Origin of the sequence: Rathayibacter sp. Leaf296 (assembly GCF_001423045.1) — a bacterium.
Lineage (GTDB): Bacteria > Actinomycetota > Actinomycetes > Actinomycetales > Microbacteriaceae > Rathayibacter > Rathayibacter caricis.
The window spans coordinates 635,639-747,956 of the sequence record NZ_LMNR01000002.1 but is presented as its reverse complement, the minus strand read 5'-3'; the positions used below and the strand labels follow the sequence as shown (position 1 = coordinate 747,956).

Sequence of the window (112,318 nt, the reverse complement as noted above, 5' to 3'; positions counted from 1 at the left end):
CCCGCGTCGACCGGACGGCGTCGATGCGCGACGGTCGTCTGACCGCCGCGGCAGCGACGAGTGCCGGACGCGCGGGTTAGGGTGCCTCGACGGAGTGCGCGGGGCCTCCGATCGAGGGGGACGAATGGCCGGGCCGGGATTCGCTGTGATCGACTTCGAGACGACGGGTGTGCGTCCCGAGCGGGGGGATCGCGTCATCGAGATCGGGGTCGTGCACCTCGACTCCGAGGGGCGCTTCGAGCGATCTTTCGAGACTCTCGTGAACCCGGGCCGCGATCTCGGCGCCCAGCGCATCCACGGCATCTCGGCTCGCGAGATCCTCGACGCTCCGTCGTTCGCCTCCGTCGCCGCCGAGCTCCTCTCGCTGCTGGACGGGCGCGCGGTCGTCGCGCACAACGCGAGCTTCGAGCGTCGGTTCCTCATCGCCGAACTGAGCCGGCTCGGCGTCGACACGACGCTCTCGAGCGAGCTGGTGCTCTGCACGATGCAGCTGGCGCGCGAGTTCCTCCCGGGCGCCGGCCGCTCGCTGGCCGACTGCTGCGCGGCCTTCGACATCCCGCTCGTCGGCGCGCATCGCGCGGTCGTCGACGCGGTCGCGACGGGACGCCTGCTGGAGGAGTACATCGCTGCGTCCGGTGGACGCGACCGCTGGGACGCGCACCTGCGCGCTGCTCTGGCCTACGGCTGGCCTCCCGTCCCACGACGCCGCACGGTGTGGGTGGCCCGCCCCGCCGCAGACGCGCCGTCCCCGTCGTTCCTCCAGCGGGTCGTGCAGCGGATGCCCGATCAGTCCGGGCCGGTCGAGCACACCGAGTACCTCGCCCTGCTCGACCGCTGTCTGCTCGACCGGGTGCTCTCGGCCCACGAGGAGGAGGCGCTCGTCGAGCTCGCGCACGAGCTCGGGATCGGTCGATCGGCGCTGGCCGTTCTGCACGAGCGGTACTTCGACGACCTCACGGCCGTCGCCTGGCTCGACGGCGAGCTGTCGGACGACGAGATGATGGATCTCGCCACGGTGGCCTCCCTCCTCGAGATCGATCACGAGAGGCTGGTCGCCGCGACCGAGCCGCGAGAGGCCGTCGAGCGGATCGAGCCGCTCGTCGACCGCTTCGTCCTCGAACCGGGTGACCTCGTCTGCCTGACCGGTGAGATGTCGCGGACGCGACAGGAGTGGTCCCGGTTGCTCGAGGAGCGCGGTCTGGTTCCGCACCCCGGCGTGACGAAGAAGGTGAAGCTCGTCGTCGCAGCGGACCCGGACTCGCTCTCGGGCAAGGCGCGCAAGGCTCGCGACTACGGCATCACCGTGGTCAGCGAGGACGGCCTCGTCTCCCTGCTCACCGCATGAGCACCGCACTGATCACCGGAGCGTCCACCGGCATCGGAGCCGCCTTCGCGCGGGCGTTCGCGCGCCGCGGCTGGAGCCTCGTGCTCGTCTCGCGCGACGAGGCCCGGCTCGAGGAGGCGGCGACCGCGTTCCGCGCGCTCGGCGCCCCGCACGTCGAGGTGCTGCCGGCCGACCTGACCGATCGGGAGCAGGTGGAGCGCGTGCGGGCCCGACTCGTCGATCCGGAGCGGCCCGTGCGGGTGCTGGTCAACAACTCCGGATTCGGGATCGACGGCGGCTTCTCGGAGCCGGACGTCGCCGCGCAGGACGCGGCGTTCGAGGTGATGGTCCGCTCGGTGGCCGTGCTCTCGGGGGCGGCCGCCGAGGTCATGCGCACCCGGGGCCGCGGAGCGATCCTGACGGTCGCGAGCGTCGCGGGGTTCGTGCACCTGGGCCCCTACTCCGCGGTCAAGGCGTGGGCGACGGCGTTCACGCGGTCGCTCGCGGTGGAGCTCCGCGGCACGGGCGTGCGGGCGGCGGCCCTCTGCCCCGGCTGGGTGCGCACCGAGTTCCACGAGCGGGCGGCGATGGACACCTCCTCCATCCCCTCCTTCCTCTGGCTCGACGCCGACGCGGTGGTCGAGGAGTTCCTCCGGGACGTGGCGCGTGGACAGGTCGTCTCGGTGCCGTCCTGGCGCTTCGGAGTGCCGGTCGCCATCGTGAAGCACCTGCCGGACGCACTGGTCCGGCTCCTCTCGGCGGCGGTGCTGGCCCGGCGGTGAGAGCACGGCGCTGAGCACCCGTTCAGCCCCCGCCCAGACCCGCAGTTCCCGGCGTTCCCCCACGCGGCGTTCCGTACACTTGACGCTCGTGGTTGCCGATCAGATCCATCTCGTGCGGCACGGCGAGGTGTTCAACCCCGACCGGGTCCTCTACGGGCGACTCCCGAATTTCCGGCTCTCGGAGCTGGGCCACCGCATGGCCCGCGCCGCGGCCGACGACCTGCTCGAGCGCCGCCGGCACGTGACGACGCTCGTCGCCTCCCCGCTCCAGCGCACGCAGGAGTCGGCCCAGCCGATCTCGCAGGCGTTCGAGCTCGAGATCACCACCGATCCGCGCGTGATCGAGCCCAGCAACCGCTTCGAGGGGAAGTCCCTCGCCGCCCGCAGCTCGGCTCTGAAGAACCCGAAGCACTGGCCGTGGCTGCGCAACCCGTTCGAGCCCAGCTGGGGCGAGCCCTACCTCTCCATCTCGGCGCGGATGTACGCGGCGATCGAGGCGGCGTGGCAGGGCACCGACGAGGGCGACGCGGCGATCGTCAGCCACCAGCTCCCGATCTGGACCGTTCACCGCGCCCTCGCGGGGGAGCGGCTCTTCCACGATCCGCGCAAGCGCCGGTGCGCGCTCTCGAGCATCACCACGATCGAGCGCCGGGGCGACGGCTTCGTCGAGGTCGGCTACTCCGACCCCGCGGCGGGCCTCCAGGGGCTCGCGACCGACGTGGGCGCCGTCTGATGCGCCGTCGCGTCGTCGCCGCCACGGCCCTCGCCCTCGTGGCCGGAGCCGTCCTCGCGGGCTGCACCGAGGATCCGCTCGCCGACCAGTACCGCAGCGGCAGCAACAAGGGCTACATCTCGGGCGACGGGACCGTCACCGAGATCGCGGCCGCCGACCGCAGCGATCCGATCGTCTTCTCGGGCACCGACGAGAACGGCGAGGCGATCGACTCCGCCGACCTCGCGGGCCGCGTCGTCGTCGTCAACTTCTGGTACGCCAGCTGCGCTCCGTGCCGCGCCGAGGCCGCCGACCTCGAGTCGGTCAACGCCGAGTTCGACGGCCAGGACGTCTCGTTCGTCGGCGTGAACGTGCGCGACCAGGCGCCCCAGGCCGCCGCCTTCGCGAAGACCTACGGCATCACCTACCCCTCCATCGTCGACGTCGACGGATCCGCGCAGCTCGCCTTCAGCGGCAAGGTCCCGCCGAACGCGGTGCCCACCACCCTCGTGCTCGACCGCGAGGGCCGCGTGGCCTCGCGCATCCTCGGCCAGCTGCAGGAGGCGTCGATCCTGTCGACCCTCGTCGGCGACACGCTCGCGGAAGAGGAGTAGCGCGGTGGGCGAGATCGTCATCAGCGGTCAGCTGCTCCTCGCGGTCCCGATCGCGCTGCTCGCCGGCCTGGTGTCGTTCGCGTCGCCGTGCGTGCTGCCGCTCGTCCCGGGCTACCTCGCGTACGTCGGCGGATTCACGGACGCCGACGAGCGAGCGGCCCGCGGCCGGAGCCGGGTGCTGCTGGGCGTGCTGCTCTTCGTGCTGGGCTTCTCCCTCGTGTTCGTGCTCTACGGAGCGGCCGCCGGGTCGATCGGGTTCTGGATGAGCCGCTACAGCGACGTCATCACCCGCGTCCTCGGCGTGGTCGTCATCGCGATGGGCCTCGTGTTCGTCGGCCAGTTCTCGTTCCTCCAGCGGACCCTCCGTCCGAGCATCCGCCCCGCGACCGGTCTGATCGGGGCACCGCTTCTGGGCATCGTGTTCGGCATCGGCTGGACGCCGTGCCTGGGCCCGACCCTGAGCTCGATCCTGGCGCTCGGCCTCGGCGCCGGCTCGCCCTGGCGGGGAGCGCTGCTCGCGCTGATGTACTGCCTGGGCCTCGGCCTCCCGTTCCTCCTGGTCGCGTTCGGCTTCAGCTGGGTCACCACGACCCTCGCGTTCGTGAAGCGCCACATCCGCGCGATCAACATCATCGGCGGTGTCGCCCTCGTGGTCATCGGGCTGCTGATGGTCACCGGCGTCTGGAACGCCCTCGTCTACGGAGCCCTCGGCGAGGTGATCTATGGCTTCCAGCCCGCGATCTGATCGCAGCGACGTCGACGCGCAGACCCGCGCCGACGCGAACTTCCGCCCGTCCGACCACTTCGACTCCGACGCCGACACGATCACTCAGCCCAAGCTCGGCTTGGTCGGGTGGCTGCGCTGGATGTGGCGTCAGCTGACGAGCATGCGCACGGCGCTGTTCCTCCTCCTGCTGCTGGCGATCGCGGCGGTGCCCGGCTCGCTCGTGCCGCAGCGCTCCTCCGACCCCAACGGCGTCACCCAGTACTTCATCGACAACCCTGATCTGGCGCCGCTGCTCGACAGCGTGCAGGCCTTCGACACGTACACGTCGGCGTGGTTCTCGAGCATCTACCTGCTGCTGTTCGTCTCGCTCATCGGCTGCATCATCCCGCGCACGAAGCACCACTTCGAGGCGATGCGGTCGCGTCCGCCGAAGACCCCGGTGCGCCTGCAGCGCCTCGCGGGCTACACCGTGCGCGACGTCGAGGGAGCGACGGCGGAGGAGGCGATCGCCTCCGGGCACGCCGTGCTGCGCCGCGCGGGTTACCGCGTCGAGCGCTACGACGACCCGCGCGGGCGCTGGAGCAGCGTGTCGGCCGAGCGCGGCTACCTCCGCGAGACGGGGAACCTGGTGTTCCACTCCGCGCTCGTCGGGATCCTCGTCGCCGTTGGCATCGGCGGCGGCTTCGGCTACAGCGGGCAGCGCGTGCTCGTCGAGGGCGGTCAGGGCTTCGCGAACAACCTGGCGGCCTACGACTCGTTCAACCCGGGTCGCTTCTTCGACAGCAGCGCCCTGGATCCCTACCAGCTGACCCTGGACGGGCTCGACGTCGAGTACGTGACGGAGCCGGGCGAGGCGTTCGGGCAGCCGATCGACTTCACCGCGAACGTCACGACCACCGAGCGCGGTGGCGGGAGCGAGGAGCGCACGGTCAAGGTGAACGAGCCGCTGGCGATCGGCGGCACGAACGTCTACCTGCTCGGCAACGGCTACGCGCCGACGATCACGGTGCGCGATCCCTCCGGCACCGCGATCTTCACCGATTCGGTTCCGTTCCTCCCGACCGACGCGAATCTGACCTCGGTCGGGGTGGTGAAGGTGACGGACGGGCTCGCCGAGCAGATCGGCATGAACGGCTTCTTCTACCCCACGCAGCAGGAGGGCGCGACCGGCGCCTCGTCCTCGATCTTCCCCGACCTGCAGTACCCCGTGCTCTCGCTCAACGTGTTCGCCGGCGACCTGGGCCTCGACGAGGGTGTGCCCACGTCGGTCTACGTGCTCAACACCGACACCCTGACCCGCCTCACCGGCGGTGACACCGGTGTCGCCCCGCTGACGCTCAAGCCGGGCGAGACCGCGCAGCTGCCCAACGGCCTGGGCTCCGTGACCTTCGACAACGTCGGAGCGGACCCGGACGTCGTCGGCACCGACAGCGTCCGCCGGTTCGCCTCGTTCGACATCCACCACGACGCGACCCAGGGCTGGGTCCTCCTGTTCGCGATCCTCGTGCTCGCCGGGCTGCTGACCTCCCTGTTCGTGCCCCGGCGGCGGGTCTGGATCAAGGCGACGCCCGCCGAGGACGGCTCGCTGCGTCTCGAGTACGCGGGGCTCGCCCGAGGTGAGGATCCGCAGCTCGTGCGCGCGGTCCGCACCGTCGCCGACCGGCACGCACCGCTGGACTGAACCCCGCGGATCCGCCGAACCTGTGCATCCGTGCAGGGGTGGTTCCGAGCAGCGTCGCCTATCCTTGTCCGGTGATCGAGACCCTCTCCCAGTACTCGGTGCTGACCCTGTCCTCCGCGATGGGCGTCTACGCCCTCGCCTTCATCTTCTTCGCGATCGACCTGGCGCGCCGGTCCTCGCTGGCCGACGGTGAGGCGCTCGGAGTCGTGCAGGAGGCCGAGCGGGTCGCGTCCGTCGCCGCCGCCGACAAGGCCGCCAGCGGCAAGGCCACCGTCGCCGCCGGCACGGGTCGTCCCACCGCGACGCTCTCGCGACTGGGGAGCCGCGTCGAGGACGAGGTCTACAACGCTCCCGCCCGATCGAAGACGATGCGCATCGGGTTCTCGCTCACGCTCCTGGCCTTCGTCCTGCACGCCGCCGCCGCGGTCCTGCGCGGAGTGGCCGCCGGTCGGGTGCCGTGGGCCAACATGTACGAGTTCTCGCTCACCGGCACGCTCATCATCATCGGCGTGTTCCTCGTGGTGCAGCTGCGCTGGGATCTCCGCTTCCTCGGAGCGTTCATCACCGGTCTCGTGCTGGTGCTGCTGGGCATCGCGACGGTCAACTACTACGTGGCCGTCGTGCCGCTCCCGCCGGCCCTGCAGTCGTACTGGCTCGTCATCCACGTGCTCGTGGCGATCCTCGGCACCGCGTTCTTCGCGCTCGGCTTCGCCCTGTCGGTCACCCAGCTGCTGCAGGCCCGCCGCGAGGGGGCGGAGGAGAACCCGCGCTCCGTCCTGCGGTTCCTGAAGACCCTGCCCAGCGCCCTCACGCTCGAGAACCTCGCGTACCGCGTCACGATCATCGGCTTCATCCTCTGGACCTTCACGCTGATCGCCGGCGCCGTCTGGGCCGAGAAGGCGTGGGGCCGCTACTGGGGCTGGGACACCAAGGAGGTCTGGACCTTCATCATCTGGACCATCTACGCCGGCTACATCCACGCGCGCGCGACCCGCGGCTGGCGGGGCACCCCGTCGGCCTGGCTCGCGATCATCGGCTTCGCCGCCGTGATGTTCAACTTCGGCGTCGTGAACGTGTTCTTCAAGGGGCTCCACGCGTACTCCGGTTTGGACACGGGCATGTAGCTCCGAGCCGCAGAACTCAGGCCGAGAGCCCCGGATCACCGCATGTGCGAGGATCCGGGGCTCTCGGCCTTTTCTGTGCGGGTGTCAGGCGTTCGAGACGATGACGTCGATCAGGTGCGGGGCGAACGGCTCGTCGAGGGCGAGCACGAAGCGGGTCCGGGAGCCCTCGGGGTGCACGTCGCGGTAGATGCCGCGGAGGTCCGGGAGGGTCTGCCCGCGACCCGGGCCCCAGGTGGCGTCGACCTCGACCGGGACGGTCGGGGCGGAGGCGATGCCGATCGCGTCGAGGGCGATGGCGGCGGCCATCGGGTCGTGCATCGCGGCGGTGCGCTCGCCGAAGTGGCCCACGTAGAAGTCGAAGTAGTAGTCGAGCGCTTCGCCGATCGCCTCGGCGAGCGGATCGCCGGAGTCGAGCAGGATCGCGCGGTGCTCCTGGCTCATCAGGTGCTTCATCGTGACGTCGAGCGGCACGAGGGTGAGGTCCCAGTCGGCGGCGACCACCTCGGCCGCGGCGGCCGGGTCGTGCCAGATGTTCGCCTCGGCGACGGCGCTGATGTTGCCGGGGACGAGCGCGGCTCCGCCCATGACGGTGACGGAGTGCAGCAGCCCCGGCAGCTCCGGGTGCTTGCGCAGTGCGAGGGCGATGTTGGTGAGGGGCCCGACGGCGATCAGCCGCAGCTCGCCCTCGTGCTCGCGAGCGAGGCGCAGGAGGAGGTCGGCCGGGTCCTCGTCGACCGGGCTGCCGCCGTCGGGCAGCTCGACGCCTCCGATGCCGTTGTCGCCGTGCACGTGCGGGGCGCCGCCGGCGTAGAGCTCCTCGAGGAAGTCGTGGGCGCCGACGGCGACCGGGACGCCGGTGCGGCCGGCGAGGGCGAGCAGTCCGAGCGTGTTGACGGCGGCCTGGCGCGCATCCGTGTTGCCGCTGACGGTGCTGATGCCGACGAGGTCGGCCTGCGGGGAGCGGAGCAGGTAGGCGAGGGCGAGGGAGTCGTCGATGCCGGTATCGCAGTCGAGGAAGACGGGAACGGTCGATGCGGTCACGGGACTCCGATGCTCGAGGGGGAGGGGGTGCGCCGCGGGCATCGGCGACCGGGCGGGGTCCATCATGCCGCAGTGCACCACTCGGTTCACACCGGGGGTGCCGCGGCCCGCTCGCGCGCGAGGGCCAGAGCACGGACGACGTGCCCGGACCAGCGCCGGAGCGAGGCGGGATCGTCGGCGAGTGGAGGAACGGAGACCCACTCCTTCAGCGTCCGCCGTCCCATCACGACCGGCTCGGCGGCGCCCGCCTCGACCAGCTCGAGCATCTCCTGCCGGGTCAGCTTGACGATCAGGTGCTCGTCGTGGCCGAGGAAGCACACGATCGTCCCCTGGAAGCGGATCGCGGGGGCGCCGAACATCGTCGCGATGTCGACGCCGTCGATCAGGCTCGCCTCGATCAGATCCTCGAGGAGCGCCCGCCGGCGCTCGATCCCGCTGTCCCCGGCCATGCGGTGAGGGTAGCGCTGCGCGGCCGCCGAGCCCAGGCCTCAGAGCAGGGCGTGCGCCGAGCGGAGGCGGTCGCGCCACCAGGCGAGGCGCTCGGGAGCGACGGCACGGCGCTCGAGGAGGGCCTCCGACACCTCGACCCGCCCGACCGGGATCGACCCGTCGACCGGCCGCAGCGGCCGCTCGGAGACGTCGGCGGCGAGGAGGGAGGCGGTGCCGAGTCCGCAGTCGTAGGGCAGCTCGGGCAGCGCGGCGGCCAGGGCGGCGCCCATCGCGAGGCCGACCGAGCTGTCGAGGGCGCTCGAGACGACGGCCGGCAGCCCGGCCTCGGCGGTGATCGCCAGGGCCCGGTGCACGCCGCCGAGCGGCTGCGCCTTCACCACGAGCAGGTCCGCGGCGCCCGCCCGCGCGACGGCGAGCGGATCGGCGGCCTTGCGCACGCTCTCGTCGGCCGCGACCGGGATGCCCATGTACTTCACCCGCTTCCGCAGCTGCGCGAGCTCGTCGACGCTGGCGCACGGCTGCTCGACGTACTCGAGGTCGTACTCGGCGAGGGCGTGCACCGCGTGCTCGGCCTCGTCCACGTTCCAGCCGCCGTTCGCGTCCACGCGGATCCGCCCCTCCGGCCCGAGGACCCGGCGCACCTCGGCGACACGAGCGACGTCGTCGGCGAGCGTCTGCCCGCGCTCGGCGACCTTCACCTTGGCCGTCCGGCAGCCGTGGTAGCTCGCGAGGATCGCCGCGACCTCGTCCACTCGGACGGCGGGCACGGTCGCGTTCACCGGGATGCGGTCGCGCAGCGGCGTCGGCAGCGGGTTCCAGCCGTAGTCGAGTGCGGCCCGGAGCCAGGCGGCCGACTCCTCCGGTCCGTACTCGAGGAACGGCGAGAACTCCGTCCAGCCCTCCGGACCGCGCACCAGCGCGATCTCGCGGTGGTCGACTCCGCGGAACCGCGTCAGCAGGGGCAGCGCGACGACGCGCAGGCCGGCGTCGAGCTCATCGAGGGAGGGGTGAGCGGAGGTGGGCACGACGTCGTCCATGCCGCCATCATCCTCCGGACCGGCTGCGCGGACGCCCGGACCGGGCCGCTCCCGTGTGATGTTCAGGGCGTGCAAAACTGGCGGGGTCTGCCGCTCGACACCCGGAGGAACGCGATGAGCCAGGTCCCGATGAGCCCGGTCCCGACGAGCCCGCCGCCGTTCCCTCCCGCCGCTGGGCCCCGGCGCCCGCCGCTGGGCGCCGGCGCCTGGACCGCGCTGGCGGTCAGCGGGGTGGTCGGCCTGGTCTACACCGGTGTGCTCGGAACGCTGCTCGCGCTCGGCATCGGCGCGGCCCTCGACACCGCGGAGTCGGCGACCACGAGCGCGCCCGCCCCGGGCGGCTCCGAGGGCCCGTTCGGCGAGGACCCGTTCGAGGACCCCTTCGGCGAGGACCCCGGCGACGCGTCCGACCCGCTCTACGGCTACCCCGGCTACGAGGACGGCGACGCCGCCGACGTCCTCGACCAGCCCTCCGCCGAGGAGGCGCTCGCCCTCTCCGAGGAGGCCGTCGCCGCGGTCGAGGCCGCCCTGATCGGCGAGTGGGACTCGGGCGACGACGAGTACTACGAGCGGTCCGAGAACCTCTACGGCGGTCCCTCCCTCCTCTACGACTACATCTCGGCCACCGGCTACGCCGCCGCCGACCTCTCGACGGACGCCGACAAGCAGGCCGTCGTCGACCGCTTCACGGCGACCCTCGCGCCGCTCGGCTTCGACAGGGTCGACATCGCCGACTCCCCGTCCGAGTGGTCCCGGGTCGGCTACGAGCTCGACGACGCCGTCGGCGACGCGGAGGCGAGGGCGAGCCTCTGGATCGTCACGGCGTCCTCGACCCAGCGCGACGTGCCGGCCGTCGAGCTCGGCCTCGTCGACCTCGACTCCGACCCCTCCGGCGCAGTGGAGCGGATGCTGGACGACGTCGGTCTCGTGCCGCCGACGCAGGGGGCGTTCCTCGCCGGATACGCGAACAGCCTCCTCGAGGAGGGCGACCGCGACGAGTTCACGGCCCGCATGGAGGAGTTCGGCGGCGTCGCGACGGCCTGATCCGAGGCGCCGGTATCCGCATCCGCCCGCCCCCGCAAGCCCAGGTCCGCCGCAGGCGTGCCGCCTAGCGTGAGGGCATGGCGGAACCCCGAGCGACCAGGCCCCTGCGCGACTACGCGGCGATCGGCGACGGGAGGACGGTCGCCCTGATCGCGCGGGACGGCAGCGTCGACTGGATGCCGGTGCCCGACCTCGGCTCGACCCCCGCGTTCGCCGCGCTGATCGACCCGGAGTCCGGCGGCTGCGTCGAGCTGCGGCCCGAGGATCCCGCGGAGGTCACCCGCCGCTACCTGCAGGACACGAACGTCCTCGAGACCACCTTCACGACCGAGACGGGCTCGGTCACGGTCACCGACGCCCTCGTGACCGGCATCGCAGGCCGCCTCCCGTGGGCCGAGCTCGCCCGCCGGGTCGACGGAGTGACGGGCGAGGTGCGGATGCACTGGGCCGTCCGTCCCGGCACCGGCCTCGGCACGGTCTCGCCGTGGATCCAGAACGCCGACGGCCGCTCCCTGATCCGCGCGGGCGACATCACGATCGGCGTCACCGGTCAGGAGCACGGGCCGGACGGCGACGACGCCCCCTCCGGAGCGGGCGACGAGCTCACCGGGTCCTTCACTGTCTCGGGCGGGAAGAAGCCCAGCCGCCACGTCCTCGTGGTCTCGGCCACGCACGACGAGCCGCTGCACTTCCCCGACGCGCACAACGTCGACCGGGGCATCGACCGCACCATCCGCAGCTGGCGCGCCTGGTCGGAGGAGTTCTCCTACGACGGCCCGTGGGCCGACGCCGTGCAGCGCAGCGCCCTCGCGCTGAAGCTCCTGATCTACTCGCCCACCGGCGCCATCGCGGCCGCGGCGACGACCTCGCTCCCGGAGTCGCCCAACGGCGGCAAGAACTGGGACTACCGCTTCGCCTGGGTGCGCGACGCCGCCTACACCGCGCACGCGCTCGTCCGCTTCGGACTGCGGGAGGAGACGCACGCGGCGCTGTCGTGGCTCCTCCGCACGATCAAGGAGCACGGGCCCGACCTGCACATCTTCTACGGACTCGACGGGTCCCTGCCCTCGGGAGTGACGGAGTACGACGTGCCCGGCTGGGCCGGCATCGGACCGGTCGTCTCGGGCAACGGCGCGCAGAACCAGCTGCAGCTCGGCGTCTTCGGCGACCTCTTCGACATCTGCCGCATCTACGTCGACTCGGGCAACGTGCTCGACATCCAGACCGGGCGGCTGCTCTCGCGCGTCGCCGACACCACCTGCGACCTCTGGCGCAACCGCGACGCCGGCATGTGGGAGCTCGAGGAGGAGCAGCACTACACGTCCTCCAAGATGGGCTGCTGGCAGGCGCTCGACGCCGCCGTCCACCTCGCCGAGCTCGGCCAGATCCCGGGCAGCCCCGACCGCTGGCGCTTCGAGCGCGACCGCCTGCGCGACTGGATCGAGGAGCGCTGCTGGTCCGACGAGCTGGGCTCGTACGTGATGTACCCGGGCTCCTCGGAGCTCGACGCCTCGGTGCTGCTGCACGCGCCGAGCGGGTACGAGCGCGGCGAGCGGATGATCTCGACGATCGACGCCCTGGTGGGCGAGCTCGGCCGCGGCGCGCTGATGTTCCGCTACTCCGGGATGGAGGGCGAGGAGCATCCGTTCGTCGCCTGCTCGTTCTGGCTGGCCTCGGCGCTCGCCTGCGTCGGGCGGCACGACGAGGCCATCGCGCTGATGGACGAGCTGGTCGCCACCATGCCCAACGACGTCGGCATCATGTCCGAGATGGTCGCGACCGACGACCTGGCCTTCTGGGGCAACCTCCCGCAGGGACTCAGCCACCTGGCGCTCGTCAACGCGGCGATCACGATCGAGGAGCTCGCGCCCGAGAAGGTCGGGTCGAGGAAGCCCGGAGCCAGGAAGCCCGGGAGCGGCAAGAGGAGGAGTTCATGAGCGAGCTGACTGCGCGTCTGTTCCGCGACACGAGGGCGATCCTGGTCGAGAGCCCGTTCTGGCTCGACGGCCGCCTGCTGTGGTGCGACATCTCGACCGGCACGATCCACGCGAGCGCGATCGACGGGGCGGTCGACGGCTCCGACGACCTGGTCGTGGCCGTGGAGGCACCGCTGGGATCCTTCCAGCCGGCGCGCGGGGGCGGCTTCGTCGCGGCCCTGGGCGACCGGATCGTGCTGCTCGACGACGCCTTCGCGATCGAGCGCGAGCTCGCTCCGATCGAGCACCTGCACGCCGGCCTCCGGATGAACGAGGGCAAGTGCGATCCCTCCGGGCGCTTCGTCGCGGGATCGATGAACCTCACCACCGAGGAGCAGGACGGCGCGCTCTACCGGATCGACGCCTCCGGGCGCCTGGAGACGCTGCTCGGCGGCTTCGGAGTGGCGAACGGGTTCGAGTGGTCCGACGACGGCGCGACCTTCTACTTCACCGACACGAGCGTCTCGACCGTCTTCCGCTGCTCCTACGGCGACGAGCTCGGCGAACCCGAGCCGTTCCTCGTCGGCCGCTCGTTCGACGGACTCGCCCTCGACGTCGACGGCTGCTTCTGGACCGGCGCGAACGGCGAGAGCGCCGTGCTGCGCTGGAGCCCCGAGGGGGAGCTCCTCGACGAGATCGCGATCCCCGCGCCGAACGTGACCGGGCTGGGCTTCGGCGGCGCAGACCTCTCGACGCTGTTCGTCGGCACCGCGCGCGAGAAGCTCGAGGAGCAGCAGCTCGTCGACTCCCCGCTCTCGGGCGGCGTCTTCGCGATCGACACCCCCACGCGCGGTAGACCCGTGGAGGTGTTCGGCGCAAGTCGTTGAGCGGCTCGGGCGGGGGAGCGTAGACCGGAGGCATGGACTTAGGAATCACCGGACGCACCGCCCTCGTCACCGGAGCGGACTCGGGCATCGGGCTCGCCACCGCGACGCTCCTCCTCGCGGAGGGGGCGACCGTCGTGCTCTCGGACCGCGATCAGGAGAAGCTCGACGCTGCAGCAGCCGGGCTCGACGCACCGGAGGGACGCCTGCACGCCTTCGCCGCCGACGTCACGAGCGTCGAGGAGCTGGCCACCCTGCACGCGAAGGTCGCCGAGGCCGTCGGAGAGATCGACATCCTCGTGCAGAGCGCGGGTGTCACCGGCGCCCAGGGCCTCTTCCACGAGATCGACGACGAGGGCTGGACCAGCACGCTCGAGACCGACCTGCTCGGGCCGGTCCGGCTGGTGCGCGAGTTCCTCCCCGATCTGCGTCACGGCGGATGGGGGCGCCTCGTGCTCGTCGCCTCCGAGGACGCGGTGCAGCCCTACGACGACGAGCTGCCGTACTGCGCCGCGAAGGCCGGCGTGCTCGCCCTCGCCAAGGGCCTCTCGCGGTCGTACGCCCTCGAGGGCCTGCTCGTGAACGCGGTCTCGCCCGCGTTCATCCGGAGCCCCATGACCGACGCCATGATGCAGAAGCGCGCTGAGCAGCGCGGCACGTCGACGGACGAGGCGATCTCGTCGTTCCTCGACGAGGAGCGGCCGTACATGGAGCTCAAGCGCCGCGGCGAGACCGACGAGGTCGCCGCCGTGATCGCGTTCCTCTGCTCCGACCGCGCCTCGTTCGTGAACGGGTCGAACTACCGCGTCGACTCCGGATCCGTCGCCACCATCTGATCCGTCGCCACGAATCGAGCCGGACGTTCTGCGCTCTGAGTCAACCCCCCTTCGCTCACGGCCCCCGTCCGGGCGCCGTCCAGCCACAGCAGCCACACTCGATGGAGGGGATCACCCCGACACCGTCAAGAGAAAGGAATGGTCCATGACCACCACCCTCGAACGCCACGTCGAAGCCCCCGCCGGCTCCGGAGCCAAGACCAGCCGTCGTCAGAACGCCGAGAAGGGCTTCAAGGCCTCGAAGGAGCTGCTCGACAGCCTCCAGATCGTCCTCGTCGACCTGATCGAGCTCCACGTGCAGGGCAAGCAGGCGCACTGGAACGTCGTCGGCAAGAACTTCCGCGACCTGCACCTGCAGCTCGACGAGATCATCGAGGCCGCGCGCGAGTTCAGCGACGACATCGCCGAGCGCATGCGCGCGCTGCACGGGATCCCGGACGGCCGCAGCGACACCGTCGCGGCGACCACCACGCTGCCCGAGTACCCGCACGGCGAGATCGACACCGCCGAGACGGTCGACCTCGTCACCATCCGCCTCGAGAACACCGCCGCCACCATGCGCGAGGTGCACGACCAGGTGGACGAGGAGGACCCGACCAGCGCGGACCTCCTGCACGCGATCATCCAGAGCCTGGAGCAGTTCGCCTGGATGGTGTCGGCCGAGAACCGCCGCACCTCCACCGCGAAGTAGCACTCCGCAGCACTGACGACAGAGGGACCCCGCTCCGGCGGGGTCCCTCTTCGCATGCATTCGCCTCGTGCCGATCGAGGAGCGCGCGTCTCGAGATCCGCGTGCTCCGGGCGACCCGGCGTCCGCTCGGCCCGCGACAGTAGGGTCGAGGGCATGAGCACGCAGGTTTCCGAGCTGTTCGACGCGAGCCGGTGGGAGCCGGTGCGCGGCTTCGACGCTCTCGAGGACATCACCTACCACCACGACCGCACCGGGCGCATCGCCCGCGTCGCCTTCGACCGCCCGGAGGTGCGCAACGCGTTCCGGCCGCGCACCGTCGACGAGCTCTACAACGCCCTCGAGGATGCGCGGATCAACCCGCGCATAGGCGTGGTGATCCTCACCGGCAACGGCCCGAGCCCGAAAGACGGCGGCTGGGCGTTCTGCTCCGGCGGCGACCAGCGGATCCGCGGTCGCGACGGCTACCGCTACTCCGACGGCGAGACGGCCGAGGGGATCGACGCGGCGCGATCGGGCCGCCTGCACATCCTCGAGGTGCAGCGCCTCATCCGCTTCATGCCGAAGGTCGTCCTCGCGGCGGTCCCCGGCTGGGCGGCGGGCGGCGGCCACTCGCTGCACGTGGTCTGCGACCTCACGATCGCCTCGGCCGAGCACGGCCGCTTCAAGCAGACGGACGCCGACGTCGGCTCGTTCGACGCCGGCTACGGCTCGGCGTACTTCGCCCGCCAGATCGGGCAGAAGGCTGCTCGCGAGGTGTTCTTCCTCGCCCGCGAGTACTCGGCGCAGCGCGCCTACGAGATGGGCGCGGTCAATGCGGTCGTGCCGCACGCCGAGCTCGAGACGACGGCGCTGGAGTGGGCCGAGACGATCCTGACCAAGTCGCCGACCGCCATCCGCATGCTCAAGTACGCCTTCAACGCGGTCGACGACGGACTCGTCGGCCAGCAGCTGTTCGCCGGCGAGACCACGCGCCTCGCCTACGGCACCGACGAGGCCGTCGAGGGCCGCGACTCCTTCCTCGAGAAGCGCGACCCCGACTGGTCGCCGTTCCCGTGGCAGTTCTGAGCGCATGACCCGGGAGCTGATCGCGGTCGACTCCGCGCCGGAGCAGGTGCTGATCGCCCTGCGCGCCGCGCTCGACGGCAGCGGCCCGGCGATCCGCGTCGCCGCGCCCGGAGCGTCCGGAGCCGCCGCCGCGGTCGTTCCGCAGCGCGTGGCCGTCGTGGTCGAGACCTCCGGCTCCTCCGGTCCGCCCAAGCGCGTCGCTCTCGCGACCGGGGCGCTGCTGACCAGCGCCGCCGCCACTCTCGCCGAGCTCGGCGGACCGGGCCGCTGGCTGCTGTGCCTCCCCACCCACTACATCGCCGGCGTGCAGGTGCTCGTGCGCTCGATCACCGCCGACGCCGATCCCGTCGTGCTGCCGGAGGGGCACTTCGATGCGCTCGCGTTCCTCGAGCTCGCTCGGACGATGCCCGCCGGGGAGCGGCGCTACTCCTCCCTCGTCCCCGTGCAGCTCGCACGGCTTCTCGACGCAGCGGAGGCGGACCCGGCCCAGGCCGCGACCCTCCGCTCGTTCGACGCGCTGCTGATCGGCGGGCAGGCGGCGCCGCGACCCCTGCGCGAGCGGGCCGCCGCGCTGGGCGTGCAGGTCCGCCTGACCTACGGATCGAGCGAGACCTCGGGCGGCTGCGTCTACGACGGGTCGCCGCTGCGCGACGTGCGCGTCCGGATCGACGCCGGCCAGGTGCTGCTCGGCGGGCCGACCCTCGCCGAGGGCTACCTCGACGCCGACGGCGGAGTGGACGTGGACCGCACGGCCACGGCCTTCGCCAGCATCGCGGGGGAGCGCTGGTACCGCACCGGCGACGCGGGCGAGCTGGTCGACGGTCGGATCCGCGTCACGGGCCGCCTCGACCGCGTGATCGTCTCGGGCGGCGAGAAGGTCTCGCTCGACGCAGTCGAGAAGGTGCTGCGCGACGGCCCCGTCCCCGACGCGGTCGTCGTGCGCCGGGCCGACGCCGAGTGGGGCGAGGTGCCGGTCGTCGTGACCGCCGCGGATCCCGTCCCCGTGCTCGCCGAGGTCAGGGCGGCCGTGCAGGAGGCTCTCGGCCGGGTCGCCCGGCCCGCCGCCGTCGTGCGCGTGGAGACCGTGCCGCTGCTCGCCTCCGGCAAGCCGGACCGCCGTGCGCTGGAGGGCCTCGCCGCGACTGCGGACTGAGGCGTCTCGGTAGGATTCCCTCCGTGTCGAGTACGAGTCGCAAGAAGAAGCCGCAGGCGAAGCCCCGGAGCGGCCGTCCGGGCGGCAACCCGCAGAAGGTGCAGGTGGCGCCGGCCGGTGCGCGCGAGTGGATCGCCGGAGCGCGCCTGCGCACCCTTCCGCTCGCGATCGCTCCCGTGCTCATCGGCACCGGAGCCACGCAGGTCACCGACGAGGGCTGGCACTGGGTGCGCGCCCTGCTCTGCCTCGCCGTCTCGCTCGCCCTGCAGATCGGCGTGAACTACGCGAACGACTACTCCGACGGCGTGCGCGGCACCGATGCGAACCGCGTCGGCCCCTCGCGCCTCACCGGCTCCGGAGCCGCGAAGCCGAAGCACGTGCTGACGGTCGCGCTCGTCTTCTTCGGCCTCGCCGCCCTCGCAGGCCTCGTGCTGACCGTGCTCTCGGGCCACTGGTGGTTCCTGCTGGTCGGCGCCGCCGCGATCGCCGCCGGCTGGTTCTACACGGGCGGACGCCGCCCTTACGGCTACCTCGGACTCGGCGACGTGTTCGTCTTCGTCTTCTTCGGCCTCGTCGCCACCGTCGGCACGACCTTCGTGCAGATCGGCCGCACCAATCAGGAGTCGTGGCTCGGCGCTGTCGCCGCGGGCCTCTTCGCCTGCGCGGTCCTGATGGTCAACAACATCCGCGACATCCCGACCGACCGCGCGTCGGGCAAGCGCACGCTCGCCGTGATCGTGGGGCCGACCGTCGCCCGCGCGCTCTACAGCGCGTTCGTGCTGGTGCCGTTCGGCATCTCGGTGATCCTGGCGCTGTTCTACCCGCTCGCGTGGCTCACGCTGTTCGTGCTGCTCGCGATCCTGCCGGCGATCCTCATCACCCTGACGGCGCGCACGGCGAAGGAGCTGATCCTGGCGCTGCAGCTGACGAGCCTGGGCGGGCTCGCGTACGCGGCGATCCTGGCGGCGGCGCTCGCGTTCTGAGGCGCTCGGGCTCTCCGCCGAGTTAGCGCTCCTCGCGCGAGCGGTCGACGGCGGCGTCCTCGATGTCGTCGTCGGTCGGGGCGCGGGGCACGTCCTTGCGGCGCTCGTAGATCGCCTGCGCGATGGTCTCGCGGGGCCCCCGCAGCACGATGTACGACAGCGACATGCTCGCTACGGCGGCGATCACTCCCGCCGTCACCGCGGCGGTGAGATCGGAGTCGAGGAACGTGCGCGCCGGCAGGTACACCAGCACGAAGACACCGGCGAACATCGCCAGACGCAGGAGCGAGTAGACGACGACGGCGCGGCTGAGTTTCACCGGGACAGTGTACGTCGGGCCCCTGCGCGGGAGCGGCTGCACACCCGTCCGTGAGCACCCCGGGAGCCTCCTGTCCAGCCTCCGAGCGCCCGGTCGGCGAACAGCGTGCGGACGTAGACTGAATTCCGTGATCCGCCTCTTCATCGGCCTGCTCGTGGCCCTCGCCGTGTTCACGGTCTACACCGTGATCGACGTCGCGATGAGCAACCGGCACGCGGTGCGCGCGATCCCGAAGTGGTCCTGGGTCCTGGTCGTCCTCCTGCTGCCGCTGATCGGCGCGGGCCTGTGGTTCTGGATCGGCCGTCCGCGCAAGGACCGCTCGGCGGGCCGGCGCTTCACGGCTCCCGACGACGACCCCGACTTCCTCGGCACGATCCGTCAGGAGCGCGATCCCGAGAAGGAGCGCGAGCAGGCCGAGCGCATCGCTCAGCTCGAGCGCGACCTGGCCGATCTCGACGACCCAGACAAGTCCGACGGCCCCGGCCGACGGGATGCCTGAGCACCCTCCGGTCGCGCCCTCCACCCGTTCCGCGGTCGACCTCCTCACCCGCTTCGTCGCGCTCGGCGTCCGCGACGTCGTCGTCGCTCCCGGATCGCGGTCGCAGGCCCTGGCACTCGTCGCGGCCGAGCTCGAGACCCGCGGGGCGATCCGCCTGCACGTGCGCGTCGACGAGCGCTCGGCCGGGTTCCTCGCCCTGGGGCTCGCGCTCGAGACGGGGCTGCCCGCCCTGGTGATCACCACCTCCGGGACCGCGACCGCGAACCTGCACCCCGCCGTGCTCGAGGCCGACGCCTCGGACGTGCCGCTGATCGTGCTCACCGCCGACCGGCCGGACGAGCTGCGCGGCATCCGCTCGAATCAGACGACGGAGCAGCGCGAGCTGTACGGCCGCGCCGTTCGGCTGTTCGAGGACGTCGCCGCGCCGGGGCCCTCGTCGCTGCCGGAGGAGGCCGCCGCGCTCGCCGACCGCGCCTTCTCGGCGGCCCTGCATCCGGGCGGGCCCGTGCACCTCAACCTCGCGTTCCGCGATCCGCTGTCCTCGAGCCTGCCGGAGTTCGAGGTCCCGCCGGCGGCCGAGCCGCTCGCCGCAGGGCCCTCGGAGGAGGTCGAGCGGGTCGCCGCAGGACCCGACGAGCCGCTGACCGTCGTCATCGCCGGGGACAAGGCGGGCGACGTCGCGGAGGCCGTCGCGCGCGCGGGCGACTGGCCGCTGCTCGCCGAGGTCTCCTCCGGCGCCCGTTTCGGGCCGCAGCTCGTCGTCGCCTGGCGCCGGCTGCTGGGCGAGGCCGACTTCGGCGGACGCGTGCGGCGCGCGATCGTGTTCGGCCACCCGACGCTCTCGCGCGAGGTGCCGGAGCTCCTGCGCCGGGACGACGTCGAGGTGATCGTCGTCGACCGCGGCCGCCCGCAGTTCTACAACCCTGGTCGCCGTGCGCGCCGGGTCGCCGGGATCGAGGTGGTGCGCCCCTCCGGCTCGCCGCGCCCCGACCGCGCCGAGCGGGCCTGGGCCGGGTCGTGGGTGTTCCGCAGCCGCGCGCTCGTCGTCGACCCCGACGCCCTGCCCGAGGTCGCCGACGGCGGCACGATGTCGCTGGAGGACCGCCGCGGCTTCGCGCGCAACGCCCTCGCGGCCGTGCGCGCACCGCTGACCCGCGAATTCGTGGTGTCGGCCGTCTGGCGGGTGACCTGGCCGCACGACCGCCTGCTCTTCGGTGCCTCGCGCCTCATCCGCGTGGCCGACGGCGCGCTGCCGGGCAAGAAGATCACCGTGCACTCCAACCGAGGCCTCGCGGGGATCGACGGGACCGTCTCGACCGCGCTCGGCATCGCCGTCGCCTCGCAGGCGGGCGAGCGGGGGGCCGCCGGAGTGACGCGCGTCATTTTGGGCGATCTCACGCTGCTGCACGAGGCGGGCGGGCTGATGCTCGCTCCCGGAGAGCGGCGGCCGCGAGTGCAGCTCGTCGTGGTGAACGACGGGGGAGGCACGATCTTCGACGGCCTGGAGGTCGCGTCGAGCTCGGCGCCCGACGCGTTCGACCGGGTGCAGTTCACTCCGCAGTCCGTCGATCTCGAAGCGCTGGCGCGGGCGTACGGATGGGCGTACTCGCGCGTCTCGACCCGCGGCGAGCTGGAGCAGGCGCTGACGGCGCCGGGCGACGGGCCGGGGATCGTGGAGATCCCGCTGGGGCGCTAGGCCTCGCTCAGGCCGCGCAGACCTTCAGATCTTCGACGTCCCGGGTCAGTGTGAGGCTGCTGCCGAGCAGGGTCGCGTAGTTCTTCGACTGCCCCTTCATGACGTCGACAGTCTGCTGGTGGACGCAGTCCTTCTCGACGAGGAGCACGGCGGATCCCTGCGCGGCGCCCGAGGCGACACCGGACAGTGCGTCGGGGAAGGTGGCACCGGCCGCGAGATAGACCGTGTCCTGGAGGGCGGACTGCCGGAAGAGCAGCGCGCTCGTGGCGTAGCGGTCGCGTCCGGCGACCCGCTCGATGCTCGAGAAGAAGTAGCGCGATCTCATCGACGCCTCGAATCCCGGAGTGATCGTCGTCGGCCCGCCGACGAGGATGAAGCCGCTCGCCCTGACGCCCGAGAGCGTGCGGGTCGTGGCATCGTCGATCTCCTCCGCGGCCCCGTCGACGAGGAGCACGGGCGAGCCGAACTGCGCGGCGACCGAGGAGGCCGAGAGGGCGTCCGGGAAGTTCCGACCGGTGGCGAGATACACCTCGAGCGCGTCCTGCCGGCGCCGGTCGCGATCGAATACGCCTGCCACCAGCAGCCGTGAGGTCTCGTAGCGATCGCGCCCGCCGATCCGCTCGATCCGCGGAGCCAGGGCGGCGATGGCGTCGTAGGTCGACGGCACGATGGTGGCCTCGCTGCCGACGACCACGATGCGCCGAGGAGCCAATCGGCGGATCTCGTCGGCCACGACCGAGGTGAGTCGTCCCGGCTCCGTCATGAGGAGAGCGCCGCCCTGCACCGCTGCGGCCGGGCCCGCACTCAGGGCGTCCGGCCAGTTCTCGCCGCTCGCGACGTAGAGGACCGGGATCCCGGGCGCGAAGGCCGAGCGGGTGAGCGCCACGGAGGTGGCGTAGCGGTCCGAGCCGGACAGGCGATCCGTGTGCCACCGCCACTGATCCCACTTCGTGATCGAGAGGTCGATCCCGGAGGCGGTGGTGCCTCCTCCGACGGGGAAGAACGACGCGCCCTCCGCCCGGCGGGAGTCCTTCCACAAGCGGTCGTCGTAGCCGCCGCCCCAAGCGCCGGCGAGCACGGTGTAGGAACCGCGGGGCAGTCCGGTGAGGTAGTACGGAGACGCTGAGCCGTCCTTCGGCGGGATCTGCTCCCGGTTCCAGGCGAACAGCCGCTTCGTGGTCGGGTCCTGGTAGACGGCCTGGACGGACCAGAACGTGTCGAGACCCGAGACCTCGCCCTTGATCATCCCGGGGTGGGAGCTGGTCAGGGTCGCGTCCGCAGCGGGCGCGGTGACGGGGCGCGCGCCCACCGCGACGGCGCTCCCGCCGGACCAGACCGCGCCCCAGGCCTCGATGCTGTACGGCGAGAAGAGGAGGTAGTACTCGGCCCCCGCTGTCAGGCCGTCGAAGCGGAAGCGCGACGATTCCAGCTTCTGCGAGGAGAGCTGACGGCGGTCGGCGCTCCAGACCTCGACGAAGAAGTCGCCGCTGGGGAGGCCGTTCGGGCCGAGCTCGAACTCGTCCGCACCCTCGAAGACCACCGATCCGCTGATCACCGCGTCGGCCGTCGCGCCCGCTGCGGCGACTCGCGCGCCTTCGGGGAGGGGGCTGGCTGCGCTCGGCTGCGAGTAGGTGGTGGGATCGAGTGACGTGACCGTCGGGATCCGCGCGGACTGCGTCTCGGTCGAGAGTGTGCTCCGTGCAGCGGTGGCGCTGTGGCCGGCCGCGGTCTGTGCGGGGAGTGCGGCGTGTGCGGGGGGTGCGGCCTGCGCGGGGAGTGCGGCCTGCGCGGAGGGTGCGGCCGATGCGATGAGGACGCCGAGGACGGCGCCGATCGCCGCGAGACGAGTGCGGTGCCGGCTCTGCTTGCGCATGGGACTCCCTCGATCGACTGCTCTCCCGTCGAGGTCGCAGGTTCTGAGGCATCGTACTGACGATCGGCGCTCCGGGACGCGGATGCGGCTCGAACGCGGGGAGGGGAGGGCCGCCGATGCCTGCGCGGCCGCGGAGGGGGTCGTCGGCACAGAAGGGGGCGGCGAGCCCGAGGTGCCGCTGGTCGCCTCGGAACCGCAGCTGCGGCGGTGACGTCGCTCCTCCCCAGGTGGAGGACGGGGCGCGTCTCCACCGATCATCGGACCGGTGGGACCGGGTCCGATGGATCCCGGTTGACTCCTCGCATGGCAGGGACGGGAGCAGCGGAGACGGCGCTGCGCGAGGTGAGGGCGCACGGCGACCGAGCGGCCGAACTCGCCCTCAGCGCCGCGCCGGTGCTGCTCGCGGCGGCCGAGGCCTTGCACGCGGGATACCGGGCGGCACTGGGGTGCCCGGAGTGGTTCGCGCGTGGGCGGAGCGAGTCGCCCGGCCTGGTGGAGCGATCCATCCGGGCCGAGTTCGCCGTGGTGCTGCAGGTGTCCGAGAGCGCCGCCGCTCGCGAGATCGAGCACGCGCGGCTGCTGGTCGACGAGCTCCCGCGGACCCGTGCCGCTCTGGCCGAGGCGCGCATGCGATGGGAAGCGGGCGGGATCGTCTGCTCCGTCGCGGCGACCCTCCCGGCCGCCTCGCGCGCCGAGTTCGACGTCCGGGCGGCCGAGCTCGCCGTCGCGGTGACCCCGACCCAGCTGAGGCGTGCGCTGGCGCAGCTGAGGGAGGAGCTGCACGAGCTGCCGCTCGCCGAGCGGCACGCGCGCGCCCGAGCCGACAGGTCGGTGTGGATGACGTCCGACGACGACGGGATGGCGACGCTCTGCGCCCACCTGCCGGCGACGATCGCCGTCGGCGCTCTCACGCGTCTCGACAGGATGGCCCGTCAGCTCCGCGGCGACGAGGACGTGCGCACTCTCGCTCAGCTGCGTGCCGATGCGCTGGGCGACCTGCTCTGCCACGGGGACGTCGCCGGCACGACGCCGTCCGACGAGTCCTCCGCGACCTCCGCGACCTTCGCGTCCGGCATCCGCGCCGAGGTGAGGCTGATGATGTCGGAGGCCACGGCAGCCGGAACGGACGACTCCGCGGTCGATCTGGACGGCTACGGGCTCGTCCCCGCCGATGTCGCGCGCGATCTCGTCGGAGCCGACGCGACCTTCACGCCGGTCCGGACCGACCCGCGGACGGGCGTGGTCGTCTCGGTCGGCCGCGCGCTCCGCACACCGCCGCCACCCCTGCGTCTCCTTGTCCGCTTGCGAGACCGGACGTGCCGGTTCCCGGGCTGCACCCGGTCGGCGTCCGCTTCGGAGGCCGACCACACGGTCGAGTGGCGGAACGGCGGAGAGACGACACCCCGGAACCTCGCCTCGCTGTGCATCGCGCACCATCACGTCCGACACGGGGACCGCTGGACGTACGTCCTGCATCCCGACGGAGTCGCGGACTGGACGACGCCGACGGGTCGCCGCATCACGACGTGGCCGGTGGCGACGACCGCGGCACTCGCTCCGGGACTCCGATCGAACGATCCTCCGCCACCACCCCGCGAGGAGTGACCACTGTGCGCGACGGGTCGAGGAGACCCGCCGACGCTCAGCTCAGCGCGTCCTGCACCGGACGGAACTTGATCCGCGTCTCCGCGAGTTCGGCGTCGGGGTCGCTGTCGGCGACGATGCCGGCGCCGGCCCAGGCTGTGATCGCGCCGTCCGGAGCGATCTGAGCGCTGCGGAGACCCACGGCCCACTCCCCGTCGCCGCGACCGTCGATCCAGCCGACGGGGCCGGCATAGCGGCCTCGGTCGAACAGCTCGAGCTCGTCGATCAGGTCGAGCGCGGTGCCGGTCGGGGTGCCGGCGACGGCGGCCGTCGGGTGCAAGGCGTCGACCAGGTCGAGTGCGGTCGAGGCATCGCCGAGCGTGCCTCGCACATCCGTAGCGAGGTGCCAGAGGTTGGGCAGTTCGAGCGTGAACGGCGCGCCGCTCGTGCTGAGCGACGAGGTGTGCGGCCGCAGCTCCCTGAGCAGGCTCGCTATCGCGAACGCGTGCTCGGAGCGGTCCTTCGTGCTCTCCAGGAGCGCCTGCGCGATCGCCGCGTCAGTGGCCGCATCCGTTCCGCGCGCACTCGTACCGGCGAGGACTCGCGCAGTGATAGCTCCGTGATCGACCCCCACGAGGGTCTCGGGGCTCGCGCCGACGAAGCCGTCGACGGCGAAGGTCCAGCAGTCGGGGTAGGTGCTCGCGAAGTCCACCAGGATCCGCCGCAGGTCGGCCCCGCGGGGCAGCCGCCCGCGGAGGTCCCGCGCGAGCACGACCTTCTCGAGCGCCCCTGCGCGGATTCTGTCGACCGCCGAGGCCACCGCCGAGCGGTAGCCGTCGGGCGTCATCGCACCGGGCAGCATCGAGACGCGGTACTCGTCCCCGAACGGCCGCGTAGCAGCCGGCTCCGAGCCGACAGCGCCGTCCGAGGAGATCGTCGTGACCCACGAGCGCCCCCCGCGCGACCCGACGACGGTCCGCGGCACGATCAGCACGCTGGTCGCCGACGACCGCCCCGAGAACGCGAACGCCCCGAAGGCGACGAGCCCCGTCCCCGGCAGTCCGATCGGGTCGTCCACCTCGGCGGACGCGGACAGCACCCGCCACGCGTCGGCCGCCTCGCGCAGACGGTCCGGCCCCGAGAACTCCAGCCGCAGCGCTTCATCGAGTCCCACCAGTCCGGCGCCGTTGCGCTGCCAGAGGAGGGGACGTTGCGGATCCGCGAGAGAGGGGAGCGCTGCGGGGGAGTCCAGCGGGGTCGTCCCCACGTGAAGAGGGGGAGCCCCGGCGCCGATGAGCGTCACGTCCCCAGGGTACGCCCGCGGCGGGACGGGGCCGCTCGGAGCGGGAGGGTGTGCAGACAGCGCGGGGAGCGCCAGAGGAGCGGACGTCCCACGCCCCGCCCCCGCCCCCCCGGATCGGCGCCGGTACTGTGATCCGCGCCGGAGCCGCCCGCTAGGCGGAGCTGGGCGGTTCCGGTGCCCCGCACGTCCTCCCGGAACGCTCCGGCGGGGGCGGATGCTCAGCCGCCGCCCCGCCGCCCGCTCTAGACTCGATGATCGTGACTAAGGCAGACCTTACCAAGCGCCCCGACGAGGTCGCCGCCATGTTCGACACGGTGGCACCCGCCTACGACCTGACCAACACGGTCCTCTCGGCGGGCAACGACCACCTGTGGCGCATCGCCACGACCCGTGCCGTGAATCCGGCGCCGGGCGAGCGGATCCTCGATGTCGCCGCGGGCACGGGCACCTCCTCCGCCTCGCTCGCCCGCTCGGGCGCGCACGTCGTCGCCGCCGACTTCTCGCCGGGGATGATCGCCGTCGGCCGCACCCGTCAGGCAGGGAACGACCGCATCGAGTTCGTACAGGCCGACGCCATGGCCCTCCCCTTCGAGGACGAGTCGTTCGACGCCGTCACGATCTCCTTCGGCCTGCGCAACGTGGCCGAGCCGCGCACCGCGCTCGCCGAGTTCTTCCGTGTCGTGAAGCCGGGCGGCCGCGTCGTCATCTGCGAGTTCTCGACTCCGCCGCTGAAGCCCCTCGCCGCGGCGTATGACCTCTACCTCGCGAAGGTCATGCCCGCGATCGTGGGGCTCGCGTCCTCGAACGACCCCGCCTACGACTACCTCGGCGACTCCATCCGCGCGTGGCCCGAGCAGAAGGTGGTGGCGTCCTGGCTCCGCGTCGCCGGCTTCGAGCGCGTCGCCTACAAGGACCTCACCTTCGGCATCGTCGCGCTGCACCGCGGGATCAAGCCGATCGTCGCCACCTCATGACACCCGGGGGCCTCGAAGCCCGAGACGTTAGGGTTTCAGTGTGAACGCCACTGCGCCCGTCGCCCGCCGCAGCCCGTCCCTGACGGCGCAGCTCGGCCTCTCCGAGCGCATCTTCTCGACCGCGTCGGACCGCTCGCTCGCGCGGGCGATCGACGAGGGTCTCGAGCAGGTCGAGACGGGGCTGGTCCACCAGCTGTCCTTCGCCGACCAGGTCGCCGACGTCTCGACGCGCTACCTCCTCGAGGCAGGCGGCAAGCGCGTGCGCCCCATGCTCACGCTGCTCGCCGCGCAGCTGGGCCGGGGCAACACCCCGCAGGTGCTGCTCGGCGCCCAGGCCATCGAGATCACGCATCTCGCCTCGCTGTACCACGACGACGTCATGGACGAGGCGGAGAAGCGCCGCGGCGTCCCCTCCGCTCAGACCGTCTGGGGCAACAACGTCGCGATCCTCACCGGCGATCTGCTCTTCGCCCGCGCCAACCAGCTCATGATCGAGCTCGGCGATCGCGCGATCCGCCTCCAGGCCGACACGTTCGAGCGCCTCGTCCTCGGTCAGCTGCACGAGACCGTCGGGCCGGCCGAGGGGGAGGACCCGGTCGAGCACTACCTCTCGGTGCTCGCCGACAAGACCGGCTCGCTGATCGCCGCGGCCGGTCGCACGGGAGTCGTCTTCGCCGAGGGTCCCGCCGAGTACGAGGAGGCGATGCGCGTCTTCGGCGAGAAGATCGGCGTCGCGTTCCAGATCGTCGACGACGTGATCGACCTCTCCCCGCAGCCCGAGGAGACCGGTAAGAACCCCGGCACCGACATCCGTGCCGGCGTCTCGACCCTGCCGATCCTCCGCCTGCGCGAGCGCGCGACCTCCGACCGGGGTGCCGCCGAGCTCCTCGCGAGGATCGAGAGCTACGTCAGCCGCTCGAACGACGAGATCGCGCACACCGACGAGCAGCACGCCGACATCTCCGACGCCATCGCGCAGCTGCGCGACCACGATGTGACGGCGCAGACCCTCGCCGAGGCCCACCGCTGGGCCGACGAGGCCGTCGCCGCTCTCGCCCCGCTGCCCGACGGCTCGGTCCGCAAGGCGCTCACGCGCTTCGCGGACACGGTCGTCGACCGCAACGGCTGACCCCGATCGTCGCGGCGCGCCCTGCGCCGCAGGAAATGAGACCGGACGTGCGCCACGGCGCCCCGGCAGGAGGAACGCAATGACCAAGCTCAGGCTGGCCATCGTCGGTGCGGGGCCCGCGGGCATCTACGCCGCCGACCTCATGATCAAGGCCGAGAAGAAGTACGACGTCTCGATCGACCTGTTCGAGCAGCTGCCGGCTCCCTACGGTCTCGTCCGCTACGGAGTCGCGCCCGATCACCCGCGCATCAAGGGCATCATCACGGCCCTGCGCGAGGTCCTCGACCGCGGCGACATCCGGATCTTCGGCAACGTGCACTTCGGCACCGACCTCACTCTCGAGGACCTCAAGCGGCACTACCACGCGGTGATCTTCTCGACGGGTGCGATCCGCGACGCTCCGCTCGACGTCCCCGGCGTCGACCTCGAGGGCTCCTACGGAGCGGCCGACTTCGTCAGCTGGTTCGACGGCCACCCCGACGTGCCGCGCACCTGGCCGCTCGAGGCCTCCTCCGTCGCGGTGATCGGCAACGGCAACGTGGCGCTCGACGTCTCGCGGATGCTCGCGAAGCACGCCGACGACCTGCTGCCCACCGAGGTCCCGCCGAACGTCTACGAGGGTCTGAAGGCCTCTCCCGTCACCGACGTGCATGTCTTCGGCCGCCGCGGACCCGCGCAGGTCAAGTTCACTCCGCTCGAGCTGCGCGAGCTCGGCGAGCTGCGCGACGTCGACATGATCGTCCACGACGAGGACTTCGTGCTCGACCCCGCCTCGCAGGCCGCGATCGAGACCAACAAGCAGGTCATGGTCATCAACCGTGTCCTGAACCAGTGGCGCACCCGCGAGACCGGCAGCGCCTCCCGTCGCCTCCACCTGCACTTCTGGGCGAAGCCGCTCGAGTTCGTCGACGACGGGCAGGGCCGCGTCGCCGCGATCCGCTACGAGCGCACGGAGCCCGACGGCGAGGGCGGCGTGCGCGGCACCGGCGAGATCCGCGAGGTCGCGGTGCAGGCCGTCTACCGCGCGGTCGGCTACTTCGGCTCCCCGCTCGACGGCCTGCCGTTCGACGAGATGCGCGGAGTGATCCCGAACCGCGAGGGCCAGGTCCTGGACGACGAGGACCAGCAGGTCCACGGCGTCTACGCGACCGGCTGGATCAAGCGCGGCCCGGTGGGCCTGATCGGCCACACCAAGTCCGACGCGATGGAGACCGTGGGTCACGTGCTCCGCGACCAGGCGTCGTGGTGGACTCCCGCGCACCCCGAGGAGTCTGCGATCGTCGGGCTGCTCGACGAGCGCGGCATCGCGTACACCGACCTCGAGGGCTGGCACCGCCTCGACGAGCACGAGCAGGCGCTCGGGGCTCCGGAGGGACGCGCCCGCGTCAAGGTCGTGCCCCGAGAGGACATGATCGCGATCTCGCGCGCCGAGCTCGTCTCGGACTGACTCCCCGTCGCAGGCCGATCCGCCTGCTGCCGCGACGACCCCTCGGTGCACGCCGGGGGGTCGTCGTGCACGTCGGAGGGCTCCCGTACACTGCGGGCAGCCACGAGGGCGGGACGAACGGGGACACGATGACGAGCACGACGCAGCCAGGGCCCCACGACGTGATCCGGGTGCGGGGTGCCCGGCAGAACAACCTGCGCGGCGTCGATGTCGACATCCCCAAGCGCCGCATCACGGTCTTCACGGGCGTCTCGGGCTCGGGCAAGTCCTCGCTCGTCTTCGGCACGATCGCCGCCGAGTCGCAGCGGCTGATCAACGAGACGTACTCCGCGTTCCTGCAGCAGTTCATGGGCTCGCCCGCGCGGCCCGACGTCGAGTCGCTCGACGGGCTCTCCGCGACGATCGTGGTCGACCAGGAGCGGATGGGGGCCAACGGCCGCTCCACGGTCGGCACCGCGACCGACGCCTACACGATGCTGCGCATCCTCTTCAGCCGGATCGGCGACCCGCACGTCGGCACGAGTGGCGCCTTCTCGTTCAACCTGCCCGAGGGCATGTGCCCGCGCTGCGAGGGCACGGGCCGCGCCTCCGACATCGACCTCGACGCCCTCTTCGACCGCTCGAAGTCCCTCGAGGGCGGCGCGCTCGATGCGATCCCGAACTTCGTCGTCGGCGGCTGGTACTGGAAGGGGCTCGCCGAGTCGGGCCTGTACCCGGCCGACGTCCCGATCGCCGATTTCACTCCGGAGCAGCTCGACGCGTTCCTCTACCGCCCCGCCACCAAGATGGCGATCGCGGGCATGAACATGACCTACGAGGGCCTCGTGGTCAAGGTCACCCGGCTCTACCTCGCGAAGGAGTCGCCGCAGGCGCACATCCGCGCGTTCGCCGAGCGGGTGGCGACCTTCGCCGCCTGCCCCGAGTGCGGGGGAGCGCGGCTCACCGGAGCCGCCCTCTCCTCCCGCATCGGCGGCCGGAACATCGCCGAGTGCTCGTCGATGCAGGCGACCGACCTGGCCGAGTGGCTGCGCGGGGTCGACGACCCCTCGGTCGCTCCGATCGTCGAGACCCTGCTCGGCACGCTCGACTCGCTCGTCCAGGTCGGGCTCGGGTACCTCTCGCTCGACCGCGAGTCGGGCACCCTCTCGGGCGGCGAGGCGCAGCGCGTCAAGATGGTCCGGCACCTGGGCTCCAGCCTCACCGACATCACCTACGTCTTCGACGAGCCGACCGCGGGCCTGCACCCGCACGACGTCTCGCGCATGATCGAGCTGCTACGGCGCCTCCGCGACAAGGGCAACACCGTTCTGGTCGTCGAGCACAAGCCCGAGATCATCCTGATCGCCGACCACGTCGTCGATCTCGGGCCGCGGGCGGGCGCGCACGGCGGTGAGATCCGCTACGAGGGCTCCGTCGAGGGGCTGCGCGCCTCCGACACCCTCACCGGCGAGCACCTCGACCACCGCGTCCCGCTCAAGGAGTCGGTGCGCCGCCCGACGGCGTTCGCCGAGATCCGCGGTGCCGCGACCCACAACCTCCGCGGCGTCGACGTCGACGTGCCGCTCGGGGTGCTCACCGTCGTGACCGGAGTCGCGGGCTCGGGCAAGTCGTCCCTCCTGCACGGCAGTCTCGCGAAGCGCCCCGGAGTGGTCGTGGCCGATCAGTCGCCGATCCGCGGCTCGCGCAGGAGCAACCCCGCTACGTACACGGGCGTGCTCGACGCCATCCGCACCGCGTTCGCGAAGGAGAACGGCGTGAAGCCCGCGCTGTTCAGCGCCAACTCCGCCGGGGCCTGTCCCGTCTGCAAGGGGGCCGGCCTGATCTTCACCGAGCTGGGCCCGGCCGCCACGGTCTCGTCGGTCTGCGAGGAGTGCGAGGGCAAGCGGTTCACCGCGGAGGTGCTCGAGTACCGGCTCCGGGGCCTGAACATCCACGAGGTGCTGTCGCTGCCGATCGTCGAGGCGGCCGAGTTCTTCGGCTCCGGTCCGGCGCACACGATCCTCGCCCGGCTCGTCGACGTGGGACTGGGCTACCTCACGCTCGGCCAGCCGCTCAACACCCTGTCGGGCGGCGAGCGGCAGCGGCTGAAGCTCGCGATCAACATGGCGTCGAAGGGCGCGGTCTACCTCCTCGACGAGCCGACCACCGGGCTCCACCTCGCGGACGTCGACAACCTGCTGGGATTGCTCGACCGGCTGGTCGACTCCGGGAGCTCGGTGATCGTGATCGAGCACCACCAGGCGGTGATGGCCCACGCCGACTGGATCATCGACGTCGGCCCGGGCGCCGGCCACGAGGGCGGATCGATCGTCTTCGAGGGCCCGCCGAGCGCTCTCGTCGCCGACGGCTCGACCCTGACCGCCCGCGCGCTGAAGGCGTACGCGTCCTGAGCGGCGAGTGGCGGCCGGACGTCCTCGGCGCCGGCTTCGAGCAGCGGACGCTCCCGCTGGGGGAGGACGACGAGGGCGAGGTCGTCGCCACGCTCGTGCGCCATCGTCCGGTCGCACCGCGCTGGCGGGGGCCGGCGTCCGGCATCGACGTGCTCTACGTCCACGGCTGGAGCGACTACTTCTTCCAGACGGGGCTGGCCGAGTTCTGGCACGGGCTCGGGGCCCGCTTCTTCGCGCTGGATCTGCGCAAGTACGGGCGCAGCCTGCGCCCGCACCACACCCCCGGATTCGCCTCCGATCTCGCCGTCTACGACGAGGACATCGCGGCCGCCAGATCGGCGATGGCCGAGCACGGCCACCGCGGACGGAGGCTCGTGCTGATGGGCCATTCGACCGGCGGCCTCACCCTCAGCCTCTGGGCCGCGCGGCACCCCGAGGAGCTCACCGCACTCGTGCTCAACAGCCCCTGGCTCGAGTTCCAGGCGCGGGCGGTCGGGAGGCAGATGCTCGCGCCGTGGATGATGCTGCGCGCCCGCGTCGCTCCGCACGGCACGCTGCCGGTGATCGACCAGGGCTTCTACTCGCGCACGGTATCGGCGACGCTCGAGGGCGAGTGGGAGTACGATCCGGCCTGGCGTCCGGAGCGCGGCTTCCCCGTCAGCCCGGCCTGGTTGACGGCGGTGCTTGCGGGGCACCGCCGCGTCGAGCGGGGTTTGAACCTGCGGATGCCGGTCCTCACTCTGCTCTCCTCCCGCAGCGTGCTTCTGCCGTGGTGGAGCGACGAGATGCGCTCGGCCGACGTGGCACTCGACGTGCGCTCGATCGGCGAGCGGGCGGCAACCCTCGGGACGACGGTCACGATCGCCCGGATCGACGGCGCCGTGCACGACGTGGTGCTGTCGGCTCCGCGCATCAGAGCGCGGGCCTACGCCGAGATCGAGCGTTGGGCGCGGGGCTACCTCCCGGCCGACCGCCCGATCAGCGGGCGAACGGGCCGCGCAGCGCCGCCCACTGGAGCAGCATGATCGTCTTCGCGTCGACGATCTGCACGCCGATCTGCGTCAGGGCCTCGTCGAACGACAGCTCGACGACCTCGGTGTCCTCGCCCTCGTCGGCGAGGCCCGCGAAGGTGCCCTCGCGGGAGCCGGCGCGGTAGCGCCCCGCATAGAAGTGCAGCATCTCGGTGATCGAGCCGGGGCTCATGTAGGAGTCGAAGACGTGCTCGAGGCGGCCGACCTCGAGTCCGGTCTCCTCCGATGCCTCGCGGCGCGCGCCCTCCTCGGGCCCGTCCTCGTCGAGCAGGCCGGCGGGCACCTCGAGGAGCATGCCGTCGAGGTTGCCGTTGACGTAGGTGGGGTAGCGGAACTGCCGCACGAGCACGACGGTCCGAGCCTCGAGGTCGTAGAGCAGCACGGCCGCCCCGTTGCCGCGGTCGTACGTCTCGCGGTGCTCGGTGGTCACCCGGCCGTCGCGGTGGCGGTACTCGAACTCGGTCGTGCGCAGCACGTACCAGTGGCTCGAGAGCAGGGTGACCTGTCTGACCGTCACGCCCGGGTTGCCGGTGAGGTCGTAGCCCTCCTGGTCGAGGCCGGTGCGGCCCCGACGGTCGGGCTCGTCGATGCCGACGCTCATGCGCGTGCTCCTGTGCTCAGCACGCCTCAGCGGAAGTTGACGAACTGGAGATCGAGATCGAGGTCGGCACCTCGGAGCAGCGACATCGTCGCCTGCAGGTCGTCGCGGCTCTTGGACGAGACGCGCAGCTCGTCGCCCTGGATCTGCGACTTCACCGACTTGGGGGCCTCGTCGCGGATCAGCTTGTTGATCTTCTTCGCGTGCTCCTGGTCGATGCCGTCCTTGAGGGTGGCCTCGATCCGGTACTCCTTGCCCGACGCGAAGGGCTCGCCGGCGTCGAGGCTCTTGAGGCTGATGCCGCGCTTGATCAGCTTCGACTGGAAGACGTCGAGGATCGCGTTCGCGCGCTCCTCCGTGTTGGCCTTGATCAGGATCTTCTCGCCGCTCCACGCGATCGAGGCGCCGACGTTCTTGAAGTCGTAGCGCTGCTCGACCTCCTTGTGGGCCTGGTTGAGGGCGTTGTCCGCCTCCATCTTGTCGACCTTGCTGACGACGTCGAACGTTGAATCTGCCATGGCTCCGAGTTTAGCTTCCGGGCGTCGCGGACTCCCGGGCGGTGCGGGGCGTCCGCGGAGGCTGTCCTGGTACCACTGGAGGATGCGCCGTCTCCCCGCCCTGCTCCTGCTGCCGCTCGTCGGCGCGCTGCTCGCGGGCTGCAGTGCCGCCACCACGTCGACGATCGAGTACGAGGGGGGAGTGGTGACAGTCCCGCCCACGGCGCCGGCGCCCGCAGCCGTCGATCCCGCTCTGCTCGAGGACTCGGCCGCGACGGCCGCAACACCCGTGCGCTTCCTGACCAGCCCGGAGTGGCTGGCCGGCACCGCCGAGGGGAGCGGGATCCCGGAGCGGGCGCTGACCGCGTATGCGGGAACCGCGCTCCTCACCTCCTCCGTCGATCCGGACTGCGGCCTCGACTGGGCGACGCTCGCCGGCATCGGCTACGTCGAGAGTCGGCACGGCACCATCTTCGGCAGCGCGCTCGGCGAGGACGGGCGCGCTGCCGAGCCGATCTACGGCCCGCGCCTGGACGGCACCGAGTTCGACCGGGTCGAGGACAACGACGGAGGGGCGCTGGACGGCGACCCGGAGGTCGACCGCGCGATGGGTCCGCTCCAGATCATCCCGGCGACGTGGATGCGGTGGGCCTCCAGCGGCTGGGATCCGCAGAACGTCGATCAGCAGGCGGTGACCGCGGCGCGCTATCTCTGCGAGGCCGGCGGGGACCTGTCGACGGAGTCGGGTTGGCGCGCGGCGATCGCGGCGTACAACCCGGCGACGAGCTACGCGGGCAAGGTGGCCGAGGCGGCGTCCCGCTACGCTGCGGCGGCGGAGTGAGGCGCCGATTTCCGATCGTCGGGCCCCGCGGGTATATTTGTCCAGCGCCTTCGGTCGAGAGCACGATTCCCGGCCGGGTGCGCCACGGCGAGTTACCCTAGCGGCCAAAGGGATCTGACTGTAAATCAGACGGCGTAGCCTTCGGGGGTTCGAATCCCTCACTCGCCACGTACTCCGCAGAACGCCCCGGCACCCTCAGGTGCACGGGGCGTTCTGCTGTCCGGCTCCTAGGCTGGAGCCATGAGCGCCCACGCCTCCCTCCTCGCCATCGCCCGCTCGATCGCCGTCGAGGCGGCGCACCTCGCCCGACAGCGGCGGGAGGACGGCGTCGAGATCGCGGCGTCCAAGTCGTCGCCCGAGGACGTGGTCACGGCCGCCGACCGCGAGGTCGAGCAGCTGATCCGGCGACGTCTCGAGGAGGCGCGTCCCGACGACGGCTTCCTGGGGGAGGAGTCGGGCGGCGGAGGCGGCACCAGCGGGCTGACGTGGGTCGTCGATCCGATCGACGGCACCGTCAACTACCTCTACGGCATCCCCTCCTACGCGGTCAGCATCGCGGTCGTCGAGGGCGAGCCGGATCCGCGGACGTGGACGGCGCTCGCCGGCGCCGTGGTGAACGGGTCGACCGGGGAGGTGTACGCGGCGTCCCGGGGCGGCGGCGCCTCGCGGGACGGAGCCGTGCTGCGCGCCGTCGCGCCGGCCTCGCTCTCTCTGGCGCTGGTCGGGACGGGCTTCGGCTACGACTCCGCCCGGAGGATGCGCCAGGGCGCGGTGGTCCAGGAGCTGCTGGGCTCGGTGCGCGACATCCGCCGGATCGGCTCGGCGGCGCTGGATCTGTGCGCCGTGGCGTCGGGTCAGCTGAACGCCTACTTCGAGCGGGGACTGAACCCGTGGGATCAGGCGGCGGGCGTGCTGATCGCCCAGGAGGCGGGCGTGCGCGTGGAGGGCTTCGACGGCCGTCCGGCGAGTTCCGACCTGCTGATCGCGGCGCCGGACCCGTTGTTCGGCGAGCTCGAGCCTCTGCTCCGCCGATTGCGTGCCGACGAGGTGTGAGCGCTCTCCGAGAGCGGTCCGAGCGCGGAGTCGATGCATGCGTGCGAATGGGCACGCAACGGAGCGGCGCTCGCAGCGGCGCTCGACGCTCGGATCGTGCCTCTGCATCGACCGCTCTGGTCGGATTCCGCAGTCCGTGGGTATCCTTTATGAATTCGTGACATTCGCACAGGATGCCGTCGCGAAGACCCGAGACGCCGTCCGGCCCCTGACGGAGTGCGCCTCGTCCGCCTGTCCCCGACGGAAGATCCCGATTTCGTGAGCCCCGATTCGCCCTCCCCCGCTGCGTCCGCATCGACCCCCGGCGAATCGACCCCACCGCTCTCCCGTCGCGAGCTGCGCGAGCGCGAGCGCGCTCAGGCCCTCGCGGCCGAGGTGGCCGCCGAGACCGACACCGCTGCTCCGGTCGCCACCGACCTGCTCGACGCCGAGCGCCGGGTCGCTCAGGCGCGTGCCGCCGCGACCCGCGCGCCCGCCCCCGTGCCGGCTCCCCGGGTGACCCCCCTCCGACCCGCGCCGCGTACCCGCGTCGGCGGGCTCGTCGCCCTGTCCTTCGTCGCCGCCATCGTCGCCGCGACCTCGCTGCCGGCGACCTCCCTCCTCACCGCTGAGGACGTCCAGGCGCAGAACCTGACCGGTGTGCTCGCTCCGGGCGTCGACCTGCGCGAGGGCTCGCAGTCCTTCGTCGCCGGGGCCGTCGGCGCCGAGACCGTCGCGCGCGACGGCTTCGGGGTGCAGGAGCGCAAGACGCAGACCGACGTCGCGGCCATCGTCCGCACCTCCGACGCCGGCTTCACGAACGACCAGAACGCCTCCATCCAGTGGCCCTTCGCCGTCGGCGTGCCGGTGGGCGACCGTTTCGGCTACCGCAACTGCGCGGGCTGCTCGGTCAACCACGGCGGCACGGACTTCAACCCCGGCAACGGCTCGCCGATCCAGGCGATCGCCGACGGAGTCGTGCGCACCGTGATCGACGGCGAGGGCTCGCTGGGCGTGCACGTGATCGTCGACCACGAGATCGACGGCGAGCTGGTCTCGAGCGTCTACGCGCACATGCAGCACGGCACCGCCGCGGTCGAGGAGGGCGACCCCGTGAAGGTCGGCCAGCTCCTCGGACTCGTCGGCAGCACGGGCATGTCGACCGGACCGCACCTGCACTTCGAGATCCGGATCGACGGGGTCACGAAGGTCGATTCGTACCTCTGGCTGAAGGCCAACGCCGGACGCTGACCGCTGGAGGAGCCGCACCGGCTGCAGAGCCGGGCCGTCCCCGGAAGCGCGTGCGATCTGCAGGTTTTCGTGCGATCTGCAGGCCTTCGCCGCGTGAGAGCGCGTTCAGCCGCGAAGACTCCTGCGCTCGACAGCGGAGTCCTGCTGATCGCACCGATGCCTGCAGATCGCACCAGCACCTGCAGATCGCACCAGCACCTGCTGATCGCACCGATGCCTGCAGAGCGTGCAGGCGCCGGACGTAGCCGAACGCGTCAGCTCGTGCGCAGCCAGACCGTCGTGTCGCCCGGCAGCGCCGGCTCGTGCAGCTCCTCGGAGGAGAGCACGACCGTGCCGACCGGCAGCTCCACCGGCTCGGAGCCGGTGTTCGCGACGACCGTGACGCCTCCGTTCCGGAACGCCACGACCTCCTCCGGGTACCCGTCGAGCCACTCGATCGACCCCTCGCCCAGCCGTGAGGCGCGGCGCTCGGCGAGCAGCGCACGGTAGAGCTCGAGGGTCGACCCCTCGACTCCGCGCTGCGCGTCGCGGGCGAAGGGCGCCCAGTCGCCGGGCTGCGGCAGCCAGGAGTCGCCCGACGCGGTGAAGCCGTAGGCGGGAGCGTTGGCCTCCCAGGGCAGGGGGACGCGGCAGCCGTCGCGGCCGTAGCGCTCGCCCTTCGTGCGGAACCAGGTCGGATCCTGCCGGGACTCGTCCGGCAGATCGATCGCCTCCGGCAGGCCGAGCTCCTCGCCCTGGTACACGTAGGCCGAGCCGGGCAGCGCGAGCATCAGCGCCGTGGCGGCGCGGGCGCGGCGCAGACCCAGCACCGGGTCGGGGAGCCCGGCGGACTTCGGCCCGATGCCGTAGCCCTGCGGGTTGTCGGCCGTGAGTGCGAGGCGGCTCGCGTGGCGCACGACGTCGTGGTTCGAGAGCACCCAGGTCGACGGGGCGCCGACCGCGGCGAACGCCGTGAGCGAGGAGTCGATGATGTCGCGCAGGGCGGGACCGGCCCACGGCGTCTCGAGGTAGGCGAAGTTGAACGCCTGGTGCATCTCGTCGGGCCGGACCCAGCGGGCGAGCTTCGGCAGCGGCTGGACCCAGGCCTCGGCGCAGAGGACGCGGTCGGCCGGGTACTCGGCGAGCAGCGCGTGCCAGTCGCGGTAGATCTCGTGCACGCCGTCCTGGGCCCAGTAGGGGGCCGTCTCAGGGTCGGGGTCGTCGGCCGGCGCCACTCCGCCCATGGAGCCGCTGTCGGCGGGGGGCGTGTAGTCGGGCAGGCCGTCGGCCTTGATCATGCCGTGCGCCACGTCGACCCGGAAGCCGTCGACTCCTCGGTCGAGCCAGAAGCGCAGCACCTCGCGGAAGCGCTCGCGCACCCACTCGTTCGTCCAGTCGAAGTCGGGCTGCGACGTGTCGAAGAGGTGCAGGTACCACTGGCCGGCCGCGCCGTCGGGCTCCGTGATCCGCGTCCACGCCGGACCGCCGAAGACGGACTCCCAGTTGTTCGGCGGCAGTTCGCCGGTCTCGCCCCGGCCGTCGCGGAACAGGTAGCGCGCGCGCTCGGCGCTGCCCGCGGGCGCCGCCAGCGCCTCCTGGAACCAGCGGTGCGCGCTGGACGAGTGGTTGGGCACGAGGTCGACGATGATGCGGATGCCCAGCGCGTGCGCGCGGGCGAGCATCGCGTCGAAGTCGGCGAGGGTGCCGAAGAGCGGATCGACGTCGCAGTAGTCGGCGACGTCGTAGCCCGCATCGTTCTGCGGGGAGGTCATGAAGGGCGAGAGCCAGATCGCGTCGACGCCCAGCTCGGCCAGGCTGTCGAGGCGGCCGGTGATGCCGGGGAGGTCGCCGATCCCGTCGCCGTCCGCGTCCGCGAAGGACCGCGGGTAGATCTGGTAGATGACGGCGGAGCGCCACCACTCGGAGCCCGGAGTGCTCGGCGAGTCGGCGGGGAACGCGACCGGCTCGTTCGCGGGCGCGCCGGAAACAGGGGATTCGAGGGGCATGCGGCCAGGATAGAGCACCCCTCGCGGGCAGGTGGCGCACGACGTCGTAGGGTCGACGGGTGACCGACGAGACTCCCGACGAGGCCCGAGCCCGCCGCCGCCGCGCCCTGCTCTGGGTGGTGCCGCTGCTGGTGCTCCTGCTCGGCGGCCTGCTCGCCGCGACCCTCGCGATCGGCGGCTTCGCGGCGCGCTCGATGACGGGCGCTGCGGGAGCACCGACCGCCGGAGCGGCGCTCCTGGGCTGAACGCCTCGGCGCCCGCTCGAGCTCCCGCTCCGGGCCCCGAGCAGCCGCAGACGCGGCCTACGCCGTCGCCGCCGGGCCGTCCTCGTCCTCCGGCTGCGGCGCCCGAGAGGTCCGCGCCGCCTCCTCCGACGTGTGACCCGACTCCGGCCCCGTGGTGGTGCGCGCCTGCTCATCGGCCCGCGACACGGCCTCGGCGAGCTCGTCGGCGACGAGGTACCCGGTCGAGACCGCCTCGGCGCGGTAGGCGGCACGGCCGACCATGTGCGCCGAGACCGGCACGGTCAGCAGCTGGAACCCGATCACGAGGATGATCGTGCCGGCGGCGGCGAACCCGGGGTTCCGGATCGCGACGGCCAGCATCACGCAGATCAGGCCGAGCACCTGCGGCTTGGTCCCCGCGTGCATCCGCGAGAGCAGGTCGTCGAAGCGCATCAACCCGATCGCCGCGACCAGCGAGAGCAGCCCGCCGGCGAGGAGCAGCACGGCGGTGAGGACGTCGAGCACGAGGTCCATGTCAGTCCTCCTCGCGGTTGGCCATGAACTTGGCGACGCTGATCGAGCCGAAGACCGCGAAGAGCGCGAGTCCGAGGGCGACGGGGAGGGTGGTGGCGTGCCGGTTGACCGCCATCTCGGCTCCGATCCCGCAGATGATCGTGGCGACCAGCACGTCGGCCGCGACCACGCGGTCGAGCACCGAGGGGCCGATGAGGATGCGCACCAGCGCGAGCAGGCACGCGATGCCGAACACGGGCACGAGGATCCAGACGAGCCAGTCGATCATCGGAGCACCCCCGCATCCACGCCGAGCGGCTGGTTCACGCGTGCGACGTCCTCCTTCGAGCCGATCGCGCGGACGATGCGCGCCTCGGTCCGGAGCACCGTGCGGCGCACCTCCTCGATCCGCTCGCCTTCGTCGTGGGTGACGCCGAGGACGTGCAGGTAGAGCACGTTCTGCTGCGGGTCGACGTCGATCACGAGCGAGCCGGGGACGAGCGACACCGCCTCGGTGGTCCAGACGAGCATGCCCTCGGAGCGGCTGCGCAGGTGAACCGCCACGATCGCGTTGTGCACAGGGACCGGCAGGGTGAGGATCTGCCACGACACGCGCACCGACGCGCTGGCGATGTCGAGCAGCAGGCGCAGGAGGAAGAGCAGCACGAACCACGGGTTGATGCGGTTCGAGAACTCGACGGGCGGGAGGTAGAAGACCCGGGTGATCAGCAGGGCGATCAGGAAGCCCGAGACGATCGAGAGCACCGAGACGTCGTCCCACAGCAGCACCCAGATGCCGACGAGGGTGACGAACATCGCGACGCGGTTCCAGATGTCCACGCGGCGGCGGGGGCTCATCGGGGGCCCTCCTCTCCGAAGGACGAGTCGCGGTACACGGTGGCGATGTAGGTCGACGGGTCGGCGATCTCGGCCGCGGCGTGCTCGCTCGCGTCGTAGAGCGGCCCGGCGCCGACGGTGAGCGCGATGCTCACGAGCACCATGCCGGCGGTCGCGAGCACCATCATGGGCGGCGAATGCCGGGTGCGGACGGTTCCCGTGTCGTGCGGATCCTCCTGCAGCTGGTCGATCAGCGGCGACTCGTAGCCGGGCACCTCCTCCTGGCGGCGCCAGAACGCCATGTTCCACACGCGGGCGACGGCGTAGAGGGTGAGCAGCGAGGTGACGGCGCCGGCGGCGATGACCGCCCAGATCAGCCACGAGGGCTGCTCCGTCGCCGACTCCGTGCCGGCGACGAACAGGCCGACCTTGCCGAGGAAGCCGGTGAACGGAGGGATGCCGCCGAGGTTCATCGCGGGGATGAAGTAGAGGAGCGCCAGCAGCGGCGAGGCCTTCAGCAGACCGCCCAGTCGCAGGATCGACGTCGTCCCTCCCACGCGCTCGATGAGCCCTGTCGCGAGGAACAGGGTGGTCTGCACCGTGATGTGGTGGATGACGTAGAAGATCGTCGCGGCGTAGCCCGCCTGCGACCCGATCGCGATGCCGAAGACCATGTAGCCGATGTGCGAGACCAGCGTGAACGAGAGCATGCGCTTGATGTCGGCCTGCGCGACCGCGCCGAGGATCCCGACGACGAGCGTCAGGAGGGAGACCACGAGCAGGACCGCGCTCAGGTCTCCTCCGGGGAACAGCAGCGTCTCGGTGCGGATCAGCGCGTAGACGCCGACCTTGGTGAGCAGGCCCGCGAACACCGCGGTGACCGGAGCGGGGGCGGTCGGGTACGAGTCGGGCAGCCAGAACGACAGCGGGAACACCGCCGCCTTGATGCCGAAGCCCAGCAGCAGCACCACGTGCAGAACGAGCTGCACATCGGCGGGCAGCTCGGCGATGCGGATCGAGAGCTGCGCCATGTTGACCGTGCCGGTCGCTCCGTAGAGCAGGCCGATCGCCGAGAGGAAGAACACGCTCGAGACCAGGCTCACGACCACGTAGGTCGTGCCCGCCCGGATGCGCGGCGCGGTGCCGCCCAGCGTGATCAGCACGTAGCTCGCGGCCAGCAGGATCTCGAAGCCGACGTAGAGGTTGAAGAGGTCGCCCGCCACGAAGGCGTTGAGGATGCCCGCCGAGAGGATCAGGTAGGTCGGGTGGAAGATCGTGACCGGTGTCTCGCGGTTGCCGTCGACCAGGCCCTGGCCCACCGAGAACAGCAGGACGCCCAGCAGCGTGATCGAGGTGATCACGAGCATCAGCGCGGCGAGCGGATCGACGACCAGCACGATGCCCCACGGCGGCTCCCAGCCGCCCACGTAGACGGCGCTGCCGCCGTCGTCGCCCGTCAGCACGAGAACGAGCAGCACGGAGGAGATCACGAGGACCGCCGACAGCGTCACGATGTTGACGAGGATCTGGGCGCGGCGGTGCCGGCCGAGGACGAGGGCGACCGCGGCTCCCAGCAGCGGCAGGGTGACGACGAGGGGGATCAGGACGTTCATCGATCCTCCTTCCTGTCGTCGCTCATCGAGCTCTCTCCGTGCCTGGCCGCCGTGCCCTCGTCGCTCGCCTCGAGCAGGTCGTCGAGGGCCTTGTCGTCGGCCGTGGTCTGCGCCGAGATGCCGGCGGCGTCGGCACGCACCGACGTGTCGGTCTCGTCGTCCTCCACCTGGTCGGCGTTCGCGAGGCGCCAGCGCCGGTAGATCATGGCGAGCAGGAACGCGGTGATGCCGAACGTGATCACGATCGCGGTCAGGATCAGCGCCTGGGGGAGCGGGTCGGCCATCCCCTCCGCGGTCTCCTCGTAGGTGCGGCCGTCGTTCACGAACGGAGCGAACCCCGACCGGCCCGCCATCAGCAGGATCAGGATGTTGGTCGCGTTGCCGATCAGGACGAAGCCGATCAGGATCCGGGTGAGGCTGCGCTCGAGCATCTGGTAGACGCCGGCGGCGTACATCACGGCCATCACGACCACGAGGACGAGGGTGGTGCTCATGCGCCGTCCCCCCGTCCCGGGCCGCCGACGACCGTGGATCCGGTGGGGAGCTTGGTCTCCAGGCCGTCGACCGTGCCGGCACCGGGGCCGGGGGTGCTGTCGGTCGAGTGGGTGACGCCGTCGCCCGAGGGCGAGCCCTCCTCGGCCTCCTCGCCGTGGCGGTCGACCTCGCCGCCGAGGCTGCGGAGGATGTCGAGCGCCAGGCCGATCACGATGAGGTAGACCCCGATGTCGAAGAGGGTGGACGTGCCCAGGTGCAGCTCGCCGAGGATCGGCACGTACAGGTCGAGCCAGCTCGACTCGAGCACCTCGAGTCCGAAGAAGAGCGAGGACACCGCGGTGCCGACGGCGAAGAGGAGCCCGAGTCCGAGCACCTTGCCCGCGTCGATCGGAGCGGCCTCGCCGAGCTCGAAGCGACCGCCCGCGAGGTACCGCGCGACCAGGGCGAGGCCGGCGAGCAGGCCGCCCGCGAAGCCTCCGCCCGGGGTGTTGTGGCCGGTGAAGAGCAGGTAGACCGAGACGATCATCGCGGGGTGGAACAGGAGGCGCACGAGCACCTCGAGCACGATCGAGCGGTTCTCGGGGCGGAGCGTGCGCCCGGCGACGAGCCAGGAGCCGCGGTCGCCATGGCCCGCGGACTGCTCGGACTGCGGGGCGGGGGCCGTGAGGTCGCTGGCGCGCTCGCGGCGGTCGCCGGCGCCCGGCTGCTCCAGGCGCGGGGCGCCTCCCGCGCGGCTCGAGAGGAAGATCAGGCTCGCGACTCCGGTGGCCACGACGACGAGGACCGAGATCTCGCCCATCGTGTCCCAGGCGCGGATGTCGACGAGCAGGACGTTGACGATGTTGCGCCCCTTGCCCTCCTCGTAGGCGAGGCGGGGCAGGTCGACCGAGATGGGAGTCGCGGTGCGGGCCCCGAGGGCGATGGTCGCGACGACCGCCATGACGGCTCCGACCGAGATGCCGATCACGGCGCGCAGGCGCTTGCGCATCGGCTGGTGCTTCGCGGCGATCCGGGTGGGGAGGCGGCGCAGCACGAGCACGAAGACGACCAGCGTCACCGTCTCGATGAGCGCCTGGGTCAGGGCGAGGTCGGGAGCGCCCTGGAGCGCGAAGAGCGCGACCATGCCGTAGCCCGTCGCTCCTGCCAGCAGCACGGCCGCGACGCGGTTGCGGGCGAGTGCGCAGAGGATCGCGGCGAGGATCATCACGGCGGCGACCGCCAGCTGGCCCGGGGTGTCCCAGAAGACGAGCTCGTCGGGCCAGGTGCGGTTGAACGCCGCGGCACCGCCGGCTCCGACGACGAAGACCGCGAAGATCACGGTGAGGTAGCGGGGGAGCGATCCGCGCTGGACGAACTCGGTCACCGTGCTGGCGACGCGGTCGAGCCAGCGCACCGTGGCCCAGTAGCCCTCGGCCGAGTCGATGCGGTTGGGCACCTTGGACTGGAGCCGGGCGACCGCGACGCGCTTCGCGAAGAGCAGGAGGCCGATCGCGATCACGAGGGCGCTCAGTGCGAGCGCCGGCTCGAAGCCGTGCCAGAGCGCCAGGTGGTAGCCGCCGTGGTCCGACTCCTCGGCCGCCGCGACCAGCTCCGCGTCCCCGTCGGGAGCGCCGAACGGGAGGGTGTCGGCGTAGACCGCGATCAGCGGGTCGAGCACCGACGCGGCGACGCCGAACACGACGCTCGCGGCGGCCAGGAGCACCGGGGGAGCCGTGAAGGTCCACGGCTCGGCGTGCAGGTTCGTGTCCTCCAGGCCCTTCTTCCGCGCGAAGGCGCCCCAGAAGAAGCGCGCCGAGTAGGCCACGGTGAGGATCGAGCCCAGGACGAGTCCGATCAGCGCCACCCAGGCCCAGGCCGAGCCCTGCTCGATCGCCGAGATCAGGCTCGTGAAGACGGCCTCCTTGGCGACGAAGCCGAGCAGCGGAGGGACTCCCGCCATCGAGAGCACGCCCAGCAGCGCGGCCCCCGCGAGCACCGGCGCCCGGCGGCCGAGGCCGCTGAGCTTGCGCAGATCACGGGTGCCTGCGCGGTGGTCGACGATGCCGACCACGAGGAAGAGGAGCGCCTTGAAGAGGGCGTGACCGACGAGCAGGGTGAGCCCGGCCAGCGCGGCGTCGCGCGAGCCGAAGCCGACCGCCACGGTCAGGAAGCCGAGCTGGCTGACGGTGCCGTAGGCGAGCACGAGCTTGAGGTCGTACTGGCGGAGCGAGCGCCAGCCGCCCACGAGCATGGTCCAGACGCCGACGCTCACCACGACCGGCAGCCAGACGGAGTCGTCGGCGAACCCGGGCGCGAGGCGGGCGACGAGGTAGATGCCCGCCTTCACCATCGCGGCGGCGTGCAGGTAGGCGCTGACCGGGGTGGGCGCGGCCATCGCGGCCGGCAGCCAGAAGTGGAAGGGGACGAGTGCCGACTTCGAGAAGGCGCCGAGCAGCACCAGCACCAGGGCGGTCGAGACGATCGGGCCGGACGGCGCCGCGGCGACGATCCCCGCGAGACTCGTGGTGCCCGACTCGACGATGAGGATCACGATGCCGACGAGCATCGCGAGACCGCCGAGCGTGGTCACGAGCAGGGCCTGGAGACCGGCTCCGCGGCTCTCCTTGCGACCGCTGTAGTGGCCGATCAGGAGGTAGGAGAGGACGCTCGTCGCCTCCCAGAAGACGAAGAGGATGATCACGTCGTCGGCGGTGACCAGCCCGTACATCACTCCGGCGAAGGCGGAGAGCAGGGCGGCGAAGCGGCCCAGCGACGGCTCGTCGCGCGAGAAGTAGGACGCGCAGTACGCCAGGACGAGGGCGCCGACTCCGCTGACCACGAGCGCCAGCACGACCGAGAGGGCGTCGAGGCGGAACGACAGCGCGATGTCGAGCGCGGGGATCCACGGCACGGTCTCGCGGATCTCGCCGCCGTCGAGGATCTTGGGGAGCGCGGTGGCGGTGGCGACGAAGGTGCCGGCGGGCACGAGTGCCAGGGCGTAGAAGGTCTTCGGGCCGAACCGGTCGACGATCCAGGGGGTCACGACGGCCAGGGCGAACGAGATCGCGAGGATGAGGAGCATCACATGTTCCTCCCAAGGTGTACCCAGCACAGTCGTAGGACCAGGGTATCCGAGGGGTGTGGCGCAGAACCTGAGTACGGCGAGGCTTGACGGGTCGCGTGGGCTCGGAGAAGCGCGGGGCTCCTGCCGTGCTGCGCTGCCGCGCCGTAGCGTGGAGCCATGGCCCGCTCCCTCCTCCCCGATCAGCTCTGCCGGATCCGCGTGCACGACGTCGCCTCCGGCGCGTCGTCGACCGTCTTCGAGTCGCGCACCCTGCTCGTCGAAGCGCCCAACTGGTCGCCCGACGGCTCGTTCCTCGTCGTCAACGGTGACGGCCTGCTGTTCCGGCTGCCACTCGAGGGTGCCGACGCGGGCACGCTGCAGTCGATCCCGCTCGACGGCGTGCCGGAGGAGCTCAACAACGACCACGTGCTCGCGCCCGGCGGCGGGCTCGCGTACGTGTCGGCGCGCGACGGTCACCTGTACGCGGTGGCGCTCGACGCGTCGGCGCCGGCGCGGCGGCTGACGGAGGAGGCGCCCGGAGCGCGCTTCAAGCACTACCTCCACGGGGTCTCACCCGGGGGCTCGACGCTCGCCCTGATCGGCGGCGGCGAGGACGCCTCCGGCCGCTGGGTCACGAACGTCTACACGATGCCCGCCGAGGGAGGCCCGCTCACCGCGCTGACCGCCGACGAGCACCCCGACGACGGGGTCGACTTCGACGGGACCGGCGAGGTCCTGTACTTCAACTCCGAGCGCGGCGGCGGTGGTCGGGCCCAGCTGTTCCGGATGCGGCTCGACGGCTCCGGGCTCGAGCGCGTCGTCGTCTCCGACACCGTCGACTGGTTCCCGCACGTGTCTCCCGACGGAGCGCTCCTGCTCTCGCTCGCGTACCCGGACGGCACTGCAGGCCACCCGGAGAACCTCCCGGTCGAGCTGCTCCTGCTGGACCTCGCGGGCCGGCCCCCCGGATCCGTCGAGCCCGGCCGCGTCGTCGAGCGCCTCTTCGGCGGGCAGGGGACGATCAACGTCGCCGGCTGGGCGCCCGACTCGTCCCGCTTCGCCTACGCCGACTACCCCCTGCCCGAGCACCTCTGAGAGCGGAGCGGGCTCGGCGCCTGAGTGCTTGCTCCACATGCGCCGGAGGGGGAGTGAGCGCCCCGCAGCCAGCGGGTTGAATCGGATCATGACGATCGACAGCGCCCCCACCGCCCACGACTCCTCCACCCGCGCACCGCTCGGCGACTCCGGCATCGAGGTCTTCCCGCTCTCGCTCGGCGGCAACGTCTTCGGCTGGACCGCGGGACGCCAGACCTCCTTCGACGTCCTCGACGGCTACGTGGCCGCGGGCGGGAACTTCATCGACACCGCCGACTCCTACTCGGCGTGGGTCCCCGGCAACAAGGGCGGCGAGTCCGAGACGATCATCGGCGAGTGGCTGAGCCGCCGCTCGGACCGCGACGACGTGGTCGTAGCGACGAAGGTCAGCCGCCACCCCGAGTTCCAAGGCCTCGCCCCCAACACCGTCCGCGCCGCCGCCCGCGCCTCGCTCGAGCGCCTGCGCACCGACCGCATCGACCTCTACTACGCCCACTTCGACGACGACGCGGTCGCGATGGAGGACATCGCCCGCGTCTTCTCGGAGCTCGTCGACGAGGGCCTGGTGCGCGCGATCGGCGTCTCGAACTTCAGCGCCGAGCGCATCGCTGAGTGGCTGCGCATCGCCGCCGCGGAGGGACTGCACGCGCCGGTCGCCCTGCAGCCGCACTACAACCTGGTCGAGCGCGGCATCGAGGCCGACCTGCTGCCGCTCGCCCGCGAGCACGGCCTGGCGGTCGTCCCCTACTACGCCCTCGCCTCCGGGTTCCTGACCGGCAAGTACCGCGACGGCACGACGTCCGACTCGCCGCGTGCCTCCGGAGCCGCGCAGTACCTCGACGACCGCGGTCGCCGGGTGCTCGGCGCTCTCGATGCGGTGGCGGAGGGGCACGGAGTCGAGGTCGCCACGGTCGCGCTGGCCTGGCTCCGCTCCCAGCCCGGCGTCGTCGCGCCGATCGCCAGCGCCCGGGTGATGGAGCAGCTCCCCGCCCTGGTCGCCTCCGCGACCCTCGTCCTCGGCGAGGCCGAGCTCGCCTCCCTCGACGCGGCGAGCCACTCCTAGGCGGGCGGGTCTCGAGACGCGCCCGCGGCACTACTCGACCAGCAGGTCTCTCTTGCGGATCGAGTAGCCCGCGCAGCGGGCGTATCGAGATCGCCGTCTCCCGGGGCGGCGGGTCCCGATCCGGCCGCTCCGCACCGCCCCACCCGCGGTCACCGCCCCTCCAGCGAGGTGCTATTGTCTAACGGTGCCAAATCGCGGGCACGCCCCGAGAGGGGCAGGCCCCCCGGGGCCGGAGCCCGCAGGTGCGCCCCCTTAGCTCATTGGTAGAGCACTTCCTTGGTAAGGAAGAGGTAGTGGGTCCGATTCCCACAGGGGGCTCCGTTCCCCGCAGGTCGAGCCTGCGAAGAACGCGCGGCGGGGTAGCTCAGGTGGTTAGAGCACACGGCTCATAATCGTGGTGTCGCGGGTTCAAGTCCCGCTCCCGCTACGTTCCGGAAGAACCCCGGCTCCTCGTGAGCCGGGGTTCTTCTGCGTCCGGCCGCCGTCAGACGGCGCAGCCCGCGAAGAGCACGTCGTCCGAGGCGACCAGGTCCTCCAGCCGCAGCAGCCGCTCCAGGTCGTGACCGGCCGTCAGAGCGTTCGCCCGCTCGCCGTCCGTCTGCGGCGCGAGCCGCCCCTCCATCACGCCGCCCAGCGCGCGCACGGCGCACGCCGCGACGACGCCCTCCGGCGTCCCCCCGATGCCGAGAACCAGATCGACCGCGCCGTCGGGGTCGGCCGCCTCGATCGCGACCGACACGTCGCCTTCGCCGCGCAGCGACAGCGCGACTCCGACGCCCCGGAGCTCGGCGATCAGGGCGACGTGCCGCGGCTTGTCGAGCACCGCGACCACGAGCTCCTCCACAGGCCTGCCCAGTGCCCCCGCCAGCGCCCGCGCGTTGTCGCCGGGGGAGCGGTCGAGCGAGACGACTCCCGCACCCGCCGCCGAGCAGACCAGCTTGTCCATGTAGAAGACGTCGCGCGGATCGAAGAGCGTGCCCCGCGGCGCCAGCGCGATCACGCAGACCGACCCGGGCAGCCCCTCGGCGGTCAGCCGGGTGCCGTCGAGCGGATCGACCGCCACGTCGCACGAGGGAGAGGTCGCGCGGCCGAGGCGCTCGCCGTTCGCGAGCATCGGCGCCTCGTCCTTCTCGCCCTCACCGATCACCACGACCCCGTCGAACGGAGCATCGGTGAGCACCTCCCGCATCGCCGCGACGGCGGCGGCGTCGGCCGCGACCTTGTCGCCGCGTCCGTGCCAGGCCCTGGCCGCTTCCGCCGCCGCCCGCACACTGTCGGCGATCGCGTAGCGCAGCTCCAGGGAGTAGGCGTCCGACGCGATCAGCCGCACGTCGCTCATGCGCGGGCCGGCTGCGCCGTCGCGGTGCGCACGAGGCGCTCGAGCGTGCGCAGCCCGTCCGAGGACAGCACCGACTCCAGGTGGCCCTGCACCGACGCGACGTGCTCGCCGCGGAGCGCGTCGACCACTCCGCTGACCGGGTCGCCCGACACCTCGAGATCGAGCAGCGGGGTGCGCTCGACACCCGATCCCGCCACCGACGAGAAGGTGTTGTAGAAGCCGATCGCCGCCTCCTCGCCGAAGACGTCGACGGCGAGGCGCACGCCCTGCCGCGGAGCGGGCAGAGGCTCGACCGGCAGTCCGGCGAGCAGCGAGAGCATCTGGTGGCTGAGGCAGACGGCGAGCATCGGCCGCTCCGACTCGAGCCGCTCGGTCATCAGCTCCCGGAGTCGCGCGATGCGCGGCTCGGACCCGTCGCGCGGATCGCCGGGGCCGGGCCCGAACACCACGAGGTCGTCCGTGAGCACGTCCTCCACGCTCGACCAGCGCTCGACCCGGGCATCCATGCCGAGGTGCCGCAGCTGGTGCGCGAGCATCGTCGTGAACTGGTCCTCGTTGTCCACGATCAGTGCGGTGTGGCCGTCGAGCCCGGCGATGTGCTCGGGCGCCTGGGGCCGGAGCCAGAACGACGCGAGGCGCTCGTTGCGCGCCTCGAGCGCCTCGGCGACTCCGGGCTGCGCGTTGAGGTCGACGGCCGGCGGGACCGCCCGGCCCGGCAGGAGCCCGAGCGCCGACAGCACGCCCGACGCCTTGGCGCGCGTCTCGGCGACCTCCCCCTCCGGGGTCGAGTGGCGCACGAGGGTCGCGCCCGCGGGCACGGTGAGGCGCCCGTCGGGGCGGAGGTAGGCGGTGCGGATCAGGATCGGGGCGTCGACCGTGTAGCCGTGCTCCTCGGGCTCGAAGAGGGCGAGGACCCCGGAGTAGTAGCCGCGCGGCTCCTTCTCGTACTCGGCGATGACGGCGCAGGCGTTCTCCATCGGAGAGCCGGTGACGGTGGGCGCGAACATCGTCAGGCGCAGCACCTCGCGGACGTCGAGGTCGGTGCGCCCCTCGAGGAGGTACTCGGTGTGGCTGAGCCGCGACATCTGCTTGAGGAAGGGGCCGAGGATGCGGCCGCCGTTCGGGCAGACCGCGCTCATCATCTTCATCTCCTCGTCCACGACCATGAAGAGCTCCTCGCTCTCCTTCACGTCGGCGAGGAATGCGAGCACCTCCTCGCCCGTGGGCCCGGCGGCCGGGTGGCGGAACGTGCCGCTGATGGGGTTCATCATCGCGACGCCGTCGCGCACCGAGACGTGCCGCTCGGGGGTCGCTCCGACCGCGGTCACGGTCTGGGCGCCGTCGACGCCGGGTGTGTGGATCGCGAAGGTCCAGTAGGCGCCCGACTCGTCGGTCAGCAGCCGGCGGAACCAGGCCAGCACCGCCTCGACCGGGGGAGCGTCGGTGTGGGCGACGAACGCGCGGTTGATGACGAAGTTCGCGCCCTCCCCGCGGCCGATCTCGTTCTCGATCACGCGCCGCACGATGTCGGCGTACTCCTCGTCGGGCACGTCGAACCCGCGCTCCTCGACCGGGATCTCGCGCTCGGGCAGCAGACGGAGCACCTCCTCCAAAGGCACGCTCTCGCGCTCGCGGACGATCAGGTTGCGCAGCGGCGCTCCGTCGTCCTTCGCGGCGAACCCGCGCTCGCGCACCTGGCGGTAGGGGACGAGGGTGAGGACGTCCTCACCGTTCAGCGGGATGTCGGCGAGCCCCTCGACGTCGACGACGTCGCCGGTGAAGACGTCCACCTCGGACCGGCCCTGCCGGAGCACGACGGCGAACGGCAGCGTTCCGTCGGAGGAGAGGATGCGGGAGAGGAGCGAGGTCATCGTGGTCCTTGGTTCGGGGTGTCCCTCACCCGGGCCCTGACATGCAGAACGACCGCCCGGATGAGGCGGTCGTGTGCGAGGGGTTCGCGCGTCGGTCCGCCTAGGAGGCGGGCCACCAGGGGCTTCGAGTCGACGTGCGCACGGGGGGAGTCTAGGGGACGCCCGCCCGGGCGGCCAAGCGGATCAGGGGGTCGCGGACGCAGCGACGCGCTCGGTCGTCTCGCCCCGGAGGGTCCGCAGCAGGAGCGTCGCCCCCGCGGTCGCAGCGGGGGTGGCGATGACCGCGCCGCCCGGGACGAGGAACGCGAGGTAGACGGCGATCCCGAAGCCGAGCGACACGGCCCGGCGCTCGCCGAGGAGCCGTCGCCGTTCGCCGAGGGCCATGCCGCGGGCGTCGCCGGCGAAGCCCGTGAGCTCGAGGGCGAGCGCGCGACCGCCGACGAGGGCGCCCGCGACGAGGCCGATCACCTGGCCGACGATCGGGATCACGCCCAGCAGCACCAGCACGATCCCGATGCCCAGCGACGTCGCGATGAGCACGGCGGAGTCGCGCAGCGAGCGGGCGAGTCCCGCCCAGAATCCGGATTCCCGCTCGTCGGGCACCCCGCCGAGCTCGTCCTCGACGCCGCGCCAGATCCGCTCGTAGAACGGATCGCCCACCAGCAGGGTGACCGCCGCGAACACCACGACCCCGAGGGCGACGAGGGCGCCGACCGCCGCGATCGAGATGGCCAGTCGTGCGTTCGACGCCCACGTGTCGCTCCATCCGTCGGCGAACGGGGTCAGCGCGGTGACGACGTCGCCCACGCGGGTCACGACGAGCACGAGCAGGCCGAGGAACACGAGGCCCACGATCAGCGGTGGGATCGCCCCCAGCAGCATCGCGCGGGGCGAGCGCACCCAGGCGCCGAAGCCGCGGAGGAAGAGGCGGGCGCCGAGGGCGAGTTCGCGCAGGACCGTCATGCCCCGATCCTCGCAGCTGCGGGCGGACGGGCGGAGGTGAGCGGAGCGCCGCGCGCGCCGCACCCGTCGCTCCTCGCGCCGGATCCCGAAAGGCCCCACTCCGGTATGGGAAGCTGTCGACTCTCCTCCACAGAGGGGGAGGGGTCGGAGGCTGTCCACACCCGCGACGGGACGCGGTCGAGGGCCCTCCTCGATGTCGGTGCCGACTGGTGTGCTGTGCGCCTCGAGCGATTGGTGCGGAACATGGACGGACGACAGGACGGCGGGCTCGACCACGGGTGCCCGATGTGGTGCGCGGGCGAGCACGACGAGGTGGGAGGGCGGACGCGGCGGCTGCACCGCTCCGAGGGGCGCAGTGTGCCGGTCGTGCGGTGGCGGCCCGAGGTCTCCGCCGACGAGCCCGAGGCGCTCGTCGTGCACGTCTCGGTCTGCCGTCCTGGCGACGACGGCGAGGAGCGGCTCCGGATCGAGTCCGACGCGCTCGGCGCACTCGATCTCGATCTCAGCGGAGCCGCCCGCCTCGTCCGGGCGGTCGAGCGGGCGCTCCTGCTACGAGGAGTCGCGGGATGAGACGCGGGGAGGATTCGGCGGGAGCAGGTCCGCCAGTTCGACGTCCAGCGCCTCGCAGAGCGCGAAGAGGGTCTTCAGCTGCGGGTTCGCGGGGGAGCCGGGCTTCGACTCCCCCTTCTCGAACTTCTGGTAGGTGTAGCCCGCGAGTCCGGCGGCGTGGGCGACGCGCTCCTGGCTCTCGTTCTTGGCCATGCGCGCGCGGTGGAGGTTGGTGCCGAGCTCGCGGGCGTACTCGGCCCAGTCGCGCTCGGGGAGGGGTGTCGACATGCTGGCCAGCTTCCGAGAAGAATGCGCGCGGGTCACCCATACCGGCATGGGAAATTGCGGATGGTCATACGCGCGTGCCACCCGGGCGAGGGGAGGCCGCTGACCCGAGAGGGGCACCGCGTACACTGACCGGGTGCCCGTGAACCCCGAACTGACCGGCCGCGCCTTCGCGCCCACCGCCGTCTACCAGGTGGGTCGAGAGAAGGTCCGCGAATTCGCGCGCGCCGTGCTCGCCACCTCTCCGCTCCACCACGACCCCGAGGCCGCGCGCCGCGCCGGGTACGCCGATGTGATCGCCCCGCCGACGTTCGCCGTCGTGCTGCAGGAGCTCACCGTCTCGCAGGTGCTGGCCGAGCCCGACTCCGGGATCGACTTCAGCCGGGTCGTCCACGGCGACCAGCGCTTCGTGCACTCCCGCCCCATCGTCGCCGGCGACGAGCTCGTGGCCGTGCTGAGCGTCTCGAGCGTCAAGCAGCTCGGTCCGCACTCCATGGTGACGATGGAGTCCGCCGTCACCGACAGCGACGGCGCGCACGTCGTCACCGCCGTGTCCACCCTCGTCGTCAGGGGAGACGAATGAGCACCGAGTCCGCCGCCGTGTCCACCGGGGAGCCGCTCGCGCCGCTCCCCGTCCTCGCCGAGCTCCAGCAGGGCCAGGTCCTCGCCGAGCGCCGTCTGCACTTCGAGCGCGACACCCTCGTGCGCTACGCGGGTGCGTCGGGCGACTTCAACCCGATCCACTACCGCGAGGACGTCGCCGCCGAGGTCGGGCTCCCCGGCGTCCTCGCGCACGGGATGCTCACCATGGGCACCGCGGTCCAGGTCGTCGTCGACTGGGTCGGCGATCCCGGCCGCATCCTCGACTACCAGGTCCGCTTCACCCGTCCCGTCGTCGTCGACCCCCGCGAGGGCGCCGACGTCGACGTGGTCGCGAAGGTCGGAGCGATCGACGCCGAGGCCGGCTGGGTGAGGGTCGATCTGGTGGTCTCGGTCGCCGGCCAGGCCGTGCTGGGCAAGGCCCAGGCGCGCGTCCGACTCGTCTGACCCGGTGCCGATGACGCCGCCGTCCCTCTCCACGCTGACCACCCTGCGCGTCGGCGGCGCTCCCGAGCGCTACTTCGAGCCCGCCACCGCGACCGAGCTGGTCTCGGTGCTGCAGGAGCTGTGGGCCGACGACGAGCCCTGGCTGCTGCTGGGAGGGGGGTCGAACCTCCTCATCGGCGACGATGGGGTCGAGGGCGCGGTCGTCCGCGTCCGCACGACGGGAGTCGAGCGGCTGGACTCGGACCGGCCCGGCTCCGTGCACCTGCGCGTCCAGGCGGGCGAGTCGTGGGACGGGCTGGTCGCGACCACCGTCCGGAACGGCTGGACCGGATTGGAGGCCCTCAGCGGGATCCCCGGGACCGTCGGAGCCTCGCCCGTGCAGAACATCGGCGCGTACGGCCAGGAGCTCAGCGACACGCTCGTCGCCGTCGACTTCCTCGACGAGGGCGCCCGCGAGCCCGTGCGCCTCACCGGGGCCGAGCTCGAGCTCGGCTACCGCACCTCGGTCCTCAAGCAGGGCCGTCGCGGCGCGGTCCTCGCCGTCGAGTTCGCCCTCGAGGAGACGGAGGGGGTCGGCGCCCCGATCGCGTACGCGCAGCTCGCCTCGGCACTCGGTGTCGAGCTGGGGGACCGGGTCCCCGTCGACCGCGTGCGCGAGACGGTGCTCCGGCTGCGCGCCTCCAAGGGCATGGTGCTCGACGCCGACGACCCCGACACCGCCAGCGCGGGGTCCTTCTTCACGAACCCGATCGTCACGAGCGCCGCTGCCGCCGGGCTGCCGCCGACCGCACCGCGCTGGCCGGTCGAGCCGGCCGCCGAGGCCGATGTCGTCACTCCGCTCGACTCGGTCGCCGCGGGCGCGCCGATCGGTCTGCCCGCGCCCTCGGCTCCCGACGCCCTCGTCAAGCTCAGCGCCGCCTGGCTGATCGAGCACTCCGGAGTCTCGCGCGGTTTCGCCCTGCCGGGCTCGCGAGCGGCCGTGTCGAGCAAGCACACCCTCGCGCTGACCAACCGCGGCGGCGCCCGCGCCGAGGAGGTCGCGGAGCTCGCCCGCTACGTCCAGGGCCGCGTGCTCTCGGAGTTCGGCGTGCTGCTGCACCCCGAGCCCGTGGTCGTCGGCACCGCGGTCTGAGGCGGCGCGGCCGTCCCGTGCTGGTCGGGTAGCCGCGGAGCGGCGTATCGAGACCCGCGATGGCAGGCTGGGGCGGATCTCGATACGCGGCCGCTGCTCGATCAGTGAGGGCCGCCGCCCTATCCGGTCAGGCGTCGCGGCGGATCCAGCGGAACGTCAGGCGGCTCGCGAGGAGCCCGAGGACGAGCCAGACGGCGAGCACGATGGCCACGCCGCCGAGATCCCAGGCGCCGTCGACCTCGAGCTGCTCGAAGTCGGCGGGAAGGAACACGGCGCGCATGCCCTGGGCGATCCACTTCAGCGGGAACACGCTCGCGATGTTCTGCAGCCAGTCGGGCAGCGTGGTGAACGACAGGTACGAGCCCGAGATGAACTGCAGGACCAGCAGCGGCGGCACGATCACCGCGGTCGCGCTCTTGCCGGACCGGGGGAGCGCCGAGACCGCGATGCCGAGGATCGCGGAGGTCGCGACTCCGGCGAGGTAGATCCACGTGAAGGTCGCCCAGCGCCCGCCGTCGGTCGGGAGCTCGACCGAGAAGGCCGTGGCGGCGACGACCAGCAGCAGCGCCGTCTGCGCGACGCTCGTGACCAGCACCTGGCCGAACTTCCCGAGGAAGTAGCTCAGCACGGGCAGCGGGGCGCCGGCGAGGCGCTTCAGCGTGCCGTCGCTCCGCTCCACCGCGATGTCGACGCCGAGGTTCTGCACGCCCGAGAGCAGGATTCCCGCGGCGACCAGCCCGGGCACGTAGTACTCGGCCATGGTGATGCCCGGATCCTGCGGGTTCGCCTGCATGATCGCGTTCTCGCCGAACGCGACCGAGAAGATCGTGAGCAGCAGCACCGGGAAGAGGAAGGTGAAGAACACCTGGTCGGGTGCCCGGAAGTAGGAGCGGACCTCGTAGCGGGCGCGGGCGGCGCCCAGGCGCAGGGTGCGGCCCGGTCCGGTGCGCAGGCGGGTGCGGGGCCGGGCCTGGGTGATCGCGCTCATGCCGGCTCTCCGATCATGTCGAGGGCGATGCCGCCGTCGCTCGCCCGGTCGTCCCGGATGAGGTCGAGGTAGATGTCCTCGAGGCTGGGCCGCTGGACCTCGAGAGCCGGCGGCTCGCCGAGACGCGCCGAGAGCTCGGCGACGAAGCGGGTCGGCTCGCTCGTGCGGACGCGGTGGAGCACGCCGTCCTCCTCCCACTGCACGATGGGCACCCGCGCCTCGTCGCCGCCGATCTCGCCGATCGGGCCGATGGCCAGGAGCCGTCCGCCGGCGATGACCGCGGCCCGGTCGCCGAGACGGGCGGCCTCGTCGAGGTAGTGGGTGGTGAGGAGGATCGTGGTGCCCTCGCTCTTCAGGAGCGCGACGAGCTCCCAGAACGAGTGCCGCGCCTCCGGGTCGAAGCCCGTGGTGGGCTCGTCGAGGAACACCAGTTCGGGACGCCCGATGATGCCCAGGGCGACGTCGACCCTGCGGCGCTGACCGCCCGAGAGCTTGCCGATGCGCGAGCGCGCCTTCGATGTGAGGCCGACGGCCTCGATGGTCTCGTCGACGTCGCGCGGACGCGGGTAGAGGCCGGCGAAGTGCGCGATCTGCTCGCGGACCGTCGCGTTGCCGGACTCTCCGCTGGACTGCAGCACGATGCCGAGCCGGGACTTCCAGGCGAGGTCGCCGTGGCGCGGGTCGACTCCGAGCACCGAGGCCTCGCCGCCGGAGCGGTCGCGGTAGCCCTCGAGGATCTCGATCGTCGTCGACTTGCCTGCGCCGTTGGGTCCGAGCAGGGCGAACGTCTCTCCGCGGTGGATGTCGAACGAGATGCCGGTCAGTGCCGGCGCGCCACCGTAGTCCTTCCGCAGATCTCGGACTCGGACTGCTGCGTCAGGGCTCATCGCACCAGCGTGCCCTGTCCCGGCCCCCATTGACAGCTCTGCACCCTTTTCGCCACCCCCTCTTGCGATTTCCCCCCTCGTCCCCCACCTCTGGCACTCCCGAGCGCTGGAAGCGGCGGCCACCGGCTCGCCGACACGGCCGAGCCGGACCGGTGATCCGCGTGCGAGCGGATCGCCGTAGGCGGACGCTTCCCGCTCTACGAACCGCGACCACCTAGCTCGCCGACCGCGGCCGATCGACGACGGAGGAGGAGAGAGGCGCAGCAGCACTCCACGAGCCGACTGCGGCCGATCGACGACGAAGGAGGAGAGAGGTTCCCCGTACGGCCGAGCGTCACCGGTGATCCGCGTGTCAGCGGATCGCCGTAGGCGGACGCGACCCGCTCTGCGGAACGCGATCATCTTCAGGAGCCGACTGCGGCCGATCGACGACGACGAAGGAGGAGGAGAGAGGCTTAACGGAACAGCTTCTGCAGCCGCCGCACGCCCTCGAGCAGGGCGTCGTCGCCGAGGGCGTAGGAGAGGCGCAGGTATCCGCTCGGGCCGAAGGCCTCTCCGGGGACGGTGGCGACCTCGGCCTTCTCGAGGATCAGGTCGGCCAGCTCGAGGGAGGTGGTGGGCGTGACGCCGTCCCACTCGCGGTTCAGCAGGCCCCGGACGTCGGGGTAGACGTAGAACGCGCCGCCCGGGGTGGGGCAGTCGACGCCGTCAATCGCGTTCAGCTCGGCCACGATGGTGCGGCGGCGGCGGTCGAACGCGAGGCGCATCTCCTCGGCCGGCTCCTGCGGGCCCGTCAGCGCGGCGATGGCGGCGCGCTGCGAGATGTTCGAGACGTTGCTCGAGAGGTGCGACTGCAGGTTCGAGGCGCCCGAGATCGCGTCGGCGGGGCCGACCATCCATCCGACGCGCCAGCCGGTCATCGCGTAGGTCTTCGCGACTCCGTTGACGAGGATCGTGCGGTCGCGCAGCTCCGGAACGGCCTCGACGATGGAGGTCGCGCGCTCGAGGGGGCCGGCGTCGTCCTGGCCGTCGACGGCGTAGACGAGGTTCTGGTAGATCTCGTCGGCGATGACCCAGAGACCGTGCTCCTGCGCCCACTCGCCGATGGCGCGGGTCTGCTCGGCCGAGTAGACCGCTCCGGTGGGATTCGACGGCGAGACGAACAGGAGGACCTTGGTGCGCTCGGTGCGCGCCTCCTCGAGCTGCTCGACCGTGACGAGGTAGCCCTGGTCGGCTCCGGCGAAGACGTCGACCTGCACGCCGCCGGCGAGCTTGATCGCCTCGGGGTAGGTGGTCCAGTAGGGGGTCGGCACGAGGACCTCGTCGCCGTCGTCGAGGAGGGTCTGGAACGCCTGGTAGACGGCCTGCTTGCCGCCGTTGGTCACGACGACCTGCGACGCCTCGACGGCCCATCCGGAGTCGCGCGCCGTCTTCTCGGCGATCGCGGCGCGGAGATCCGGCAGGCCCGCCGCCGGGGTGTAGCGGTAGTTCTTGGGGTCGAGCACGGCGGCCGACGCGGCCTCGACGATGTGCTCGGGAGTGCGGAAGTCCGGCTCTCCCGCCGCGTACGAGATGACGGGGCGCCCCTGCGCCTGGAGGGCCTTGGCCTTCGCGTCGACCTTGAGGGTCGCGGACTCGGCGATGGCGGAGATTCGGGCGGAGACGCGCGTGGGAGCAGACACGAGCGCCAGCGTATCCTCTGCGCGCGCGAGGCCGCATCCGAGCGCCGGGGCCCGGCTGGACACTCCTGGCGGGTCCACGTACACTCTTCCGAGGTAGTCGAACTCTGCCACTCTTCACCGCGCCCGACAGGGCTGCGACGGGTGCTGCGGGGTTCGGTTCCTCCTCGGATGCCCGCAACGGCATCCATAGGGCGGTGGCTCAATTGGTAGAGCAGCGGTCTCCAAAACCGCAGGTTGCAGGTTCGAGCCCTGTCCGCCCTGCACATCGATGCCCGTCGCACGCGGTCCCCGCGATGCAGCGGACATCGGTCCAGGGTCGCCCGATGGGCGGCCGGCCACACCGGAGGTTCCGGTGCGGGAAAGGTGCGTGCAGGTGGCCGGGAAAGCAGTCGACGAGCCGAGCGAGGACGTCGTCGCGATCGCGAATCAGCAGCGTGCGGCGCGGCGCAATCCGTTCGCGCGGATCGCCCTCTTCATCCGGCAGGTCATCGCCGAGCTGAAGAAGGTCGTGACGCCGACCAGGAAAGAACTCGGCAACTACGTCGTGGTGGTCCTGATCTTCGTCGTCATCATGATGGCGCTGGTGTCGTTCCTCGACTGGGTGTTCGCGCTGGCCGTCACGTACGTCTTCGGCACACCGGGCGCCTGACCCGGCGGCGTCCCGATCCGCTCAGCGGAGGACGCCGGCCACAGCGGGACGCGCCCTCGGGGCGCCGACCGCATCGATCGAGAGAGAGTTGTGACGAGTGTCTGACAGAAACCGCGACGACGTCGACTGGTCGACGGCTGCCGAGCAGTCGTCGGAGGTCGAGGAGACGCAGGAGGGCGGCACCCTCACGCAGGCGGAGGACTCCGTCGAGCCCGCCGAGGAGGGCGCCCTGAGCGTCATCGACGAGAACGAGTCCGAGGAGGACCTCGCGTCCGACCTCGAGGCCGCGCTCGACGCCATCGGGTCGGTCGACGACCCCGATGCCGACCGCGCCGTCGACGAGGCCGCGCACATCGACACCGTCGAGGAGGCCGAAGCGGCCCTCGAGGCCGTCGAGGACGAGGCCGAGGTCGCCGCCGAGGACGCGGAGGCCGCCGGCGAGGACCTCGCCGACATCGACCCCTACGAGGCGTTCCGCACGGAGCTCCGCGGCAAGCCCGGCAAGTGGTACGTCATCCACTCCTACGCCGGCTTCGAGAAGCGCGTGAAGTCGAACATCGAGAACCGCAAGGTCTCGCTCGAGGCCGAGGACTACATCTTCGAGGTCCAGGTCCCGATGGAGGACGTGGTCGAGATCAAGAACGGCCAGCGCAAGATGGTCACCCGCGTGCGCATCCCCGGCTACGTGCTGGTGCGCATGGACCTCAACGAGGACTCGTGGTCGGTCGTCCGCCACACCCCGGGCGTGACCGGCTTCGTGGGCAACGCCCACAACCCGACTCCGCTGCGCTTCGAGGAGGCCTTCACGATGCTGAAGAGCCTCGTCGAGATCAAGGACGTCGCCCCCTCGAAGGCGCCCGGCGCGAAGGGCCAGAAGCAGGCCCAGCGCGTGCTGCCCGCCGAGGTCGACTTCGAGATCGGCGAGACCATCACCATCAAGGAGGGCTCGTTCGCCGGGCTCCCCGGCTCCATCAGCGAGATCAAGCCCGAGAGCGGCAAGCTCACGGTGCTCGTGTCGCTGTTCGAGCGCGAGACCCCCGTCGAGCTGTCGTTCGACCAGGTCACCAAGCTCTGACGTCCCGACGTCGCGTCGACGCCCTCTCCGCTGCTGCGGAGGGGGCGTTCGCCGTTCCGGGGGTGCTCGGCTGCGCGGTGAGTGCTCCGGCGGGCGGATCCGCCCTGTCGGGAGTGGCGATACCCGTGTAAGCTCGTACGGGTTTTCGTGTCGGCGCCCGTCCGCGTGCGCGCCGACCGACCCTCCTCCACCGCGATCCGACTCCGTCGGGTGCGCGGGAGAGCGGCCGGGAACCCCCGACCACTCGAACCCTGAGAAAAGGAATCAGAATGGCCCCCAAGAAGAAGGTCACCGGCCTGATCAAGCTCCAGATCAAGGCCGGCGCGGCGAACCCCGCGCCCCCGATCGGTCCGGCGCTCGGTCAGCACGGCGTCAACATCATGGAGTTCTGCAAGGCGTACAACGCGCAGACCGAGTCGCAGCGCGGCAACGTCATCCCCGTCGAGATCACCGTCTACGAGGACCGCTCGTTCACCTTCATCCTGAAGACCCCGCCCGCCGCGGAGCTCATCAAGAAGGCTGCCGGCGTCGCCAAGGGCTCCTCGACCCCGCACACCGTGAAGGTCGCGAAGCTCACCCAGGCGCAGGTCCGCGAGATCGCCGAGGCGAAGCAGGTCGACCTGAACGCCAACGACATCGACGCCGCCGCGAAGATCATCGCCGGCACGGCGCGCAGCATGGGAATCACTGTCGAGGGCTAGTCCTCGCCCTTCCAGAACTCAACACCCGTGGGAGAGCCCGCCAGGCTCTAGAACCACATTCTCGTTTCAAGGAGAAACAACATGGCACAGAAGTCGAAGGCCTACCGGGCCGCCGCGGCCAAGCTCGAAGAGGGCAAGTACTACACCGCCGAGGAGGCTGTCGCGCTCGCTCGCGAGACCGGCTCCGCGAAGTTCAACAGCACCGTCGAGGTCGCGCTGAAGCTGGGCGTCGACCCGCGCAAGGCGGACCAGATGGTCCGCGGCACGGTCATCCTGCCGCACGGCACGGGCAAGACCGCCCGCGTCATCGTGTTCGCGACCGGTCCGGCCGCTGAGGCCGCGATCGCCGCGGGCGCCGACGAGGTCGGCGGCGCCGAGCTCATCGAGAAGGTCGCCGGCGGTTACGTCGCGTTCGACTCCGCCGTCTCGACGCCGGAGCTGATGGGCCAGGTCGGCCGTCTCGGAAAGGTGCTCGGCCCCCGCGGCCTCATGCCCAACCCGAAGACCGGCACCGTGACCCCGGACGTGGCCAAGGCCGTGAACGAGATCAAGGGCGGAAAGATCGAGTTCCGCGTCGACAAGCACGCCAACGTGCACCTCGTCGTCGGCAAGGCCGCGTTCACCGAGGAGCAGCTCCAGGAGAACTTCAAGACGGCTCTCGACGAGATCAACCGCCTCAAGCCCTCCTCCTCGAAGGGCCGCTACATCCAGAAGGCCGCCGTCTCGACGACCTTCGGCCCCGGCATCCCGCTGGACGTCAACGTCCTCGCGTAAGTCGGAGGCGCTGCACTGCAGCACCGACAGGAGGGGGTCCGCTTCGGCGGGCCCCCTCCTTCGTCGTCCGGGGTCCGGCACAACCGCGTGAAGGTGAACGTCGGGTGAACGAGCGGCGCGGCGGCTCCCGGACGCTTGGCGTGCCGCGGGGCGCGACGCACACTGTTCGTCGTGCCCGAACTGCTCGTCCTGATCCTGGTGATCACCACCGCACTCGCCTTCGACTTCACGAACGGGTTCCACGACACCGGCAACGCGATGGCGTCGTCGATCGCGACGGGGGCACTGAAGCCCAAGCGCGCGGTCGCCCTCTCGGCGGTCCTCAACCTGGTGGGCGCGTTCCTCTCGATCGAGGTCGCGAAGACCGTCGGCGGCGATGTGGTCGACCTCAGCGCCGCGCAGGGCGAGCAGCTGATGCTCATCGTCTTCGCGGGACTCGTGGGCGGCATCATCTGGAACCTCGCGACGTGGCTCTTCGGCCTGCCCTCCAGCTCCTCGCACGCCCTCTTCGGCGGCCTCATCGGCGCCGCGCTCGTCTGGGGTCTGGTCGCGGGGCTGAACGGCGTGAAGTGGGACGGAGTGCTGGCGAAGGTCGTCGTGCCGGCGCTCCTCGCTCCGGTGATCGCCTCGCTCGTCGCGGCGACGGGCACCCGCCTCATCACCCGCATCACGCGCTCGCTGCCGCGTGAGTCGTCCGAGCGCCGGTTCCGCTACGGCCAGATCGGCTCCGCCTCGCTCATCTCACTGGCGCACGGGACCAACGACGCGCAGAAGACGATGGGCGTCATCTTCCTCGCGCTCATCGCCTACGGAGCGGCGACTCCCGAGAGCGACGTGCCGTTCTGGGTCAAGGCGTCGTGCGCCGTCGCGATCGCGCTCGGCACCTACCTCGGCGGCTGGCGCATCATCCGGACGCTCGGCAAGGGCCTCGTCGACATCACGGCTCCGCAGGGCCTCGCGGCCGACACGTCCTCGGCCGCCATCATCCTGACGTCGAGCCACCTCGGCCTGCCGCTATCGACCACGCACGTGGCGACCGGCTCGATCCTGGGCTCGGGCCTCGGGCTCCCCGGCGGCTCGGTCCGCTGGCGGGTGGCGGGCCGGATGGTCCTCGCCTGGTTCATCACGCTCCCGGCCGCCGCTGTCGTGGGGGCGCTCTGCTGGCTGCTCGCGAACGCGGTGGGCGGACTCGGCGGCGTGCTGGTCGTCTTCGTGCTTCTCGTGGCCGCCGCGACCGCGATGTGGCTGCACTCGCGCCGCTCTCCGATCACCGCCGACAACGTCACCGAGGACTGGGAGGCCGCCGTGCCGGTTCCCGAACCCGTCCGCCCCGTCACCGTGGAGGGCTCGCGATGAGCATCGACCTCGCCGCCATCGGCGGATCCGTCCTGCAGGTCCTCGTCGTCGGGCTGCTGTTCGGCGCCGGGCTGCCCGCCCTGTTCGCCCTGGGGGTGCGCGCGTCGGCCGTCGCCGACGGCTCCGTCGAGGGACGGCCCGCTCAGGGGCGGGCCGTCGCGGTGCTGTGCTTCGGCCTCGCCGCGGTGGCGGTCGCGGCCGGCATCGTCGTGATCGTCTTCGGCAAGCAGATGTTCGGGGGCTGAATGGACCCGCAGTCGAGGGGCCGGACGGACGGTGCCGTGATCCGTCGGGCGGTCGGGTCCCATGCCCGCGAGCTCGCCCGCGTCGCCGCGCTCACGTTCCCGCTCGCCTGCCCGCCGCACACGAGCGAGGAGGCGAAGGCCGCGTTCATCCGCACGGTGCTGTCGGAGGAGCGCTTCGTGGGCTACCTCGCGGATCCGGATCGGTCGCTGTTCGTCGCGGAGGACGACTCCGGGGCTGCGATCGGCTACACGATGCTCGTGCGGGGCGAACCGGGCGACGCCGATGCGGCCGCCGCGGCCCGCCTGCGGCCGACCGTCGAGCTGAGCAAGTGCTACGTCCTGCCCGGCAGCCAGGGGAGCGGGGTCGCCTCCGCGCTGATGGAGGAGTCGCTCGAGGACGCCCGGGGGAGCGGGGCCGCCGGGGTGTGGCTCGGAGTGAACCGGCTCAACGAGCGCGCGCAGCGGTTCTACGCGCGGCACGGCTTCGCGGTGGTGGGGGAGAAGCGCTTCCTCGTCGGCGACCGCTACGAGGACGACTTCGTGCTGGAGCGGCCGCTGCCCTGATCCGGGAGGGTCAGCCCTCGCAGACGGTGAGGACGATCTTGCCGCGGGTGTGACCGGTCTCGAGCTGCTCGTGGGCCTCCGACGCCTTCTCGAGCGGGAAGACGCCGTCGATGAAGACGCGCACGTCGCCCGACTCGAGCAGGCGCGAGACCACGGCCAGCGTCGCTCCGTCGGGCGCGACCTTGAACGTCGACGCGCGCACTCCCGCGGCGGCCGCCTCCTCGAAGAACCCGGGCCAGCTGCCGGTCGGCGCGTTCACGATGAGTCCGCCGGGTCGCAGCACGCGCAGCGAGCGGGAGCCGGTCTCGTCGTGCACGTTGCCGACGAGGTCGATCACGACGTCGACGTCGGCGAGCACCTCGTCGAAGCGCTCGGCGGTGTGGTCGACGACCTGGGAGGCGCCGAGCTCGCGCAGCCACTGCAGGTTGCGCGTGGATCCGGTCGCGATGACGGAGGCGCCGAAGTAGGCGGCGAACTGCACCGCGAAGTGGCCGACTCCGCCCGATCCGGCGTGGATGAGGATCCGCTGGCCCTCGTGCGCCTTGGCGAGCTCGACGACCATGCCCCACGCGGTGAGCGCGGCGAGCGGCACGCCGGCCGCCTCGACGTGCGAGAGCGTCGAGGGCTTCCGCGAGACGGAGACGCTGGGCACGCTGACGTACTGGGCGTAGGAGCCGGAGTAGCGGGGCACCATCACGAAGCCGTAGACCTCGTCGCCGGGGCGCAGCGGGTGCGCCGGGTACGGGCTCGAGACGACGACGCCGGAGAAGTCGTGGCCGAGGACCGCGGGGTAGGAGGGGATCTGCGACGCGACTCCGCGGCCCGCGCGCGTCTTCACGTCGAGCGGATTCACTCCGGCCGCGACCACCTTGACGGTGAACTCGGCGTTGATGGCCGTGGGGGTCGGCACGGTCGCGAGGTGCAGCACCGAGGCGTCGCCCGGTGCGTCGATGACCGCCGCCGTCATGGTGTCGGGCAGGACCACCTCCTCCGGGATCTCGCCGATCGTGAGGCCGTGTCCGAGCGCACTGCTGTGCATCATCGCCCTTCCTGTGTCCCGGCCCCGGTGGTGGATCCAGGGGTGGGCGACGCGCTGGCGCGCGTCCCCCGACCCCGTCTCCGAGCGCCGCGATCAGTCAACCGAGGTAATGAGTCCGGGCTGTTACGGCGGTGTCACCCGCCCGAGAAGATTGGCTCTCGGTCCCCCGTACGGGAGGTGAGGCGGGCTCGGAGGCGCGGTCTGGCACGATGGGGGGATGCAGCGCGGACGAGTCGAGGGCCCCCTGCTGATCGCCGGTTCCGTGCTCGTCCTGGCCGGCCTGGCGCTGCTGCTGGGTGCGCGCCTGAGCCTCACCCGCTGGGTCTACGTCAGCGAGATGGGCGCTCCCGACATGCCGACCGCGGGGGTCGTGCAGGCGGCACTGCTCCTGGTCGCCGCGGGAGGCACGGCCGTCGCGATCGGCGCCCGCGCGGTGCACACGCGGCTGCTGCCGGCTCTCCCGCCCGCGCTGGCCCTCCTGCTGGCGTCGGCGTGCTTCGCCCTCGCCTCGCAGGTGACCTGCACGGCCGGCTGCCCGCTGCCGGTCGGGCCGAGCTTCAGCTGGCAGGACCTGATCCACACGAGCGCCGCCGTGCTCGGCTTCGCGTCGGCGTGCGTCGCGATGCTGCAGCTCGCCACGGCGCGGGAGCGGCCGGCGGTCGCCCGCCTCTCGCTGGTCGCCGGGATCGCGGTCGCGGTGGTCGCGGGCGCGGGCGCGATCCTCTCGCTCCTCCGGGTCTGGATGCGCCTGGGCGGCACGCTCGAGTTCGTCGCCACCGGGATCGCCCTGCTGTGGCTGGCGATCGTGGGCGCGGTCCTCGCGCGCGAGGAGCTCAGCTCTGCGCGAGCCAGTCGCGGACGTGTCCCCGCAGCAGCTCCGTCTGCCGCTGCTGGCCGTCGTCCCGCGGCGGGACCCGCTCGAGCCGTGCCTCCGGAAGACCTCTCGCCCACTGCTCCGCGACGGCGACCGGGTGCACCGGATCGCGCTCGGCGGCGATCACGAGCGTCCGCGCGATGACCTGCGCCAGCTCGGTCGAGTCGCGGTAGGCCGCGTTCCGCGGGATCTCGGCGAGGCGGACGGCGCGCTCCTCCGCGTTCGGCGCGCGGAACTGCAGCGCGAGCGCCTCGGCGCCGGCGGGCGACTCCTCCTGGGCGCGATGGAAGAGCCCGGACGCGCGGAACACCCGCTCGCCGCGCTTGGCGCCGTGGTCGTGCAGCAGCTGGGCGAGGACGGGGAACACCGCGAGGTTCTCGGGCAGGGGCTCCGAGGTGAACGCGGGACGGACGAAGACGGCGCGGTCGATCGGCAGGAACCGCCGGGCGGCGAGGCGCAGGGCGATCGCCGCGCCCATCGAGATGCCGAGCACCGTGAGCGGCTTGTGCGCGGCTCCGGCCCGGACGACCTGCTCGGTGACCTCGTCGGCGAGGGAGTCGAGCGAGAAGTCGGCGCTCGCGCCCAGGAGCTCGGAGGCGCCGTGCGCGCGGACGTCGAGCGCGATCACCTCGCTGCCGGCGGGCAGGGCCGGACGGAGCAGCCCCAGCGGCTGGGAGCGGTCGCCGCCCAGGCCGTGGAGGAGGAGGACGGTCACCGCGCGCCCGCGCGGGTTCTCTCGTGCAGCTCGGCCATCAGCATGCCCGCGAGACGGACGAGGACGTGGATCTCGTCCTCGTCGCGGTCGACCCAGCGGAACTCGGGCTCGGCGTCGATCGGGACGAAGTCGCGGTGCTGCTCCCAGACGACCAGCGTGCGCTCGGCCCCGAGCACGTACTGCTGCCAGAAGACCTGCCGGAGGTAGTGGCGCGGGATGCTGCGCCAGGGCTTGGTCGTGGTCTTGATCTCGCAGAGCTCGAGCCGGCCGTCCTCGCGCAGACCGATCCCGTCGGGGGTGGCGAGGTGGCGCCGCTCCTGGCTCGCGTGGAAGAGGGTGCTGCTGGGCTCGATCTCGTGCTCGCGGAGCACCCACGCGGCGATCTCGGGCTCGCGGGCCCGGCCGTGATCGGTGAACGCGTTGCCGCCGAAGCCGCTGCCGTAGAGCTTGTCGAGCGCGACGCGGTCGATCGCGGCGGCCGAGGAGAGGCGGGCCACATCCGTCGCCGTGATGCCCCGGGAGCGGGCGCGCAGCCAGGCGACGCGATCACCGGAGTGGGCGACGACCCGCTTGAGGTGCGGCGGCTCGGCCTCCCGGAAGACGGGCTGCGTCTCCCAGGGGAACGTGAGCTGCAGATCGGGCACCGATACATTCTGCGCCCGTTCCGGGGCGCTGCCGAATCGGCACGCGGGGCTCCGGCGTTCGCCGAGCGCGAGACTGGGGACGACTCCGCGAGATGCCACTCCGGTACGTCTCCGGCGGCGTGTCGCGTACCGAAGTGGCATCTCGCAGGATCCGGAGGAGGGTCAGGAGGCGGCGAGGAAGGAGTCGACGACCGCGGGGGAGAGGAGGTGGCGGCGCACCATCAGGGCGGCTCCGCGGACGCCGCCGCCGCGGTCGCCGGAGGCCTGCACGATGTCGAGCGAGCGCGTGGCCAGGGGGAGGGAGCGGCGGTAGACGACCTCCCGGACGCCCGCGAGGACCTCGTGGCTCGCCTCCGCGATGCTGCCGCCGATGACGATGACGGAGGGGTTGAGCAGGTTCACGCACGTGGCGAGCACCTCGCCGATGTCGCGGCCGGCGGCCCGGGTCAGCTCGACGGCCGTCGGGTCGCCCGCATTCAGCAGTCGCACGACGTCGGAGGTGCTGCTCACGTCGCCGCCCAGCCGGCGGGCGATCGCGGAGCCGCTCGCGATGGCCTCGAGGTCGGCGTCGCCGTGATCGCCCGGCACCTGCACGTGCCCGAGGTCGCCGGCCGCGCCGAGGGCGCCGCGCTGCAGCGCGCCTCCGCTGACGATGCCGGCGCCGATGCCGGTGGAGACCTTCACGTAGAGGAGGTCGTCGACGCCGGCGTAGTGGTCGGCGTGCTCGCCGAGGGCGAGGAGGTTCACGTCGTTGTCGACGAGCACGGGCACGGGCAGGGTGCGCGCGACGAAGGCGGGGATGTCGAAGCGGTCCCAGCCGGGCATGATCGGCGGCTTCACGGGGCGGCCGGTGGCGTGCTCGACCGGCCCGGGGACTCCGACGCCGACGCCGGCGAGCGGGCCCGCGGCGGGGGCCCCGGTGAGCAGGGCTGCCGCGGTGTCGAGTGCGTGGCTCAGGACGGCGAGCGGTCCGTCGGCGATCGCGATCGCCTCGCGCCTCTCGGCCAGGACGACGCCGTCGAGGTCGGTGAGGGCGATGGTCGCGTGCGCGGCCCCGAGGTCGATCGCCAGCAGGCTGCGGGCGCTCGGATCGAACGCGATGCGGGCGGCGGGGCGGCCGCCGGAGGAGGGGGCGTCGTCGCGCCGGACGACGAGGCCGGTGGCGGCCAGCAGGTCGAGCTGAGCCGAGACCGCCGCGCGGGGGAGCCCGGTCTCGGCGACCACGTCGGCGCGGGTGCGGGCGTCGCCGTCGGAGAGGAGGAGGAGCAGCTCGCCCGGGGCGCTCGTGGCGGAGCGGCGGCGGGTCGGCATGGCGGAAGTCAACCACAGCGCCGTACCTTCTGCTGGCGACGTCGTCGACTTCTCCCGCCGAGTCGCGAAGTTCTGCTTGTTGCTGGTCAAAAGTCCGCGTAGGGTTCGGAGCACCCACGTTCGACGTCGATCAGGAGCACCCCCGGTGGCCACATCCACAGACCTCTCCGTCCAGCTCTACTCGGTCCGCGAGCCTCTCGCCGCCGACCTGCCCGCCACCCTCGACCGCCTGGCCGGCATCGGCTTCACGAAGGTCGAGCTCTTCTCGTTCGTCGACCTCGCGGAGGGCTACCGCTCGGCGCTGCCCGCCAGCGGCCTGACGGCACCCAGCGCCCACGCGCGCCTCCTCGGGCCGCAGGAGGGCACCTCCGTCGACGAGATCCTCGACATCGCCGCGTCGCTCGGCGTGCAGACCGTGATCGATCCGCACGTGGACCCGACCCGCTGGACCACCGCCGACGACGTGAAGACGATCGCCGACGAGCTCAACGCGCTCGTCGACTCCGCCGCCTCGCGCGGACTCGCCCTCGGCTACCACAACCACGCCTTCGAGTTCGAGAACCGCGTCGACGGCCTCAGCGCCTTCGAGCACCTCGCGAGCCTGCTCGACGACCGGATCGTGCTCGAGCTGGACACCTACTGGGCCGCGGTGGGCGGCGACGACCCCGCCGCGGTGCTCGGCCGCCTCGGCGAGAAGGTCCGCTTCCTGCACATCAAGGACGGCCCGGTCTCGAGCGACACGCAGGAGCAGCTCCCCGCCGGGAAGGGCGCGATGGACATCCCGTCGATCCTCGCCGCCGCCCCGCAGGCGCTCCCCGTGCTCGAGTTCGACGCCTACGCGGGCGACATCTTCGAGGGCCTGACCACCGGCTTCTCCTACGTCTCGGAGCTCTCCGCATGAGCGGCGCGGGACGCGTCGGCGTCGGCGTCATCGGCGCCGGGAACATCAGCACCCAGTACCTCACCAACCTCACGGTCTTCCCCGACCTCGAGGTGCTCTTCGTGGCCGACATCGACCTCGAGCGCGCGAAGGCCCAGGCCGAGGCGTTCGGCGTCCCCGGATCGGGCACCGTCGAGGAGCTCCTCGCGCACCCCGGCATCGAGATCGTCGTCAACCTGACGATCCCGGCCGCGCACGTCGAGGTCGCCCGCCGGGCCCTCGAGGCAGGCAAGCACGTCTGGACCGAGAAGCCCTTCTCGCTCGACCGCGACAGCGGCGTCGAGCTGCTGGCGCTGGCGAAGGAGAAGGGGCTGCGCGTCGCGACGGCACCGGACACCTTCCTCGGCGCGGGCCTGCAGACCGCGCAGCGGGTCATCGAGAGCGGAGCGATCGGCACGCCGCTCTCGGCCATCACGCTGTTCCAGGGCCCCGGCCCCGAGGGCTGGCACCCGAACCCCGAGTTCTTCTTCGCGCCCGGCGGCGGCCCGCTGCTGGACATGGGGCCGTACTACATCACGACGCTCGTGCAGAACCTCGGCCCCGTCGAGAGCGTCACCGCGGTCTCCTCGCAGGCCCGCGCGACCCGCGTCGTCGGCTCCGGCCCGCGCGAGGGGACCGAGTTCCCGGTGACGATCCCCACGCACATCGGCGGACTGCTCCGCTTCGAGTCCGGCGCCTCGGCGCAGGGCGTCTGGAGCTTCGAGTCGAGCATGCAGCGGATGGGTTTCGTCGAGATCAACGGCTCCGAGGGCACGCTCGTGCTGCCGGACCCCAACATGCACGACGGCGAGGTCACCCTGTACCGCCGCGGCGAGACGGAGCCGGAGGTCGTCACGGCCACCGGCTCGACGTTCTCGCGCGGCACCGGAGTGCTCGAGCTCGCCCGGGCGATCCGGGCCGATCGGCCCGAGGCGGCGTCCGGCGACCTCGCCTACCACGTGACCGACGTGATGCTGTCGCTCCTCGAGGCGGCCGAGACGGGCGAGAAGGTGCTCGTCGAGAGCACCGTCGCGCCCCGTCCCGCTGTCCCCGAGGACTGGGACCCGAGCGAAGCGACCCTGGCCTGATGGGCGGAGCCCTGCGCGTCGGCGTGCTCGGCGGCGGGTTCATGGCCGCCGTGCACAGCCGGGCGGCCCGCAGCGCCGGCGCGGTCCTGGCCGGCGTCGCCTCCTCCAGCCCCGAGAAGGGCGAGAGGGCGGCGGGCGAGCTCGGCTTCGAGCGCGCCTACGCCGACGCGCGGGCGCTGATCGAGGACGACGACATCGACGTGATCCACGTCTGCACCCCCAACGCCAGCCACGCCGAGCTCGCCCTCGCGGCGATCGACGCGGGCAAGCACGTGGTGTGCGAGAAGCCGCTGGCGGGGGCCGTGGCCGAGGCGGAGTCGCTCGCGAGCGCCGCATCCGCCGCGGGGATCGTCGCCACCGTGCCGTTCGCCTACCGGTTCCACGCGATGGTGCGCGAGGCGCGCGCCCGGGTCGCCGCGGGGGAGACCGGCCGGCTGGTGACGGTGCGCGGCAGCTACCTGCAGGACTGGCTGCTGGGCGCGTCCGAGGACAATTGGCGCGTGGATCCGGCCGCCGGCGGGCGCTCGCGCGCCTTCGGCGACATCGGCTCGCACCTGGTCGACCTGCTCGAGTTCGTGACGGGCGAGCGGATCGAGTCGCTCGCGGCGATCACGAGCACGATCCACGCCGAGCGGGGCGGCCGTGCGGTCGAGACCGAGGACGTGGCCGGGGCGATCGTCCGCCTGGCCGGGGGCGCCGTCGGCACCCTCCTGGTCTCGCAGGTCACCGCCGGGCACCGCAACGAGCTCGTGCTGGAGGTGTCGGGTCTCGAGGAGTCGCTGCGCTTCGAGCAGGAGCTGCCCGAGACGCTCTGGGTCGGGCGACGCGACAGCGCGGTGCTCGTGCCGCGCGACGGCGCGATCCTCGCTCCCGACGCGGCCCGCCTCTCGATCGTGCCCAGCGGGCATCCGATGGGCTATCAGGACGCGTTCACGGCGTTCGCCCGCGACACGTACGCCGCGATCGCCGGAGCCGAGGTCGAGGGTCTGCCGACCTTCGACGACGGACTCCGCGCCGCCCGCATCACCCAGGCCGTGCTCGACGCGGCCGACTCCGGCGCCTGGGTCACCGTGCCCGGCGCGCTCTGACACCCCTGTCGTCTGACACCCCTGTCGTCTGACACCCCTGTCGAAGGAGACAGCGCCATGAGCGAGAAGTCCTACGCCGCCACCCGTCCCGTGACGCTGTTCACCGGCCAGTGGGCGGACCTTGCGTTCGAGGAGGTGGCGCGCCTGGCCTCCGAGTGGGGCTACGACGGTCTCGAGATCGCGGCGTCGGGAGACCACCTCGACCTCCGGCGCGCGGACGAGGACGACTCGTACGTCGCGTCGCGGCTCGAGATCCTCGACCGGTACGGGCTCGAGGTCTTCGCGATCTCGAACCACCTCACCGGGCAGGCGGTCTGCGACGACCCGATCGACTTCCGCCACCGGGCTCTCGTGCGGGACTACACGTGGGGCGACGGTGACGCCGAGGGCGTGCGGCAGCGGGCGGCGGAGGACATGAAGCGCTCGGCCCGCGTGGCGCGGAAGCTCGGTGTGGACGTGGTCGTGGGCTTCACGGGGTCGAAGATCTGGCCGTACGTGGCGCAGTTCCCGCCGGTGCCGGCCTCGGTGATCGAGGAGGGGTACGAGGACTTCGCGAACCGGTGGAACCCGATCCTGGACGAGTTCGACGCGCAGGGCGTGGTGTTCGCGCACGAGGTGCATCCGTCCGAGATCGCGTACGACTACTGGTCGAGCGTGCGGACGCTCGAGGCGATCGACCACCGGGCGGCGTTCGGCTTCAACTGGGACCCGTCGCACATGATGTGGCAGAACATCGACCCGGTCGGCTTCCTCTGGGACTTCAAGGATCGGATCCACCACGTGGACTGCAAGGACACGAGGATGCGCCCGCGGAACGGCCGGGCCGGTGTGCTCGGCTCGCACCTGCCGTGGGGGGACCCGCGGCGCGGCTGGGACTTCGTCTCGACCGGCCGCGGGGACGTGCCGTGGGAGGACGCGTTCCGTGCGCTCGAGGCGATCGGCTACTCCGGTCCGATCTCGATCGAGTGGGAGGACGCGGGGATGGACCGACTGCACGGGGCGGCGGAGGCCGTGGGGTTCATCCGCTCGCTGCTCTGGAAGACCCCGACGGCGTCGTTCGACGCGGCGTTCTCGAACCAGTAGGAGCGGCCGCGCGAGATGCCACTCCGGTACGCCTGTGACGGCGTGGCGCGCACCGGAGTGGCATCTCGCGGGAGCGACCGGGGGTGGAGGGGCTACTCGGCGGCCTTGGCGGCGCGCTCGGACTTCAGGCGGGCCTGCTCGCGGCGCACCTCGGCGTAGCGGTTCTGCTCGACGCGGAGCCACTCGGGGACCTCGTCGAGGAGGGCCTGGATCTCGTCGGTCGTGAGCGCCTCGGTGAGGCCGCCGCGGGCGAGCCCCGAGATCGAGACGTTCAGCCGCGAGGCGATGACGGGGCGGGGGTGCGGACCGTTCTCGCGCAGCTCCACGAGCCACGCGGGCGGGTTCGCGACGAGCTCGTCGTACTGCTCGCGCGTGATCGCCGACTCCTGGAACTCCTCCGGGGTCGCGGGCAGGAAGATCTGGAGCTTCTTCGCCGCGGTCGCAGCCTTCATCGTCTGTGTCGCCTTGGCCATGCGGCAACCCTACCGTCGCGCGCACAGCGCCTACCCTGGACGGATGAGCGACGAGCCGGACACCCCGCAGCAGGACGCCGACGTCGTCGGGACGGAGCACCTGGACGAGGCTGCGGTCGACGGGGACGAGGCGGACGCGGCGGAGGAGCCGGCCGGCCCGGTCTTCTCGGTCGCCCTCGCGCCCGGCGTCACCCCGACGAAGTGGACGCGCATCTGGGGCGACCGCCGCGCGGACCTGCCGCTGCGCGTGCTGGCGCTCGCCGAGGACGAGACGGCGCGCGCGCTGCTCGACGGCCGCGCGCACGTGGCGTTCGTCCGCGGCGACGTCGACTCCTCCCTCCTCAGCGCCATCCACCTCTACGACGAACAGCCCGTCGTGGTGCTGAGCCGCGAGCACGCTTTCGCCGACGCGGAGTCGGTCGACGTCGCCGACCTGGCGGACGAGCACCTGCTGCAGGAGCCGTCGGCGGTGCCGGAGTGGGCGGCCGTCGCGGTGGAGATCGCCGACGGATCGCGGCGGGCTCTGCCGAGGATGTCCGGACTCGACGACGCCGTCGAGCAGGTCGCCGCGGGCGTGGGCGTGCTGATCGTGCCGCAGGCCGTCGCCCGCGTGCACAGCCGCAAGGACGTTCGGGCGGTGCCGGTCTCGGGAGTCGCGCCGTCCGCGGTGCGCCTGGCCTGGGTCACGGAGGAGAAGACGGACGACGTCGAGGACTTCATCGGCGTGGTCCGCGGCCGCAGCTCGAACACGACGCGCGGCACTGCCGCGACTCCCAAGGTCGAGTCGCGCGCGAAGGCGGCCAAGGCGAAGGCCCGCGAGGCGCGGGAGAAGGCCGAGAAGGCGGGCGGCGGGAAGAAGAAGCCCGCGCGTCCCGGCCCGGCGAAGGCGGTCGTGCGGCGCACGCGGAAGCCCCGTGGCCGCTGACTGGAGTCTGCGGCCGGCGACCGTCGACGATGCGGAGTGGATCGCGGAGCTGCGCGCCGTCGTGATGCGGCCCGACCTCGAGCGGCTCGACCGCTACGACGAGCACCGCGTGCGGCACCGGTTCCTCGACGGGTTCGCGCCCGAGCGCACGCGGGTGATCGTGGTCGACGGCGTCGACGTCGGCTGCATCGCCTCGCGCGTCGAGGAGGACGCGGTCTGGATCGAGCACTTCTACCTCGCGACGTCCGCGCAGGGCCGCGGCACCGGCTCCGCTGTGCTGCAGCACGTGATGACGGAAGAGGCCCGGGCGGGACTGCCGTTCCGGATCGACGTGCTGAAGCTCAGCCCCGCCCGCCGGCTCTACGAACGCCACGGCTTCCGCTGGGAGCGCGCGGAGGAGTGGGACGACATCCTGGCGACGCCGGCGGGGGCCTGACCGGTCTCGAGACATCCGTGGAGCGGGAGGGCACGAAAACCTGCTTCACCGGCTCTCGAATGAGACGGAATATCTCAAACTCTTGCGGAATCACAGTTCTGCTGCAGAATCGAGTCGCCCGGAGTAGAGACGATGTGTCTCTTGGATCTCGATCCTGCCCCCGGGTGGTCAGCGCCCCGCTCCGCCTCCCGAAGGACCCGACCATGACAGAGACGCACGTTCCGTTCACGCACGACACCGCCCCGGCGACGGCTCCGGTCGATTTCTACGACGTCCTGGGCCTCGACCGCGACGATTCGACCGAGGTTCTCGCGCGGAAGCTGCGTACTCTCGCGGTGCAGTGGGCGGCTCGGGCCTCCCGCGCCGGCGCAGTGGGCAAGGAGGGTCGCGACCTGGTGACCGTCATCAGCGCAGCGGAGGAGGCGTTCTCGAGCGAGGATGCGCGTGAGCGCTACGACCTGGGACTGATCCGCCGCCCCGCGCAGGAGACGGCAGCCGCTCCCCTCATCGATTGGCAATCGCGCGCCTGGACCTATTACTTCCTCGGGGACTTCGGCGCCGCGGCCGTCGCAGCGAGGAAGGCACGTGAGGTCGCGCCGGACGACCCCATGACCTTCGTCATCACCGCCTGGGTGCAGATCAGCGAGGACGAACTCAAGCAGGCCAAGCAGAGTGCGGACGAGGCGTTCGTGCTGGACGAGCTTGGGGAGGACACGGCGGACGTGCACCACGTCCGCGGACTCGTCTTCTACCTGAACGGAGACTTCGACCGGGCGATCCAGGGCTTCGACCGCGCACTGGCGAAGGCGGGCGACGGGGAGAAGCCGGAGATCCTGCTGCGCAAGGCCTGGGCCCACTCGCAGAAGGGCGAGGCCAACGAGATGCTCCGGACGGCCGAGAACGGGCTCTCGCTGGGAGTGGAGATGGCGGCGCCGACCCAACGGGGGCTCGAGGAGGCGATCTGCCGGGCTGTGTACGCGCAGAGTGATGACCCGGCCGCTTCCGCCGCGAGCATCACGCGCTACCGCAGCGCGGGGGAGCGGATCGGCTCTTCAGCGACCGAGTCCTCCTCGAAGGCGCGGGTGCTGGCGTTCATCGAAGAGCGGTGCCGACTCCACACTCGACTCCTCGAGACGATCGCGCGCATCACGGAGCTGGAGGCGGCGAGTCGTTCGCTGACCTCGGTACCGGCGCCGGAGGGCGCGCAGACGAACGTGCCGCTCATCCCGATCGGCATCGGTCTCGTGATGCTCGTGGCGGGTACCGGATGGGCTCCGCTGGCGTTGGTGGGCCTCGCTTTCCTCGCCTACGCGGGCTTCGCGATCGCGGCGCGTGTGCGCTGGAACGCGCAGAAGGAGGCGTTCACCACGGCCCGGCGAGACCTGGCGTCGGTGCAGAGGCGCCTTGCGGACGAGCGGGAGTCGCGAACCGAGCAACGCGACCACCTCACTCCCTTCACTCCTCTCGCGTCCTGACGTGCAGGCGCCGTCCGCGATCCTCGCCGTCGCCGAGACGGTCGAGATCGGCCCGTTGCACCTGCCGCTCCTCGGGCGCTCGAACGTCTGGATCGAGGATTCGATCGTGGACCGCTCGTCCATCGAGCTCACGCAGGCCGTGGTCAAGCAGGCGCTGGAGCGGACCCGTCCCGGCCAACTCGAGGTGCTGGTCTTCGACGATGCCCTCACAGGCCTGTCCGCACCGTTCGCTCCCGTCAACTCGGGAGGCCAGAAGCTGATGCAGCTCGTCTCGGATCAGCGGGAGTTCGCCGACGCTCTCGGCTCCCTGAGGACCCACATCGAGGGCGTGAACAACGTGATGCAGGGTCGCTCGGCCGACCTCGTCGACTTCCGGCGCACGGTCGGATACCCCGTCGAGGGCTTCAAGCTCGTGGTCGTCTCGACCGATGTCTCTCTGCTCCCGGACGAGGTGCTGAACACCCTGACGGTCCTGCTCCGAGCGGGACCGCGGGCAGGAGTCAGCTTCGTCGTGCACTCCATGACACTCGGAGCGAACCCTTTCCTCGTCGGACTCTGCGAGCACTGCACTGTGGACCGGGTCCGAGCGCTCTCCCCTGGGCGCCGATGGTCGGCTCCGACGGCCCAGGAGATCGTCGAGGCATCGATCGCCACCGCGAGGACGCTGGCGACGGCGGCGACCGACCCGATCCGGTTCTCGGACATCCAGTCCGGTGAGCGGACCTGGACCGAGTCCAGCGCCGACGGAGTGACGTTCGCGGTCGGGCGCTACGGGTCCTCGACCGTCGAGGTCACGATCGGCGACGAACTCGATCAGCGGCACAACGTGCTGATCACCGGTGCCGTCGGTCAAGGGAAGTCGAACCTGCTCTCCGTCATGATCCACAGCCTCTGCCAGAGGTACTCGCCGGACGAGCTCGAGCTCTATCTGCTCGATTTCAAGGAGGGGGTGAATCTGCAGCAGTTCGTCGATGAGAAGACGGGCGAGTACCTCCCCCACGTCCGAGTCCTCGGTCTCGACGCCGACCGCGCGTTCGGTGCGAGCACGCTGCGCCACCTCTTCGAGCTCTACCGGGAGCGGATGCGCGTCTTCAAAGCTTCAGGCGTGATGAACATCAAGGAGTACCGTTCGCTCAGCAGCGGCGGGCGGATGCCGCGGGTCCTCCTCGTCATCGACGAGTTCCAGATGATGTTCGGCGACCGCGACTCCGAGTCGGATGAGACGGCGAGCCTGCTCATCAGAGCCGTCCGCCTCTTCCGTGCCTGCGGTATCCATATCGTCCTCGCTTCGCAGACCATCGGAGGAACGCCGCAGCTGATGGGATCGGCGGGCGACGGGCTCTTCGGGCAGATCCCTATCCGGCTTGCTCTGAAGAACTCCGTGGGCGAGTCGCACGCCACGCTCGGCATGCGGAACGACGCGGCCGCGCACCTGCGGGCTCGCGAGGCGATCGTCAATCTGGACTACGGCGCACCCTCGGCCAACCGGAAGACGAGCATCGCCCATGCGGCCGAGAGCGTCCTGCGTCCGATGCGCCGCAGGTGGTGGGACCTGGGACGCGAACGGCATCCCGCGCCGTTCGTCTTCGACGGGGAACGGCGCCGGTCGATCCTCGAGGACCTCGACGCCGTCTCGGCGCTGCGCGCCGCGCGCGGGCCGGCGAGCGTCGTGCTCGGGCCGCGGGTGGACGTGGGCGGTGAGCCGGTCGTCCTCCCCTTCGGGCGGGAGGTGGGCCGCAACGTCGCCGTCCTGGGGACCGGCGAGGCGAGGAGCATCCTCGGGTCGATCGTCCTCGCCCTCGCAGCGCAGAGCCCTGGGGCGCGGATCGTCCTGCTCGACCTGATCGAGGACGCCGAGTGGCGGGAGACCCGCGATGCCCTCGTCGCCGCGTGGGAAGCCTTGGGCTGCACGATGGAGGTCGTCCCCCGCGCCGGAGTCGCCGACGCTGTGCTCGCGATCGCTGCCGATCTCGACGCTGACCGCACGAGCGACAGAACGACGTTCGTGGTCGGAATCGGTCTCGAGCGGTGCCGCTCACTTCCGAGCGAGTTCCAGGAGATATGCCGATCAGGTCCCGCCGCCGGCATCCACGTCGTCGGCGGATGGTCGAAGTTCGACGCGTTCCGCGATCAGATCGGCTACGGAGGAGAGGCGCACTTCGACGTGCGGATCGCCGCACGACTCGATTCCACATCGATGAAGCAGTTCTTCGGCGATCCGCTTCTCGAGCATCGGCAGCGCGCGAACCGCGCACTCGTCTGGGACGCGTCCGAGATGGCGCAACCTGCAGTGTTCATCCCCTATTCGCTGCTCGACGCCGATGGAGCAGCCGCATTCGCCCACGATGACAGGAGCACGGCATGGCACTAAGGGACGTCCTTACAGAGGTGACGGCGCTGAAGAGAGCCGTGGACGACCAGAACAGATTGATCCGGGATTTCCGGAAGGCGAACAACGAGAACATCCTCCTCGTCCGCTCCGAACTCAAGGGCGGAACGAAGGGGTATGAGCAAAGGATGCTCGTCTCCCTCGAGGCGGCGGAGAAGTCGCTCGACACCTCGGCGGCAGCGCTCGAACGCGCAGCGACGGCGCTCACCCGTGTTCAGGCGATCTGAGAGAGACGAGGGATCAGATGGCCTCCATTGACGACATCGCCACCGCGGCACGACGCATCGAGAGCAGTGCGAAAGGGGTCGCTCAGCGCACACAGTCCTGCTCGACGGAGCTTTACAACCACTCGGTCAAGCTTCACGCGGTCGTCAAGGGTTCCAGATCGGGAGAAGATGCGGCCAAGGAGGTCGATGAGGCGCAACGCGCAGTCCGCGACTGCGCACTAGCGCTCACCCGCCTTCAAGCCGAATTGCGGACGTTCGTCCGCGACCTGACGAAGTAGCGCAGGTGTGGGTGCGCGATGCGAACGCCCAGAGCGTCCGCGACCGGAGCTCGGGAATCGCGGAGAGGGCACGGTCGGACCTCGAGCGCATTCTGCATCGGGTGACGACGACTGCGGACTCGAGCAGGTCATCCGTCGGCGGTCACTCCGCAGGAGACCGCCTCGGGGATGAGCTCGCGGCGAGCGTCTCGCTCCTGTCGCGTGCGCTGGACGAGTTGAGGAGCGCGCAGGGCTCCTTGTCTCGCATCGGCACGTACCGCGAGGTGCCGGACGGGCAGGAGGATTCGTCGTATGCACGGTGGTGATCTCGGTGCTGTCGCATCCTCGCTCGCAGTGACCAGGGCCGCGGTGGTGCTAGACCGCCGTGCTGTGGACGATGTTGCCGTCCTCCTGCCGGCGCTCGTCCGCGACCTCGAGGGGCTCGGTGACGGAGCGGCGCGGGACGCCTCGGAGTCTCTCGGCCGTGCGCGGAGGTGCCTGTTGGAGGCCTCGGACTTGCTGGACCGTTACGTCCGAGGGGCATCGGAACTCGGGGACCGCTTGATCAGCTGAGCAGTCGTCGTCTCGGCCAGGACCTACACTCGCGGAATGCGCCACGGCATCGTCATCCTCCCCCAGGAGACCTGGACCACCGCCCGCCGGAAGTGGCAGTCGGCGGAGGGGCTCGGCTTCGACCACGCCTGGACCTACGACCACCTGTCGTGGCGCTCGCTCGCCGACCAGGTGTGGCACGCGACGATCCCCACGCTCACCGCGGCGGCGCTCGTCACCGAGACGATCCGGCTCGGCACCTTCGTCGCGTCGCCGAACTTCCGGCACCCGGTGCCGTTCGCGAAGGACGTCGCGACGGTCGACGACATCGCCGGCGGGCGCTTCGTGCTGGGCGTCGGCTCGGGAGGGACGGGCTTCGACGCGTCGGTGCTCGGGCAGCCCGCCTACACGGCCCGGCAGCGGCACGAGCGCTATGTGGAGTTCGTGTCGGCGCTGGACGTGCTGCTCCTGCACGAGGTGCCCGGCTCGGGCGGGATCGACGTCGAGGGCGACTGGTTCACGGCCCGCGGAGCCCGGATGGTCGGCGAGCCGGCGCAGCGTCCGCGCGTGCCGTTCGTGCTCGCGGCCAACGGCCCGAAGGGTCTCGCGCTCGTCGCGGAGCGCGGACAGGGCTGGGTGACGACCGGACCCGAGGGCACGACGAGCGAGGAGTGGTGGTCGGCGGTCGCAGCGCTGAGCGGGCGGCTCGACGACGCGCTGGAGGCGGCGGGGCGCGATCCGCGCTCGATCGAGCGGCACCTGTCGCTCGACTCCGGGCCGCACTACTCGCTGTCGAGCGTCGACCTCTTCGAGGAGATGGCCGGGCGGGCGGGGGAGCTCGGATTCACCGACGTGATCTCGCACTGGCCCCGGGCCGACGGGCTGTACGCGGGCGACGACGACGTGCTGTACGAGGTGGCGGCGCGGTTCTGAGGGGGCGTGCGCCGTCGGCGCTCATGGTGATGTGGGTCTCGATACGCCCCTGCGGGGCTACTCGACCAGCAAGGAATGCTCCGGACCTCTTCGTGCTGATCGAGTAGCGCGCAGAGCGCGCGTATCGAGATCCGCGATGTGTCGAAGAGGGGCAGCAGGGGCCGTCAGAGGAGGGAGCGCACGAGGCGGCCGACGGCCGGCAGCTCGGTGAAGCCCTCGGACGCGAGGAAGTGGCGGCCGCCGGGGACGACGTCGACCGGGGCGCCGAGTGCCGACGCCAGGGCGTCCGTCGCGGACGCCGGGACGAACGGGTCGTCATCGGAGCGGACGACGTGCACGGCGCCGAGATGCGGGCCCGCCTCGGCGATCACGGCTCCGGGGTCCTCACCGAGGAACGCGTCCAGCGCCGGCAGGGCGGGCAGAGGCTCGACGAAGCCCGACACCAGCACGGCGCCGTCGACGCGGGTCCCGGTGGCGGCGACGGCGCGCAGGGCGGTCACGCAGCCGAGGCTGTGCGCGACCACGACGAGGCGGCCAGGGCCGCGGGCGGCGCCCAGGGCCTCCGCGACGCTCGAGCGCCAGGCGGCCGCATCCGGAGCCATCGCATCGGGCAGGACGACGCGCGTCACCGTCGCGCCGACCGACTCGGCCTCGCGCTCGAGCCACGGGAACCAGTGGGCCCGGACCGAGGCGCGATAGCCGTGGACGATGAGCAGGTGCGAGGACATGCGGGGGACAACCGCGCGGGGCGCGGCGGGATTCCCGGTGACGCGGCGGTCAGGCCTCCGAGGTGAAGAAGGCCTCGACGGCACGCGTGAGGGCGACGAGGTCGTCGACGTGGGCGAGCTCGCGGGCGGAGTGCATCGAGAGCAGAGGGACGCCCACGTCGAGGGTCGAGATGCCGAGGCGGGTCGCGGTCAGGGGGCCGATGGTCGAGCCGCACGGGACGGAGTTGTTCGAGACGAACTCCTGGTACTCGACTCCGGCCTCCGCGCAGAGGCGGGACCAGATCGCGGTGGCGCGCGCATCCGTCGCGTAGCGCTGCGACGCGTTGATCTTGAGCAGCGGACCGCGGCCGGCGACGGGGCGGTTCACCGGGTCGTGCTTCTCGGCGCGGTTGGGGTGCACGGAGTGACCGGCGTCGGCCGACAGGCACCAGGAGGCGGCGATCGCCCGCGCGCGCTCGTCGACACCGGCGCCGAGGGCGGCTCCGATGCGGGTCAGCACGTCCTCGAGGAACGGTCCGCTCGCTCCGGAGCGGCTCGCGGAGCCGAGCTCCTCGTGGTCGAAGGCGGCGAGGACGGTGATCCGAGCGGGCGGCGCGGCGGCGGCGCTCGCCGCGAGCAGGGCGACGAGTCCGGCGTGGACCGAGCTGAGGTCGTCCATCCGCCCCGCCGCGAAGAGCGTGCCGTCGAGGCCGAAGCGGCGCGGCTCCTGCGTGTCGGCGGTGACGAGGTCGTAGCCGGCGATGTCGGAGGCGTCGGCGAGTCCCGCCTCCGCGGCGAGGAGGTCGAGCAGGTCGACCTCGGAGGCGTCGCCGAGGCCGAACACGGGGACGGTGTGCTTCTGCCGGTCGAGGGTGAGGCCGTCGTTCTGCTCGCGGTCGAGGTGGATCGCGAGCTGCGGGATGCGCAGGAGCGGACCCGTGCGGACCAGCCGCTCCCTCCCGTCGCGGGTCACGACCCGGCCGGCCAGCTCGAGCTCGCGGTCGAGCCAGGAGTTGAGCAGCGGTCCGCCGTAGATCTCGACGCCGGCCTGCAGCCAGCCCTCGGAGCCGATCGTGGGGTTCGGCTTGAGCGTGAAGCCGGGGGAGTCGGTGTGCGCGCCGAGGATGCGGAACGGCGTGACGGCGGTCGCGGAGTCGGGGACGTGCCAGGCGATGACCGCGCCGTCGCGGACGACGACGTACCGTCCGGGGGCGTCGGGCCACGCCTCCGTCTCGTCGAGGCGGGTGAAGCCGGCGTCGCCCAGGCGGCGGGCGGTCTCGGCCGCGGCGTGGAAGGAGGAGGGGGACGCGGTCAGGAAGTCGGCGAAATCGGCGAGGTGGGCGTCACGATCGATCATCCCTCCAGTGAACCATCCGCGCGGCGGCGGTCAGCGTCAGCGCACGACGACGCGGACGAAGGCGACCGAGCGCGTTGCCCCGGGGTTCGCGTACGCGTAGGGGCGAGCCGTCGAGAACGCGACGTGCTGCCCGGCGGTCAGCGTCAGGTCCTCCTCCCCGTCGCGGGCGAGGAGGAGGGCGCCGTCGGTGACGAGCAGCATCTCGTGCCAGCCGTCGGGGTCGGGCTGCGCGTCGTAGCGCTCGCCCGGTCCGAGCGTCCAGGTCCAGAGCTGCGACTCCTCGTGGGAGGGGACCGAGGCGAGCAGGACCGCGACGCTCGCCGGATCCGCGCCGCGCCAGGCCACCTCGCCGATGGACGTCGGGGAGCCGCCCGGCGCCGAGACGAGCGCTGTGAACGTCGTGCCGAGCGCCTCCGCGAGCCGGTCGACCCCGGTGAGGCCGATGTTCGCCTCTCCGGCCTCGACGTTCACGATGGTGCGCCGGCTGATGCCCGACCGCTCCGCGAGCGCGGCCTGGCTGAGCCCCGCGAGCAGCCGGGCCTCGCGGAGGTTGCTGCCGACATGGGCGAGGACCGAGGACGGTTGCATGCGCACTATTCTGCACCCTAGAGTGTGCAGAATGCTGCACTTCCCGCTCCTCCGCTCCCTCCGGTTCTCGACGCCCGAGTGGGCGCTGATCGGCATCACGGCCGTCTGGGGCGGGACCTTCCTCGCGGTGCACGTGGCGATGGAGCACAGCGGTCCGCTGTTCTTCGTCGGGGTCCGCTTCGTCGTCGCCGGGCTGATCAGCGCCCTCGTCTTCCGACGCACCCTGCGCGGGATGCGGCGGATCGACCTCGGGGCGGGGGCGGCGATCGGAGTGATGATCGCGCTCGGCTACGGACTCCAGACCTCCGGCCTGCAGACGATCCCGAGCAGCACCTCCGCGTTCCTCACCGCCCTGTACGTGCCCCTGGTGCCGCTGCTGCAGTGGGTCGTGTTCCGTCGGCGGCCGCGGGTCCTCACCCTGGTCGGGGTCGCACTCGCCTTCGTCGGGCTCCTCTTCGTCGCCGGGCCGCAGCCGGGAGTCGCGCTGGGGGCGGGTGAGATCGCGACGCTCGTCAGCACCGTCCCGATCGCCGCCGAGATCATCCTGATCAGCGTGTTCGCCGGACGCGTCGACCTCGGGCGGGTGACCGTGGTGCAGCTGCTCGTCGCGGGCGGGCTCGCGTTCGCGGCCATGCCCGTCGCGGGGGAGTCGATCCCCGCGTTCTCCTGGGTGTGGCTCGTCGCCGCCCTCGCCCTGGGGGCGAGCAGCTGCCTCATCCAGCTCACGATGAACTGGGCCCAGCGCTCCGTCTCGCCCAGCCGCGCGACGATCATCTACGCCGCCGAGCCGGTCTGGGGCGGAGTCGTCGGCCGCCTCGCCGGCGAGCGGCTCCCGGGTCTGGCGCTCGTCGGCGCGGCACTCATCGTGGCAGGGACGATCGTGAGCGAGCTGCGGCCGCGGTCGGCGCGGGCCTCGGGAGCGGAGCGCGCCGACGGCTCCCCCGAGGACGTGGCGACGGACCCGGCCCCCGTCTGACGACGGCCGCCTCTGCGGAGGGGCGCTCGTCGTCAGGGCAGCACGATCGCCCTCCCACGGCGGGCGTCGCTCAGCGCAGTGCCCAGTACGGCAGCGAGGCGACGACTCCGCCCAGCAGGATCAGCGCGACGCCCGTCACGGGCGACGCCCGCACCTCGCCCGAGCCGAGGTGCAGGGCGACGTAGGAGAGCGCGTCGTGGGTCCGCTTCCGGGCGAGGAGCCCGACGGCGAGCAGGATCAGGCAGGGCAGGCAGTAGACCACCGCATAGCCGGCGAGGACCAGCAGGCCCTCGCTCGGAGTGAGGCGGGCGTCGAGGAGGCGCTCGACCGCGATGAAGTAGGGGAACGCGTTCGGCAGGTCGGCACCGGTGAGCAGTGCTCCGAACGGCAGCGCCGTCCAGGGGGTGAACCAGGCCGGGAGCCCGATGCGCCGGCGCGGCCGACTGCGGAACCGCCGGAGACCCGAGACGATCAGCACCGCTCCGGCCGCGGCGAACGCGACGTAGCGGACGCCCTGGACGATGCCGTCCACGGCTCCGGCTGCCGCACCGGCGCCCAAGAACAGGGCGGCCCCGGCGCTGAACACGGTGAGCGCGGCGCCGAGGACCGTCACGAGCGCCGTCAGCGCCGGGCGTCGCGGAGCGGCCAGGAGGATGAGGGTCACCGCCACGATCGTCGCGGGGTTGAACGCGTCGAGCGCCGCGAGCCCGGCGATCGCGAGCAGGAGCGTGCCGCTCACCGCGCGGTCCGGCACGCGCGGACGGCGGGGAGCGCTCCGGTCCGCCTGCGCTGCATGGCGGGACCCTAGCGCACCCGCCGCCCGGGGAGCCGAGCGATGCGGACCGCAGTCAGCTCGACTTCAGCGCCTCGCGGAGCTTCACCCTCGAGCCCATCCGCAGCAGCGAGTTGGTGTAGATCGTGCTCGCCACGGCCATCACTGCGGTCGTCGCGACGATGAGGAGCGCGAGCGAGACGAGCGGCTCCCACCAGTCGGCCTCGCCGAAGAACAGGCGCACGGGCATCGCCACGGGAGCGCTGAACGGGACGTACGACAGGATCGTCATGACGAGCGCGTTGTCGCCGAAGAGCACGACGCCGAAGTACGGGACCATCACGAGCATCATCGCGGGGGTCATCACCGAGCCCGTGTCCTCCTGGCGCGAGACCAGGGCGGCTCCGGCGGCGAAGACGCTCGCGACCAGGACGAACCCGAAGACGAAGAAGACGACGAACCAGATCAGCGGAGCCGACAGCAGATCGAGCAGCTCGGTCTGGCCGGTGATCGCCAGCCCGAGTGCGGACGCGGCGGCGATGGCGGCCGCGGTGCCGACTCCGATGACCGAGTTGCCGAGGATCTTGCCGGCGAGCAGCGCTCGGGCGGGGACGGCGGCGAGCAGGATCTCGACGATGCGCGACTGCTTCTCCTGGACCGTGTTCTGCATGATCGTCGCCCCCGAGCCGAGGACGGCGAGCATGAAGACCAGGCCGAACGCGAGCCCGATGAGCGTGCGGAGACCCGACGGGGTCTCGGAGGGGTCGAGGAGGGCGACCTCGGGGCTGACGGACAGGGCCGAGACCAGGCCCTCGGGGGCCTCGTCGAGGGCGACGATCGAGAAGCCGAGCGGGGAGTCGTCGGGGACGAGGGCCGCGTCGACGGTCCCGTCGCGCACCAGGTCCTCCGCGTCGGCCTGCGTGGCGACCTCGGTGATCTCGAGGGTGCCGGAGTCGGTGACGGCGGAGGGCACGGACCCGACGACCGCGACCGGCGTCGCCTCGGCGGTGCGGTTCCCCAGCACGCTCGAGAGGACGATGCCGCCGATCACCAGGACGAGGGTGATCACGGTCGAGACGAGGAACGCCTTCGAGCGCACCTGCGAGAGGATCTCGCGCTCGGCGACGAGGAGCGTCGCGCCCCAGGTGCCGAGGCGCGCGTCGCGGGGGGCGTCCGGGCGAGGGGCGCTGCCGGTCGCGGGGGTGCCGGTGCTGGTGCTCATCAGGCTGCTGCTCTCTCGTCGGCACCCGAGGGTGCGCTGACCACGATGTCCCGGAAGATCTCTCCGAGGGTCGGCCCCACGGGCCGGAAGGACGACACGGTGCCCCGCTCGACCGCTGCACGCAGGACGGCGTCGGCGGCGGCCGCATCGGCGTGGAAGAGCGCCGACGTCCCGGCGAGCTCGGCCACCTCGACGCCGGGCAGGCCGCGGATCCAGCCGACGTCGCCGCTCATCTCGAGCGACCAGCGGTCGCCGGAGTGCTGATCGCGCAGCGCCTCGCGCTCGCCGGCCGCCTGCACCCTGCCGCCCGCGATGATGACCAGGTCGTCGCAGAGCCGCTCGACCACGTCGAGCTGGTGGGAGGAGAACAGCACCGGCACCCCGCGTGCCGCGTGCTCGGCGATCACGGCCACGACCTCGTCGACGGCCAGCGGATCGAGCCCGGAGAACGGCTCGTCCATGATGAGCACGTCCGGGTCGTGCACGAGAGCCGCGGCGACCTGCACGCGCTGCTGGTTGCCCAGCGACAGCGCCTCGAGCTTGTCCCGCCGGCGCTCGATGAGTCCGAGGCGCTCGAGCAGGTCGTCCCCGCGCTGCACGGCGGTCGCCTTGTCGATGCCGTGCAGACGTGCGAGGTAGGCCAGCTGCTCGCCGATCTCCATCTTGGGATAGAGGCCGCGCTCCTCCGGCATGTAGCCGAAGCCGTGCAGGGCCGCCTGGCCGACGGGCGAGCCGTCGAGCGTCACCGTGCCGGAGTCGGGGCGGAGGACCCCGAGGATCATCCGCATGGTCGTGGTCTTGCCGGCGCCGTTGCCGCCGACGAAGCCGGTGAGGCGCCCTCGGGCGACGTCGAAGCTGACGTCGTCGACGACGCGGCGCTCGCCGAAACTGCGACTGATGTTCTGCACGCTGAGCATGCGACCTCCCCGGGATCCGTTGACACCTCCACGCTAGGAGCGGGCCGCGTCGAGCGCTTCCGGCCCGGGGGTGAACCGGTGTCTCCGCCTCGAGACGGAGGAAGGGGTCAGCCGACGAGGCCGGACCGGTAGGCGTAGACGACCGCCTGCACCCGGTCGCGCAGCGCCAGCTTCGTCAGCACGTTCGACACGTGGGTCTTCACGGTGGCGCGGCCGACTCCGAGCAGGTCGGCGATCTCGTCGTTCGAGAGCCCCTGCGCCATCAGCCGCAGCACCTCGACCTCGCGCGGGGTCAGCTGGTCGGGCTCTGCGCCGCTCGGCGCGGGGGTCCGCACCCGGTCGGCGGCCACCGCGCGCTCGATGACCGCGCGGGTCAGCTCGGGCGCGAGCAGCGCCTCCCCGGCAGCGATCGCCCGCACCCCGTAGACGAGGTGCTCCGGAGGGGAGTTCTTGAGCAGGAACCCGCTCGCCCCGGCGTCGAGCGCCTCGAGCAGGTAGTCCTCGCGGTCGAAGGTGGTGAGCATGAGCACGCGCACCGGCGACTCCGGATCGGCGAGCAGCCGTCTGGTCGCCTCGATCCCGCCGATGCCCGGCATCTCGACGTCCATGCACACCACGTCGGGGCGGATCCGCGCGACGAGCTCCAGGGCCTCCTCGCCGCTGGAGGCCTCGCCGACGACGTCGATGCCGGGCTGCACCGAGAGGATCGTGCTGATGCCCTGACGCATCAGAGCGTGATCGTCGACGAGGACGACGCGGACGTCGCTCATGCCGCCACCCCCAGGGGGACCGCGACGCGGACGACCCAGCCGGAGCCGGCGCGCGGCCCCGCCTCGAGCACGCCGTCCAGCGTGGCCGCGCGCTCGCGCATGCCGACGAGTCCCAGACCTCCGTTGCGCTGCCGGGGGCCGGGGCGGCCGAGTCCGTCGTCGGCGACCTCGAGCTCGACGGCGGACCCGCCGTAGCGCACGTGCACCCGCGCCCGCGTGCCCGGCCCAGCGTGCTTGAGCACGTTCGTCAGCGACTCCTGGGCGATGCGGTAGAGGTTGAGCCCGACCAACGGCGGCACGCCGAACGGCTCGCCGACCTGCTCGAGCGTCACCCGCAGCCCGGCGGCCTCGGCGTCGGCGATCAGTGCGGGGAGGGAGTCGAGGCCGAGCGACGCGGTGACCGGGTCGAGCACCGACTCCTCGTCGCGGAGCGTGCCGAGCAGCTGGTACAGCTCGCCGACCGCCGCGCGCGACGTGCCCTCGAGGGCCTCGAGCTGGCCGCGGGCCCGGCCGGGATCGGAGTCGAGCAGGGTCCGCGCCGCCGCCGCCTGGACGCCCATCAGCGAGACGTGGTGGGCCACCGCGTCGTGCAGCTCCCGCGCGATGCGGAGCCGCTCGATCGTGATGGCCTGCCGCGCGACCTTCGCCTGCTCGTCCTCGAGCTGCCGGGTGCGGAGGTCGGTCAGGGCCCGCTGGCGCGCCGAGGCCCAGGCGTGGTTCCCGAACCACCAGGCCCCGGCGAAGTAGAGGATGTTGATCAGGATCTGCTGGAGCAGGTACGCGGCGACCGGGGTGAGCGCGCCGATGCCCGCGCCCTCGAACTCGAGGTCCTGCGTGCTCGCGCGGAAGAACGTCACGAGCAGCCACACGGCCATGACGATCACCAGCACGCCGCGCGTCCAGTCGGCCCGCGCCCGCCTCGGCTCCCAGGCGCCGACGCTGTACATCGCCATGAAGAGGGCGATGTTGCTGATGGTGAGCTCGGGCACGCGCAGCTCGCCGACCAGGAGGAACGCCACCGAGGTGACGGCGAGGACGGGCACCGGGGCACTGCGGCGGAAGGCGAGCGGCAGGATCACGAGGGCGAGGAGGCCGATGCTCAGCGCCGGCTCGGCGCCGTCCGGGTACATCCCGATCGCGCGCCCGAGCACCAGCGAGAGGATCGAGGCGCCGAACAGGGCGGCGGCGGTCGCGGCGTCGGCCCGGCGCTGATCGGCCGTCACCGACGGCCTCCGCCACTGGCGCGAATCGGGATCGGCTGTCATCTCGCGGCCAATCTACCGGGGCACCCCTCCGTCGTCGCCCCGGGCCGGAGGACCCGACTGCGCGGCCGAGAAGCCGGCTTATCCGAGAGATCGCGGACAACAGGTCCAGGGATACCCCCCGACAAGGGCGAGCGTGTAGGCTCCGCGTTCCCCTGCCGCTCGAGCGCTCCTAGCCTGAGGCGACCGCGGGCATCGGCTCCCGGCAGCAGCCGCCAGGAGCACCAGCGCATGCGTCGTCAGTCCTTCCTCTCGTCCCTCGTCGCCGGGGCGGTCCTCGTCGCCGGCATCGGGCTGAGCGTCGTGGTGGCGCCGACCGCGTCGGCCGCTCCGGTCTTCACCACGGCGTGCTTCACCTCGCCGAAGGTCGAGAGAGCCCTCGACTACACGGTGCCGGCGGGCGTCACCACGGTGCGCGCGATCCTGAGCGGTCAGAACGGCAGTGATGTCAGGGGCTGGGGCAACGGCATCGCACAACCCGGGTCGAAGGGCGGGAGCGGCTCGACGCTCGTCGTGGACGTGACCGTCACTCCGGGGCAGGTCCTGCAGATCGGGCGCCTGAAGGGAGCCCCTGCGGGGAAGGCCGGCTGGTCCGACACCAGCCTGGACGGTCGCGGTGGCATCGGCGGCGATGCGCAGTACCTCTCGACCGTCGGGTCCGACGGCTGCCAGCACGGCCTCGCCGTCGCGGGCGCCGGCGGCGGCGGCGGAGGGTCCACCGCGCGGGGCGGCGACGCCGACGCCGGCAGCGGTGCCAAGCCCGGTGCGAACGGTGGCACGAACCGGGAGGTCGACGGAGGTGGCGGTGGCGGCGGCGGTGCGACCTCCGGCGGCAATCCCGGCGCGGCGGGCTACGCCACGTTCAACACCTGCAGCAAGGGGAACGCCGGTCAGTGGGGCGTCTTCCTGAACGACGGCAAGGGCGGCGACGTCGGCAAGGTCATCGGCGACGGCGCCTACAACTGCGGCGCTTTCAATCTCAGCGGCGGCGGCGGAGGCGGCGGCTGGTGGTACGGCGGCGGTGGAGGCTCGTCCTACACCGCGGGTGACGGGCTGAGCCCGGCGAACCACCCGGGAGCCGGCGGCGGCGGGTCGAGCTACGTGCACCCGAGTGTCACCAAGGTCTCGCAGAGCGTCGGCCCGACGTACCCCGATCCGGTGATCGCGCCGGTGTACGACACCGCGACCACCGTCACGACGACGCCGACGTGGTCGACCGCGGGCCAGGAGGTCGTCATCACCGCCCGGGTCACCGTGCCGAGTCTCGGCCGACCCGTGCCGGCCGGGGGGACCGTCGAGTTCTCGACGGCTGCCGGCGTCACGAAGGTGCCGGTCGGCGCGAACGGTGAGGCCGTGCTGCGCACCCGCGACCTTCCGCAGGGCTGGAACGACGTCCGGGCGACCTATCCCGCTGCGTTCAGCTGGGAGATGGCGACCCGCGGGAGCTGGTCGGGGGAGCCCGTCCTGCGGCACGAGGTCCGCGCGTGCGCTCCGGCACCGGTCTTCCGGCAGCAGCCCATCGACGACGTGATCGTGACCGGCCGGCAGCACACCCTCGACGCCTGGTGGGTCACGTCCTCGGTCTACGGCAGCATCCCCGTGATGTCGTGGGAGTCCTCCCGCGACGGCGGAGCGACCTGGCAGGTCGCCGAGGGCGAGGCGACGGTCGAGAGCGCCTACACCCGGCTCGTCGTCCCGCCGCACACCCGGCCCGAGACGGTCCTGTACCGCGTGAAGGCCACCACCTGCGGCGGTCAGACGACCAGCAACCAGGTGACGGTGACGGTGATGGGAGCCCGCTTCGATCTGTCGACGCTGCCGCCGAAGACGTACGGAGACACGTTCGACATCAGCGGCTACGCGCAGGCGGTCACCCAGCCCGCGCGCTCGATCGTCTTCAGCAGCAAGACGGCCGAGTCGTGCACGGTGAGCGGCTCGACCGTCACCGTGACCGCGGCCGGGCTCTGCACGATCGGGGCGAAAGTCGATCCGATGACGCCCAACGGGTACCCCGCCGAAGCGCTGCAGAGCTTCACCGCGAAGCCCAAGGCCCTCACCGTGACCGCGAAGTCCTTCGACCATCCGCGCGGTTCGCCGGCACCGGCCTTCGGCTGCACGGCGCCCTTCCTCGGGTCCGACACCTGGGTCACTCCGCCCACGCACGGCGTGTACCGCCAGATCGTCACCGCGACGGACATCATCTACCGGCCGACGCCGAACTGGGCGAGCCTGACGGGCACCTACTCGTACTTCACCACCCGGTGCTACGGAGGGACCGTCGACGCCAACTACACGATCGCCGGGTACAAGGACGGCGCGTTGCGCATCGTCGCCCCGCTCCCCGTCCCGGTGAAGGTCACCGCCGCGTCGCCGACCGTCTCGTACGGCTCCGCTGCTCCCGAGATCACGGCCGCCGTCGGCGCCGGCCTCGTCGGCACGCTCTCGTGCAGCGCGTACGCGACGACCGACACCGCGTTCGCCTCCCCCCTCGCCCTCTCGAGCACGACTCCGGCCGGGCGCTACACGACGCACTGCTCCGGTCTCACGAACCCGACCGGACCCATCGCCTACGTCGACGGCACCCTCACCGTGACTCCGGCGGTGCTGACGGTGACCGCATCGAGCCCCGAGACCGGCGCGCACGGCGTCGCGACGGCTCCGGCGATCACCTGCACCACCACCGGGTTCCTCGGCTCCGACCGCTTCACCACCGAGCCGAGGGGCGTGTTCTCGGGTGAGGACGGCGTCGTCGTGATCGATGCCGAGACCCCCGTCGGCACTTACGCGACCACCTGCGCGGGAGGCGACGCGGGCGCGGACTACAGCATCACCTCCGTGCCGGGCACCTTCTCGCTCGCCGACCGCACCGGTCCGGTCGTGGCCGTGCCGGCGACCGTCGTCGCCGAGCCGACGAGCGTGTCCGGCGCCGTCGTCACCTACGCCGCCCCGGTGCGCGACGCGGTCGACGGCCCCGTCGACGGCACCTGCGCTCCCGCCTCCGGAACCGTGTTCCCCATCGGCGACACCACGGTGACCTGCTCCGCCGTCGATGCCGTCGGCAACACCGGAACGGCCGCCTTCACCGTCACCGTGAAGAAGATCGAGCAGATCGTCGCGTTCACCTCGCCGCGCCCCGCGAGGCCGGTCGCGCTCGGCAGCTTCACGCCGTCCACGACGGGCGGCGCCTCCGGGCTCCCCGTCGTGATCGGAGCGACCGGTGCCTGCTCGGTGGCGGACGGCGTCGTGACCTTCACCCGCTCCGGCACGTGCACGGTGACGGCGGAGCAGGCGGGGAACGAGCTCTACGCCTCCGACGCTGAGTCCTTCGACCTCACCGTCGCCAAGGCGGCGCAGACCATCACCCCCACCCTCCCCGCCCGGGGAGTGCTCGGCACGACGGACGTCGTGTCCGCGACGGCGAGCTCGGGACTGCCGGTGGCGATCAGCACCTTCTTCGGCTGCACGGTCGCACCCGACGGGCAGGGCCGGCAGATCCTGACCTACACCGAGGGCAACACCTGCGCAGTGCAGTTCGATGTCGCGGGCGACGACGTCTACGAAGCCCCGGACTCCCTCGTGCGCTTCATCCTGCTCGACCGGATCCCGCAGGCGATCACGTTCACCTCGACCCCTCCGGCACGCGTCTTCACCGACGACACCTACACCGTGCAGGCGACCGGCGGAGGATCGGGCAACCCGCTGGAGATCTCGATCATCGAGAACGGCAACTGCACGATCGAGTACTCGACAGTGACGTTCTTCGGCGACGGGTACTGCACGGTGAAGGTGGACCAGCGCGGCGACGAGCGGCACAGCGCTGCTCCGCAGGCGCGGCAGGTCATCACCGTCGGAACGCCGGAGGGCAACCTCCGGTTCGGCGGCGAGCCGCCGCGCATCGCGAAGGTGCTCGAGACGTACACGCCGGTGATCGTCCCCGGTCCCTCGTCGGGGGTGCCCGTGCTGTCGGCGAGCGGCGCGTGCTCGCTGATGGCCGACGGGACGACCGTCCGCAACGACAAGGCGGGGCTCTGCCGGATGGCACTCGACCAGCCCGGTGACGGGTACTGGCCTGCGCGCCGTGCCGAGGCGGACATCTCCGTCGTCAAGCTCGAGCAGACCGTGCGGATCACCACGACGCCGCCGGTGAACGCGGCGGTCGGAGGCACCTACACGCCCGCCATCGCCGCGGGCGCCTCCGGCACGACCCCGTGGATCATCACCAGCGTCGAGTGCTCCGTGAAGGACGGCGTCGTCACGTTCTCGAAGAAGGGGATCTGCCTGGTCGCCGCCTACCAGAACGGCACCGAGCAGTACGAGAACGCGCGGCCGGACACCCAGTCGATCGAGGTCGGCTACGCGCCGGGCTCGGTCGGGATCTCGAGTCCCGTCCCCACGGGGGCGGCGGTCGGAGGATCCGTCACGCCGGTGCTCGTCCGGGGCCCGTCCACCGGGCCGGCGCTGCTCGCGGCCTCGGGCGCCTGCTCGCTGGGCGAGAACGGCGTGGTGTCGTACGACTCCGCGGGCACCTGCACCGTCGTCGCCACGCACTACCGCGACGACACCTACGGAACCGCGCGGGCCGTGCAGACCTTCGAGATCGCGAAGCTCCCGCAGACCGTCGCGTTCACCTCGACCGCTCCGGCCACGGCGCTCGTCGACGCCACCTACCGGCCGACCGCTGACGGCCGCGCCTCCGGCAGTGCCGTCGTGATCGGAGCGACCGGGTCGTGCGCGATCGCGGACGGGCTCGTGACCTTCACCGGCGCGGGGACCTGCACGATCACGGCGGACCAGGCGGGTGACGACCGGTACTCGGCGGCTCCGCAGGTGTCGCAGCGCGTCGCGGTCGGTCTCGTGGCGGGCACCGTCGCGTTCGGCGGCGACGCTCCGGCGGAGGCCCGGGTCGGCGGATCGACGACCGTCGCGGTCGTCGCCGGGCCGTCCAGCGCCCCTCCGGTGCTGACGGCGTCCGGTGCCTGCTCGGTCGGACCCTTCCGGCTCGTGTCCTACGACGCGGCGGGCACCTGCACGCTCGCGCTCAACCAGGCGGGCGACGCCCGTCACGGTGCGGCTCCGGAGGTCGTCCGGTCGTTCGAGATCACGACGACCGCCCAGGTCGTGGCGTTCACCTCGCAGGCGCCGGCCTCGGCGCTCGCGGGCGGCACCTACCGCCCCACGGCGACGGGTGGCGCCTCCGGTCGGCCGGTGCAGCTCGGCGCGACCGGGTCCTGCTCGATCGCGAGCGGAGTCGTGACCTTCACCGGGTCCGGCACCTGCACCGTGACCGCGGACCAGGCCGGTGGCGTCGGCTACTCGGCGGCGCCCCAGGTATCGCAGACGATCGCGGTGGGGCTCACCGCGGGCACGGTCGCGTTCGGCGGCACCGCTCCCGTGGGCGCCAAGGTCGGCGGCTCCAGCACTCCGAGGATCGTGACCGGGCCGTCGAGTGCCCGTCCGGTGCTGACGGCGTCGGGCGCGTGCTCGGTGGCGGCGGGCGTCGTCTCCTACGACACGGCGGGCACCTGCACGCTGACGCTGAACCAGGCGGGTGACGCGCTGCACGGCGCTGCCCCTGAAGCCACGCGCACCTTCGAGGTCGCCGCTCTGGCGCAGACGCTGACGTTCACCTCGGATGTTCCAGAGTCGCCCCTCGTGGGCGGCACGTATCGGCCGACCGTCGCGGGTGGCGCGTCGAGCGCTCCCGTGGTGCTCGGTGCGACCGGGTCGTGCGCGGTCGCCGACGGAGTCGTGACCTTCACCGGTGCGGGCACCTGCACGATCACCGCGGATCGGGCGGGCGACGCTCGCTACGCGGCCGCTGCGCAGGTGTCGCAGAGCGTCGAGATCAGCGTCTCGGAGGGGACCGTCGCCTTCGACGGCGTCGCTCCGACGGACGCCCGCTTCGGCGGGTCGTTCACCCCGGTGATCGTGCGCGGACCGTCCAGCGCTGCGCCGGTCCTCGTCGCGTCGGGAGCCTGCTCGGTCGACTCGGGCATCGTGTCCTACGACGCCGTGGGCACCTGCACGCTGACCCTCGATCAGCCGGGCGATGCGGAGCACGGTCCGGCGGATCAGATCGTCCGGGCGTTCGAGGTCGGGAAGGCCGTTCAGACGGTGGCCTTCACGTCCGAGGCTCCCGCTGCGGCGGTCGCGGGCGGCACCTACACGCCGACGGCGACCGGTGGATCGTCGAGCGAGCCCGTGGTGCTCGGCACCGACGGCTCCTGCTCGATCGAGGACGGTGTCGTGACGTTCTCCGGGTCCGGCACCTGCACGGTGACCGCCGATCAGGCCGGTGACGACACCCGCGAGGCCGCTCCTCGGGTGTCCCAGACCATCGCGGTCGGTCTGACGGCGGGCACCGTGTCCTTCGGAGGCACGGCTCCCACGGACGCGCGGGTGGGCGGCTCGTCCACCCCGGCGATCGTGCGGGGACCCTCGAGCGCGGATCCCGTGCTCACCGCGTCGGGCGCGTGCTCGACGGCGTCCGGAGTCGTGTCCTACGACTCCACGGGCACCTGCACGCTGACGGTGGACCAGGCGGGCGACGCCCGTCACGGTGCCGCTCAGGCGGTGCGCACGTTCGAGATCGCGGGGAGGCTTGCGCAGACCGTGGCGTTCACCTCGGCCGCTCCGGCGGCGACGGCCGGAGGCGCCGTGTACGTGCCGACGGTGGCCGCGGGCGGATCCTCCGCCCCGGTGGTGCTGGGGACGACGACCCCGACGGTCTGCTCCGTGACGGGCGGGACGGTGAAGTTCCTCAAGGCCGGTACCTGCAAGATCACGGCCTCTCAGGCCGGGGACGCGTCCTACGAGGCCGCGCCGCGGGTGACGCAGTCGGTCGCGGTGGCCGCCCCGGTGAAGGTGGTGAAGAAGGCGCAGACGATCGCGTTCACGACGACGATGCCGACCTCGCCCGATCGGGGCATCGCGTATCCGGTGGCGGCGACCGCCTCCTCCGGTCTGCCGGTGGCGCTCAGCGCCTCGGGCAGCTGCACGCTGGCGTCGACCGGGCCGGGCACCGCGACGGTGACGCTGACGGGCACGTCCTCCTGCACGGTCACGGCTGCGCAGGCCGGTGACTCCGTCTGGTCGGCGGCGCCGGCGGTGAAGCAGACGCTGCAGATGAAGCTGTTCACCCGCGCGGACCTGACCGTGGCGGTCGCGCCGGCGTCGGGCCTGTCGGCGACGGCTCCGCTGTCGGTGAAGGTCACGGTGAAGAACGTCGGCACGCGTGACGCGGCGGCCACCACGACCCGCGTCGTCGTCACCGGGTCGGTGGCGTCGGCTCCGGGCGCCGTCCGGACGGCCGGGTCGGTGGCGGGCACCACGGTGCTCACCTGGAAGACCCCGAGTGTCACGACCGGGAAGAGCGTCGTCTACACGGTCACGCTCGCGAACCGGCCCGCGTCGACCACCGTCGAGGCCAAGGCCTGGTCGGTGGTGTCGGACCCGACTCCGGGGAACAACATCGTCAAGCGCACCCTGAAGTAGGGCGTGGGAGGGGGTGCTGCTGCCGGGCGACCGGGAGCGGCACCCCCTCCGTCGTCCCGCCGGTGAGGGAACCCCGGACCGTCGAGACAGCCCGTTGCACCGGGACGTCTCGACGGTTCGGGGTTCCCTCGCGGCCCGTCGGGTTCCGTGGAAGGGTGGGCGCATGAGTGCCGACGGAGTCCGCCGAGTCGATTTCCTCCCGTGGGAGTACGACCCCGACTCCGCCGAAGGGGCAGCGCAGGCCGAGCGGCTGGGCGAGCTGGCGGGAGCCGCGATCGGCGACCGGGTGTTCGTCGCGGCGAGTGCCGCCGTCTTCTGCGATCGGCTGTCGATCGGCGACCGCAGCTACATCGCCGCGCACGCGTACGTCACCGGCGACGTGACGATCGGAGCCGACTGCTCCGTCAATCCGTTCGCCGTGGTCCGCGGCGACGTGCGGATGGGCGACGGCGTCCGCATCGGTGCCCACACGTCGATCCTGGGCTTCAACCACCTGATGGAGCCGGACGCCCCGGTCTTCACCCAGGGCCTCTCGAGCAGGGGGATCGTGCTCGGCGACGACGTCTGGATCGGCTCCCAGGCGACGATCCTCGACGGAGTGGTCATCGGCGACCACGTCGTCATCGGCGCCGGCTCCGTGGTGACGAAGAGCGTCCCGGATCACGCGGTGGTGGCGGGCAATCCCGCGCGCGTCCTCCGCGACCGGCGGGCGCCGGCTCGCGACGCCGAGCTGCGGGAGGCGCTCCGACGCTTCGGGGACACCGCTCGGGCCGAGATCCCGGCGGTGCTGGCGCGGTGCTTCGAGGACGGCCGCTTCGTCGACCGACCCGGCACAGCGGCGGCGCCGACCGTCCGCCCCTGGGCCGACGCCGTCGAGCTCGCCGATCTGCTGCTCGACGCGCCCCCGCCCGGGTTCGACGCCGCGGACCTGATCCGACGGCTGACGGCGCGGCAGGATCCCGCGACGGGGCTGGTCGCCGACGGCGACCTCTCGGACGCCGGTCTCGAGCGGATGCGAACAGCGTCGGATCCGCTCTCGGAGGAGCCGCTCTCGGCGTTCGACGGGCCGGCGAGCTACCACGTGCTCAGCGTCGGCTCCGCGGTGCGGCTGCTCGGCGGACGGACGCCCCATCCGATCCACGCCGTGCACGGGCTCGCTGCGGCGGACCTGATGGCGGCCCTCGATGCCCGCGACTGGGCCGCCGGCGCCTGGGGCTCCGGTGCCGCGGTCGACGCGCTCGCGACGGCGTGCGCCGCGAACGTGCTCGACCACTCCGACGCCTTCGACGACGGGGGAGCCGGGCCGCTCGCCACCCTGCTCGGCTGGGCGGTCGCGCGCGCGGACCCGCGGACGGGCCTGTGGGGGAGCGTGCTGCCCGACGCCGAGTCGCCGCGGCTGCAGGCGGTGAACGGCTTCTACCGGCTGACCCGCGGGCTGTTCGCGCAGTTCGGAGTGCCGCTGCCGTACCCGGTCGCGACGATCGACACCGTGCTGCTGCACGCCGCGGACCCGTACCTCTCCACCCCCGCGGGCTGGACGGCGTGCACCGTGCTCGACATCGCGCATCCGCTCCGGCTCGCCTCGCAGCAGACCCCGCATCGCCGCGCCGAGATCGCGGAGTGGGCGCGCGGCGCGCTCGAGCAGGCGCTCGGCCAGTGGGTCCCCGGTCGGGGCATCGCGTTCGCACCGCGGTCCGACGGCGCGGACGGCGTGCCCGGGCTGCAGGGGACCGAGATGTGGCTCGGGATCGTCTGGCTGCTGGCCGACCTGGTGCAGGCGTCCGACGCGCTCGGCTACCGCATGCGCGGGGTGCACCGGCCCGATCCGCTCGTGGCACTCCCTCCGGTGGCGCGAGCGGGAGCGGAGGAGAGCGCGTGAGCGAGGCGACGGAGATCCTGCACCGCGACGGCAGCCTCCGCGGGCGCGGCGGCATGCTCGACGGGGAGATGCACGGGTACTGGGAGTGGTTCCGGCTCGACGGCACGCTGCTGCGCAGCGGCACGCTCGACCACGGGAGGCAGGTCGGAGTGTGGACGACCTACGACCGCTCGGGTGCGCCGTACAAGGAGACGCGGTTCGGGGAGTGAGCCGGAGCTGCAGCGCGGAGACCGCCGCGGCCGTCCGCTAGGGTCCGAGAACCGCGAGCGCGCCGGCGCCCCGCCCGAGAGGAGCCCCGACGTGCCCGACCTCGAGATCCGACCCGCGCGGAAGTCCGACGCCGCCACGATCCTCCGGTTCGTCCGCGAGCTCGCCGTGTTCGAGGAGTCCGAGAGCGAAGTCGTCGCGACCGAGCAGTCGATCGAGGCGACCCTCTTCGGCGATGCGTCGACCGCGCACGCCCTGATCTGCCTCGCCGACGGCGTCCCGATCGGCTTCGCCGTCTACTTCTTCAACTACTCCACCTGGCAGGGCCGCAACGGCCTCTACCTCGAGGACCTCTACGTCTCTCCCGAGCACCGCGGCGCCGGCGCCGGGACGGCGATCCTCCGGCGCCTCGCGAACCTCGCCCTCGAGAACGACTGCGGCCGGTTCGAGTGGAGCGTGCTGCGGTGGAACACCCCCGCGATCCGCGTCTACGACGGCATCGGCGCGATGCCGAAGACGGAGTGGCTGGGGTACCGCCTCGCCGGCGACGCCCTCGAGGCGTTCGCGCGCGGAGGGGCCCGCTGATCCGTCCCTCCGCTACGGGCGGTGTCAGGCGTCGGCTCCGTCCTCCGGCGAGTGGGCGCTGACCGGGGCCTGCGGAGACGTGAAGGCCCGGTTCGCGTCGTCTCGGATCCGCAGCCCGCGACGAGTGGACTCGATCCGGGAGCTGAGGAGCTCGGCGACCCCGTTTCGTGTCGAAGGGGCGCTGGGGATTCCTGGCGAGTGGGCACGAAACAGACTCCCGCTGCACCGCCGAGCCCGGCGCAGCGGCGGTCGGCTGACCACGGTCCCGCTCGTAGGATCGGGGAGGACGCGCGCGCCGCACGTCCCTCCGGCCGCACGTCGTCCCTCGACCAGCGGCCCCCGGATGAGAGGTGCACCGTGGAGGAGACACCCGTCGCCCCGTCGCGCGCCCGGCTCGCCCGGGTCGCCGACGAGGCGGGAGTGTCGATCTCGACGGTCTCGAAGGTGCTGAACGGCCGGTCCGACGTCGCGCCCGGCACGCGCAGCAGGGTCGAGGCGCTGCTGGACGCGCACGACTACCGACGCCGCGGCGAGGGATCGCGGTCGACGTACCTCGAGCTCGTCTTCCACGAGATCGAGAGCGCGTGGTCGACGCAGATCATCCAGGGGGTCGAGGCGGTCGCCCGCGAGCACGGCATGAGCGTGGTGCTGACGCTGAGCGGCGACCACCGCTCGCCCGGTCCGGAGTGGGTGACCGGCGTCCTCGCGCGGCGGCCGGCGGGCGTGGTGCTCGTCCTGTCGGGGCTTCCGGAGGAGCAGAAGCGGCGTCTGCGCGCCGCCGGTGTCCCCTTCGCGATCATCGATCCCTCCGGCGATCCCGCCCCCGACGTGCCGTCGGTCGGGTCGGCGAACTGGATGGGCGGAGTGCTCGCGACGCGGCACCTGCTCGACCTCGGGCACACGCGGATCGGGGTGATCACCGGTCCGCCGGACATGATGTGCTCCCGCGCGCGGCTCGACGGGTTCCGTTCCGCGATGGGCTCCGCGGGGGTCTCGGTCGACGAGTCGCTCCTCCGCTTCGGCGATTTCCACGTGCCCGGAGGGCGCGACCACGCGCTCGAGCTCCTGTCGGGCCCGAATCCGCCCACGGCCCTGTTCGCCGGCTCCGATCTGCAGGCCCTCGGCGTCCTCGAGGCGGCGCGGATGCGGGGACTCCGCGTGCCGGAGGACCTCTCCCTGGTGGGGTACGACGACCTGCCGATCGCGGAGTGGACGTCGCCGCCGCTCACGACGGTGCACCAGCCGCTGCGCCTGATGGGCGAGGAGGCGACCCGTCTCGTCCTGCGCCTGCGCGACGGTGGAGCGTCGCAGCTGCGGATGGATCTGGCGACGACGCTCGTCGTGCGCGGCTCGACCGCGCGGATCTGACCCGCGACTCTCCGGCGCACCGCCGCTGTTCGTTGTGACGAGCAACAAACTGTTTCGAAAACAATTGACCCCTCCGAAGGGGGTCGGTTACCGTCCAGTCACCAACAGATTTCGACACTGAGGTCGAAACTTTCGAGAGGTGCTGTTCGATGAAGAACGATCCCATCCGGGACGACGACCGGATCACTCCGGCCACCCCCTGCCGACTGACCGCGGCCCCCTCCGCCCGGCACCACCGCGGCCTGCTCGCCGGCGCCACCGCGTTCGGCCTGCTCACCGGCGCCCTCGTCCTGCCGTCGGCCCAGGCGGCCGAGACCGCGCCCGCGGTCCTCCTGCAGGAGGACTTCGAGGACGGCGCCTACGACCCGCTCGTGCAGAACGGCGGACCGACGCTGTCGGTGGTCGCCGAGGGCGGCGACCGCGCGCTGCTCGTGCAGGGCCGTGCGAACGACTACGACGGAGTGAAGACGCCGGCGAACCTGCTGCAGCCCGGCGGCTCCTACACGATGTCGGCCCAGGTGCGGCTCGCCGCTCCCGCCGGCACCACGGCCTCCGCGCGCTTCGTCGTCGAGCCGACCTACTCCTGGGTGGGGAACACGACCGTGACCGCCGACGCGTGGACCACCGTGAGCGGCACCTTCTCGGCTCCCGCCGGCGCCGACCCCGCGACGCTCCGCGCCTACCTCGGCACGAGCGCGCTCGCCGGCCCCTACGACTACCTCCTGGACGACATCGTGATCACCGGCACCGCGGCTCCCGCGCCCGTCACCTGGCAGCCCACCCCCGACGCCTCGTTCGTGCCCGGAGGAGCGACCGCCGCCACGACGACGCCGGTCACCGCCGCCCGCGGCACCGGGAACCGGGTGGCGCTCACCTTCGACGACGGCCCGAACCCGGGCGAGACCGCCGCGATCCTCGACCTGCTGAAGGCGCAGGGAATCCGCGCCACCTTCTGCATCATCGGGCAGAACGTCCAGCAGGCGGGCGGAGCGGAGCTGCTGCGGCGGATCGTGGCCGAGGGCCACACCCTCTGCAACCACGGGACCTCCTACGCCGACATGGGCTCGTGGACGCAGGCGCAGGTCGAGACCGACCTCAAGGCCAACCTCCGCATCCTCCGCGAGGCCGTCGGCGACCCGGCGCTCGCCGTGCCGTACTTCCGCGCCCCCAACGGCAGCTGGGGCGCCACCGGCGCGGTGGCCGCGGCCCTCGGGATGCAGCCGCTCGGGCTGGGCTCGACCATCTCGGACTGGGACGGCAACGACCTCAGCGAGGCGACGCTGACCGCGAACCTCCGCGCCGCCTTCACGCCGGGCGCGATCGTCCTCGCCCACGACGGCGGAGGCGACCGCAGCAGCACGGTGAAGGCGGTCACGACCGTGGTCAACGAGAAGGCCGCCGAGGGTTGGGAGTTCGTGCTGCCCCAGGGGGGTGCGACGGCTGCCGTGCAGCCGGGCGTCTCCTCCGACTTCGAGGGCGGGCTCGACGGCTGGGCGGCGCGCGGCGACGGCGTGCAGGTCGCGGCGAGCACCGACGCGCGGACCGGATCCGGTGCGCTGCTCGTCACGAACCGCACGCAGCCGTGGCACGGCGCGACGCTCGACGTCACCGAGGGACTGCCCGTCGGGACGGCCGTCGGCGTCTCGGCCTGGGCGAAGCTCGCTCCGGGCGAGTCGCCCGCGGGGCTGAAGATCTCGGTGCAGCGCGACAACGGAGGCGGCAGCGCCTACGAGGGCGTCGCCGGAGCCGGCGCGCAGGTCACGGCCGACGGCTGGGTCCTCCTGAGCGGCACCTACACCCTCGCGGCGGCGGCCGACCGGGTGCAGATCTACGTCGAGGGCCCGGTGGGCGTCGACTTCCTGCTCGACGACGTCGTCCTCGAGCCGATCGTCGAGAAGCCGATCCAGAGCGACGTGCCCGCACTGAAGGACGTGCTGGGCGCCGCCGGGATCGAGCACGTGGGAGTCGCCATCGACGCCCGCGAGACCGTCGGCACCGCCGCGGACCTCCTCCGCAAGCACTACAACGCCTTCACGCCCGAAAACGCGGGCAAGCCCGAGAGCGTGCAGCCCGCCGAGGGGCAGTTCGCCTTCACTCAGCTCGACCAGCTGCTCGACTTCGCCGACGCCGAGGGCATCGAGGTGTACGGGCACGTGCTGGCCTGGCACTCGCAGACCCCGGCGTGGTTCTTCCTCGACGGTGACCGGCCGCTGACGAGCAGCCCCGCCGACCAGGCGCTGCTGAAGTCCCGGATGCGGGCGCACATCGCGGGCATCGCCGCGCACCTCGACGCCCGCTACCCCGACGGCGACAGCCCGATCTGGGCGTGGGACGTCGTGAACGAGGTCATCGCGGACGGCGACACCGCGAATCCGCACGACATGCGCGACAGCCGCTGGTTCCAGGTTCTGGGCGAGGGGTTCGTCGACGAGGCCTTCCGTCTCGCCGACCAGTACTTCCCGGACGCCGAGCTGTTCATCAACGACTACAACACCGAGATGCCCGAGAAGCGCGCGGACTACGTGGAGCTCATCGCGGCCCTGCAGGCCCGCGGGGTGCCGATCGACGGAGTGGGCCACCAGGCCCACGTGGACGTCGCCCGGCCGGTGCAGTGGCTCGAGGACTCGATCGAGGCGGTCGAGAAGCTGGATCCCACGCTCCTGCAGGCGATCACCGAGCTCGACGTGAACGCGTCGACCGAGAACCAGGGCGCCGACGTCAGCGGCGCCCCGGTCGACCCGTACAGCCCGGCGTTCGCGAACGACGAGGACGCGGCGGCCGAGGTGGGCTACTACTACCGCGACCTGTTCGCGATGCTCCGCGAGCACGACTCCTCCATCGAGTCGGTCACCTTCTGGGGCATCAGCAACGCCCGCACCTGGCTGCGGACGTGGCCGATGGCCCGCCCGTGGGAGCAGCCGCTGCCGTTCGACGACGACCTGCAGGTCGCGCCGGCCTACTGGGGGATCGTCGACCCGACGAAGCTGCCCGCCCGCCCGGCCGACGTGCTCGCTCCGCGCATCGCCGACGTGCCGGACGTGCACGCCGTCTCGAACGGCGCGTCCGGAGTGAAGCTGTCGTACACGCCGCCCTCGGCGATCGACACGCGCGATGGAGCGGTCCGCCTGGTCTGCAGCCCGCCCAGCGGCAGCCGCTTCTCGATCGGCACCACCACCGTGACCTGCACGGCGAAGGACGCGGCCGGCAACACCCGCACGAGCAGCTTCGACGTGATCGTCACGAGGAAGGTGCCGGGCAAGCACTGATCCGCATCCATGGCGCCGCCCCCGTCTCCCGCTCGTCGCGGGGGCCGGGGGCGGTGCTGTGCCGGGGTCGGTGCGGTCCTCGAGCGGCATCCGGCGCCTGCTCGCTGAGTAGCGTGGGCGCATGGAACGCGACTTCTCGATCCGACCGGCTAGGCCCGCCGACGCGGAAGCGATGGCATCGGTGCACGTCGAGTCGTGGCGCGACACCTATCGCGGGACCCTGGTGTCCGACGAGGTCCTCGATGCGCCGGACCTCCTCGCATCACGGAAACGGTTCTGGACGTCTGCTCTGACGGACGCGCGCTGGGCCGGCATCCGGGTCGCCGTCTCCGAATGCGACGGCGCCGTCGTCGGCATCGCCATGTCGAATCCGGTCGAGGGGGAGCAGTGGACGTGGCATCTGAACGTCCTCTACGTCGCGAAGGAGCAGCACGGGACCGGAGTGGGCGAGGCGCTTCTGAACGCGGTGATCGAGCGCGGCGAGCCCGCAGCGCTGTGGGTCGGGGACCCCGTTCCGCGGGCGCAGGCGTTCTACCGCAAGAACGGCTTCGCCCCCACCGGGGTGGTCAAGACCGAGGACGGCATCAGGGAGATCCGGATGGTGCGCCCGGCGTCCTGAGTCGCGGTCGGTCGCATCCTGTCGCAGGACCGTTGCTGTCGAATCCGCTTGGCCACTCCGGCCGGTCCACGCGCGCAGCGCCGGCCGCTCAGAGCAGCGGATGAACGTCGAAGTGCCTCAGGGTCAGCGGGCGGACGAGCAGCTCGTCCTCGCCCGGGAACGTGACCGGACTCGTCCGCCAGTCGGTGCCGGCGTAGTCCACCAGCGCTTCCTCATCAGCCCAGGTGCTCGTGTACTGCACGCGCCGCCCGTCACGCTGATCGACGAGGATCTCGTGGCGGACGAGCCCCTCGAATCGGGCGGGGAAATCGGCGACTAAGGCGCTGAGCAGCGCCAGGAACTCCGCCTCGCGGCCCTCGCGGACCTCTGCTTCGGACACTCTCACGATCATGAGCCGACGCTAACGCGGGCGGCTCTCCCGAGAGACGCCCTCGCGGTCACGCGCCACGCACATTCAGCCAGGTTCGGAGGAGGCGGACGAGGTCGTCTCCGGGGGGCGGGCACTCGCGCCGGAGCTCCTCCGCGCGAGGACCGCCCCGTGGGGACGGGGCCCCGGCGCCTGCACCGTGCGGGTGTGCGTCTCGAGGATCTCGAAGCCGGCGGCGCGCAGCTCGTCCGCGAGTGCCTCCGGTGGCCATCGGTACGCCGTGGTGATCGCGTGGTCGAACGGCTCCACTCCGGAGCCGGTGAAGAACCCCACGAGGAGCGTCCCGCCCGGCCGGAGGACGCGCGCGAACTCGGCCAGCGCGCGCGGGAGGGCGCTCGGGCGGTGGTGGATCAGCGAGTACCAGGCCAGCACGCCGCCCAGGCTGTCCTCCCCTTCCTCCAGGGCGTCGAGGTCGCCGACGGCGAAGGGCACGTCCGGATGGGCCCGCCGAGCGAGCTCGACGAAGACCGGCGCTCCGTCGACACCGCTGACGTCCAGGCCCATCCCCGCGAGATGAGCCGTCCACTGCCCGGGGCCGCATCCCGCGTCGAGCAGACGTCCCTCGACGCTCCGCGCCCACGACGAGACGAGTCGTTCGTCGGAGGGGTGCACGGAGGACATCGACCCGAAGAGCTCGGCGTACTCGTCGGCTCGAGCGGAGTAGGACGCGACGACGTCGGCGCTCGACGACGCGCACGCCTCGGTGAGCAGGCGGATCGCCTTGGGTCCCACTCCGTGCAGTGCCGCCAACTCAGTGAGATCGCGTCCGCGGAGGTCCTCGAGCGTGCGGATGCCGACGGCCGCGAGCGCTCGGGTGGCGGGGGCGCCGATCGCGGGAAGTGCGGTCATGTCGCGTCTCCGTTCTGGTCGGCGCCCCACCGTCCGAGCGCGACGATCGGCTCGCGCAGGGCGAGCCCGCGGTCGGTCAGCGCGTAGGCGCGGGTGTTGTGGCGGAGGGGCAGCCGGGTCAGCACGCCCGCCGCCTCCAGCTCGCGCAGGCGGGTCGCCAGGATGTTCGTCGGCACGCCGAGGTCGCGCTGCAGGTCGCCGTAGCGCTGCGGCCCGTCGAGCAGCCGCTCCACGATCAGCAGGGCCCACCGGGCGCCGACGACCTCGAGAGCCGCGGAGAGATCGCTCACTCCGCCGGATCGACGTCCGGCTTCATCCAGAACGGCGAGTAGTGGTAGCCGTCGACGTCGTCGAACTGGCGCTGGTACATGAAGGGGTAGTCGTCGGTGTCGCCGACCCGCCCGCCCGCGGCGGCGGCGCGCTCGACCAGCTCGTCGACCGCCTCGCGGCTGGGGAGGTCGAACGACACCGTGACCTTCGAGGGTGTGCCGGGCCCGCCGATCAGGTCCTCGGTGCCGCCGACGCCCGCGTACATCTCGCGGCTGCCGAGCATCACGTACTGCTCGGGCGCGATCGCGAAGCACGACACGTTGTGGTCGGACATGTCGGTGTTGAGGGTCCAGCCGAGTGCGGTGTAGAAGGCGGTCGCGCGCTCGACGCTGTCGACCGGGCAGGTGATGAAGAGGCTCATGCGAGCCATGCTTGCAAAATGCAAGCATGGGGTCAAGAAGCGCGACGGTTTCTCCGAAGCCGCCCTCAGACCCTCTGCCAGCGGTCCTCGCCCATCGGGCGCAGCCACTGCTGGCGCGCAGCGTCCGCCTCCTGCGCGCTGTCGGTGAGCCGGAGCGTGCTGTCGGGCGCCCAGCCGGCGATCACCGAGCCGTAGTCGTCGCCGACGGGGATCAGGCGCGTCGCGGCGGAGAGGTAGCCGAGGGTCGTGAGGTGCACGGCGTCCCAGTCGGCCGCGACGCGCTGCCAGTCGGGGATCAGCCAGCGTCCCTCCCATCCGGTGACGCGGTACCAGTCGTGCCGGCGGGAGGCGGTGACCTCGGCGGGGTGGGCGCGGCACAGCTCGGCCCAGTCGTCCGCGGAGCCGATCTCGAGGGTGCGTCCGCCGCCGACCACCGGGATCACGGTGGCCGCGTCGAGCCCCGCGGAGTCCTCGACCAGCTCGAGCAGATCCTCGATCCGCGACTGCGTCTGCAGCAAACGGAGGGGGAGGGACCACCAGGTGCCGGACAAGCTGGCCCGCGGGTCGGTGGGCCGCTCCAGTTCCTCGTCGGCGCGTCGATCCGTCGCCCACTCCTCCAGGAGTACCGCGGCGCCGACGGGCAGGGGCCGCCCGGAGTCGGGGCGCCAGTCGACCGCCCACTGCTCCGACCCGCGGGGCCGTGTCCACTCCGCTGCGACCGGTGAGGCCAGCACGTGCTCGGCGACCCGGACGAGTGCCGCGCGGACCACCGGCAGCGATGCGAGCACGTCCTGCCCATCCGGCTCCTGCCAGTACCAGGCGGAGTCGACACTCGCGCAGAGCCCCTCGCGGAGGACGTCGTCGGGGACGGCCCCACCGGGAAGCGCCTCGATCGCGGCGGCGACCTCCTCCGGTCCGGGATCGGGGGCCTCCGGCTCACCCGGGTCGCCGTCGGAGGCGGTGAACCGGCCGCTGGTCCCCTGGTCGAAGGCGAGAGAGGCGAGGAACGCGGCCGTCCTCACCGCCGGATCCGCTCTCATAGCGACCTCCAGGCAGAGTCGCCGGCCCCGGGGGCCGCTGAGGAGGGTGTCCACCGCGTCGTCCATGGAGCAACTATGACCGTCTCGGCGGGGGGCCGCGCCTGTCGGAGCAGCATGAGCACCTCCCCGGGATCCGGCCCTCGGCCGCCGCGCTCGGCGACCCGTCGCGGCGGGAGGTGATCAGTCGGGGCTGTCCGCGTTGATGTTCGAAAGGGTGCTGAGGACCGCGTCCTGGTCAGCCGTCGAGAGGCCGGTGCCGCGGAAGTCGACGACCAGGGGGTCGATCTGATGGACGGACCCGCCCGCTCCGTCGATGTACTCGCGGGCCGAGGACGCGGAGTCGAACTTCAGGACCACCAGATCCTCGGATGCGACCGCCTGGAGGCATCCATCCAGGTCTGAGCAGACGTCCTCGCTCACGACCTCGAGTCCGCTCAGGGGCTCCCACTCCGTCCAGCGGTCGTCGGCGAACTCCTCGACGTCGATCTGCTGGCGGGAGTACTCGTTGCCGAGGAGCGCGCAGCCGCCGAGCGTTGCAGCGAGGAGGACCAGTGCCGCGGCGCCTCCGGAGCGGCGGAGTCCGGTCGCTGATGGGGTGTGTGCGGTGCTCGTCGGCATGCAGCGATCGTGACAGGTGGGTCGGGATCCGGCGTCGCCCGCGGGGAGGAGGCCCCGACCGTGAGCGGCCCGGCCGCGTCAGGTCAGGCACTCCAGCAGCCGAGGAGACCGCTCAGGACTCGATCTCCCGGTCGTCCACGTGAGCGCCGTAGAACTCGGACTGACGACGCATCAGTTCCCGCAGGGAGACTTCGCGTCCGACCCCGTAGACCGTCCCCGGGAAGTCGAGATCCCGTTGGATCGCCCAGATCTCGTCGTGGCGGTCCGGAGGGAGGACGACCGCGGGAGTTCCGACTGCGACCCAGCCGATCGGGACCAGCGCACCCGGTTCGAGAACGGTGTTGACCTGCACGACGGCGTTGATCCGGACCTCGGCTCCGGAGCCGATGCGGCTGCCCGGAAACAGGGATGCGCCGGTCGCGAGGAACACTTCGTCGCCTACCTCGCTGCCGTTCACGTGAGCGTGGGGGCCCACCATCACCGCCGCGCCGATGTGCGCCGGGTGGTCGGCGCGACCCCGGATCAGGGCGTGCTCCATCACGACGGTGTCCTCACCGATCGAGACCTCGCCGTCCTCCGCGGAGAGGACGGCGCCGTGCAGGATCCGAGCGCCTGCTCCGATCGTGACGCGCCCGATGACGACAGCGGTCGGAGCGACCCAGGCGGTCGCGTGGACCGTCGGTCCGTCTCCGCGGTGCTGGACGAGCATCCGGTCACCCCTCTCCCCGAGGCCGGACCCGGAGGGATCCGGCCGACGCACTGGAGACTGCACGGCGAGGGGGGACCCTCGGTGCTCGACACGCCGACCCTCGAGAGGTCGGGCCCCGGGTCGCTCCGAACGGCCGGTCAGGTCAGGCGTTCGAGAAGGTGCACGGCGACCTCGTCGCCCAGGTCCTTGCCGAGCGCCTTCCGCAGCTTCGCGCTGATCGAGAGCATGTGCCCGCCGGCGCCGGTGGGCAGCAGACCCGCCGTCACCGGCTCGCCGTCGACGGTCGCGCGGACCTTCACCGCCTTGCCGGTGCCGAAGAGCTCCACCGAACCGGGCACCTCCACGCAGGACCAGAGGTCGCCCTTCACGGTGACGCCGATCGGCGCGGTGAAGGCGACGTCCAGGGGACCGGGGCTGGTGCTCATCGGGGGCTCCTCGTCTCGCGTCGGTGCGGTGCTCGCGTCCGAGCGTATCCAGCACGCCTCGACAGCGGCGGTGGGAGGGGCGCCCCGGTCCCCGTCACCCGCCGACCGCGGGCTGCGGCGCAGGGAAGAAGAGGTACGGCAGGACGTGCAGGGCGATCGTCGCCGCGATGCCGACAGCCGGCGCGATCCAGAAGCGCCGCCACGGGTCGGAGGAGCGACGCACCATCGCGAAGGCGAGGACGGGCGTGACGAGGACCGGAAGCCAGGTGCCGAGGAGCACCCACTGGACCGCCGGCGCCAGCACGGACAGGTCGGTCCACTCGTCCACCGTCGGGTAGGTCGCCAGCGCGAACTCCAGGAGAGCGAACGGCACCAGGGCGACCGCCACGGCGAAGTGGACGACGGCGAGGACCCCGACTCCGAACCGCGCGCGGTCCAGGTCGAGCGCTGCTCGTCGTTCGTCGTCCACGTCGTCAGGCTAGGCGCTGCGGCGCCGCGACGAGGGCGGTCAGTCCTCAGCAGGGAGGGGGCGGCGCCGCTCGACGATGTCGGCGGCGAGGACGGCGACATCGATCCGGAGCCGCCGCGCCTCGCGCTCGAGGATCACGAGCGCGTCGTCGGGGGAGACCCGCAGGCCGGCGCCCACGAAGCCGGCGGCCTGGTGCACGACGGCCGCGTGCCGCGACAGGGCGGACGAGACGATCGACGGCTCGTCGGAGGGGATCGGGGCGTCAGCGGGATCGGCCGTCATCAGAACTCGTCGACCTGAGTTTCGGGGCGGTGAACGCCGCGCATCCGGGAGCGAGTATCGACGTCGGTGGTCGGGATGCTCGTCGAGGTGGAGGTCAGCTGCTGCACTCCCTCAGTGTCACCACGGCGGGCAGGCGCGTACACGGGGCTTGCGACGCGGGAGAAGCAGAAGCTAGCGACGAGAGTGGGCGGTCGTCACTCCGCAGCGCGCGTCGGCGGGTCGAAGTCGAGGTCGAGGTCGACGTCGTCTCGGTGCTGCTCGGCGATGTCGGCGGCCGACTCGACCACGGGCCGCGCGACTCCGAGAGCCCCGGCGAGTTCGGTGAGGTGCTGCACGAGGGCGTCGTCAGTGAGCTCCGACGCCGAGTCCTCCTCGGGGGTCTCGGAGAAGAGCTGGCTGGAGGGGCCGATCAGGATCGAGGCCACGCCGCGCTCGCCGGTCGACAGCAGCACGGGGATGTCCACCGTCGCCGACGACTGCTTCCCCGCGAGTGCCTGGGCGTAGGCGAGGACGGCCCGGGCGATGTCGGTCCCGGTGAGGACGGAGTCGCCGGCGTAGAAGATGCGCTGCATCCTCTCGTTCTACTCGCGTCGGACCGCCGGCGCAGGGGATTGCGGTGACCCGGCCCACGACGCGGTCGCCCGGGAAGGCACGACGGCCGCGTCACCAGGGGCGGGCGGATCCGTCGGCGCCGAGCCGGTAGAGGGCGGTGCTGACCGGAGCGGCGTCGCCGGAGTCGTAGAGGCCGCGGGCGAGCTCGCGCAGGCCCTCGACCGCCTCGGTGTCGTCCGTCCCGCAGAGGTGCATCGCGACGCGCTGCCCGATCGCGACCACCGGGTCGCCGGCCACGAACTCGTCGACGAGCGCGTGCACGACGTCCGCGCGCAGGATCTGGGACGCCGCGAGGTCCTCGCTGCCCTCCGGCATCTCGAGGCGGAACCGCCCGTCGCCGCCCGACGCGACCGGGGCGATCCGCGCGAGCCAGGCGAGCGACTCCTCCGCGACCGCCGCCTCGGTGAGGCCGAGCCGCTCCGCCGTCGCCGCGGTGACGTACTCCCACGCCGCCTCGCGCTCGAGGACGTACGCCACGGTCAGTCCCGAGTCGTGCACTCCGAGCAGAGGACCGTCGGACCGAGCGCGCAGGGACGCGGCGGCGCGGTCGTCCATCACCAGCGGGTACAGCGGCACGGCGTCGGCGCCGACGCGCGCGGTGCCCGCCACCGGATCGACGACCACGGGAACGGGATCCGGGTCGGCCGGACGTCGTCGGGAGAACAGTCCCACGTCGGTTCCTCTCTCGAGCGGCCGCGGTGCTGCGGAGGCAGGACCCATCCTGTCGTGGTCCGGCACTCGTCGCCCGAACGGGGTGCGTCGATCCGCGATCCCGCCGCTGAGGCGAACGCCCGAGGAGCCCTCCTGGCCTGCCGTGACCCGCTGACGGGGGTGCCACGGAGGGGATGCGCGGCACCCGGGGAGCATCGGGCGGGCGGTTAGCGTGAACCGTGCCCCGCTTCCGACACCTCTCCGCTCTCGCACTCGCGGCGGCCGTGTCCGCGCTGGCCGGGTGCTCGGGCTCGTCCGCCGAGGCGATCGCGTCGTGCGTCGTCCGCCCCGCCGCCGAGATCCTGCCCACCGAGGGCACCCTGTTCGGGGTGAACCTGGACTGGGGAGCCGAGACGCTGAAGGAGTACAGCGCCGCTCTGGGCGAGCGCCCCTCCGTCGCGGTGGCCTTCGCCGACCTCCCGCTGACCGCGGGGGAGCGCGACGAGGTGCACGCGGCCGCCGAGCAGCTGCGGGTGAACGGCGGGACGCTCCTGCTCACCCTGGAGTCGATCGGCGGTCTCGCCGCGGTGACCGACGACGTCGCTGCCGACATCGCCGACCTGACCGCGGCGGTGAACGAGCGGGGCGTGCCCGTCATCGTGCGGTTCGCGCACGAGATGAACGGCTCCTGGTACGCGTGGGGGCAGCAGCCGGCGGCCTACGTCGAGACGTTCCGGCGGGTGGCGGCGGCGGTGCACGCGGATGCTCCGGGGTCGGCGATGATGTGGGCGCCGAACAGCGCCGAGGGGTACCCCTTCGAGGGCGGCGCCTCCGCCGCGCAGCCGGGAACCGCTGACTTCGCGCTGCTCGACACGACCGGCGACGGAGTCCTCACCCTCGACGACGACCCCTACGCGCCGTACTACCCGGGCGACGACGCCGTCGACTGGGTGGGCATGTCGCTCTACCACTGGGGCTCCGCGCATCCGTGGGGCGAGAACGAACTGCCCGAGCCCGGCAAGTTCGCCGCGCAGCTCACCGGCACCTACAGCGGGGCGGCGGGCGACGAGACGGCGGCGCCGGACTTCTATCAGACGTACGGGGTCGAGCACGGGAAGCCCGTCGCGATCCCGGAGACGGCGGCGCTCGTCGTGCCTCGGGGCGACCCCGCGGGGGAGCTCGCGATCAAGCAGGCGTGGTGGCGGCAGGTCCTCTCGGAGGACGTCGCGACGCGGTTCCCGAACATCAGGATGATCAACTGGTTCGAGTGGGACAAGTTCGAGCCCGAGGTGCAGGACGAGGTGCACTGGTCCGTCCTCGACGACGACGAGACGCGGAGGGCGTTCCGCGCCGACCTGCCGGACGGGCTCGTCTACTCCGACCTGTCCGAGCGCTGCACGACGCCTCCCGCGCCCGTCGACTGATCCGGGGCCGACGCGGCTCAGCTGTGCGTCGTGTTCTCCCGCATCTCCTCGAGCGTCAGCTCCGGCGCGCCGCCGGCCGCCGCAGCCGGGTCCATCCAGACGAAGTCCCAGTGGTGGCCGTCCGGGTCGTCGAAGCTCTTCGAGTACATGAACCCGTGGTCCTGCTCGCCGGCGGGCGTCGCGCCCGCGGCGAGGGCCTTA

At 72.1% G+C, this 112,318-nt stretch carries 109 protein-coding genes, 4 tRNA genes and 1 pseudogene (1 of these 114 only partly in view); 66 read left to right on the top strand and 48 right to left on the bottom strand.

Features of this window, described 5'->3' with window-relative positions; genetic code table 11:
- From ASF46_RS13740 to ccsB, 8 genes are all read left to right on the top strand, one after another.
- A protein-coding gene (locus ASF46_RS13740; RefSeq protein WP_056868087.1) for an ABC transporter ATP-binding protein crosses the window boundary here: on the top strand, positions 1-80 show its end. It extends 619 nt beyond the left edge of the window; 80 of the gene's 699 nt are visible here — the last part of the coding sequence; its start codon lies beyond the left edge, outside the window; its stop codon occupies positions 78-80.
- Between the two features lie 44 nt (positions 81-124).
- Positions 125-1,345 carry an exonuclease domain-containing protein gene (locus ASF46_RS13735; protein WP_056868086.1) on the top strand — a complete coding sequence of 407 codons (1,221 nt, stop codon included), beginning with the start codon at positions 125-127 and terminating at the stop codon, positions 1,343-1,345.
- Entirely contained in the window at positions 1,342-2,106 is a 765-nt protein-coding gene (locus ASF46_RS13730) for an SDR family NAD(P)-dependent oxidoreductase (protein WP_056868085.1), read from the top strand. The genes ASF46_RS13735 and ASF46_RS13730 overlap by 4 nt, the downstream gene beginning before the upstream one ends.
- An 88-nt stretch (positions 2,107-2,194) precedes the next feature.
- Positions 2,195-2,839, top strand: a complete 645-nt coding sequence (locus ASF46_RS13725; RefSeq protein WP_056868084.1) for a histidine phosphatase family protein — start codon at positions 2,195-2,197, stop codon at positions 2,837-2,839.
- A complete protein-coding gene (locus ASF46_RS13720; protein WP_056868083.1) occupies positions 2,839-3,432 on the top strand; it encodes a TlpA family protein disulfide reductase in 594 nt (197 codons plus the stop codon). The genes ASF46_RS13725 and ASF46_RS13720 overlap by 1 nt, the downstream gene beginning before the upstream one ends.
- A gap of 4 nt (positions 3,433-3,436) precedes the next feature.
- Positions 3,437-4,177 carry a cytochrome c biogenesis CcdA family protein gene (locus ASF46_RS13715; protein WP_056868082.1) on the top strand — a complete coding sequence of 247 codons (741 nt, stop codon included), beginning with the start codon at positions 3,437-3,439 and terminating at the stop codon, positions 4,175-4,177.
- Complete coding sequence (gene resB / locus ASF46_RS13710; protein ID WP_082485496.1) at positions 4,155-5,840, top strand: cytochrome c biogenesis protein ResB; 1,686 nt, start codon at positions 4,155-4,157, stop codon at positions 5,838-5,840. The genes ASF46_RS13715 and resB overlap by 23 nt, the downstream gene beginning before the upstream one ends.
- A gap of 71 nt (positions 5,841-5,911) precedes the next feature.
- Complete coding sequence (gene ccsB / locus ASF46_RS13705) at positions 5,912-6,964, top strand: c-type cytochrome biogenesis protein CcsB (protein WP_372488162.1); 1,053 nt, start codon at positions 5,912-5,914, stop codon at positions 6,962-6,964.
- A gap of 84 nt (positions 6,965-7,048) precedes the next feature.
- On the opposite strand, the gene ASF46_RS13700 is transcribed toward ccsB, so the two are convergent.
- The 3 genes from ASF46_RS13700 to ASF46_RS13690 all read right to left on the bottom strand — a co-directional run bounded on the left by ASF46_RS13700 (position 7,049) and on the right by ASF46_RS13690 (position 9,492).
- Positions 7,049-8,005, bottom strand: coding sequence for a nucleoside hydrolase (locus ASF46_RS13700; RefSeq protein WP_235576954.1), 957 nt, complete (start codon positions 8,003-8,005; stop codon positions 7,049-7,051).
- 86 nt (positions 8,006-8,091) lie between these two features.
- Complete coding sequence (locus ASF46_RS13695; RefSeq protein ID WP_056868081.1) at positions 8,092-8,454, bottom strand: TfoX/Sxy family protein; 363 nt, start codon at positions 8,452-8,454, stop codon at positions 8,092-8,094.
- A 39-nt stretch (positions 8,455-8,493) separates the two neighbouring features.
- Positions 8,494-9,492, bottom strand: coding sequence for an o-succinylbenzoate synthase (locus tag ASF46_RS13690; protein WP_056868080.1), 999 nt, complete (start codon positions 9,490-9,492; stop codon positions 8,494-8,496).
- Positions 9,493-9,606: 114 nt separating this feature from the next.
- Between ASF46_RS13690 and ASF46_RS13685 the strand changes: the two genes are divergently transcribed.
- The 8 genes from ASF46_RS13685 to ASF46_RS13650 all read left to right on the top strand — a co-directional run bounded on the left by ASF46_RS13685 (position 9,607) and on the right by ASF46_RS13650 (position 18,064).
- Positions 9,607-10,536 (top strand): hypothetical protein, encoded by a 930-nt coding sequence (locus ASF46_RS13685; RefSeq protein WP_056868079.1) that lies wholly within the window; start codon positions 9,607-9,609, stop codon positions 10,534-10,536.
- 77 nt (positions 10,537-10,613) lie between these two features.
- Entirely contained in the window at positions 10,614-12,473 is a 1,860-nt protein-coding gene (locus ASF46_RS13680; protein WP_056868078.1) for a glycoside hydrolase family 15 protein, read from the top strand.
- Positions 12,470-13,339 (top strand): SMP-30/gluconolactonase/LRE family protein, encoded by an 870-nt coding sequence (locus ASF46_RS13675; protein ID WP_055790482.1) that lies wholly within the window; start codon positions 12,470-12,472, stop codon positions 13,337-13,339. Before ASF46_RS13680 ends, ASF46_RS13675 begins: the two co-directional genes overlap by 4 nt.
- 32 nt (positions 13,340-13,371) lie before the next feature.
- Complete coding sequence (locus ASF46_RS13670) at positions 13,372-14,172, top strand: SDR family NAD(P)-dependent oxidoreductase (RefSeq protein ID WP_056868077.1); 801 nt, start codon at positions 13,372-13,374, stop codon at positions 14,170-14,172.
- A 145-nt stretch (positions 14,173-14,317) separates the two neighbouring features.
- On the top strand, positions 14,318-14,863 hold the full coding sequence (locus ASF46_RS13665) for a Dps family protein (protein WP_055790487.1): 546 nt from the start codon (positions 14,318-14,320) through the stop codon (positions 14,861-14,863).
- Positions 14,864-15,016: 153 nt separating this feature from the next.
- Positions 15,017-15,928, top strand: a complete 912-nt coding sequence (locus tag ASF46_RS13660) for a 1,4-dihydroxy-2-naphthoyl-CoA synthase (protein WP_056868076.1) — start codon at positions 15,017-15,019, stop codon at positions 15,926-15,928.
- A 4-nt stretch (positions 15,929-15,932) separates the two neighbouring features.
- Positions 15,933-17,081 (top strand): AMP-binding protein, encoded by a 1,149-nt coding sequence (locus tag ASF46_RS13655; protein ID WP_056868075.1) that lies wholly within the window; start codon positions 15,933-15,935, stop codon positions 17,079-17,081.
- Positions 17,082-17,104: 23 nt separating this feature from the next.
- Positions 17,105-18,064, top strand: coding sequence for a 1,4-dihydroxy-2-naphthoate polyprenyltransferase (locus ASF46_RS13650; RefSeq protein ID WP_056868074.1), 960 nt, complete (start codon positions 17,105-17,107; stop codon positions 18,062-18,064).
- 22 nt (positions 18,065-18,086) lie between these two features.
- On the opposite strand, the gene ASF46_RS13645 is transcribed toward ASF46_RS13650, so the two are convergent.
- Positions 18,087-18,383 (bottom strand): DUF4229 domain-containing protein, encoded by a 297-nt coding sequence (locus ASF46_RS13645; protein ID WP_162240183.1) that lies wholly within the window; start codon positions 18,381-18,383, stop codon positions 18,087-18,089.
- A 127-nt stretch (positions 18,384-18,510) separates the two neighbouring features.
- Here ASF46_RS13645 and ASF46_RS13640 point away from each other — a divergent pair, with 127 nt between their 5' ends.
- Positions 18,511-18,882 carry a PLDc N-terminal domain-containing protein gene (locus ASF46_RS13640; RefSeq protein WP_055790503.1) on the top strand — a complete coding sequence of 124 codons (372 nt, stop codon included), beginning with the start codon at positions 18,511-18,513 and terminating at the stop codon, positions 18,880-18,882.
- Entirely contained in the window at positions 18,875-20,578 is a 1,704-nt protein-coding gene (menD, locus tag ASF46_RS13635; protein ID WP_056868072.1) for a 2-succinyl-5-enolpyruvyl-6-hydroxy-3-cyclohexene-1-carboxylic-acid synthase, read from the top strand. The genes ASF46_RS13640 and menD overlap by 8 nt, the downstream gene beginning before the upstream one ends.
- A 7-nt stretch (positions 20,579-20,585) precedes the next feature.
- On the opposite strand, the gene ASF46_RS13630 is transcribed toward menD, so the two are convergent.
- On the bottom strand, positions 20,586-22,451 hold the full coding sequence (locus tag ASF46_RS13630) for a cell wall-binding repeat-containing protein (protein WP_056868071.1): 1,866 nt from the start codon (positions 22,449-22,451) through the stop codon (positions 20,586-20,588).
- 303 nt (positions 22,452-22,754) lie between these two features.
- On the opposite strand from ASF46_RS13630, the gene ASF46_RS13625 reads away from it, so the two are divergent.
- Positions 22,755-24,056, top strand: a complete 1,302-nt coding sequence (locus ASF46_RS13625; protein WP_056868070.1) for an HNH endonuclease signature motif containing protein — start codon at positions 22,755-22,757, stop codon at positions 24,054-24,056.
- A 37-nt stretch (positions 24,057-24,093) separates the two neighbouring features.
- On the opposite strand, the gene ASF46_RS13620 is transcribed toward ASF46_RS13625, so the two are convergent.
- The gene (locus tag ASF46_RS13620) at positions 24,094-25,338 is read right to left on the bottom strand and encodes an isochorismate synthase (protein ID WP_416351495.1); all 1,245 of its coding nucleotides are present in this window, start codon (positions 25,336-25,338) and stop codon (positions 24,094-24,096) included.
- A gap of 257 nt (positions 25,339-25,595) precedes the next feature.
- Between ASF46_RS13620 and ubiE the strand changes: the two genes are divergently transcribed.
- The 5 genes from ubiE to ASF46_RS13595 all read left to right on the top strand — a co-directional run bounded on the left by ubiE (position 25,596) and on the right by ASF46_RS13595 (position 32,303).
- On the top strand, positions 25,596-26,312 hold the full coding sequence (gene ubiE, locus ASF46_RS13615) for a bifunctional demethylmenaquinone methyltransferase/2-methoxy-6-polyprenyl-1,4-benzoquinol methylase UbiE (protein ID WP_416351494.1): 717 nt from the start codon (positions 25,596-25,598) through the stop codon (positions 26,310-26,312).
- Positions 26,313-26,352: 40 nt separating this feature from the next.
- Positions 26,353-27,441, top strand: a complete 1,089-nt coding sequence (locus ASF46_RS13610) for a polyprenyl synthetase family protein (protein ID WP_056868067.1) — start codon at positions 26,353-26,355, stop codon at positions 27,439-27,441.
- A gap of 79 nt (positions 27,442-27,520) precedes the next feature.
- Complete coding sequence (locus ASF46_RS13605) at positions 27,521-28,888, top strand: FAD-dependent oxidoreductase (RefSeq protein WP_055790517.1); 1,368 nt, start codon at positions 27,521-27,523, stop codon at positions 28,886-28,888.
- 128 nt (positions 28,889-29,016) lie between these two features.
- Positions 29,017-31,278 (top strand): ATP-binding cassette domain-containing protein, encoded by a 2,262-nt coding sequence (locus ASF46_RS13600; protein ID WP_056868066.1) that lies wholly within the window; start codon positions 29,017-29,019, stop codon positions 31,276-31,278.
- Between the two features lie 95 nt (positions 31,279-31,373).
- A complete protein-coding gene (locus ASF46_RS13595; protein ID WP_235576953.1) occupies positions 31,374-32,303 on the top strand; it encodes an alpha/beta hydrolase in 930 nt (309 codons plus the stop codon).
- Here the strand turns inward: ASF46_RS13595 and ASF46_RS13590 are convergent.
- Both ASF46_RS13590 and ASF46_RS13585 read right to left on the bottom strand, forming a co-directional pair.
- Positions 32,257-32,910, bottom strand: coding sequence for an NUDIX domain-containing protein (locus ASF46_RS13590; protein ID WP_056868065.1), 654 nt, complete (start codon positions 32,908-32,910; stop codon positions 32,257-32,259). The two genes, ASF46_RS13595 and ASF46_RS13590, sit on opposite strands and share 47 nt — an antisense overlap.
- A gap of 26 nt (positions 32,911-32,936) precedes the next feature.
- Positions 32,937-33,425, bottom strand: coding sequence for a YajQ family cyclic di-GMP-binding protein (locus ASF46_RS13585; RefSeq protein ID WP_055790527.1), 489 nt, complete (start codon positions 33,423-33,425; stop codon positions 32,937-32,939).
- Between the two features lie 82 nt (positions 33,426-33,507).
- Between ASF46_RS13585 and ASF46_RS13580 the strand changes: the two genes are divergently transcribed.
- The 4 genes from ASF46_RS13580 to ASF46_RS19895 all read left to right on the top strand — a co-directional run bounded on the left by ASF46_RS13580 (position 33,508) and on the right by ASF46_RS19895 (position 36,528).
- The gene (locus tag ASF46_RS13580; protein ID WP_056868064.1) at positions 33,508-34,245 is read left to right on the top strand and encodes a hypothetical protein; all 738 of its coding nucleotides are present in this window, start codon (positions 33,508-33,510) and stop codon (positions 34,243-34,245) included.
- An 86-nt stretch (positions 34,246-34,331) separates the two neighbouring features.
- Positions 34,332-34,413, top strand: a tRNA-Tyr gene (locus tag ASF46_RS13575).
- 72 nt (positions 34,414-34,485) lie between these two features.
- Positions 34,486-35,298 (top strand): inositol monophosphatase family protein, encoded by an 813-nt coding sequence (locus ASF46_RS13570; RefSeq protein WP_056868063.1) that lies wholly within the window; start codon positions 34,486-34,488, stop codon positions 35,296-35,298.
- A gap of 258 nt (positions 35,299-35,556) precedes the next feature.
- Positions 35,557-36,528, top strand: a complete 972-nt coding sequence (locus tag ASF46_RS19895; RefSeq protein ID WP_162240182.1) for a M23 family metallopeptidase — start codon at positions 35,557-35,559, stop codon at positions 36,526-36,528.
- A gap of 254 nt (positions 36,529-36,782) precedes the next feature.
- On the opposite strand, the gene ASF46_RS13560 is transcribed toward ASF46_RS19895, so the two are convergent.
- Positions 36,783-38,513 carry an alpha-amylase family glycosyl hydrolase gene (locus tag ASF46_RS13560; protein ID WP_056868061.1) on the bottom strand — a complete coding sequence of 577 codons (1,731 nt, stop codon included), beginning with the start codon at positions 38,511-38,513 and terminating at the stop codon, positions 36,783-36,785.
- 59 nt (positions 38,514-38,572) lie between these two features.
- Between ASF46_RS13560 and ASF46_RS13555 the strand changes: the two genes are divergently transcribed.
- Entirely contained in the window at positions 38,573-38,758 is a 186-nt protein-coding gene (locus ASF46_RS13555) for a hypothetical protein (protein ID WP_056868060.1), read from the top strand.
- A gap of 57 nt (positions 38,759-38,815) precedes the next feature.
- Here the strand turns inward: ASF46_RS13555 and mnhG are convergent, their stop codons facing one another.
- The 6 genes from mnhG to ASF46_RS13525 are packed head-to-tail and all read right to left on the bottom strand — an operon-like array spanning position 38,816 to position 45,256.
- Complete coding sequence (mnhG, locus tag ASF46_RS13550) at positions 38,816-39,271, bottom strand: monovalent cation/H(+) antiporter subunit G (RefSeq protein WP_082481217.1); 456 nt, start codon at positions 39,269-39,271, stop codon at positions 38,816-38,818.
- A 1-nt stretch (position 39,272) separates the two neighbouring features.
- Positions 39,273-39,539 (bottom strand): monovalent cation/H+ antiporter complex subunit F, encoded by a 267-nt coding sequence (locus ASF46_RS13545; RefSeq protein ID WP_055790560.1) that lies wholly within the window; start codon positions 39,537-39,539, stop codon positions 39,273-39,275.
- Positions 39,536-40,108, bottom strand: a complete 573-nt coding sequence (locus ASF46_RS13540; RefSeq protein ID WP_056868059.1) for a Na+/H+ antiporter subunit E — start codon at positions 40,106-40,108, stop codon at positions 39,536-39,538. Before ASF46_RS13540 ends, ASF46_RS13545 begins: the two co-directional genes overlap by 4 nt.
- On the bottom strand, positions 40,105-41,700 hold the full coding sequence (locus tag ASF46_RS13535) for a Na+/H+ antiporter subunit D (protein ID WP_056868058.1): 1,596 nt from the start codon (positions 41,698-41,700) through the stop codon (positions 40,105-40,107). Before ASF46_RS13535 ends, ASF46_RS13540 begins: the two co-directional genes overlap by 4 nt.
- Positions 41,697-42,194 carry a Na(+)/H(+) antiporter subunit C gene (locus tag ASF46_RS13530; protein ID WP_056868057.1) on the bottom strand — a complete coding sequence of 166 codons (498 nt, stop codon included), beginning with the start codon at positions 42,192-42,194 and terminating at the stop codon, positions 41,697-41,699. Before ASF46_RS13530 ends, ASF46_RS13535 begins: the two co-directional genes overlap by 4 nt.
- Positions 42,191-45,256 carry a Na+/H+ antiporter subunit A gene (locus ASF46_RS13525; protein ID WP_056868056.1) on the bottom strand — a complete coding sequence of 1,022 codons (3,066 nt, stop codon included), beginning with the start codon at positions 45,254-45,256 and terminating at the stop codon, positions 42,191-42,193. The genes ASF46_RS13530 and ASF46_RS13525 overlap by 4 nt, the downstream gene beginning before the upstream one ends.
- A 159-nt stretch (positions 45,257-45,415) precedes the next feature.
- Between ASF46_RS13525 and ASF46_RS13520 the strand changes: the two genes are divergently transcribed.
- From ASF46_RS13520 to ASF46_RS13505, 4 genes are all read left to right on the top strand, one after another.
- On the top strand, positions 45,416-46,333 hold the full coding sequence (locus ASF46_RS13520) for a TolB family protein (RefSeq protein ID WP_056868055.1): 918 nt from the start codon (positions 45,416-45,418) through the stop codon (positions 46,331-46,333).
- 88 nt (positions 46,334-46,421) lie between these two features.
- Positions 46,422-47,396, top strand: a complete 975-nt coding sequence (locus ASF46_RS13515) for an aldo/keto reductase (RefSeq protein ID WP_056868054.1) — start codon at positions 46,422-46,424, stop codon at positions 47,394-47,396.
- A 246-nt stretch (positions 47,397-47,642) separates the two neighbouring features.
- Positions 47,643-47,714: transfer RNA gene (locus tag ASF46_RS13510), tRNA-Thr, on the top strand.
- 35 nt (positions 47,715-47,749) lie between these two features.
- Positions 47,750-47,823, top strand: a tRNA-Met gene (locus ASF46_RS13505).
- Between the two features lie 57 nt (positions 47,824-47,880).
- Here ASF46_RS13505 and ASF46_RS13500 read toward each other — a convergent pair.
- From ASF46_RS13500 to ASF46_RS13490, 3 genes are all read right to left on the bottom strand, one after another.
- A complete protein-coding gene (locus ASF46_RS13500) occupies positions 47,881-48,735 on the bottom strand; it encodes a fructose-bisphosphatase class II family protein (RefSeq protein ID WP_056868053.1) in 855 nt (284 codons plus the stop codon).
- Complete coding sequence (locus ASF46_RS13495) at positions 48,732-50,606, bottom strand: anthranilate synthase family protein (protein WP_056868052.1); 1,875 nt, start codon at positions 50,604-50,606, stop codon at positions 48,732-48,734. The genes ASF46_RS13500 and ASF46_RS13495 overlap by 4 nt, the downstream gene beginning before the upstream one ends.
- 183 nt (positions 50,607-50,789) lie before the next feature.
- A complete protein-coding gene (locus tag ASF46_RS13490) occupies positions 50,790-51,569 on the bottom strand; it encodes an EI24 domain-containing protein (RefSeq protein WP_056868051.1) in 780 nt (259 codons plus the stop codon).
- Between the two features lie 243 nt (positions 51,570-51,812).
- On the opposite strand from ASF46_RS13490, the gene ASF46_RS13485 reads away from it, so the two are divergent.
- Complete coding sequence (locus tag ASF46_RS13485; RefSeq protein ID WP_157602520.1) at positions 51,813-52,139, top strand: DUF6907 domain-containing protein; 327 nt, start codon at positions 51,813-51,815, stop codon at positions 52,137-52,139.
- Here ASF46_RS13485 and ASF46_RS13480 read toward each other — a convergent pair.
- Entirely contained in the window at positions 52,119-52,406 is a 288-nt protein-coding gene (locus ASF46_RS13480) for a helix-turn-helix domain-containing protein (RefSeq protein WP_056868049.1), read from the bottom strand. The genes ASF46_RS13485 and ASF46_RS13480 overlap by 21 nt on opposite strands.
- A 133-nt stretch (positions 52,407-52,539) precedes the next feature.
- Between ASF46_RS13480 and ASF46_RS13475 the strand changes: the two genes are divergently transcribed.
- Genes ASF46_RS13475 through ASF46_RS13465 form a run of 3 tightly spaced genes read left to right on the top strand, consistent with a single transcriptional unit; the run spans position 52,540 to position 54,582 of the window.
- Positions 52,540-52,986: an FAS1-like dehydratase domain-containing protein gene (locus ASF46_RS13475; protein WP_082481220.1), complete on the top strand. Its 447-nt coding sequence runs from the start codon at positions 52,540-52,542 to the stop codon at positions 52,984-52,986.
- Positions 52,983-53,450, top strand: a complete 468-nt coding sequence (locus ASF46_RS13470) for a MaoC/PaaZ C-terminal domain-containing protein (RefSeq protein WP_082485493.1) — start codon at positions 52,983-52,985, stop codon at positions 53,448-53,450. Before ASF46_RS13475 ends, ASF46_RS13470 begins: the two co-directional genes overlap by 4 nt.
- Positions 53,451-53,460: 10 nt before the next feature.
- Positions 53,461-54,582 (top strand): UDP-N-acetylmuramate dehydrogenase, encoded by a 1,122-nt coding sequence (locus ASF46_RS13465; RefSeq protein ID WP_056868048.1) that lies wholly within the window; start codon positions 53,461-53,463, stop codon positions 54,580-54,582.
- 127 nt (positions 54,583-54,709) lie between these two features.
- On the opposite strand, the gene ASF46_RS13460 is transcribed toward ASF46_RS13465, so the two are convergent.
- From ASF46_RS13460 to ASF46_RS13450, 3 genes are all read right to left on the bottom strand, one after another.
- Positions 54,710-55,570 (bottom strand): ABC transporter permease, encoded by an 861-nt coding sequence (locus tag ASF46_RS13460; protein ID WP_056868047.1) that lies wholly within the window; start codon positions 55,568-55,570, stop codon positions 54,710-54,712.
- Entirely contained in the window at positions 55,567-56,457 is an 891-nt protein-coding gene (locus ASF46_RS13455) for an ABC transporter ATP-binding protein (protein ID WP_056868046.1), read from the bottom strand. The genes ASF46_RS13460 and ASF46_RS13455 overlap by 4 nt, the downstream gene beginning before the upstream one ends.
- A gap of 455 nt (positions 56,458-56,912) precedes the next feature.
- Complete coding sequence (locus ASF46_RS13450; protein ID WP_056868045.1) at positions 56,913-58,139, bottom strand: pyridoxal phosphate-dependent aminotransferase; 1,227 nt, start codon at positions 58,137-58,139, stop codon at positions 56,913-56,915.
- A 188-nt stretch (positions 58,140-58,327) separates the two neighbouring features.
- On the opposite strand from ASF46_RS13450, the gene ASF46_RS13445 reads away from it, so the two are divergent.
- The 8 genes from ASF46_RS13445 (at position 58,328) to ASF46_RS13410 (ending at position 63,503) form a co-directional block, all read left to right on the top strand.
- Positions 58,328-58,400, top strand: a tRNA-Trp gene (locus tag ASF46_RS13445).
- A gap of 112 nt (positions 58,401-58,512) precedes the next feature.
- Positions 58,513-58,788 carry a preprotein translocase subunit SecE gene (secE, locus tag ASF46_RS13440; protein WP_055790614.1) on the top strand — a complete coding sequence of 92 codons (276 nt, stop codon included), beginning with the start codon at positions 58,513-58,515 and terminating at the stop codon, positions 58,786-58,788.
- A 97-nt stretch (positions 58,789-58,885) separates the two neighbouring features.
- Positions 58,886-59,863, top strand: a complete 978-nt coding sequence (nusG, locus tag ASF46_RS13435) for a transcription termination/antitermination protein NusG (RefSeq protein WP_055790617.1) — start codon at positions 58,886-58,888, stop codon at positions 59,861-59,863.
- Between the two features lie 269 nt (positions 59,864-60,132).
- Positions 60,133-60,564 (top strand): 50S ribosomal protein L11, encoded by a 432-nt coding sequence (rplK, locus tag ASF46_RS13430; protein WP_055790620.1) that lies wholly within the window; start codon positions 60,133-60,135, stop codon positions 60,562-60,564.
- Positions 60,565-60,645: 81 nt separating this feature from the next.
- Positions 60,646-61,338, top strand: coding sequence for a 50S ribosomal protein L1 (gene rplA / locus ASF46_RS13425; protein ID WP_055790630.1), 693 nt, complete (start codon positions 60,646-60,648; stop codon positions 61,336-61,338).
- Between the two features lie 171 nt (positions 61,339-61,509).
- Positions 61,510-62,694, top strand: coding sequence for an inorganic phosphate transporter (locus ASF46_RS13420; protein WP_055791549.1), 1,185 nt, complete (start codon positions 61,510-61,512; stop codon positions 62,692-62,694).
- Entirely contained in the window at positions 62,691-62,939 is a 249-nt protein-coding gene (locus tag ASF46_RS13415; RefSeq protein ID WP_056868044.1) for a hypothetical protein, read from the top strand. The genes ASF46_RS13420 and ASF46_RS13415 overlap by 4 nt, the downstream gene beginning before the upstream one ends.
- Positions 62,940-63,503 carry a GNAT family N-acetyltransferase gene (locus tag ASF46_RS13410; protein WP_056868043.1) on the top strand — a complete coding sequence of 188 codons (564 nt, stop codon included), beginning with the start codon at positions 62,940-62,942 and terminating at the stop codon, positions 63,501-63,503.
- A gap of 10 nt (positions 63,504-63,513) precedes the next feature.
- Here ASF46_RS13410 and ASF46_RS13405 read toward each other — a convergent pair whose 3' ends face one another.
- Positions 63,514-64,542 (bottom strand): NADP-dependent oxidoreductase, encoded by a 1,029-nt coding sequence (locus ASF46_RS13405; protein ID WP_416351499.1) that lies wholly within the window; start codon positions 64,540-64,542, stop codon positions 63,514-63,516.
- Positions 64,543-64,759: 217 nt separating this feature from the next.
- Here ASF46_RS13405 and ASF46_RS18870 point away from each other — a divergent pair.
- A pseudogene (locus ASF46_RS18870) lies at positions 64,760-65,344 on the top strand (DUF998 domain-containing protein); the annotation flags it as partial.
- A 31-nt stretch (positions 65,345-65,375) separates the two neighbouring features.
- On the opposite strand, the gene ASF46_RS19770 reads toward ASF46_RS18870, so the two are convergent.
- The 3 genes from ASF46_RS19770 to ASF46_RS13385 all read right to left on the bottom strand — a co-directional run bounded on the left by ASF46_RS19770 (position 65,376) and on the right by ASF46_RS13385 (position 68,086).
- Positions 65,376-66,131 (bottom strand): alpha/beta fold hydrolase, encoded by a 756-nt coding sequence (locus ASF46_RS19770; protein WP_056868041.1) that lies wholly within the window; start codon positions 66,129-66,131, stop codon positions 65,376-65,378.
- A complete protein-coding gene (locus ASF46_RS19445) occupies positions 66,128-66,775 on the bottom strand; it encodes a YqaJ viral recombinase family protein (protein WP_055790644.1) in 648 nt (215 codons plus the stop codon). The genes ASF46_RS19770 and ASF46_RS19445 overlap by 4 nt, the downstream gene beginning before the upstream one ends.
- Before the next feature lie 162 nt (positions 66,776-66,937).
- The gene (locus ASF46_RS13385; RefSeq protein ID WP_056868040.1) at positions 66,938-68,086 is read right to left on the bottom strand and encodes an ROK family transcriptional regulator; all 1,149 of its coding nucleotides are present in this window, start codon (positions 68,084-68,086) and stop codon (positions 66,938-66,940) included.
- Between the two features lie 145 nt (positions 68,087-68,231).
- Here ASF46_RS13385 and ASF46_RS13380 point away from each other — a divergent pair, with 145 nt between their 5' ends.
- Genes ASF46_RS13380 through ASF46_RS13365 form a run of 4 tightly spaced genes read left to right on the top strand, consistent with a single transcriptional unit; the run spans position 68,232 to position 72,264 of the window.
- Positions 68,232-68,987 (top strand): sugar phosphate isomerase/epimerase family protein, encoded by a 756-nt coding sequence (locus ASF46_RS13380; protein WP_056868039.1) that lies wholly within the window; start codon positions 68,232-68,234, stop codon positions 68,985-68,987.
- Positions 68,984-70,093: a Gfo/Idh/MocA family protein gene (locus tag ASF46_RS13375; protein ID WP_056868038.1), complete on the top strand. Its 1,110-nt coding sequence runs from the start codon at positions 68,984-68,986 to the stop codon at positions 70,091-70,093. The genes ASF46_RS13380 and ASF46_RS13375 overlap by 4 nt, the downstream gene beginning before the upstream one ends.
- On the top strand, positions 70,093-71,181 hold the full coding sequence (locus ASF46_RS13370; RefSeq protein WP_082485490.1) for a Gfo/Idh/MocA family protein: 1,089 nt from the start codon (positions 70,093-70,095) through the stop codon (positions 71,179-71,181). Before ASF46_RS13375 ends, ASF46_RS13370 begins: the two co-directional genes overlap by 1 nt.
- 57 nt (positions 71,182-71,238) lie before the next feature.
- Entirely contained in the window at positions 71,239-72,264 is a 1,026-nt protein-coding gene (locus ASF46_RS13365; protein WP_056868036.1) for a sugar phosphate isomerase/epimerase family protein, read from the top strand.
- A gap of 92 nt (positions 72,265-72,356) precedes the next feature.
- Here the strand turns inward: ASF46_RS13365 and ASF46_RS13360 are convergent, their stop codons facing one another.
- Positions 72,357-72,737 (bottom strand): DUF5997 family protein, encoded by a 381-nt coding sequence (locus ASF46_RS13360; RefSeq protein ID WP_055790667.1) that lies wholly within the window; start codon positions 72,735-72,737, stop codon positions 72,357-72,359.
- Positions 72,738-72,780: 43 nt separating this feature from the next.
- Here ASF46_RS13360 and ASF46_RS13355 point away from each other — a divergent pair, with 43 nt between their 5' ends.
- The 7 genes from ASF46_RS13355 (at position 72,781) to ASF46_RS13315 (ending at position 79,931) form a co-directional block, all read left to right on the top strand.
- Positions 72,781-73,662 (top strand): LysR substrate-binding domain-containing protein, encoded by an 882-nt coding sequence (locus ASF46_RS13355; RefSeq protein WP_056868035.1) that lies wholly within the window; start codon positions 72,781-72,783, stop codon positions 73,660-73,662.
- Positions 73,652-74,098, top strand: coding sequence for a GNAT family N-acetyltransferase (locus ASF46_RS13350; protein WP_056868034.1), 447 nt, complete (start codon positions 73,652-73,654; stop codon positions 74,096-74,098). The genes ASF46_RS13355 and ASF46_RS13350 overlap by 11 nt, the downstream gene beginning before the upstream one ends.
- A gap of 203 nt (positions 74,099-74,301) precedes the next feature.
- On the top strand, positions 74,302-75,573 hold the full coding sequence (locus ASF46_RS13345; RefSeq protein ID WP_157602514.1) for a tetratricopeptide repeat protein: 1,272 nt from the start codon (positions 74,302-74,304) through the stop codon (positions 75,571-75,573).
- Position 75,574: 1 nt separating this feature from the next.
- Positions 75,575-77,944: an FtsK/SpoIIIE domain-containing protein gene (locus ASF46_RS13340; protein ID WP_200919715.1), complete on the top strand. Its 2,370-nt coding sequence runs from the start codon at positions 75,575-75,577 to the stop codon at positions 77,942-77,944.
- The gene (locus tag ASF46_RS13335; protein ID WP_056868032.1) at positions 77,935-78,189 is read left to right on the top strand and encodes a hypothetical protein; all 255 of its coding nucleotides are present in this window, start codon (positions 77,935-77,937) and stop codon (positions 78,187-78,189) included. The genes ASF46_RS13340 and ASF46_RS13335 overlap by 10 nt, the downstream gene beginning before the upstream one ends.
- Before the next feature lie 17 nt (positions 78,190-78,206).
- Entirely contained in the window at positions 78,207-78,467 is a 261-nt protein-coding gene (locus tag ASF46_RS13330; RefSeq protein ID WP_056868031.1) for a hypothetical protein, read from the top strand.
- A gap of 588 nt (positions 78,468-79,055) precedes the next feature.
- Complete coding sequence (locus ASF46_RS13315; protein ID WP_056868028.1) at positions 79,056-79,931, top strand: LLM class flavin-dependent oxidoreductase; 876 nt, start codon at positions 79,056-79,058, stop codon at positions 79,929-79,931.
- Positions 79,932-80,095: 164 nt separating this feature from the next.
- Here ASF46_RS13315 and ASF46_RS13310 read toward each other — a convergent pair whose 3' ends face one another.
- The 3 genes from ASF46_RS13310 to ASF46_RS13300 are packed head-to-tail and all read right to left on the bottom strand — an operon-like array spanning position 80,096 to position 82,583.
- Entirely contained in the window at positions 80,096-80,659 is a 564-nt protein-coding gene (locus ASF46_RS13310; protein WP_056868027.1) for an RBBP9/YdeN family alpha/beta hydrolase, read from the bottom strand.
- Positions 80,660-80,708: 49 nt separating this feature from the next.
- Positions 80,709-81,995 carry a M18 family aminopeptidase gene (locus ASF46_RS13305; protein ID WP_056868026.1) on the bottom strand — a complete coding sequence of 429 codons (1,287 nt, stop codon included), beginning with the start codon at positions 81,993-81,995 and terminating at the stop codon, positions 80,709-80,711.
- 36 nt (positions 81,996-82,031) lie between these two features.
- Complete coding sequence (locus ASF46_RS13300; protein WP_056868025.1) at positions 82,032-82,583, bottom strand: XRE family transcriptional regulator; 552 nt, start codon at positions 82,581-82,583, stop codon at positions 82,032-82,034.
- Positions 82,584-82,614: 31 nt separating this feature from the next.
- On the opposite strand from ASF46_RS13300, the gene ASF46_RS13295 reads away from it, so the two are divergent.
- On the top strand, positions 82,615-83,559 hold the full coding sequence (locus ASF46_RS13295) for a DMT family transporter (protein WP_056868024.1): 945 nt from the start codon (positions 82,615-82,617) through the stop codon (positions 83,557-83,559).
- A 70-nt stretch (positions 83,560-83,629) separates the two neighbouring features.
- Here the strand turns inward: ASF46_RS13295 and ASF46_RS13290 are convergent, their stop codons facing one another.
- From ASF46_RS13290 to ASF46_RS13270, 5 genes are all read right to left on the bottom strand, one after another.
- Positions 83,630-84,298, bottom strand: coding sequence for a GAP family protein (locus ASF46_RS13290; RefSeq protein WP_162240181.1), 669 nt, complete (start codon positions 84,296-84,298; stop codon positions 83,630-83,632).
- A 109-nt stretch (positions 84,299-84,407) separates the two neighbouring features.
- Positions 84,408-85,553, bottom strand: coding sequence for an ABC transporter permease (locus tag ASF46_RS13285; RefSeq protein ID WP_056868022.1), 1,146 nt, complete (start codon positions 85,551-85,553; stop codon positions 84,408-84,410).
- A complete protein-coding gene (locus ASF46_RS13280) occupies positions 85,553-86,470 on the bottom strand; it encodes an ABC transporter ATP-binding protein (protein WP_056868021.1) in 918 nt (305 codons plus the stop codon). Before ASF46_RS13280 ends, ASF46_RS13285 begins: the two co-directional genes overlap by 1 nt.
- 107 nt (positions 86,471-86,577) lie before the next feature.
- On the bottom strand, positions 86,578-87,240 hold the full coding sequence (locus ASF46_RS13275; RefSeq protein ID WP_056868020.1) for a response regulator: 663 nt from the start codon (positions 87,238-87,240) through the stop codon (positions 86,578-86,580).
- The gene (locus tag ASF46_RS13270) at positions 87,237-88,505 is read right to left on the bottom strand and encodes a sensor histidine kinase (RefSeq protein WP_056868019.1); all 1,269 of its coding nucleotides are present in this window, start codon (positions 88,503-88,505) and stop codon (positions 87,237-87,239) included. The genes ASF46_RS13275 and ASF46_RS13270 overlap by 4 nt, the downstream gene beginning before the upstream one ends.
- A 228-nt stretch (positions 88,506-88,733) precedes the next feature.
- Here ASF46_RS13270 and ASF46_RS13265 point away from each other — a divergent pair, with 228 nt between their 5' ends.
- The 7 genes from ASF46_RS13265 (at position 88,734) to ASF46_RS13235 (ending at position 103,920) form a co-directional block, all read left to right on the top strand.
- The gene (locus ASF46_RS13265) at positions 88,734-95,996 is read left to right on the top strand and encodes an MBG domain-containing protein (protein WP_056868018.1); all 7,263 of its coding nucleotides are present in this window, start codon (positions 88,734-88,736) and stop codon (positions 95,994-95,996) included.
- Positions 95,997-96,159: 163 nt separating this feature from the next.
- Positions 96,160-97,875 (top strand): acyltransferase, encoded by a 1,716-nt coding sequence (locus ASF46_RS19890; RefSeq protein WP_056868017.1) that lies wholly within the window; start codon positions 96,160-96,162, stop codon positions 97,873-97,875.
- On the top strand, positions 97,872-98,084 hold the full coding sequence (locus tag ASF46_RS13255; RefSeq protein WP_056868016.1) for a toxin-antitoxin system YwqK family antitoxin: 213 nt from the start codon (positions 97,872-97,874) through the stop codon (positions 98,082-98,084). Before ASF46_RS19890 ends, ASF46_RS13255 begins: the two co-directional genes overlap by 4 nt.
- A gap of 91 nt (positions 98,085-98,175) precedes the next feature.
- Positions 98,176-98,667, top strand: a complete 492-nt coding sequence (locus ASF46_RS13250; protein ID WP_056868015.1) for a GNAT family N-acetyltransferase — start codon at positions 98,176-98,178, stop codon at positions 98,665-98,667.
- 357 nt (positions 98,668-99,024) lie between these two features.
- Positions 99,025-100,035, top strand: coding sequence for a LacI family DNA-binding transcriptional regulator (locus tag ASF46_RS13245; protein ID WP_056868014.1), 1,011 nt, complete (start codon positions 99,025-99,027; stop codon positions 100,033-100,035).
- A gap of 149 nt (positions 100,036-100,184) precedes the next feature.
- A complete protein-coding gene (locus ASF46_RS18860; RefSeq protein WP_082485488.1) occupies positions 100,185-103,301 on the top strand; it encodes an endo-1,4-beta-xylanase in 3,117 nt (1,038 codons plus the stop codon).
- Positions 103,302-103,473: 172 nt separating this feature from the next.
- Positions 103,474-103,920 (top strand): GNAT family N-acetyltransferase, encoded by a 447-nt coding sequence (locus tag ASF46_RS13235; protein ID WP_082485487.1) that lies wholly within the window; start codon positions 103,474-103,476, stop codon positions 103,918-103,920.
- An 88-nt stretch (positions 103,921-104,008) separates the two neighbouring features.
- On the opposite strand, the gene ASF46_RS13230 is transcribed toward ASF46_RS13235, so the two are convergent.
- From ASF46_RS13230 to ASF46_RS13175, 12 genes are all read right to left on the bottom strand, one after another.
- Positions 104,009-104,311 (bottom strand): putative quinol monooxygenase, encoded by a 303-nt coding sequence (locus ASF46_RS13230; RefSeq protein ID WP_056868012.1) that lies wholly within the window; start codon positions 104,309-104,311, stop codon positions 104,009-104,011.
- A 63-nt stretch (positions 104,312-104,374) separates the two neighbouring features.
- Complete coding sequence (locus tag ASF46_RS13225) at positions 104,375-105,196, bottom strand: methyltransferase domain-containing protein (RefSeq protein ID WP_082485486.1); 822 nt, start codon at positions 105,194-105,196, stop codon at positions 104,375-104,377.
- A complete protein-coding gene (locus ASF46_RS13220) occupies positions 105,193-105,486 on the bottom strand; it encodes a winged helix-turn-helix transcriptional regulator (RefSeq protein ID WP_056868011.1) in 294 nt (97 codons plus the stop codon). The genes ASF46_RS13225 and ASF46_RS13220 overlap by 4 nt, the downstream gene beginning before the upstream one ends.
- Entirely contained in the window at positions 105,483-105,887 is a 405-nt protein-coding gene (locus ASF46_RS13215; protein ID WP_056868010.1) for a VOC family protein, read from the bottom strand. The genes ASF46_RS13220 and ASF46_RS13215 overlap by 4 nt, the downstream gene beginning before the upstream one ends.
- 65 nt (positions 105,888-105,952) lie before the next feature.
- Complete coding sequence (locus ASF46_RS13210) at positions 105,953-106,993, bottom strand: hypothetical protein (protein WP_056868009.1); 1,041 nt, start codon at positions 106,991-106,993, stop codon at positions 105,953-105,955.
- A 114-nt stretch (positions 106,994-107,107) separates the two neighbouring features.
- Positions 107,108-107,545, bottom strand: a complete 438-nt coding sequence (locus ASF46_RS13205) for a hypothetical protein (RefSeq protein ID WP_056868008.1) — start codon at positions 107,543-107,545, stop codon at positions 107,108-107,110.
- A 112-nt stretch (positions 107,546-107,657) separates the two neighbouring features.
- The gene (locus ASF46_RS13200) at positions 107,658-108,254 is read right to left on the bottom strand and encodes a gamma carbonic anhydrase family protein (protein WP_056868007.1); all 597 of its coding nucleotides are present in this window, start codon (positions 108,252-108,254) and stop codon (positions 107,658-107,660) included.
- A 137-nt stretch (positions 108,255-108,391) separates the two neighbouring features.
- Complete coding sequence (locus tag ASF46_RS13195) at positions 108,392-108,679, bottom strand: DUF1905 domain-containing protein (RefSeq protein ID WP_056868006.1); 288 nt, start codon at positions 108,677-108,679, stop codon at positions 108,392-108,394.
- Between the two features lie 94 nt (positions 108,680-108,773).
- On the bottom strand, positions 108,774-109,148 hold the full coding sequence (locus ASF46_RS13190; protein ID WP_056868005.1) for a hypothetical protein: 375 nt from the start codon (positions 109,146-109,148) through the stop codon (positions 108,774-108,776).
- Between the two features lie 39 nt (positions 109,149-109,187).
- Entirely contained in the window at positions 109,188-109,430 is a 243-nt protein-coding gene (locus tag ASF46_RS13185) for a hypothetical protein (RefSeq protein WP_056868004.1), read from the bottom strand.
- 194 nt (positions 109,431-109,624) lie between these two features.
- Complete coding sequence (locus ASF46_RS13180; protein ID WP_056868003.1) at positions 109,625-110,002, bottom strand: hypothetical protein; 378 nt, start codon at positions 110,000-110,002, stop codon at positions 109,625-109,627.
- Between the two features lie 91 nt (positions 110,003-110,093).
- Positions 110,094-110,714, bottom strand: a complete 621-nt coding sequence (locus ASF46_RS13175; protein WP_056868002.1) for a hypothetical protein — start codon at positions 110,712-110,714, stop codon at positions 110,094-110,096.
- 218 nt (positions 110,715-110,932) lie between these two features.
- Between ASF46_RS13175 and ASF46_RS13170 the strand changes: the two genes are divergently transcribed.
- Positions 110,933-112,117 carry a glycoside hydrolase family 26 protein gene (locus tag ASF46_RS13170; protein ID WP_082485485.1) on the top strand — a complete coding sequence of 395 codons (1,185 nt, stop codon included), beginning with the start codon at positions 110,933-110,935 and terminating at the stop codon, positions 112,115-112,117.
- Between the two features lie 17 nt (positions 112,118-112,134).
- Here ASF46_RS13170 and ASF46_RS18855 read toward each other — a convergent pair.
- A partial coding sequence (locus tag ASF46_RS18855; RefSeq protein ID WP_416351493.1) for a VOC family protein occupies positions 112,135-112,318 on the bottom strand: 184 nt, incomplete at its 5' end.

Bases quoted from the DNA above. Each gene is read 5' to 3' on its own strand.
- ASF46_RS13630 (WP_056868071.1), bottom strand. From the start codon at position 22,451: ATGCGCAAGCAGAGCCGGCACCGCACTCGTCTCGCGGCGATCGGCGCC.
- ASF46_RS13235 (WP_082485487.1), top strand. From the start codon at position 103,474: ATGGCATCGGTGCACGTCGAGTCGTGGCGCGACACCTATCGCGGGACC.
- ASF46_RS13680 (WP_056868078.1), top strand. From the start codon at position 10,614: ATGGCGGAACCCCGAGCGACCAGGCCCCTGCGCGACTACGCGGCGATC.
- ASF46_RS13520 (WP_056868055.1), top strand. From the start codon at position 45,416: ATGGCCCGCTCCCTCCTCCCCGATCAGCTCTGCCGGATCCGCGTGCAC.
- ASF46_RS13185 (WP_056868004.1), bottom strand. From the start codon at position 109,430: ATGACGGCCGATCCCGCTGACGCCCCGATCCCCTCCGACGAGCCGTCG.
- ASF46_RS13205 (WP_056868008.1), bottom strand. From the start codon at position 107,545: ATGCCGACGAGCACCGCACACACCCCATCAGCGACCGGACTCCGCCGC.
- ASF46_RS13275 (WP_056868020.1), bottom strand. From the start codon at position 87,240: ATGAGCGACGTCCGCGTCGTCCTCGTCGACGATCACGCTCTGATGCGT.
- rplK (WP_055790620.1), top strand. From the start codon at position 60,133: ATGGCCCCCAAGAAGAAGGTCACCGGCCTGATCAAGCTCCAGATCAAG.
- ASF46_RS13305 (WP_056868026.1), bottom strand. From the start codon at position 81,995: ATGATCGATCGTGACGCCCACCTCGCCGATTTCGCCGACTTCCTGACC.
- ASF46_RS13385 (WP_056868040.1), bottom strand. From the start codon at position 68,086: ATGCCGACCCGCCGCCGCTCCGCCACGAGCGCCCCGGGCGAGCTGCTC.
- ASF46_RS13410 (WP_056868043.1), top strand. From the start codon at position 62,940: ATGGACCCGCAGTCGAGGGGCCGGACGGACGGTGCCGTGATCCGTCGG.
- ASF46_RS13345 (WP_157602514.1), top strand. From the start codon at position 74,302: ATGACAGAGACGCACGTTCCGTTCACGCACGACACCGCCCCGGCGACG.
- ASF46_RS13545 (WP_055790560.1), bottom strand. From the start codon at position 39,539: ATGATCGACTGGCTCGTCTGGATCCTCGTGCCCGTGTTCGGCATCGCG.
- ASF46_RS13280 (WP_056868021.1), bottom strand. From the start codon at position 86,470: ATGCTCAGCGTGCAGAACATCAGTCGCAGTTTCGGCGAGCGCCGCGTC.
- ASF46_RS13570 (WP_056868063.1), top strand. From the start codon at position 34,486: ATGAGCGCCCACGCCTCCCTCCTCGCCATCGCCCGCTCGATCGCCGTC.
- ASF46_RS13200 (WP_056868007.1), bottom strand. From the start codon at position 108,254: ATGCTCGTCCAGCACCGCGGAGACGGACCGACGGTCCACGCGACCGCC.
- ASF46_RS13455 (WP_056868046.1), bottom strand. From the start codon at position 56,457: ATGAGCCCTGACGCAGCAGTCCGAGTCCGAGATCTGCGGAAGGACTAC.
- ASF46_RS13370 (WP_082485490.1), top strand. From the start codon at position 70,093: ATGGGCGGAGCCCTGCGCGTCGGCGTGCTCGGCGGCGGGTTCATGGCC.
- ASF46_RS13480 (WP_056868049.1), bottom strand. From the start codon at position 52,406: ATGTCGACACCCCTCCCCGAGCGCGACTGGGCCGAGTACGCCCGCGAG.
- ASF46_RS13460 (WP_056868047.1), bottom strand. From the start codon at position 55,570: ATGAGCGCGATCACCCAGGCCCGGCCCCGCACCCGCCTGCGCACCGGA.
- ASF46_RS13355 (WP_056868035.1), top strand. From the start codon at position 72,781: ATGAGCGACGAGCCGGACACCCCGCAGCAGGACGCCGACGTCGTCGGG.
- ASF46_RS13590 (WP_056868065.1), bottom strand. From the start codon at position 32,910: ATGAGCGTCGGCATCGACGAGCCCGACCGTCGGGGCCGCACCGGCCTC.
- ASF46_RS13310 (WP_056868027.1), bottom strand. From the start codon at position 80,659: ATGTCCTCGCACCTGCTCATCGTCCACGGCTATCGCGCCTCGGTCCGG.
- ASF46_RS13490 (WP_056868051.1), bottom strand. From the start codon at position 51,569: ATGACGGTCCTGCGCGAACTCGCCCTCGGCGCCCGCCTCTTCCTCCGC.
- ASF46_RS13560 (WP_056868061.1), bottom strand. From the start codon at position 38,513: ATGCCCCTCGAATCCCCTGTTTCCGGCGCGCCCGCGAACGAGCCGGTC.
- ASF46_RS19890 (WP_056868017.1), top strand. From the start codon at position 96,160: ATGAGTGCCGACGGAGTCCGCCGAGTCGATTTCCTCCCGTGGGAGTAC.
- ASF46_RS13670 (WP_056868077.1), top strand. From the start codon at position 13,372: ATGGACTTAGGAATCACCGGACGCACCGCCCTCGTCACCGGAGCGGAC.
- ASF46_RS13535 (WP_056868058.1), bottom strand. From the start codon at position 41,700: ATGAACGTCCTGATCCCCCTCGTCGTCACCCTGCCGCTGCTGGGAGCC.
- ASF46_RS13270 (WP_056868019.1), bottom strand. From the start codon at position 88,505: ATGACAGCCGATCCCGATTCGCGCCAGTGGCGGAGGCCGTCGGTGACG.
- ASF46_RS13375 (WP_056868038.1), top strand. From the start codon at position 68,984: ATGAGCGGCGCGGGACGCGTCGGCGTCGGCGTCATCGGCGCCGGGAAC.
- ASF46_RS13660 (WP_056868076.1), top strand. From the start codon at position 15,017: ATGAGCACGCAGGTTTCCGAGCTGTTCGACGCGAGCCGGTGGGAGCCG.
- ASF46_RS13415 (WP_056868044.1), top strand. From the start codon at position 62,691: ATGAGCATCGACCTCGCCGCCATCGGCGGATCCGTCCTGCAGGTCCTC.
- ASF46_RS13655 (WP_056868075.1), top strand. From the start codon at position 15,933: ATGACCCGGGAGCTGATCGCGGTCGACTCCGCGCCGGAGCAGGTGCTG.
- ASF46_RS13665 (WP_055790487.1), top strand. From the start codon at position 14,318: ATGACCACCACCCTCGAACGCCACGTCGAAGCCCCCGCCGGCTCCGGA.
- ASF46_RS13365 (WP_056868036.1), top strand. From the start codon at position 71,239: ATGAGCGAGAAGTCCTACGCCGCCACCCGTCCCGTGACGCTGTTCACC.
- ASF46_RS13685 (WP_056868079.1), top strand. From the start codon at position 9,607: ATGAGCCAGGTCCCGATGAGCCCGGTCCCGACGAGCCCGCCGCCGTTC.
- ASF46_RS13330 (WP_056868031.1), top strand. From the start codon at position 78,207: ATGGCCTCCATTGACGACATCGCCACCGCGGCACGACGCATCGAGAGC.
- ASF46_RS13625 (WP_056868070.1), top strand. From the start codon at position 22,755: ATGGCAGGGACGGGAGCAGCGGAGACGGCGCTGCGCGAGGTGAGGGCG.
- ASF46_RS13735 (WP_056868086.1), top strand. From the start codon at position 125: ATGGCCGGGCCGGGATTCGCTGTGATCGACTTCGAGACGACGGGTGTG.
- menD (WP_056868072.1), top strand. From the start codon at position 18,875: ATGCCTGAGCACCCTCCGGTCGCGCCCTCCACCCGTTCCGCGGTCGAC.
- ASF46_RS13300 (WP_056868025.1), bottom strand. From the start codon at position 82,583: ATGCAACCGTCCTCGGTCCTCGCCCATGTCGGCAGCAACCTCCGCGAG.
- ASF46_RS18860 (WP_082485488.1), top strand. From the start codon at position 100,185: ATGAAGAACGATCCCATCCGGGACGACGACCGGATCACTCCGGCCACC.
- ASF46_RS13525 (WP_056868056.1), bottom strand. From the start codon at position 45,256: ATGCTCCTCATCCTCGCGATCTCGTTCGCCCTGGCCGTCGTGACCCCC.
- ASF46_RS13215 (WP_056868010.1), bottom strand. From the start codon at position 105,887: ATGAGCCTCTTCATCACCTGCCCGGTCGACAGCGTCGAGCGCGCGACC.
- ASF46_RS13315 (WP_056868028.1), top strand. From the start codon at position 79,056: ATGCGCCACGGCATCGTCATCCTCCCCCAGGAGACCTGGACCACCGCC.
- ASF46_RS13540 (WP_056868059.1), bottom strand. From the start codon at position 40,108: ATGAGCCCCCGCCGCCGCGTGGACATCTGGAACCGCGTCGCGATGTTC.
- ASF46_RS13695 (WP_056868081.1), bottom strand. From the start codon at position 8,454: ATGGCCGGGGACAGCGGGATCGAGCGCCGGCGGGCGCTCCTCGAGGAT.
- ASF46_RS13465 (WP_056868048.1), top strand. From the start codon at position 53,461: ATGACGCCGCCGTCCCTCTCCACGCTGACCACCCTGCGCGTCGGCGGC.
- mnhG (WP_082481217.1), bottom strand. From the start codon at position 39,271: ATGGACCTCGTGCTCGACGTCCTCACCGCCGTGCTGCTCCTCGCCGGC.
- resB (WP_082485496.1), top strand. From the start codon at position 4,155: ATGGCTTCCAGCCCGCGATCTGATCGCAGCGACGTCGACGCGCAGACC.
- ASF46_RS13730 (WP_056868085.1), top strand. From the start codon at position 1,342: ATGAGCACCGCACTGATCACCGGAGCGTCCACCGGCATCGGAGCCGCC.
- ASF46_RS13690 (WP_056868080.1), bottom strand. From the start codon at position 9,492: ATGGACGACGTCGTGCCCACCTCCGCTCACCCCTCCCTCGATGAGCTC.
- ASF46_RS13495 (WP_056868052.1), bottom strand. From the start codon at position 50,606: ATGACCTCGCTCCTCTCCCGCATCCTCTCCTCCGACGGAACGCTGCCG.
- ASF46_RS13180 (WP_056868003.1), bottom strand. From the start codon at position 110,002: ATGCAGCGCATCTTCTACGCCGGCGACTCCGTCCTCACCGGGACCGAC.
- ASF46_RS13405 (WP_416351499.1), bottom strand. From the start codon at position 64,542: ATGCACAGCAGTGCGCTCGGACACGGCCTCACGATCGGCGAGATCCCG.
- ASF46_RS13285 (WP_056868022.1), bottom strand. From the start codon at position 85,553: ATGAGCACCAGCACCGGCACCCCCGCGACCGGCAGCGCCCCTCGCCCG.
- ASF46_RS13295 (WP_056868024.1), top strand. From the start codon at position 82,615: ATGCTGCACTTCCCGCTCCTCCGCTCCCTCCGGTTCTCGACGCCCGAG.
- ASF46_RS13720 (WP_056868083.1), top strand. From the start codon at position 2,839: ATGCGCCGTCGCGTCGTCGCCGCCACGGCCCTCGCCCTCGTGGCCGGA.
- ASF46_RS13585 (WP_055790527.1), bottom strand. From the start codon at position 33,425: ATGGCAGATTCAACGTTCGACGTCGTCAGCAAGGTCGACAAGATGGAG.
- ASF46_RS13605 (WP_055790517.1), top strand. From the start codon at position 27,521: ATGACCAAGCTCAGGCTGGCCATCGTCGGTGCGGGGCCCGCGGGCATC.
- ASF46_RS13225 (WP_082485486.1), bottom strand. From the start codon at position 105,196: ATGACCGCACTTCCCGCGATCGGCGCCCCCGCCACCCGAGCGCTCGCG.
- ASF46_RS13195 (WP_056868006.1), bottom strand. From the start codon at position 108,679: ATGAGCACCAGCCCCGGTCCCCTGGACGTCGCCTTCACCGCGCCGATC.
- ASF46_RS13500 (WP_056868053.1), bottom strand. From the start codon at position 48,735: ATGAGCGACGTGCGGCTGATCGCGTCGGACGCCTACTCCCTGGAGCTG.
- ASF46_RS13515 (WP_056868054.1), top strand. From the start codon at position 46,422: ATGACGATCGACAGCGCCCCCACCGCCCACGACTCCTCCACCCGCGCA.
- ASF46_RS13265 (WP_056868018.1), top strand. From the start codon at position 88,734: ATGCGTCGTCAGTCCTTCCTCTCGTCCCTCGTCGCCGGGGCGGTCCTC.
- ASF46_RS13600 (WP_056868066.1), top strand. From the start codon at position 29,017: ATGACGAGCACGACGCAGCCAGGGCCCCACGACGTGATCCGGGTGCGG.
- ASF46_RS13580 (WP_056868064.1), top strand. From the start codon at position 33,508: ATGCGCCGTCTCCCCGCCCTGCTCCTGCTGCCGCTCGTCGGCGCGCTG.
- ASF46_RS13470 (WP_082485493.1), top strand. From the start codon at position 52,983: ATGAGCACCGAGTCCGCCGCCGTGTCCACCGGGGAGCCGCTCGCGCCG.
- ASF46_RS13230 (WP_056868012.1), bottom strand. From the start codon at position 104,311: ATGATCGTGAGAGTGTCCGAAGCAGAGGTCCGCGAGGGCCGCGAGGCG.
- ASF46_RS13360 (WP_055790667.1), bottom strand. From the start codon at position 72,737: ATGGCCAAGGCGACACAGACGATGAAGGCTGCGACCGCGGCGAAGAAG.
- rplA (WP_055790630.1), top strand. From the start codon at position 60,646: ATGGCACAGAAGTCGAAGGCCTACCGGGCCGCCGCGGCCAAGCTCGAA.
- ASF46_RS13335 (WP_056868032.1), top strand. From the start codon at position 77,935: ATGGCACTAAGGGACGTCCTTACAGAGGTGACGGCGCTGAAGAGAGCC.
- ASF46_RS13485 (WP_157602520.1), top strand. From the start codon at position 51,813: ATGGACGGACGACAGGACGGCGGGCTCGACCACGGGTGCCCGATGTGG.
- ASF46_RS13210 (WP_056868009.1), bottom strand. From the start codon at position 106,993: ATGGACGACGCGGTGGACACCCTCCTCAGCGGCCCCCGGGGCCGGCGA.
- ASF46_RS13530 (WP_056868057.1), bottom strand. From the start codon at position 42,194: ATGAGCACCACCCTCGTCCTCGTGGTCGTGATGGCCGTGATGTACGCC.
- ASF46_RS13675 (WP_055790482.1), top strand. From the start codon at position 12,470: ATGAGCGAGCTGACTGCGCGTCTGTTCCGCGACACGAGGGCGATCCTG.